This is a genomic window from Bacteroides sp. HF-4919, assembly GCF_018860125.1.
Window position 1 is genome coordinate 173,015 of the sequence record NZ_JAHKNF010000009.1, and the last position, 107,244, is coordinate 280,258.

The window sequence follows — 107,244 nt, forward strand, 5'->3', positions numbered from 1 at the left end:
AGATGCTGAAACACGTAAATATTATACTGATGCAATGCTGAAGATTCTTAATAGTCACGATTGTCTGACTCAGCTTCGTGTTCCTGATGGACGTCGCCGGCAAGGTACTATGCGTTATTGGGAAGCGCAATACGATGTGCAAATGTTACCGAATATGTTTAATTCGCCACATGGTTGGAGCGGATGGCGTGCATATGCTACCTATTATGCCTATTTGTTGACAGGTGACGAAAAATGGTTGGAACAGACATTTAATGCAATGGGGGCTTTTGCTAATTTGATTGATTATAAGACTGGACAGTTGCGTTGGGCTTTTGTTGTTGATCCACACCTTGAAGTAGAGCAGGCATGCAGTGCTGATACAAAATTGAACTTTTCAGATCTTAGTTTTGGCAATCCGCATCCCAAATTATATGATACCCGTAAGTTTGTTATTGGCGAACAATATGTAAACATGATCAGCGATTGGCAGACAGTCAATACTCAGGATAATGATGTGCACGAACTGTTTAAGTGTATTGGTGAGACGGTACTGACTAATGCTTTTGTGATAGAACGTCCAAATGGTGAGGTGGTTGGATATAATTGTCGTGTATCCGGAAAAGGTAATACACTGACAGTAAAGGCAGACGAAAAACAAATCGTGAATCTGCATTGTAACTTAAAACAACCGTTCTCTGTGACTTTTGGTGGCAAATCCCGCTCTTTACCCAAAGGATACTGTGATTGGGCCTTTGGGCAATCCGGTTATTAATTATTCGATAACTTTCATTGATCCCCTGTATTCATAAAACGAGATGTGTGATATGTTTCGTTTTATGAATATAGGGGATGTTTTTTGAAGAAACTGTTTTTATGAGAAACTTTGGCTTACTCATAGGAATACTTATCTTTGCATAGAATGAAATAACACTAACAGAAACACAAAATGAGACATTTATTTTTATTGGCAGTGCTTTTGTATGCCTGCACTTCTTACGCACAGATTCGTGTGCAAGAGCGACTTTCGGAGGGGGAGACCAGCTTTGTTTTGACTACTCCTGAGTTACAAGCCAAAATTTATTATGATGTAAATGATGAACTTGTCATCAAAAAATCGGCAGAGTTATTTGCTTTTGACGTTGAAAGAGTGACCGGCCGAAAGCCTGAGTTAATCCAAAAGCGTGAAAGAGCGAACTTCCTGGTTATTGTCGGAACTATTGAAAAGAATAAATGGATTCAGGAGTTGGCGCAAAAGGGGAAAATCGATATACGCCCGTTGCAAGGGGCTTGGGAACGATATCTGATTCAAACGATCGACAAACCTTATCCGGGGGTGGATAAAGCCCTGGTCATAGCCGGGAGTGATCGGAGGGGAGCTGCTTATGGTTTGTTTTCCATCTCCGAGATGATAGGGGTGTCTCCTTGGTATTGGTGGGCCGATGTTCCAATAAAAAAGCATGAAGCACTGTATATTGATGCTCCGGCCACTTACTCTAAAACTCCTTCGGTGAAATATAGAGGTATTTTCTTGAATGATGAAGACTGGGGGTTGAAGCCCTGGGCAGCTAAAACCTTTGAGGAAGAACGTGGTAATATAGGTCCCCGTACCTACGCGAAGATTTGCGAGTTGTTGCTGCGTTTGAAAGCTAACCACCTGGCTCCAGCCATGCATCCTGTATCCACGGCATTTTACCGGATTCCTGAGAATAAACTGGTAGCCGATACATTCGCCATTGTCATGGGGTCCAGTCATTGTGAACCTCTATTGTTAAATACAGCCAGTGAGTGGCATAGTGAGACGATGGGGCCGTGGGATTATAACGCTAACAAGAATAAGATTAACGAAATATTAAGCAATCGTGTGAAGGAAATTTGCACTTACGAGAATGTATATACATTAGCTTTAAGGGGATTACATGACGCCGCCATGGGAGGTGGCAATGTGCCGATGAAAGAGAAGGTAAAGATGCTGGAGAGTGCATTGAAGGATCAGCGGAATCTGATAGCCCAACATATTAATAAGCCTGTCGAAACCATTCCCCAGGCATTTACTCCCTATAAAGAGGTATTGGATATTTATTCGAATGGTCTGGAGCTGCCGGAAGATGTCACTATTATTTGGGCAGATGATAACTTTGGTTACATGAAACGGCTGAGTGGTCCGCAGGAACAAAAGCGTGCGGGACGTGCGGGGGTATATTATCACCTTTCCTACCTTGGAGTACCCCATAGCTATTTATGGTTTAGCACCACTCCTCCGGCATTGATGTATGAAGAACTTCGCAAAGCGTATGATACTACAGCTGATTGTATTTGGTTGGCGAATTGCGGAGACCTGAAAGGTTCCGAGGTACAAGTTTCGTTTTTTCTCGATATGGCTTATGATATTGAGCAGTTCAACGAAAAAAATGTGCATACCTATCCTGCCCGTTGGTTGGCAAAGATGTTTGGAGAACAATATTACAATACGTTGGAGGATATTACCTGTTCGCATATAAACCTGGCTTTTTCCAGAAAACCTGAATATATGGGTTGGGGATATTGGAATAATTATTGGGGTGGAGGAGAAAAACGTACTGATACAGAATTTTCTTTTACGAATTATGAAGAGGCTGGGAAACGTCTGGCAGAGTACCGGCGTATCGGTAAAAAGGCAGAAGATATGCTGGTTACATTAGAAGAGGCGGCCAGACCCGCACTGTACCAACTGCTGTATTATCCGGTAAAAGGCGCTGAATTGATGAATCGAATGAATATGACAGGGCAACTGTACCGACAGTATGTGCGTCAGAAACGTGCCGCTGCCAATAATCTGAAAAGAGAAGTAGAATGTTGTCACGATAGTTTAGAGGTTATTACCGATAGGTATAATTCTCTCTTGAATGGTAAGTGGAAATACATGATGTCTCTAAGACAAAATTATGATGGAAGTAGTTCTTATTTTATGCTTCCCTTGATGGAGGAATGCTATATGCCGGCAGGTGATCCGAAATTAGCTGTTCAGGCCGAAAGCGAACAACTGGACCGGGGAGGTTTCAGTTGTCATGTTTTACCTACGTTCAACACGTATTCCCGTAAAAGTCACTGGATCGATATTTATAATCAAGGAGGTGGAAAATTGGCTTGGAAATCGGTAGCCTCTGACGAATGGATTGTTTTGTCCTGTCAATCGGGCATTACTTTTACAGAGGATCGGATCCGGGTATCTATCGACTGGGATAAAGTCCCCGTAGGGGAGAAGGTCACAGGAGGGATAGAGTTCTCTTCCGGGATGCAGAAAGAGCGTGTGTTTGTATCTGTATTCAATCCGATGGTTCCGGCACGGGATGAGTTACAGGGACTTTTTGTGGAAGAAAATGGTTATGTATCTCTGCCTGCTACTGACTTTCACCGTAAATTTGAGAGTAATGACATTAAGATGCACATACTGCCAGGATTGGGTTTCGAAGGCTCTGCCTTGCAAATAGGCAGTCCGACAGCTCCGTTACAGATGTACCGATCGGGTGAGGTCCCCAGGGTAGAATATGATTTCTATACTTTCAATGCAGGGATAGTTGATGTGTATACCTATGTACTACCAACTTTTCCTTTACATGCTGAGCGGGATTACAAACTACCGGAGCATACCAATTCGGATACAAAATACAGTGTCCGTATTGACGATGGCTCTATTTCCACCCCATCTACTTCGGCCATAGAGTACTCGCAGATCTGGTATGATAGTGTATTGAAGAATTGCAGGGTGAACAAATCAACCCTTTATGTAAAAGCTCCCGGCAAGCATACCTTGCAGATTCGTTGTGGAGATCCCGGAACAGTGATTCAGAAAATAGTAATTGATATGGGCGGTCTCAAAAGATCATATTTGGGACCTGAAAGTACTCTTTGCCATTGATATTATTTTTAATTAACATTCTTGGATGCAGGCTTTTCGGAATTGTTTTATTTCTATAAATAGAGAGAACCTATTTTGAATGTCTAATGAAAATGAAATCTATTATGAAAGTCTGTTCATTCTTGAATAAAGGAGTTATAATTGCGATGGCGGTTGTTTGTTCTGCCGGTTTACAGTCTTGTCTGGATGACAATGATAAGTACTATTATGTAGGAGGATTTCCTAATGCTCTTGTAACGGTGAAAAACGCGACTGATGGTTCATGCTTTTTACAGTTGAATGATAGCACGACATTGTTGCCTACTAATATGACCTCTTCTCCTTTTGGCGAGAAAGAAGTAAGGGCATTGGTGAATTATGATGAATTGGATGAATCAGGCGGAAAATATGATAAGGCCATACAGGTGAACTGGATAGATAGTATTCTGACCAAATCGATTGCACCTGATCTGGGGGCGGAAAATGATGTTGTATATGGCACGGATCCAGTCGAAATTGTGAATGACTGGGTGACTATTGCAGAAGATGGTTATTTGACTCTACGTTTCAGAACAACGTGGGGAGACTATCATAAAGCCCATTTCGTAAATTTAGTGTTAAGCCAGAATCCGGAAAATCTTTATGAGGTAGAATTCCGTCATCATGCGTACGGAGATACATATGGTACGATGGGAGATGGTCTGGTTGCTTTTAAACTGGATGGTCTGCCGGATACAAATGGTAAAACTGTCAAATTAAAACTAAAATGGAAATCATTTACCGGCGATAAATCTGCAGAGTTTGATTATTGCACTCAAAAGTCCGTTACACCAGTTAATGCAGCAATCACATCGGTAAGAAGTAATTTGAACTTAAAATGATTTCTCAAGCCCAAAAGGTTACGTTTCTGTGAATCTCGATTGGATCATACGGCTTGCCGGGATCTGAAAATAGATAGGAGCGTAGCCTTTTTCTATTAACATTGTTAATGCCTTTTTCAGAACGTTTTTTTTCTATTTGCAAAGAAGAAGTCTTTTGTGTACAAAAGACTTCTTCTTTATTATCAAAAGGCTTGTTTTAACAGTACGTTAAAACAAGCCTTTTGCAGGAATGTAACTAATACTTATAATTACTTGATTTTTAATCTTATGGAGTAATGTTAGAACTTTTACTCCCCAATTTTCTCCTATAAGGTTTAGCGGGGGATATTTGCTATTTTAATAAGTATATGTGCTTTGATAAAAAAGTAGATGGTTGAACCTTTCGATAAGATTGTTTGTTTTGACTTCCTGCATTTACCTCGTTTCAGTAAATAGACTTACATCGTTGAAACATTATCATTTTCTCTTGTTGATAGCCTGTTTGAAGTAATGGTTAATAGAATGAATGTAAACTTGTAATCAATTGAAGCTTATTTTGTTATCCTGTTGATAACTTTAGTGGATACCTGTTAATAACCTTGTTGATAACTGAGTGGAATGTATGAGGGAAGCAGTGTGTCGGGCAATAAAAAAGCGCCCAAGAGTGGAAGCCTCCTAAACGCTAATTTTCTTTTGGTAGCGGGACCCGGGATTGAACCGGGGACCTCATGATTATGAATCATGCGCTCTAACCAGCTGAGCTATCCCGCCATTGTTTCTCGATTGCGGGTGCAAAGATAGAGCCTTTTTTTTAATCTCCAAAACATTTTCTATCTTTTTTGTGTTTAACTTAAAAAAACATCTCTGAAAGTATGATGAACAGGCTATTTCTGACTCTGAAAGAAGAGATGTAATGAAGAAAGTGAATTAATTATGCCTTGTATTTAGAAAAAAGTATTTATCTTGGCACACACAATCAATAATAAAGCTATGAAAAGGGAGAAAATACATTTGGAATACCTTCTGAATGCGACTTCTAAAAATATTCTTTGGTCAGCAATAAGCACACCTACCGGTTTGGAGGACTGGTTTGCAGACAAAGTAGTATCAGATGATAAAACAGTGACTTTTTGTTGGGGTAAAACCGAACAGCGTCAGGCAGCTATTGTTGCCATTCGGGCCTATTCGTTTATTCGTTTCCATTGGCTTGATGACGAAAATGAAAGGGAGTATTTTGAAATAAAAATGAGTAATAATGAATTGACGGGCGATTACGTGCTTGAAATTAGTGACTTTTCTGATCCGGAAGAGGTTGATGATTTGAAGGAATTGTGGGATTCCCAAGTGAGTAAGTTACGTAGAACATGCGGTTTTTAGTTAACTTTCAACCAAAAATTTTTTGCACTCCTTTTTTTGTGCTAATTTTGTATCTTAATTGCATGAAACTATTAAGATGCTACGCATAAAAAGATTAGATATTTTTATAATAAAGAGTTTCTTATTACTCTTTGTCGGTACATTTTTCATCTGCCTCTTCATCTTCATGATGCAGTTTTTGTGGAAGTATGTAGACGAATTGGTGGGAAAAGGGTTAGAAATGAGTGTGCTGGCTCAATTCTTCTTTTATTCTGCGTTGAGTCTGGTACCGATGTCTCTGCCTTTGGCAGTGTTGTTGGCTTCTTTAATTACGTTTGGTAATTTTGGCGAGCGTTTTGAATTGCTCGCCATGAAGGCAGCAGGCATTTCGCTGCTTAAAATTATGCGTCCGCTCATTGTCCTTGTCTTCGCCATTTGTTGTGTATCTTTCTATTTCCAAAATGTCATAGGGCCGCGGGCACAAGCCAAGTTGGGTACTTTGCTCATTTCGATGAAGCAGAAATCTCCTGAGGTAGATATTCCCGAAGGAGTTTTTTATGATGAAATAGATGGTTATAACCTGAAAGTACAAAGAAAGGACCGTAAAACGGGTATGCTTTATGATGTGATCATTTATGACTTCTCCAATAACTTTGATAATGCTCGTATTATAGTTGCTGATTCAGGACGTTTGGAAATGACTGCTGATAAACAGCATCTCTACTTGCATCTGTACAGTGGAGAAATGTTTGAGAACCTGAAAGCACAGAGTATGAGTTCGAAGAATGTCCCTTACCGTCGTGAGTCTTTCCGTGAAAAGCATTCGATTATTCAGTTCGACTCAGACTTTAATATGGCTGATGCCAGTATTATGAGTAATCAGTCTACTACCAAAGATATGATAAAAATACAGGCTTCTATCGATTCTATGACAGTATTGGCCGATAGTATCGGCAGGCAGTATTACATTGAAGCAAGTAAGGGGCCGTATCGCACTGCGGCCGGACTGACCAAGGAAGATACCCTGAAGATGGAGGAAGCGCGCATTGGCGATTACAATGTGGATAGTCTGTTTAAAGTTGCTACCTTGATGAATAAGCAGAAGATCATAGCTTCAGCCGTTGGCCGTACGGAGAATCTGTCGAGTGATTGGGGGTTTAAGAGCTTTACAATGGCTCAGAATGATCTTAGCATACGAAGACATAAAATAGAATGGCATCGGAAAATCACAATTTCTCTTTCCTGTCTCTTATTTTTCTTTATTGGCGCACCTTTGGGAGGCATTATCCGCAAAGGTGGATTGGGTATGCCGGTTATTGTTTCCGTGTTTACCTTTATCATTTATTATATTATTGATAATACAGGCTATAAAATGGCTCGAGACGGGAAGTGGATTGTATGGATGGGGATGTGGATGAGTTCCGCCATTCTGGCTCCGCTGGGATATTTCCTGACTTATAAATCGAATAAAGATTCTGTGGTATTGAATACTGATGTTTATATTGCTTGGTTTAAGCGAGTATTCGGTGTGCGCAGTGTCCGCCATCTGTCAAAGAAGGAGGTGATTATTCATGATCCGGATTATCGGCGTCTTCCCTCTGATCTGGATGCACTTTCGGAGGAGTGTAAAAACTATATGGAAAAGAACCGGTTGTCTAAAGCTCCTAATTATTTTAGTTTGTGGATGACTGCCGGTCAGGATCAGGAGATCATTGCGATTAACAACCGTATGGAGTCATTGGTAGATGAGATGTCCAATACCCGTTCGTTGATATTGCTTCAGAAGCTGGAGAAATATCCGATTATCCCTGTAAACGCACATGTGCGTCCGTTCCATAATTATTGGCTTAATATGGCAATTGGAATTTTGATGCCTATCGGTTTATTTTTCTATTTCCGTATCTGGGCTTTCCGTATACGCCTGAATAAGGATATGGAACGGATAATTGCATTGAACCGGGATGTAGAACTTACAATAAAGGATATTAATAACAAAAATTAAGATATAAGAGTATGGAACCAATAAGACTGAATACCATCGAAGAGGCGATAGCCGACTTCAAAGAGGGTAATTTCGTAATTGTGGTAGATGATGAAGATCGTGAAAACGAAGGTGATTTCATTATTGCTGCCGAAAAGATTACTCCGGAAAAAGTGAATTTCATGCTGACTCATGGCCGTGGCGTACTTTGTGCTCCTATAACGGAAGAACGCTGTGCCGAGTTGGAACTGGATATGCAGGTGTCATCCAATACTTCAATTTACGAGACTCCCTTTACGGTTACTGTCGATTTACTTGAGGGATGCACGACGGGAGTTTCCATGCACGACCGTGCTATGACTATCCGTGCTTTGGCCGATCCGAAGACAAAACCTTCCGATTTGGGACGTCCGGGGCATGTCAATCCTCTGCGTGCCCGTTCGCGTGGAGTCCTTCGTCGCGCTGGACATACTGAGGCGAGTGTCGATTTGGCTAAACTTGCCGGTTTGTATCCTGCTGCCGCGTTGATTGAAATCATCAATGAAGACGGAACCATGGCTCGTCTGCCCCAATTGGTGGAAGTGGCCCGTCGTTTCGGATTGAAAATAATCTCCATCAAAGACCTGATCGCATACCGTCTTCAGATGGAGTCGATTGTTGATAGAGGAGTGGAAGTGGATATGCCTACGCAGTTCGGACATTTCCGTCTGATACCTTTCCGTCAGAAATCGAACGGGATGGAGCACATTGCATTAATAAAAGGAACGTGGGACAAAGACGAACCGATTCTGGTACGTGTGCACTCTTCGTGTATGACTGGTGATATTTTCGGTTCATGCCGTTGTGAATGTGGTGAGCAGCTTCATAAAGCTATGCAGATGATCGAAGCTGCCGGAAAAGGGGTAATTGTCTATATGAATCAGGAAGGTCGTGGTATCGGTTTGATGAACAAGATTGCCGCTTATAAACTCCAGGAAGAAGGATATGATACGGTAGATGCCAATCTCCATTTGGGTTTTGATGCTGACGAACGTGATTATGGGGTCGGTGCGCAGATTTTGCGTGAGATCGGAGTGAAAAAGATGAAGTTGATGACGAATAATCCGGTGAAACGTATCGGTCTGGAAGCCTATGGGTTAGAGATTACCGAGAACGTGGGAATAGAGGTTAAACCGAATCCTTATAATGTACGTTATCTGAAGACAAAGAAAGAGCGGATGGGGCATACGCTTCATTTTAATAAGTAAACTGTCTATTTGCTTTCATATATCAAATATTATAGTTTATTTTGCAATCAAATTCACTCAACAACAATAAAATAGATACGAAATGAACCAACTATCAGACCGTTTGAACAGCTTGTCGCCTTCGGCGACTCTTGCTATGTCGCAAAAAAGCGCTGAGCTGAAAGCTCAGGGTGTTGATGTAATTAACCTCAGTGTGGGAGAACCCGATTTCAATACTCCCGATCACATCAAAGAAGCTGCCAAGAAAGCGGTAGATGACAACTTCTCTCGTTACTCTCCGGTTCCGGGCTACCCGGCTTTGCGCAATGCAATCGTAGAGAAACTGAAGAAAGAAAACGGTCTGGAATATACAGCCGCTCAGATTTCTTGTGCAAATGGTGCAAAACAATCTGTATGTAACACCATTATGGTGTTGGTAAATCCGGGTGATGAGGTGATTGTGCCTGCTCCTTACTGGGTAAGCTATCCGGAAATGGTGAAACTGGCCGAAGGTACTCCGGTGATTGTTACTGCCGGTATCGAACAGGATTTCAAAATCACTCCTGCCCAACTGGAAGCTGCCATCACTCCGAAGACCAAAGCTTTGATTCTCTGCTCACCGTCTAATCCGACCGGTTCTGTCTACAGCAAAGAAGAGTTGGCCGGTCTGGCAGCCGTATTGGCTAAGTATCCGCAGGTTATCGTCATTGCCGACGAGATTTATGAGCACATCAATTATATCGGAAAACACCAGAGTATCGCTCAGTTCCCCGAGATGAAAGAACGTACGGTGATTGTAAACGGTGTGTCAAAAGCATATGCGATGACCGGATGGAGAATTGGTTTCATTGCCGGTCCGGAATGGATTGTGAAAGCCTGCAATAAACTTCAGGGACAGTATACTTCGGGTCCTTGCTCAGTTTCTCAGAAGGCTGCTGAGGCTGCTTATACAGGTTCTCAGGCTCCGGTGGAAGAGATGCGTAAGGCTTTCGAACGTCGTCGTAACCTGATTGTGAAGTTGGCGAAAGAAGTTCCGGGATTTGAGGTGAATGTGCCGGAAGGCGCTTTCTACCTGTTCCCTAAATGCAGTTCTTTCTTTGGCAAATCCGTTGGGGATCGTAAGATTGAGAATTCGGATGATCTGGCGATGTATCTGCTTGAGGATGCCCATGTAGCGTGTGTAGGCGGTACTTCGTTCGGTGCTCCCGAATGCATCCGTATGAGCTATGCCACCAGCGATGAAAATATAGTTGAAGCGATCCGTCGTATCAAAGAAGCATTGGCTAAACTGAAATAAGCCTCTGCCAATCAGATAGAGAAGAAGGGTGTCATCAGTGAAAAGATGCATCCTTCTTTATTTTTAAGAGTATCCGGTTTCAATACCTGGGTAGGGGTAAAAATCAATAAAGGCCGCTTTTCCATCAGGAAAGCAGCCTTTATCTTGTTTTGGGGGATTGTATTATTCAGCTGGGTGAATTGCTTCAGAAGGACATACATCTGCACAAGTACCACAGTCTGTACACTGTTCAGGATCAATTGAATAAATATCACCTTCAGAGATAGCGCCAACCGGACACTCGTCAATACAAGTTCCGCAAGCAATACAATCATCACTAATTACGTAAGCCATTTTGTTTGATATTTTAATTATTAGTACTAATTTGTAGGTACAAAAATAGAGTTTTTAATCATTAGTTGGTATCGATTTTGATTAAAATGTTTTAATTTGTATATCTTCTAAATAAGGAAAACACTATTTTTGCATTGATTATTAAATACGTATGCAATTATGCCTTTAAATTTACCCGATAAGCTTCCTGCGATAGAACTATTGAAAGAGGAGAATATCTTTGTGATAGATAACTCCCGCGCAACACAACAGGACATCCGCCCGCTACGCATTGTCATCCTCAACCTGATGCCGTTGAAGATTACGACAGAAACAGACTTGGTGCGTTTGCTCTCGAACACTCCGCTTCAGGTGGAGATATCTTTTATGAAGATAAAGAGCCACACTTCGAAGAACACGCCGATAGAACACATGAAGACATTTTATACTGACTTCGACAAGATGAGGGACGATAAGTACGATGGTATGATCATTACCGGTGCGCCGGTAGAGCAGATGGATTTCGAGGAGGTGAATTATTGGAACGAAATAACGGAGATATTTGACTGGGCACGTACCCATGTCACCTCTACGCTCTATATATGCTGGGCCGCACAGGCCGGTCTGTACCATCATTACGGTGTGCCCAAGTATGCACTGGATAAGAAGATGTTCGGCATTTTCAAACATCGCACGTTGCTTCCGTTGCATCCCATCTTCCGCGGGTTCGATGATGAATTTTATGTTCCCCATAGCCGGCATACGGAAGTGCGGAAAGAAGATATACTAAAGGTGCCTGAACTGACATTGCTTTCGGAGTCGGACGACTCGGGAGTGTATATGGTGGTGGCTCGCGGTGGGCGTGAGTTCTTTGTTACGGGGCACTCGGAATATTCACCGTTGACACTGGATACGGAATACCGCCGGGATGTGTCGAAAGGTTTGCCTATCGAGGTTCCTCGCAATTATTATGTAGATGATGATCCGGACAAGGGGCCGCTGGTGCGTTGGCGCGGACATGCCAACCTGTTGTTCTCCAACTGGCTGAACTATTTCGTCTATCAGGAGACTCCTTATAATATTGAAGATATCAGATGATAAAACAACGTAAGATAGAATTGCTGGTTCCGGCCAAAAACCTGGAATGCGGCATGGCTGCCATCGATCATGGGGCGGATGCCGTATATATCGGTGCGCCGAAGTTCGGTGCCCGTGCCGCAGCGGTCAATTCATTGGAAGATATAGCCGCTTTGGTGGAGTATGCCCATTTGTATAACGTGCGGATTTATGTCACAGTCAATACGATCCTGAAAGATGAAGAACTGAAGGAGACCGAGGAGATGATCTGGACCCTGTATCGTGTCGGTGTAGATGCGTTGATCGTGCAGGATATGGGAATCACTGGTCTGAAGTTGCCACCCATTCCGTTGCACGCCAGCACGCAGATGGATAACCGTACGGTAGAGAAAGTGAGATTTCTGGCCGATGCCGGCTTCCGGCAAGTGGTGTTGGCGCGTGAACTTTCGTTACGGGAGATCGGCAAAATACATGAAGCCTGCCCCGACGTGCCTCTGGAAATCTTTGTGCACGGAGCGCTCTGTGTAAGTTATAGCGGGCAGTGCTACGTCAGCCAGGCTTGTTTCGGGCGTAGTGCCAACCGGGGTGAGTGTGCCCAGTTCTGTCGTTTACCGTTCAGCCTGGTTGATTCGAATGATCGGGTGATCGTGAAGGACAAGCATCTTCTTTCACTCAAGGATCTCAACCAAAGTGAGGAATTGGAGGCGCTGCTCGATGCCGGTGCCTCTTCTTTCAAGATAGAAGGCCGGTTGAAGGACGTTTCGTATGTAAAGAACGTGACGGCCGCCTACCGCCAGAAGCTGGATGCCATCCTTGCCTGCCGCAAGGAGTATGTGCGTGCTTCTTCCGGCAGCTGCCGTTATGCTTTCAAGCCTCAGTTGGACAAGAGTTTCAGCCGTGGTTTTACGCATTATTTCCTGCACGGGCGTACCAGGGATGCTTTTTCGTTCGACACCCCCAAGTCGTTAGGAGAGGAGATGGGGACGATGAAAGAGGCCAGGGGGAATTATCTGACCGTGGCGGGATTGAAGTCGTTCAATAACGGTGACGGTGTTTGCTACATTGACGAGCAAGGCAAACTGCAAGGTTTCCGCATCAACCGGGTGGAGGGCAATAAGCTCTATCCGCAGGAGATGCCCCGAATCAAGCCCCGAACGGTGTTGTACCGTAACTTCGACCAGGAGTTTGAGAAGACGCTCGCCCGCCGGTCGTCCGAGCGTAAGATTGGTGTGTCTGTCCGGCTGGCGGACACTGCCTTCGGATTCGCCCTGACGCTGACGGATGAGGATGATAACAGTGTAACTTTGTCTCTGGCACGTGAGAAAGAGCCGGCACGTACACCACAGGAAGAGAACCTGAAAACACAGCTGGCGAAGTTTGGCAACACTCCTTTTGAAGCGCTACGCGTCGACATCGACTTCACGGAGAACTGGTTTCTGCCTGCTTCGGTATTGGCCGATTTCCGCCGGCAGGCTGTTGAGAAACTGATTTCCGCCCGCCGTATCAACTACCGGAGAGAGCTGTTTGTGCTGAAACCTACCGCTCATGCCTTCCCGCAAAGCACGTTGACCTATCTGGGAAATGTGATGAACGCGCGGGCTGCCTCTTTTTATGCCGGGCATGGCGTGGCAAGCATTGCTCCCGCTTTTGAGCGGACGCCTGTGGAGAAGGCGGTGCTGATGTTCTGCAAACATTGCCTGCGCTACAGCATGGGCTGGTGTCCGGTTCATCAACGGGAACGCTCTCCGTATCGTGAACCCTATTATCTGGTATCGACGGACGGCAAACGCTTCCGCCTGGAATTTGACTGCCGGAACTGCCAGATGAAAGTGAGTGCCTTATGAGAGAGAAGGTCCGGTTCTGCGTAGTTTTGTGTTGTTCGGTGGTTATGGTTCTGCTGGCTTCCTGCCGTTATTCCCTGCCTGATCTTCCGGTGGAGGGAGTAAGCCGGAAGACCAAAGACTCTCTGACTTACCTTTCCAAGTATCATTATACGTGGAACACGAACCTGGAGGTACTGGACGATTCGGTCCGGTTGGAATATCTTCCGTTGAAGGATGCTTATGTCAATCTGTACAAGGGTGACCGTGTGGTCGTAGCGGAGTTTTCTGTCCATCCTCAGGACAGTATAGACAGTATCTGGGTAAAAGTGGCCCGTTCTCAGGAAGTGCAGGGATGGGTACGTAATAAAGAGTTGGTGCGCTCGTTCGTGCCGACTGACAGTATTTCACAGTTCATCCATCTGTTCAGTGATACCCACGCTTCATATTTTGTTTTTATATTCGCCTTGTTTGTCGGGGTCTGGCTGCTCCGTGCTTTTATGAAAAAGCGGTTGCAGATGGTCTACTTCAATGATATCGACAGCGTCTATCCTCTTTTCCTCTGTCTGCTGATGGCGTTCAGCGCTACCGTCTACGAGACGATGCAAGTGTTTGTACCCGATACTTGGGAGCATTTTTACTTCAATCCCACCTTGTCGCCATTCAAGGTGCCTTTCATTCTTTCGGTATTCCTGACCGGCATTTGGCTGTTTATCATTGTCACCTTGGCCGTGCTCGACGATCTGTTCCGCCAGCTTACTCCGGCGGCCGCCGTCTTCTACTTGCTGGGGCTGATGTCTTGCTGCATTTTCTGTTATTTCTTCTTCATCCTGACCACTCACATTTATATCGGCTATCTCTTCCTGGCCGGTTTTATTTGGCTTTTTGTAAAGAAAGTGCGTAGGAACTCCGGCTATAAATACTGTTGCGGGAACTGCGGGCAGAAACTCCGAAGGAAGGGGCAATGTCCTCATTGCGGGGCTATTAACGAATAAACCGAGAATGCGGTATAGATGTTGAGAGGATACTCTTCGTTGGTTTAAAACCAAAAGGCGGTTGGTGTAAAAGGTAAGGGGCGTTGGTTTTAAACTAACGCCCCTTACTTTTTAAACTAAAAATTAGTCGATCTTATGTCTGGTTTTATTGTTTCAGAATCGGCATCTTATGTCTACTCCGAAGTGCACTGGACGACCTTTCTGCATGAATCCGTTGCCCATTGATTCGAAATAGAACGCGGCATACTTCTTATCCAGCGCATTGCGAACCCAGAAGTCGATTTGTCCGTTCCCCTTTGCCAGGCTGACACGCCCGTTCAGAGTTCCGTAGAACGACTGGCTGACGTTATTCTGCTCCGTCCAGTAGATCCGTCCGGCACCGTTGTAGTTCAAGTTCACCTGTACCCGGTCCAGCCAGTGGCGGGGAGCGATGCGGAAGATGTATTGCGCGCCCACGTTGAGCGTGTGTTTGGGGACGAAAGGCACGTAGTTGCCGTTATAGTTCTCTTTTTCTTGCAGGCTGCCGTCCTCCGTTTTCTGGCGGACGACGTAATCGGTGAACGTGGCATACGTATATCCGTAGTTAGCGTTCAGGCTGAGCGCGTCTGTCAGGCTGCTGCGCAGGGCGACTTCGGCGCCATAACTTCGGCTCTTGCCGGCATTGATGGTGATGCGTCCCAGTCCGCTTTCGGCAAACTGCGCTATCTGCTGGTCGCGCGTATCCATATAATAGGCGGCGAGGTCGGCCCAGAGACGGCCTTCCCACAGGGTGAGGTGCGCGCCCGCTTCGTAGTTCCACGAGTATTCGGGCTTATACGTGGTCGATGCCTTCACGTCGATCTTCTCTTCCGGCATCATCTGGCCGATCATCCCGGCGTATTTCTTGAACACGTCGCTTTCCATCATGGCGGTTTTCATCGAGTTCTTCAGTTCGCTCTGCACCAGGTCGGAGAACATCTGCACGTTGTATCCTCCCGAACGATAGCCGCGTGAAACCGTGGCATAGACGCTGTTCCCTTTTTGCCATTCATATTGCAGGGCGAATTTGGGGAGCAATTGCAGGTAATCGTTCTTCAGCTTGCCTTTGAAGGATGCCGGAGCCTTCATGTGCTGGTCCTTCAGGTTCAGCATGGGCGGCATGCTGATGCTGAAATCAAAGTCCATCGGGTCGCTGACGGAGTTGTACGTCATCGATATCTTTTCATAGTCCAGGCGCAGGCCGGCGGTAAAGGAGAGCCCTTCGGTGAAGAGGTTGTTGAATGTAGACTGGTGGTAGATCGCTCCGCTCAGTATCGGAGTGTCAAAGTTGCCGCTGACGCGGAGTGTCGGGTTGTTCACCGTCAGCGCCATCCGGGGGGCTTTGGGGCCTAAGTTGGCGAAGGCCTTGTTGGCGTTGCCCTCTATCACCTCTTTTACCCCGTCTTCTTTAAATATCACCGGTCCGTCCGTGTTCAGCCACTGATAGAAACCGAAGGCGCCCGTAGTCCATTGCCAGTTGCTTCCCGGTTTCGATTTCAGCATCACTTCCTCCGAGAGGGTGTTCAACTTCTGTTTCTGAATCAGGTTGAACAGGTTCTTCTCCGTGAAGTCCTGGTCGAGAAACATGCGGTCGTTCAGGTTCTGGAATCCGGTTACGGCGCTCAGGATGAACTTCTGCGCCTGGTACTCTATGTTGACTCCCGCATTCAGCAGCCCGCGGCGGTAGGTGCTCTCGTCGTTGTACGAGATCTTGCCGATTCGTTCTTTTCGCGGATCGTCCTCTCTTTCCGCCGGGTCCACTCTTCCTGTGTAGAAGTACGGATATCCCCCTTCGTGGCTGTACTCGTAGCTGATGTTCAGGTCCAGCTTCAGGTTCTCGCCGGGCAGGTAAATGCCGCGGAACCGTCCGCCTGCTGCCTGACTCTTGTCTATTCTTTTGTTAAGGTAGGTATTCTTGAAAAATCCGCCGCCGTATTCGTAGAATCCGCCCGTTGAAAAAGCGAATTGATCCGATACACGATGGTAGTGGGTCACCGAAGCGTTGTAATTGTTGTAACTTCCGGCACCCAGACGGAGGTCGGTGCCCTGATAGCTGAAAGGCGATTTGGTGTGCACCTTGATCAGTCCGCCCATGGTGTTGCGTCCGTAGAGGGTCCCCTGAGGGCCGCGCAGCACGTCGATGCGTTCGATGTCGGCGTAGTTGAAGTCGAACGCCGATTTGTCGATATAAGGTACGTTGTCCACATACAACCCCACGGAAGGCGTGTTGATGCGTGAGCCGATTCCGCGGATATAGATGGCGGAAGTCAGCCTGGAACCATAGTCCGGTATGAAGATATTCGGCACAAGGGCAGTCAGGCTTTTGATGGAATTTACCTGGTTGGCCTGCATATCCTGCTGCGAGAGCATGGTGACCGCGGTCGGCAGCTCCCGTAGTTTGCGGTTTTCTTTCGGAGCGGCGATGACTACGATTTCTTCTACGTCTATCACCTTCAGTGTGTCCTTCGGCAGCTCCCCGGCCCATGTTCTGCTGGCCGAAAAGAGGGCAAGAGCAATAAGAATGCTGTTTTTCTTCATTTACTGTATCTTTTCATTGATTCGTTTGCAAAGATGCAGCAAAAAATGTTAAACGGCAATCCTCATTTATTAGGATATATCGGATTCACCACAGAGGACACAGAGGGCACAGAGTAAGGTATATAGTGAATATAGGGTAGTGTATATAGGGTACACAGAGCGGACAGCGCCCACAGCGCAATCGATAACTCAAAATATCCTCTGTGCCCTCTGTGTCCTCTGTGGTGAAAAGCAGGCTTATATCCTGTCCGCCTCCACGTATCCGTTCATCACCGCGTAGATGGTCAGTCCGGAGACCGACTTGATGCCTAACTTCTCGGTGATGTTCTTCCGGTGTGTGATCACCGTAGTCAGGCTGATATTCAGCTTGTCGGCGATTTCTTTGTTGATCAGCCCTTTGGTGATCAGCACCAGCACCTCGATCTCGCGTGCCGAGAGCTCGTGTCCGGTGGCGGCAGGCGAGGCAGGAGGCATGTCTTTCACCGGATAACCGTCGTGGTGCGCGTGCTGGTGGAGTTTCAGGATATCCTTCACCAACCCCTCTTCCGTCTGGTAGATGTTGAGTATCGGGACGCCCGAAAGCTGGAATTGGTGACTGTCTCCCGCCAGTACGATGGTTTTCCGTTTCCGGGGGAGGAAGAAAGCATTATGCTCCACATAGATCTGTGCGGAGATGAAGTAATGAGCGTACATGTCCGGTGTGTCGTCCATCAGTTCGCCGAAACCGGGAAACGTGCGGATGACTGCCATGGGGATCATCCTCTCCAGGATTGTTTTCAGTCCCAGGCTGGTGAGGGTGTTCGCCTCTACGATGGCTATTTCGGGTTGGTGATTCATCATAAGTCCTATTGATTCATAAATTGTGCTACTGCTTCTGCGCATCGTTCTCCATCGATTCCTGCCGAGACGATGCCCCCCGCATAACCGGCCCCCTCACCGCACGGGAAGAGTCCGCGCAGGGTGATGTGTTGCAATGTATCCTTGTCCCGCACGATGCGTACCGGCGATGAAGTCCGTGTCTCTACGCCTATCATTACCGCCTCGTTGGTGAGGAATCCGTGGCTGCTGCGTCCGAACTGCTGGAAGCCCTGTGACAGCCGGCCGGTGATGAACTCCGGCATCCAGAAATGCAGCGGAGAAGAGATAAGCCCCGGGCTGTACGACGATTCCGGCAAGTCGTAACTCAGCTTCCTGCGTGTGAAGTCTGCCATGCGCTGGGCGGGAGCCGTCTGTCGTCTGCCTCCTTGCAGCCAGCACTGGCGCTCCAGCTCTTCCTGAAAGCGCAGCACCGCCAGCTCGGGATGGCTCCCTTCTGCTTCATCGTTCATCGTTAACCGTTCGTCGTTCATGATGTCTTCCGGCTGTATCTCCACCACCATGCCCGAGTTGCTCCACCGGGAGCCACGGTTGGAGGGCGACATTCCATTGACCACCACCTGCTCCGGCCCGCTGGCGGCAGGTACGATAAATCCTCCCGGACACATGCAGAAGCTGTATACCCCCCGGCCTTCCACCTGTGTGACGAAACTGTATTCGGCTGCCGGCAGGTATTTCCCTCTTCCGTTCCGGTTGTGGTATTGGATCTGGTCTATCAGTCCTGCCGGATGTTCCAGGCGTACCCCGACGGCAATGCCTTTCGCCTCGATGGGCACCTTGTTGGCCGCCAGCCATCGGTATACATCCCGTGCCGAGTGCCCTGTCGCCAGAATGACAGGTCCGAGGAATGTCTTGCCCGTCTGGGTTTCAATGCCTTTCACCTTCCCCTTCTCAATGATCAGTGCGTCCATCCGGGTTTCGAAGTGCACCTCACCGCCACATTCGATAATCGTATGACGCATATTCTCTATCACCCGTGGCAGTTTATCCGTACCGATGTGCGGATGGGCGTCCACCAGGATGGCGGTGGAAGCCCCATGCTGGCAAAATACGTTCAGTATCTTGTCCACGTTTCCCCGCTTTTTGCTCCGGGTATATAGTTTCCCGTCCGAGTAAGCGCCTGCTCCCCCTTCACCGAAACTATAGTTCGACTCCGGATCTACCCGGTGCTCCCGGCTGATTTGTGCCAGGTCCTTCTTGCGTTCGCGTACATCTTTGCCACGCTCTACAACGACGGGACGCAGCCCCAGTTCTATCAGTCGTAGTGCGGCAAACAATCCGCCGGGTCCGGCGCCCACAACAATTACCTGTGGCTTGTCTTCCACCTTATTATATATAGTACGTTCGTATTCATCATCCGTCGGCATTTCATTGAGGTATACCCGCACTTTCAGGTTGACGAAGATGGTGCGTTGCCGGGCGTCTATGCTCCGTTTCAGTATGCGGAGAGAGGTTACATCACGCAGGTTCAGCCCTTTCTCCTGAGAAAGGTATGTCTTGAGTTGCTGCTCGTTGGCGGCAATTTCAGGGAGGATTCGTAGTTGGTATTCTTGTATCATAGGTTCACCACAGAGGACGCAGAGGTCGCAGAGTTTAATTAGTTTATAATATGAAACGTTTGATGCCGTATTTGAGGCTTGCAACGTTGAAGTTTAATAATAGTCCGTACTTAATATTACTCAATTTCATATAAGTCAGGATTTGGGCAGAATGTACCGGAAGTAGCGCTTCCACGCTTTTTAGCTCTATAATAAGCCGGTCGTCAATTAGTAAGTCCAACCGATAGTCGGTATCCAGTTTACTACCTTTATATATGATAGGCAATTTTTTTTGTCTTTCCACTTTTATGCCAGCTTCGATAATTTCGTGGAATAAGCATGTCTCATAAGTACTTTCTAATAATCCCGCTCCCAGTTGCGTATGTACTTCGAAAGCTAATCCCAGAACCTTGCCGGTAAGTATATTAATCTCTTCCATTCCTATGTCTTTCTATTTTTTAACTCCGTGTCCTCTGTGTCCTCTGTGGTGAACTCATCCGAAGAGTCCCCGGAACGCCTCTTCCACCTTTCTCACCGGCACCAGTTCTATCTTCAGCTTCTTCATGTCGATTCCCTGCATATTATACTTAGGCAGGATAAACCGTTTGAATCCAAGCTTCTCGGCTTCACCGATACGTTGTTCGATCCGGTTCACCGGACGGATTTCACCGGACAACCCGATTTCACCTGCCATACAGACTTCCGGTTCGATGGCGGCATCCATATTGGATGAAAGGATGGCACTGATAACAGCCAGGTCGATGGCAGGGTCGTTCACCTTCAGCCCCCCGGCAATATTTAGAAAGACATCTTTCTGTGCTAACTTGAAGCCGACACGTTTCTCAAGCACAGCCAGCAGCATGTTCATGCGGCGGATATCGAATCCGGTTGCCGAACGTTGCGGATTGCCGTAAACGGCAGAACTGACAAGTGCCTGTGTTTCTATCAGGAACGGCCTGACTCCTTCGATGGCAGATGCGATGGCTACCCCGCTCATGCCTTCGTGGTCTTGCGACAGCAACAGCTCCGATGGGTTGCTGACTTGGCGAAGACCGTCTTGCCGCATCTCGTAAATACCCAGTTCGGCCGTACTGCCAAAGCGGTTCTTGATGCTGCGCAGGATACGGTACATATAATGCTGGTCCCCCTCGAACTGGAGCACGGTGTCTACGATGTGTTCCAGTACCTTCGGACCGGCAATGCTGCCTTCTTTGTTGATATGCCCGATCAGTAATACCGGAGTATGCGTCTCTTTGGCAAACCGGAGAATGGAGGCCGAGCACTCCCGCACTTGCGCGATACTTCCCGGCGAAGACTCGATGCTTTCGGTGGATATGGTCTGTATGGAGTCGATGATTACCAGGTCCGGACGTGTATTCTTAATGTGTACATAGATCTGCTCCAACGACGTTTCGCACACAATCAGGCAGTCGCTCGACGTTTGTGTCAGTCGGTCTGCGCGGAGCTTCAGTTGCCTTGCACTCTCTTCTCCGGAGATGTAGAGTATCCTGCGTTCGGGCATGTGGAGCACGGTTTGAAGTACCAGAGTCGATTTTCCGATACCCGGTTCGCCACCGATCAGCACCAGTGATCCCGGCACCAGTCCGCCGCCCAGTACCCGGTTCAACTCCTCGTCGTGCATGTCGATGCGGGGTTCCTCGTCCGCTTCGATCTCGTTCAGGGTGACAGGTTTGGCTTTAGGCGATTCGATGCCCGATACCGGACGTTTATTCGGAACCTCCTTGCGTACGATTTCTTCTACATAAGTATTCCACTCGCCACACGAAGGACACTTGCCCACCCATTTGGGTGATTCCTGTCCGCAGTTACTGCATACATAAACGGTTTTCTCTTTTGCCATTGATCTCTTGATAAATAGGTCTCAAAGTTACGCATTTCGTCTTTTTCTGCCAAACAGAATATAGCTTTTGACTTTTGGATGCCGGGAAGCCGTTATTCTTTTGGATAAAGCATCTGGCCGATTGTCAGCGAAATGAACGGATTGCTGACTCAATGTCGCCTATTGGCCGGCTTCGCTGACAAGCTTTGTGCGATAAGATTGCATTCCGGAAATGGAACTTGAATAAATATTCCCAAATAACTGCATATTCCGCATTTCCGTCGTTAGTTTATTCGGTTTTAGGGCTTCAGGTTATTAACTTCGTTGCGGTAAGATGCTAATTTCATAGCGGCAGGATGTTAACTTCATGACGGCACAATGTTAACTTCGTGCAAGTAGAGTGTCAACTTCCTGCCGGCAGAGGCTTCGTTTCCTGAAAAGAGAGCCTCTGCCGGGGAGAGATTGTACTTCTTGTAGCGCTGGTTGGTTATGGATCTTGATCGGGCTGAAGCTGTTGAAAAGATGGTATTTGGTAACTATATCCGTCTGAATCGGGCAGAAAAGGTTTCTTTACTTTCTTCTTGTTTGAGAAAAACGTGTTTCAGTATCAATCTGATTGTGTCTTAAACGAAATGACGGCGTTTTTTGAACCATTCTTTATCCTGTGCCCGGAATAATGGATTCTGAGCTCTTAGGAATATCGTTTTGACAAAAAGATAATTGCTTCTTTTATTGCCGGCGGATCTGTTTGGATACTGTGTGCTGTTATTTTATTCTGTAGGTTTTGAGTAAATTCGATTGGTAAGCATTATCTTTGTTTGGATAATTATAAAAGCATGACACTATGACGATTGCAGTTGATTTTGACGGAACGATAGTGACGGACCGCTATCCCGGCATTGGTAATGAGATTCCTTTTGCGGTGGAAACCTTGAAGCTGTTGCAACAAGAGCACCACAGACTTATTTTATGGAGTGTGCGCGAAGGCAAACTATTGGACGAGGCCGTGGCATGGTGCAAAGAAAGAGGGGTGGAGTTTTATGCCGTTAACAAGGAGTACCCCGAACAAAAACTTCAGGATGACGGATTCTCCAGGAAACTGAAAGCCGATCTCTTTATTGACGACCGTAATGTGGGAGGACTGCTCGATTGGGGTATTGTATACCGGATGATAAAAGAACACAAAACGTACCGGGATATTTATGCTTCAGGAGATGATGTCCTGAAAAAGAAAAAGAGAGGGTGGTTTTAAGAGAATGCCGTTTGTGCAGAGTTTACGTCTGCCGTCGTAACAGCATTCTCTTTTGAAAAGATGAAATGAAAAGTTGGTATTATTGATGATACGTTTAATGGGTATGTCCATATCCGTAACCGTATCCGTATTTCTTCTCTGACAGATTACCACCGTTTACAATCAGTGAAATGTGGTTTAACCGTCCTGTACGTTCCGTATTCACAATCTCAGGCAATACATTCTTGTAGGTATAATTTATGCGACAAACGTATAGTGTGAAATCCGTCACTTTGCTTAAGCTCAGCGTATCACTGGCTAAGCCGGTAGGTGCTGAGTCGACAATGATATAGTCGAAGTGCTTCCGGAAGTAAGTAAAGGCATCTTTCAGTCTTTCCCTTTCCAACAGTTCTGCCGGATTAGGAGGGACAGGACCCGATGGAACCACGAATAACAGTTCGTGCACCCCCGATGGATAAATGATACTTTCCGGTTTTACCTCGTTTCCGGCAAGGAAATTCGTTATTCCTTGCTGGTTCTGAATATGAAAATGCTCTGCTAACCGGGGGCGTCTGATGTCTAAACCGACAATGAGTACCCGGCATCCGAGAAAAGCAAAGGAAAGGGCTAAGTTGATACTGATGAAGCTCTTGCCCTCTCCGCTGGTGGTCGAGGTAATGAGTATGCACTTCTCGTCTCCTTTTTCCGTCAAGAAACGCAGGTTGCTTCGCAGTCGGCGGAAAGACTCTTCCATAAGCCCGTTCTTGCCTTCGGTCACACCGATTTGTTCTTTATCGAGGGGAATCGTCCCTACTATGGGAAGTTGTATGGTTTCTACCTCGGATATTGATGAAATCTTGGTACGGAACATGTCTTTGAACAGAATCAGTCCTATGGTCATGATGCAAGCTATAAACAAACTTCCTGCATAAACCATCGGACTCTTGGGGGCAATAGGAGCATCGGCGGTTAACGGTGCGTCGATCACCCTTGCTTTATTTATGGTTGCCGCCAAAGAGATGGTGGCTTGTTCGCGCCGTTCCAATAGCATCAGATACAGGTTAGCCTTGATCTGCTGTTGGCGGTCTATGTTATTGAACTCTCTCTCCTGTTTGGGCATGTTGCCAATACGTGAATTGAAATAGTTCGTCTTGCGTATGATATCTTTGCGGGCAATCTCGAGTCCCTCTTTGACTCCTGTGACAGATGACAAGATGTTTTTTCGCAAAGCTGTGATGTTTATATTTTGGTTTACGATGGTAGGATTGTCCGGCTTCATGGTATTCAACAGGCGTTCACGTTCCAGTAGTTCCTTATTGTATTCGTTAATCAGACGCATCAGTTCCATGTCCGAAATCCCGGTATTTACCGGCAATAGGGAGAAGTGATACTGTTCATCTTTCAGATAATCGTAGATGTAGGTGGTCATGTTCAATTGGGTTTCCACTTCCAGCAGCTTCTTTTCGTATTCGTTGTTGGTGTTCAAGTCGAGATCCATGTTCGTTTTAAGATCGATCAGTCTTTCCTTTTCTTTATACTGTTCCAGATGTTTTTCTACAAATCCCAATTCACGGCTGATGCTGTCCAGCCTTTCCTCCAGAAAGATCAATGTATTTCCTGTTACCTTATTTTTGTCGTTCATGGCATCGCGGTTGTAGACTTCTATCAGTTTGATAAGAAATGCTTCTGCCCGCTTCTTATCTGTATCTTTGAAAGTGAGGCTGATGATGGATGTCTTTTTCGAGGTTGTGGCAACGGTCAGCTTTTGCAAGTAATGGTTTACTGCGTCTGTCGGCCGGCAGATATTTACCTTGACGGTCCGGTCGAAAGTTCTATTGGGAAGTAACTCCAAGGTACATAATCCTGCCAGAGTCTTTATGGTTGCGGGAAAGGTGGTGAAAGATTCTGTCAGGCAAATGTCATGCAGGGCACTCCGCGCTTCATAATGATCGCCCATTTTCTCTATTTGTATCAGCAGTGCCTCCTGTAAAGTATCCATTGCGGCTTTCTCCAACGTCACGCTGATGGGAGGGGTGGTGGTCTCCGTATATCCGAGTCCTTCCTTTATTCTATAGGTCGTGTGCATATTCAGTTCGTTGATGACTTGCAATAATATGGATCTTGAACGCAATATTTCCAGCTCGTCTTCTATCTGAGTATTTGTTGCCGCCATATTGGACGGAGATACTTGATTAAACAGATCGTTGATTGCTTTATCGCTTCCTTCAGAATCTTTGATCACTACCGAGGCTGAAGCCTGGTATACCGGTGTGGTGATGTGTACATAGATATATGCGCCTGTCAGTGCGACAGCGATTGCTATCAGGAACCACCTCCAGTGTACTATGACTTTATAGAATAGTTCGATTAAGTCTATTTCCTGTTCTTGTTGTTTCTGTTCGTTTTCCATGGGGCGTAATTTGTTTTGTTATCTTAATATGGTCACAATCAGTCCGGCCATTGATATTAATATAGATGTGATAGAAATCAGCAGATTGGTGGAAGAACCGATATTGGCTCCCTGTGTTTTGGCTTTATTGGGTTCCACATATACAATGTCGTTCTGGTGCAGATAAAAATCGGAAGAGTGGATGACGTTTACATCATTGAGGTTGACGGTGATTAATCGTTGCCGGTTGTTTTCTTTGCGGATGATGCGTACGTTGTTCCGTTTGCCATAGATGGTAAGGTCACCTGCCATTGCTATTGCTTCAAGAAGATTCACTTGTTCATTGTTTACCGTATATATGCCGGGATGGTTTACTTCTCCGATTACGGAGATTTTATAATTCACCAGGCGCACCGTAACAATGGGCTGTTCTTTCAGATAGCGTTTCAGCTTCTCGGCGATCATATCCGAAATCTCCTGGGTTGTCATTCTCTCTACCTTTAACTCTCCAAGTACGGGTAAGGTAATCCTTCCCTCACTGTTCACCAGATAGTTTTGCAGGATCGGTTGGCTCGTCGAGTTGGTGGTATTAAGCTCGTTTTGTGATGTGGGTACTATTAAATTGAAAGGGAGGGCCGCTTCCGGTTCGGAGCAGCTAATGGAAATCGTAAGCAAATCTTTCGGCATGATACGGGCATTGAACTCTACAAGAGCATTGTTCTGCTCCGTACCTAACTGCTGTAAATAAGCTACTCGTTTGCTTGAGGAACATGATGTGCAGAGAATGCACCAAAATAACGCTGTCCATACGGTTTCTTTCATCATTGTATATCGCTGCCCGTCATTCCCCGAACCGGCGTTTGAGTAAATAAAAAAAGCGTGGGAACTGTTGCTGTTATCTGTCAAAGAGGCATCGCCAAACGCCTGAGTATAGATAATAAAGACAACAGCCCACGCCCAACTATATACTATTGAAGGATATACATTGAGCATGAGCGTTTTGTTGCCTATTATTCTTATACTCCTCTGAAATTGGCGATTTCCTTTGACAAGAATAATATGGTAAACGCTTCTAACTACTTAAATATGTTTAGTTTAAAAGATACATCAACGCTCTTTAAACTGAGTGCAAAAATAATCAATAATTTATAAAAGGCAATAATATTGATTCTTTATTTCATCATAAGTCCGGTTTAACTTTTTTCTTTTATGGAATTTGCCATAAACAGGAGGCGATAGAAAGAAGGAAGCGGTTCCCGGTAAGATGGAAAGAGGACGGCATGGAGCTTGCTATTCTACATTTTTTATCCTCTTTCGGAGCTTATCTGTATTTTTATCGCAAAATAATCGCAAAAAGTGATAGATTGAATGAAATTATTCTTATTTTTGCAACATCTTATCAAAATCAAAAGTAGAAACAGAGACAATGATGCATTACTATCCACATACAGTCACATCGATGTGTATCCTGATGATCGGGACACAGGGGACAATGGGGATGACCCTTAGGGGTTAATATATAGTATGATGTGTATCTACGTGATTCACGCTTACAGGAAGTAAGCAAAACTCAATTTTATATTTTATTATTTGTATCAACAAAAGTGGTTTTGTATGCCTTAAGGAGCGTACAAAGCATTCCATTAAATAAGTATCTGCATGAAAGTAATGAAATTCGGCGGAACGTCCGTAGGTTCCGTGAACAGCATTTTAAGCGTAAAGAAAATCGTAGAGTCTGCCGGTGAGCCGGTAATCGTTGTAGTGTCCGCATTGGGCGGGATCACTGACCAGTTGATTAGTACTTCCCGAATGGCCGCCACGGGCGATGCAGCTTACGAAGGGGCATACCGGGAAATAGTACGCCGTCACGAAGAAATGGTAAAGGGAGTGATTCCTGCCGGAGAAACTCAAACTTTGTTGCACTATCAGGTGAATGAATTGCTTGATGAACTGAAAGATATTTTTCAGGGCATTTATCTGATTAAAGACCTTTCCCCGAAAACATCCGATACCATTGTCAGCTATGGTGAACGCCTGTCTTCACTGATTGCGTCGCGGCTGATTCAGGGGGCTGTGTGGTTCGATTCACGCACTTTTATCAAGACAGAAAAGAAACACAATAAGCATACACTGGATACGGAACTGACCAATCGACTGGTGCGGGAGGCTTTCAAAGAGATTCCACAGGTATCACTCGTACCGGGATTTATTTCTTCTGATAAGGTTTCGGGAGACGTGACCAATCTGGGACGCGGTGGCTCCGACTATACTGCCGCCGTTATTGCCGCAGCCCTCGGTGCCGATAGCCTGGAGATATGGACAGATGTGGATGGCTTTATGACTGCCGATCCGCGGGTGATCAGTACGGCCTACACCATCAGTGAGCTGACCTATGTTGAAGCGACGGAGCTCTGTAACTTCGGTGCAAAAGTGGTTTATCCGCCTACCATCTATCCGGTGTGTCACAAGAATATACCGATTCTGATTAAAAACACATTCAATCCGGATGGGCAGGGAACGGTGATCAAGCAGAATGTAGACCATACGAAGAGCAAGGCCATCAAAGGTATTTCGTCTATCAACGACACGAGCCTGATTACGGTGCAAGGTTTAGGTATGGTGGGGGTGATCGGTGTAAACTACCGCATCTTTAAGGCGTTGGCAAAGAACGGCATCAGTGTGTTCCTCGTTTCGCAGGCTTCCTCAGAGAACAGTACCTCTATCGGGGTGCGTAATGCCGATGCCGATCTGGCTTGTGAGGTGCTGAACGAAGAGTTTGCCAAAGAGATCGAGATGGGTGAGATCTCGCCTATCCAGGCAGAAAAGAACCTGGCTACCGTGGCTATCGTAGGTGAGAATATGAAACATACACCGGGTATTGCCGGAAAGCTGTTCGGCACGCTGGGACGGAATGGCATCAATGTGATTGCCTGTGCGCAGGGAGCGTCCGAAACCAATATATCGTTTGTGGTCGATTCAAAATCACTGCGTAAATCGCTGAACGTGATCCACGACTCTTTCTTCCTCTCGGAATACCAGGTGCTCAACCTCTTTATCTGCGGTGTGGGTACGGTGGGTGGAAGCCTTGTCGAACAGATACGCCAGCAACAGAAGAAACTGATGATGGAGAATGGGCTGAAACTGCATGTGGTGGGTATCATCGATGCGACGAAAGCGATGTTCAGCCGTGCCGGATTCGACTTGGGCAACTATCGTGAGGAGTTGAAAGAGAAAGGAACCGACAGTTCGCTGGACACTATCCGCGAAGAGATTATCGGCATGAACATATTCAACTCGGTATTTGTGGATTGTACGGCCAGTCCGGACATCGCCTCTTTGTATAAGGACTTCCTGCAACACAACATCTCTGTGGTGGCGGCCAATAAGATCGCTGCTTCGTCGGCTTACGAGAACTACCGCGAACTGAAGCTGATAGCCCGTCAGCGTGGTGTGAAATATCTGTTTGAAACCAACGTGGGTGCCGGACTTCCGATTATTAATACCATCAATGACCTGATACATAGCGGTGACAAGATCCTGAAAATCGAAGCCGTCCTTTCGGGCACACTGAACTATATCTTCAATAAGATCAGTGCCGATGTGCCTTTCAGCCGTACCATCAAGATGGCGCAGGAAGAACGCTACTCCGAACCTGATCCGCGTATCGACCTTAGTGGCAAGGATGTGATCCGTAAGCTGGTGATCCTGGCCCGCGAAGCCGGATATAAGCTGGAGCAGGAAGAGGTTGAAAAGAACCTGTTTGTGCCGAACGACTTTTTCGAAGGTTCGCTGGAAGACTTCTGGAAGAAGGTACCCAGTCTGGATGCTGACTTCGAAGCCCGCCGCAAGGTGCTCGAAAGCGAGAATAAACATTGGCGTTTCGTTGCCAAGCTGGAAAACGGTAAGGCATCCGTAGGCTTGCAGGAAGTGGACCGCAACCATCCTTTCTACGGACTGGAGGGCAGCAACAACATCATCCTGCTGACTACCGAGCGCTATAAGGAGTACCCGATGATGATTCAGGGATACGGTGCGGGTGCCGGAGTGACAGCCGCCGGTGTGTTTGCCGACATCATGAGTATTGCAAACGTATAAAAAGAAGCTTATGAAACACATCATCATACTGGGCGATGGAATGGCCGACTGGTCTGTGAAATCGTTGGGAGGCAAGACGCTCCTGCAATATGCAAAAACGCCTTATATGGATAAACTGGCCCGCATGGGACGGGTCGGACGGTTGGTGACCGTAGCCGACGGGTTTCATCCGGGAAGTGAAGTAGCCAACATGTCGGTTTTGGGATACAATCTTCCGCAGGTATACGAGGGGCGCGGGCCGCTCGAGGCCGCCAGTATCGGTGTAGATCTGCAGCCGGGCGAGATGGCGATGCGTTGCAACCTGATTTGTACAGAAGGGGATATCCTGAAGAACCATTCGGCCGGGCATATCACCACGGAAGAGGCGGATGTGTTGATTCAATATCTTCAGGAGAAGTTAGGTGACGACCGGGTACGGTTTCATACCGGTGTGCAATACCGCCATTTGCTGGTGGTGAAAGGGGGGAACAAGCAGCTGGACTGCACTCCGCCGCACGATGTGCCTTTAAAGCCTTTCCGTCCGCTGATGGTGAAACCGCTGGTGCCGGAGGCCGAAGAGACAGCCGGCTTGCTCAACGAACTGATCCTGAAGTCGCAGGAACTGCTGAAGGATCATCCGCTGAACCTGAAGCGGATGGCCGAAGGCAAGGACCCTGCCAACAGTATCTGGCCGTGGAGTCCGGGTTATCGTCCGCAGATGGAACGTCTGTCCGATACATTTCCGCAAGTGAAGAGGGGAGCCGTAATCTCGGCTGTCGATCTGATCAACGGTATCGGATATTATGCCGGACTGCGCCGCATCGCGGTGGAAGGGGCGACGGGACTGTACGACACCAACTATGAGAATAAGGTGGTCGCCGCATTGGAAGCCTTGAGGACGGATGACTTTGTCTATCTGCACATCGAAGCCAGTGACGAAGCCGGGCACGAAGGTGACGTGGCACTGAAGTTGCGGACCATCGAGAACCTGGACAGCCGTGCCGTAGGCCCTGTCTACGAGGCGGTGAAGGATTGGGACGAACCGGTGGCCATCGCCGTATTGCCCGACCATCCCACTCCTTGCGAGCTGCGCACGCATACCAATGAACCGGTACCGTTCTTCATCTGGTATCCGGGCATCGAACCGGACAGCGTACAGACCTTCGACGAGATAGCAGCCGTGGAGGGCAGCTACGGACTGATGAAGGAGGATGAGTTTATTAAAGAGTTTATGAATCATTAGCGAATACGGTTCACCACAGATTACACGGATTAACACAGAACTTTTAATCTTAAATATCAACGATCTATATTATTAATCTGCGAAAATCTGTGTAATCTGTGGTGAAACGGAAATGAAACATTTAGCGCATAATCATTATAAAAGTATCTATGAAATATTATAGCACAAACAAGCAGGCACCGCTTGCTTCACTTGAAGAAGCAGTGGTAAAAGGGCTTGCTTCCGATAAGGGCTTATTTATGCCCATGACCATCCGGCGTTTGCCGCAGGAGTTTTACGACGAGATAGACAGCCTTTCTTTTCAGGAGATCGCATATCGGGTGGCGGATGCCTTTTTTGGCGAAGATGTCCCGGCGGAAATATTGAAAGAGATCGTTTATGACACATTGAATTTTGATGTTCCGCTGGTACAGGTTAAGGACAACATCTACTCACTGGAGCTTTTCCACGGTCCCACGCTTGCCTTTAAGGATGTGGGCGGACGGTTTATGGCCCGTTTGCTGAGCTACTTTATCCGTAAGGAAGGCCGGAAGCAGGTGAATGTGCTGGTGGCTACCTCCGGAGATACGGGCAGTGCCGTGGCCAATGGCTTTCTGGGAGTGGAAGGCATCCATGTGTATGTGCTCTATCCGAAGGGAAAGGTGAGCGAGATACAAGAAAAACAGTTCACTACGCTGGGGCAGAACATCACGGCACTCGAAGTGGACGGCACTTTCGACGACTGTCAGGCGCTGGTGAAAGCGGCCTTTATGGATAGTGAACTGAACGGGCGGTTGTTGCTGACTTCGGCCAACTCCATCAATGTGGCCCGTTTTCTGCCGCAGGCTTTCTATTACTTCTACGCTTACGCACAGCTGAAACGGGCGGGGCGGGCAGCGAATGCCGTCATCTGCGTGCCGAGCGGAAACTTCGGAAACATTACGGCAGGCTTGTTCGGCAAGAAGATGGGGTTGCCCATCCGGCGTTTTATCGCTGCCAATAACAGGAATGACATTTTCTATCAATACTTGCAGACGGGGCAGTACAATCCTCGTCCATCGGTTGCTACCATTGCCAATGCGATGGATGTGGGCGACCCGAGTAACTTTGCCCGTGTACTCGATCTGTATGGTGACTCGCATGCGGCTGTCGCAGCCGAGATTTCCGGTGCGACGTATACCGACGGGCAGATCCGTGAGACTGTGAAAACCGTATGGCAGGAGACCGGCTATCTGCTCGATCCCCACGGTGCATGCGGCTTCCGTGCCTTGGAAGAGGGCTTGCAGCCGGGTGAGACAGGTGTCTTCCTGGAGACGGCCCATCCGGCAAAATTCTTGCAGACGGTTGAGGCCATCATCGGTACTGAGGTCGAGATACCTGCCAAGCTCCGGGCATTTATGAAAGGTGAGAAGCAAAGCTTGCCGATGACGAAGGAGTTTGTCGATTTCAAGAGCTACCTGCTGGGCAGGTAGAAACCCACCCCTGAGGGCACAGAGTGACACAGGCGATTTATGTCATGGATTATTGACGTACATGCTCTGTGCCTCCGGTGGTGAGAAGGGCTTTTCCCACAGCCGCCGGCCTTTTCCCCGGATGGAGATGCCGGTGGGAAATCGTCTGTGAAAACGGCCTCAGGAGTACTTCTGGAGGGGGCGAAAAAAGTCCCGGGACTTTTCGAAAAAACTCTTAGGACTTTTTGGAAAAAGTGACGGGACTTTTGGATGAAAGTCCCGCCTCTGGTTTTGCCTGCGGGTGTCTCCGGATCCGCTTCCGTGCGCCTGCGGGTTTTCTTCGTCCCGCACGTGAGTGAAAGCCGGTTCTTGTGTAAAACTAAATAACTGGAATCCGCTTCCCGCTCCGGGCTTTATCGCCCTCCTTTTCCCGAACTTTCCGCCGCCTCTTTTGTTGTACCCCAATAAAACCAACCCCTCGTGTATGATGAAGAATAAAAAAGTGGAGGCCAATCTGAGCATGGTGGTGTCCAAAACCTTTAGCGGATTGAATATGAATGCGTTGAAATACCTGCTTCCCGTGTGGGTCAGCCCTCTTTCGGGAGTGACCCTCCGGTGCGTGTTTGCCGCCGTTGCTTTTTGGATCATCGGAATGTTTGTCAAGCCCGAGACTTCTACCCGCAAAGAAAAGATCTACCTTTTCCTCCTTGGTGCGTTGGGCATTTACGGTTTTATGTTTCTCTATCTGGTGGGGCTGAGTAAGACGACCCCCGTCTCCAGTTCCATTTTCACCAGTCTCCAGCCCATTTGGGTGTTTGTCATCGCCGTCGTCTTCTTCAAAGAGAAAATCAGCGTCCTGAAGGTTGCCGGCATCTCCCTCGGACTCGGCGGGGCCATCCTCTGTATCCTGGCACAAAAGAGTGACGACTTGGCTTCGGATGCCCTGACGGGGAACGTGCTGTGCCTGTTGAGTTCGATTGCCTATGCCATCTATCTGGTGGCGAGCAACCGTATCCTGAAATCGGTCGGGATGTTTACGGTGCTGAAATATACCTTTGCCGGAGCGGCCTTTTCGAGCATTCTGGTCTCTGCCATCACCGGTTTTCACGCACCGGTATTTTCCGGACCGGTGCATTGGTTTCCGCTGTCCGTTCTCCTGTTCGTCCTGATTTTCCCTACGGTCGTCAGTTATCTGCTGGTGCCCATAGGACTGAAATATCTGAAGACTACCGTAGTCGCCATTTATGGTTATCTGATTCTGATGGTGGCTACCATCGTTTCCCTGTTGGTCGGGCAGGACCGCTTCAGCTGGGCGCAGACCATTGCCATCGGCATGATATGCATCAGTGTCTATCTGGTCGAGGTGGCCGAAACGAAGGAGAAACCTCTCAGTAATTCAGATAAACCAGGTAGTCTCCCTCCGCATGGATCGTGAATTCGTCACCTGTCGCCTCGTTCAGTGTCCCTTGCCACCAGTTGTCGAAGTCGCTGAGCGGGTATACCAATCCCTCTCCTCTGAGTCCGGTGGCACCGAAGTTAAAGACAGAAACCTGTTGTCCGGGGCGTGATTTGAAAGTGTTCCGTCCCGATGCGGGGACAAACATGCCATGATTGGTCAGCATCGTCACCTGTGCTCCCACCTTCATATAATCCACCAGCAGGCTGATGTTTCCCAATGTATGGTCTTCCCGTTTGCCGGTTGCGCCTACAAGGATGATCACCTTCTTGCCTTGGTCCAGCAGGAAATGGACCGCTTTGGTCTGATCGTTCGTCTCCTGGTCGTCTATTTGATGGAATATTTCCCTGAAACGGTCTTTATTCTCCGCCGAGAGGGAGTCCCCGTCACCGATGATGGCATTCGGGATGAATCCCCGGCGGATGTGTTCATCGGCCGATCCGTCACAGCATACCACATAGGGAGCCATGATCAGCATGGTTTCAGGCATGGAGTGGGTTGGATATTCGCCGTTGCCCAGTATCACGGCATCCATATCGATATCATTTACTTTCATAGTGCATCATTTGTTTCCATTTAAAGTAGCCAAAGATAGCAATTATTGAGTAAAGTCCGTAAAGGGCGGATGTGAAATAAAGCTCTTTGTAAATGTAGAGTCCGCAGCATACCACGTCGACCAGTATCCATGCCCACCATTGTTCTACGTATTTGCGCGCCAGCATCCACATGCCGATGATGCTCAGTGCCGTGGTAAACGAATCGAGCCAGGGTACGTTGCTGTCCGTGAACCGGATCAGTATCCAGGCAATGCCGAGGAAGGCTGCTAAAAATACCGCGGTCAGCGGAAGATACCTTTTCAGCGGAGTATGTGTGATGGGGAGTTCGGCTTTCGACTCCCGGCCGGCACCCCGCATCCAGACAATCCATCCGTAAACGGCCGCCAGCAGATAGTAGATGTTGATTCCGAAGTCGGCATACAGTCCCGCCCGGTAGTAGACGAAGATGTAGATGGCAGGCATGATGATGCCCGCTATCCAGAGGTAAATGCTGGCACGGTATTCCAGCCAGAGATAAATCAGCCCGATCAGGGTACCTGTGATTTCGAGGTAGTTCATGGCTTAAAAGCGGATGGAAATGTTACCCATTACATTCGTTCCGGCCTGTGCGGCGTAGCCGGCATAGTTGTAGCGCTCTACCTCTCCTTTTACTATCTTATAACCGCTGCCTGCATATCCGTTGTTTTCATACTCGGCATTGAAGAGGTTGTAGATGGTGAATCCTGCCGTAACCGACTTTACGTGAGGGAGCTTGAAGGTGTAAGCCAGGTTGAGGTTGCTCACGAAATAGGCGTTTAGCGTCTGGTCAGCCTGTCTGGCATTGCTCATGTACTGCTTGCTGACGTATTGCGATTGCAAGGCGGCCTCGAATCCCCGGTAGCTGAACGAGAAGCGGTTGTTCAGGATCAGGTCCGGCGAGAAGGCGATCGGTGTATTTCCGTGGCTGACCTCGACCGGATTCTTCCATTCGTCTTCATACAGCTTTTCGGTGAAGTTTTTCACCCGGTTTTTGCTCAGTGTACCGTTGATGTCCCACTGGAACCATTGGCAGGGCTTCACACCCAGCATCAGTTCCACTCCCATCCGGTAACTGTCGGGCACGTTGCGCGCCATAGCCTCGCCTATCTCGTTCAGCTCTCCGGTCAGTACCAACTGGTCTTTGTAGTCCATATAGTAGAAGTTGGCCCCGGCGCTCAGCCAAGTGTTCCGGTAGGTATATCCCAACTCATAGTCGAGCAGTTTTTCCGCCTTTGGATACTCGTCCGCGTTGCCGTCGGTATAGTTGTTCCGTGTCGGTTCCTTCTGGGCGATGGAGAACGATGCATAAACCCGGTTGTTGGCGTCTATGTCCCAGTTCAGCCCGGCTTTCGGGTTGAAAAAGTTGAAGTGATCGTTTACCGCCAGCTTTTGCAGGGCGTCCGCGTTGTAGTCAAACTTATCGTTGTCGCCGTTTATCTTATAGTTGATGTAGCGGTATTGCAGGTCGGCGTATGCATTGAGCCCCGCCACCAGGTTATAGTTAGCTTTCAGATAGAGGTTGCCGTCCGTCTTCTTCGCTTTATTCCGGTAGTATTCGTGGTCGGGGAGCAGTTCGCCGATGTAATTTTTCACCCAGATCACCCGTCCGAAGTGCCATCCGTCATAATGGTTCAGCGCACCTCCCAGTGAAGCGTTCAGCTTTCCGTTCTGGTAATTTACCGAGAACACGCCGCCACCGAAGTGGTTGTCCATCTTCTTCTGACGGATCAGGTCGCTCTTGTCCACCTCTTTGCCGTCATGCATGAAAGGTGGCAGGTGATACTCTTTCAGTGTCCGGTCCTCCTTATACTCCTGATAATATCCGTCTCCTTTCGTATAATGGAGTGCTGCGTTCAGGTTCCATTCCGGCGAGAAAGTGTGGTTCAGTAAGAGCTGGTAGTTCATTTGCAGATAGTTGTCTGTCTGGTCTTTGTAGAAACGGATGTTGCCGTCATCATCCGTGTACATGCCGCACGAGTTGAAACGTCGTCCGTACTTCTCCATTTCTTCCTTGCTGGCATAATTCCAGGCATGATACGTTTTCTCTTTTCCGCCGAAAGTGATGAACTTCACCGAAGTGTTGTCGGCGAAATATCCCCCCTGTGCATAAAAAGAATAAAGGTCTACCGAAGCCCGGTCGATGTATCCGTCCGTACCGATGTTGGACAGGCGGGCATCGAAGGCCCAATGGTCGTTCAACAGTCCGGTACCGAATTTTACCGTTTCTTTGTGCGCATTGAAGGTTCCGTACGAAGCATTCAGTTCGGCATACGGCTTCATCGAAATCCCCTCCGTCTGCATATTCACGCTGGCACCGAAAGCACCGGCACCGTTGGTCGAAGTTCCCGCACCGCGTTGCACCTGTATATCCTTCACCGATGAGGCAAAGTCGGGCATGTTCACCCAGAAAAGCGTATGGCTTTCGGCATCGTTCATCGGAATGCCGTTGGCGGTGATGTTGATACGTGTCCCGTCCGTTCCGCGCACACGCAGGGTGGTATAGCCGATGCCTGCCCCGGCATCACTGGTGGTCAGTGCCGAAGGTGTCATACTGAGCAGATACGGGATATCTTGCCCGAAGTTCTGCTTTTTGAGTTCCTCTTTCGACACGTTGGTAAATGCTACGGGAGTCTTCGAAGTGGCACGTGTGGATACTACCTGCACCTCTTGCAGGTTTACTACTTTCAAGCTGTCTGTCTCGCCCGCTTGCGCGAAGACGCTTGCTCCGGCTATCAGGCAGCCGGCAAAAATCATCTTTTTCATGTTGCTAATTTATTTTTCTCTACGCCGGCATTACCCGGATCAGGTCAAAGGGTATGTTCTCAGCCCGTCATGTTAAGGCACCCCTACTCAGTGAATCGGTGGCAAATTTACGCTTTTTGGGTGTGTTAAGCAAGAAACACTTCGCTATTTGATAAAAACATTGTAGCTTTGTCTGCTGTTATTAAATGAAAAACTTCTAAAATTATACTATTATGCTACTATTCTTTCAAGCCGCGCAACAAGTGGCAGACTCTCTGCAGGTGGCGGCCGATAAGCTTGATCAGGCCATTGCACAGGCCGATGGGCTGGATAAACTGGCTCTGGTTACCCAGCAGTTGATCGATTCGGGTATACAGGCCGGAGGTCACATTCTGAAGGCTGTGATTGTTTTTCTGGTCGGGCGTTTTCTGATCCGGATGCTGAACCGACTTGTAAAGCGTCTTATGGATAAGAGAAATGTCGATATCAGTATCAAAACTTTTGTAAGGAGCCTCGTTAATATCCTTCTCACCGTATTGCTGATTATTTCCGTGGTAGGTGCATTAGGAGTGGAAACCACTTCGTTCGCCGCTCTGCTGGCTTCTGCCGGTGTGGCTGTCGGTATGGCTCTTTCGGGCAATCTGCAGAACTTTGCTGGCGGACTGGTCATCCTGCTGTTCAAGCCTTATAAGGTGGGCGACTGGATAGATGCACAGAACGTCTCTGGTACTGTCAAGGAAATCCAGATCTTCCACACCATCCTGACCACTGCCGACAATAAATTGATTTATGTCCCGAACGGTGCACTGAGTAGTGGGGTCGTGACTAATTACAGCAATCAGACAACCCGGCGGGTAGAGTGGATTGTCGGTGTGGATTATGGTGAAGATTATAATAAGGTTGAGAAGGTGGTACGTGAGGTGCTGGCTACCGATAAGCGTATCCTGGATGATCCTGCTCCCTTTATAGCTCTCCATGCCTTGGATGCGAGTAGTGTGAACGTGGTGGTCCGTGTCTGGGTGAACAGTGCCGATTATTGGGGAGTATATTTCGATATTAACAAGGCGATTTATGCTACATTCAACGAACAAGGCATTAACTTCCCCTTCCCTCAACTTACGGTTCATCAGGCACCCAACTGATAATTCATGCAAAAAGGGTGGCTACTTCGTCGGAGGTAACCACCCTTTTTCAAGATTTATATTTAACCGATTAACACACTCCAAAATCTTCTGTCGGATCATACGTGTTGTCTGTGATGCCTAACAGATGGTTTATCTCTCTCCGCTTATCCAAATCCTTGAAATAGGTTTCCACCACTTTGTAAAGATCGAAACTGAATGTAGACCCGGCTGCCATATCCAATGACTCTACCATCTGTTCTACTGCCTGGTGGATTCTTTCTTGATCGATCAGGTGCAGCTCATTACTGTGAATAAGATATTTTTCCATAACCGTTGTTGTTTTAAATTTCTACAGATAAAACATTCTGAAAGAGGATAAGGTTCAATCTGTTTTTTCTTATCTTTGCGGTCTCTGTATTTTGCCTTAAATCTTTAAGTGGGGAATATTCGATAATGAATCAGTTCTTAGACTTTGACCAGAAACTGTATTCCGATCTACTATCCGAAGCATTTATTATCCACCGGATATAAGATTTACAAGGTTACGGGAATTAAAGCAGGGGGATGCCTGTTTTACCAAAATTTATTCTGTTCGGCATTGTATTCAAATCCGGCCGATCCCAGTTTGCCAATCAGTGTTTCTTTATTGACATTCATATCGTCACATAGTTCATCGAGCGATTTGTAACAATCGCGGAGTTTCATGTTGATGACGCTGAACAACATCATCGGGTCTTCTGGAAGTTCCATAATCATTCTTTTTTAAATGGTTGCAAAGATACGGTAACTCTGTTTATTCTGCAAGAAGAGCCCTTGTTTATTAGAACCATGAAAGGCATCGGTCTTTATTTATCAAAATAGTGGCATAATATCGGATTACCTACTGTGGTCAATACAGGCTCTTTAGACACCTCACCTGTCTGTATGTCCAGAGAGTAGATACCTTTCGCTTTAGTCGAAGAGTTACCTATCAGCACAGTTCCTTTGTAGAGGGCAAGCATGACTCCGAAACCATTGGAAAGGTCGAGTCCCTTGATCTTTTTCATGGACCGGTCGTATAGGTTTATTTCTACAGCGAGATCGGCGATGGCGGTATGTCCTTGTTCTCCGGGCTTGTAGTAACCGGGCATATTGATATAAGCATATGCTTTTCCATTGGTTACATACCGGATGGCAGAGATAAATCCCGCAGTTTTTTCTTCTCCGCTGATGTCAGCTCCCGTAATGGTCCAGCGATACGTTGGGTCGAACTCAGTCTCTCCTGCCTTGATACGCAATATGCCGGCATTATGACCTTTGACCATGCCAAAGGCACCGACACACGAAATATAGATATCCTTTTTTTCATCCATGAAGATTGAATAGCGGTCAATCGGACGGGTAGGCATGGAGATACCACTGGTTTTGTCTGTAATCATTTTCAGTAGTTTATCCGTTTGAGTGTCTATAATGGCAATGTCGCTGTATGGACGGTCCTGTGGAGGAACCCATCCGCCCACCATCTGGCTGAGGCCTACGTATAAAAGTCCGTCGCGCAACAACATGGCAGAGGGGTCCGGATTATTGTCGGACACTCCGAGAGAAGACAGATCGATCTCTCCCTTCTGGACCATGGTGATAGGGTTGAAAATAGCGATCCTGCCCAGTCCCGCCATAGATAGGTAGGCTTTTTCAGCAGAAGCGAAAACAATATTGGTGGCCGAAGAGTTGGGAGGCAATTTCATTGTTCCTGTCTTTGATAACCGGCCGTTGACTCTTGTGTATTTCACCAGTTCGTTTTTACTGTCACCCATGTATCCCGGGAATACAAAGATGTCGTTTCCTTCAATAACCGGATATGCTCCTCCGTAGGGAATGGGAATTCCGTTGTTATTGTTGGTATTCTGCGGAAATTCATCACGGATCAGCTGCAGGTAAGCGGCTCCCGTCATACCATCGGGGTTGGGCAGAATAGTTGCCAGGGCGATGTTAGCATTGTCGGCCGGGACTTTAGGGTCAGGATCCTTTTCGCATGCCGAAAATACAAGTGCAGTACCGGCAAGTGCCAGTGTCAGATTTCTAATCTTCATAGTTCTCTTGGTTTTTAAATAAATAATCTTGTTTCATTTCAATACATATCTCAGCCTTACTCCCCAATTGCGTCCGGGTAGAGGACGGTTGAATTCGGACATCATCCGGGCATTAGTCAGATTGTTTATCCGTGCTGTGATGATGAACCGTCCGTTCATGAAGCTATGCTCTATTCCGACGTTGGCAGAGAAGGTGCGTGGTATTCTTCGCTCTTGGAACCGGCTTTGTTCAAAGTCGTAGAAATACTCTTCAACGAAAGAACCGTCCGCAAAGATGCGGGTATTCTGCATTTTGCCTCCGAACAGATTTTCTTTATGAAATTCCAGTCCGGCGTTTGCCAGAAGATAGGGGATGTTAGGCATCCGGCTGCCTTTGGTCGGGTTGGGGACATGAGTGTTCGGTTCGAACTTTCGTACATCCCGCAAATCCTGATAGGTCATGTTGCAGTAGCCGTAAAGCCAGTGGGTAAGGTCCGCTTTCACCTCTACTTCTGCTCCCAAAGTGCGCATTTTTCCGAAATTCTGGTATTGCGATTGCAGATAACCTCCGGTAAACCGTATCATATTCTCGAGATACCCATAAAAAGTGTTCAATTCCAGTTGAAGATTACTGGCAGACTTTCCGGTACGGTCGAACAGGAACCCCAGATTGATGCTTGTGTTTCGTTCCGGGAGCAGATTTCCGGAAGGAGCGACTGCATATCCATCGCCCAAAAGTTCACTTTCGGTAGGCAGGCGTACGTCATATCCAACCGAAAACTTACCCATGAAGTCCGGAGTGAATCTGTAACGGAGGGCATTGCTGATACCGAAATCCCGTTTCAGCATGTCTACTTTTTCTGCTTCCGATGACATAATGCTGCTCATGTGAGTATTCATGCCGTATGTATAATACTTCACGTTAAGTGAATTCAGGAAAATATCATTGTTCGTGCGGAAATCGTATCCTATTCCGGCAATCCAACTCATCATCGTACTTTTGAAGTTGGTTTTATAACCGACAACTTTGTCCTTCAGGTCATCCTTAGGATGTCCGGATGCATAACTGAACAGTGAGTTGAAGTTTACAGAATGTTTGTTGTTGATAACGTAGTTCAGGTGTAACTTGTGGGTGATTGTATGTTTCTCGTTTCTGGCGTTTGAAGCCCATTTGCCTATTTCCCCTCCATATTCGGATACGGCGGGGTAAGTGGTACCGTCCCAATTGTACCGATATGCGGCGGTATCCACCATATGAAATACCGTATAAGCATAGGCCAGATTCGATTCCATATCGAGCCCTTCGACAAGAAAGTTTTCTTTCTCCAACTTGTTGGCAAAGAGGAAAGCGTCAGAGTAAGTGTGGGCTTTTTCAATATTATATTCGATTCCTTGGATTTCTTTGAAAGTGTGCATAAAGACAGGTTCAAACTCAATCAGGTCGAACCACCATTTACGTGCTTTCAGACTACCTGCAACAGCTAACTTTTTAAATTTATCGTGGTTACGTTTAATGACAAGCCCCTCTTCGAAGGGAGATTCCATCTTATAGTTGTTGTCAGAATAGGTATAGAATCCCCCGCCTCCGAATTCCAGTCCTTTAGAAGCGATATTCCGTTTGGTTACCAGTGAAAGCTTGTGGGTATTGAAACTTTCGATGCTGTAGCTGGCATCGAGGTACTTGGGCGGATACTCCCTGATGACAATGTTTACAGCTCCGCCTACGGACGATCCGCCAAACCTTGCGGGTACCACTCCTTTGTAGATTTCAATTCGGTCGATCATCTCCACGGGTATGTCATTAATGTCGATGAAGTCCGAATTATCATTCATCGGGCTTCCGTCAATGAAGAAACCGATTCGTTTCCCCTCCAGACCGCGTACCGATACCCGGGACGCACTGCCTACACCTCCTGTGTTACGGATGGTTACACCTACGGTTTTCGACAGGACATCTTGCACATTGCTGACCGTCCCCTGTAGTTGTTGCATGCTGATTACCGACATAGGCATGGCCTGCTCGCGCAGTTGGCGGGCTTCACTTTTGGCTGTGATGACAACTTCACCCAGTGACTGAGTTTCCGGTTCCAGGCGGATAACCAGCTTTTTACCTTTGGTATTCGGAATCGTTATTTCCTCTTTCCGGGTGTGATATCCCATAAATGAAAAAGTGACCGAATAACGTCCCGCAGGAGCTTCGATGAGGAACTCCCCGTTTTTATCCGCCGAGACGCCTTTCTTCAGTGCTTCTATATATATGTTGGCACCCGGGAGTATTTCCTCGTCATTGGTGTCGATGATGACTCCGCTCAGTTTGCCCGGTTGTGTTTGGGCCGGGAGGCCGCTGCACAGTGAGAGCAGAGTGATGATGAAAACACAGATTTTATTTCTCATATCCTGTTCTCCTTATTTAGATGATTGTTGTTGGAACTTCATATGTACTATCCGGGACGATTTCCGTAAAGATGGGAATAGTGGGAGCATCACTTTGAAGAACAGAGGCCATCGTTTTTTTAAGCGGTCCATATACAGGTATTCCTTAATCACGTGTAGTCCCGGATACCAGTCTTCCATCTCATATACGTTGTCTGTTCCCCATCGGAATGGTGCGTTATACTTCTTTACGTCCGGATGCCATTTGTAGTTACGGGCTGTCCATGTATTAATTACGTCGAATGCCATTTCCGCATGGTGGAAGCGTTGCCCGATCCGGTAAATTAACTCTCTGATATCTTCTTCTTTGAAGTACATCATCACTCCTTCCGATATGATCAGCAGAGGAAGACCTCTGGGAACAGAGTTCATCCATGAATCATCGAACATCGACCGGGCGATCATTTTATAATTATCCGTTTCCTTGAAGAAAAGTTTTCGTAACCCGATGGATTCTTCTACGTCGATGTCTAACCAAAGGCAATTGTGCAATGGAAGTCTTTTGTAGCGTGCATCCAGTCCGCATCCCAGATTTACGACGGTAGCTCCCTTAGGGTGTTTCGACAGGAAGTCGAGGATGATTTCGTCCAATACGAGGGTACGGGCAATTGTGCCCACCTGCGAACCTTCCGAAACTTTGTCTTTCGAAGAACTTGCCAGTTCGATTCGGTGGAGTATATCTATGGCATAAGGGTCTTTGATAGCGCCGTTGGGTTTTACTGTTTCTATAGCCCTTATTCGCAAGGTTATAAACAGAGTTTCGGGAACTCCTGATAAATTTACTTTCATGTTTAGTTTCTGCTTTTATATTTCCGGTTGTTGTTTATTATTCGTGGAGAATTACCTATTAATGGGGATTGTGCCGATAGGTGGCTTATTGTAATTTTGTATCTACTCTCCAATTGGAGACAAAAGTAGAGCCTTACCGGCTTTTACTGCTTACGCGAAAAGGAACTTGACTTTAACTTAAAGGAATAATGATGGCAACTCGGTTAATGAAACATGATTTGCATGAAATGATGCTGGAATGGCCCGTACAGAATCTGGCGGGAGAGAGCCGGACAGAAAGAAATAGTTATCGGATTGACAATGGGTATCTGAAGGCGACATTCGAAGAAATATGTACTCCGTTTTTTTCGATTATGGAACATCATATATCATGTGAGGAGTCCATTGAGATGTATGCACAGGCCGATGAATATCATGCTGTTTGGTTTTGTGCCGCTTTAGCCGGGCACGTCACTTGCTTTTACGACCCTATTACCCGGAGTGAGGAGTGGAACAAAGGAGATGCCAATCTCCTGCAATGTGACGGGATAGACTCATGCGTCTGTTTCCCTAAGCATACGCCGTTTCACATGATGGAGATTATGCTTTCCAACGATTATATCCGTGAACTTGCCGGACAATATCCCGATCTGTTTGGTAATGAAGATATCGAAACCATTTTTTGTGATAGACTCTACAGGGCATATCGGACAAATCGCCCTTTTTGTACCGGTATTTATAAAGCGTTGAGTGATATCAAGCTTTCACAGCTGAATGGGAATATGGCACTTATGTATGTGGATGCCAAGATTAGGGAAATTCTTTCGCTTTTTCTCGCACGGCGGGGAGGAGAGGAGTGTCTTCATTGTTCGTGTTCTGTCGGGATAGAGTGTGATAAGATCCATCATGCCAAGGCCATTATTGAGCAGGAGTATCTCAATCCCCCTTCGCTTCATCAGTTGGCATTGCGGGTAGGTACCAACGAATGTACTTTAAAACGAGGTTTCAAAACGGTATTTGGTACCACCGTGTTCGGTCATATCTTTGATTATCGTATGGAGATAGCCTGTCGTTATCTGCTGGATAGCAGTAAGACGATACAAGAGATCGGGGCATGTGTCGGTTATGAATATCATGCCCATTTCTCTACGGCCTTCAAACGGAAGTTCGGACTGACCCCTCTGGAATACAGGTGCAGCCGTTTGGGCGCCTCCTGAGGTGACGACGGGATTGTCGTCCGACGGAATAAATGGTAAAAGCGTTTGAGAAAAACTTCCTTTATCAGCAGATTTACACGATAATATCATTGGGATAAATCCGTATATGAAGTCTGGGCTGTGAAAGTTTGCGCGGGTTTTGCTCCCTTTGCTTGTTCAGACTTTGACGGCAGAAACAGCCAGCATCATAGGCCGTCTCAATTCCTCTTCCATATCCTTGATCTGTTGCAGCATCTCTTTAGTCGGTTGAGGCTCTATCACATTGGTTATGGTAAATCCGGTCTGCAATAGTCCCTGCAATATGGAAGTTAAAGTATGATGGAATTTCACTACCGTTTCTCCCAAGAAAGAGGTTTCCCGGTATCCTTCAGTGAAATAATGATCTACCGGCCAGTGCTGTGCGGTTCCTGCTGTGTTGTAAAACCAATCTTCGGTTCCATGTGCCGTAAATATCGGATGTTCCATTGTAAACACGAATGTTCCTCCTTGGGCTAATGTACGGTACACCTTTCGGAATATCTCTTCTAAATTTTCAATGTAGTGTAAAGCCAGTGAACTGACAACTACATCAAAGCGATTCGACGGATAATCATAGTCTTCTATCCCTATCCGGTGATATTCTATTCTGTCGGACTCCTTCTTTTTTTCAGCCTCTTGTAGCATTTTCTCAGACAAATCGATGCCCACCACATGGCTTGCTCCTTTAGAAGCTGCATACATGCAGTGCCATCCATAGCCACATCCCAAATCAAGTGTCCGTTTCCCTTCAAAATCAGGTAATATCTTTTCCAGTGTCGGCCATTCTCCCGCACCTTTCAACCCTTCTTTTGAGCGTAGCATCTCGCCATATTTCTCAAAGAAGGATTGTTTATCGTAAACATTCTCCTTCATAAATTATTAATCGTTTCTGTTTATACATCTTGCCCTGCATTTCACCTATGTATTAACCGCTGAAGGGGCAAAAGTACGAAAGATAATCTGTTGATTATCGGAATAGATCGTATTTTTGTGCCGATATCCACTTTGCTTTTCTTTGATCCTGGGAATTTTCTATAAAGTTATTAACAGGATAAATTGTTGATATATAGGTGGTAATCTCTTTTTAAATAGGCTTTGTGAACAACTTCATAGAGAGTCGTTGTCTGCTTTGAGACATCTTTTTGGATTCGTTGTTGGTGGAAACTTGTCAATGGCTTTAAATACACTCATAGCGAAGTTAGATACTAAATCCAGAAGCACTTCGACTAAAGTTCTTTTCATCCCTTTGGAAAGTAGCTTTCTTCACCTGACTTTCTTCATCTTAGCGGCTGAGATTTACATCTTAGCCGCTAAGATATAGATCTTGGCTGTCAAGATGCACATCTCGGCTGCTAAGATGAACTTAAATTACTTTCTTTCTCTGTTTCTCATTTAATGCTTTAGCACTTTGGAACGGGTAGTATCTTATTTAAGAACTTGCTTCTTAGCTTCCTTTTCACTACAGAGTATACAGAGAGAATCCCTTTTATTTTTTTTATTGAACAGCTTTTGAACGAAGTTATTAACAGTATAATTATCTGGATATCTGTGGTTTGTTTTGTAGTAAGCAGGTTTTATGAACAGGTGTGAATAAGGAACTTGTTGATAACTGGGAGAGGGGTATTAATCAAACAGCCTCAGAATTGATTCTGAGGCTGTTTGAGTGATCCGCCTGGGGCTCGAACACTTTATATTATGCTTCTGTAACCATTTGATTATCAACCTTTCTAAGATATCGGGTTTGTGAAGTCCTCCGATTTCACTCTGTATTACCTGCTGCATTTTACAGTGGTATTCATCCTTCTATCATGTTACAAAGTTACGAAATTTCTATTTGATATGCTAATTTGTGAGCCACTAATTGAACATAGCACTCTTATAATCAGATGAATATTATACATAACACCTTTGATAATATTTCAGACCGGATAGAGAATCTACTCTTGAAAAGCCTTACAATAATTATCTTCCAATAACTTTTCCACATCTGATTCTTTATACAAGATCTTCCCCCCTAACTGATAATAAGGAAGTATTCCATTGTTACGATACTCTTGCAAAGTTCTTCTGCTAATTTTTAATCATTGGGCTAACTCCTTATCTGTAATATATCGCTCTCCATTCAATGGAGGACGGCTATTATCTACGATCTTGTTCATTTTCACAAGCATACTGTCCAATGCCTTGAAAAAAGCAACAACCTGTTTGTTGTCTTTCATTATAATACCTTCCATGAGCTATTGATTTATATTTTTTGATTTTAAAACTTTCTCTTTCCGTTGAAGCCCGACAAAAGTCAATAATGCCTCTACATCCCCCGGTTTATAGAAAATCTTGTGCTGAATTTGTGAATAAGGTAATTTACCGTTATCTCTTAGAGTTTGTAATGTTCGGGGAGAAATATTCAATCTCAAACATACATCTTGGCTATCCATTCATGCACTAAGATTTTTGACATTGACTTTTTGATAAAGCGAATCTACTTGTTTTGTAAAAGCGTTGAATTGATTCATCATCTTTTCAAACAGCTTGGTTTCAATGTAAATGACTTCCATAATAATGATATTTTTTAAATTGCACCATAATTTTGATGCAAGATAGGGCGTATTTGCATGATTTAGGTTATAGTGTCATTTATTGTCATAGAAAGTCAGCTCTTTTCATAAGGAATGGAATTAATCAACTGGTGATAATACAAAATTACGCCAAAAGATAAAAAAGTGAAATAATTGCAAGAAAAGTGTTTTTTATGCAGATGATTTGTTATTTTTGTAGGAAAGTTACAAAATAAAAGGATGAATGTATGATTAGAGAACTCAGTATAGAAAATTTCATGTCAATACGAAAAGAGCAGGTGTTATCTTTCGAGGCTACCAAAGACAAGACCTCTCATGAGTTATTGACTGTCGAAATCAAACCGGGGATGCGGTTAAATCGTATGCTTATACTTTATGGGGCTAATGCTTCCGGGAAGAGTAATATTCTCTATGCCTATGAAACAATATGGAGAATGTTGGTTTCTCCCTATACTAATAAGCTGCAGGCCATACCTTTTTATCCGTTTGCTTTGGATAAGGATAAAAATACCCGATTGTCCGTGTCCTTTTATATAGGGCAAGTACGATACGATTATTCAGTGGAGTATAATAACCGCTATATCATTTCTGAGAAAATGGAATATGCTCCTAATGGAGTATTATCTTTATTTTATAGTCGGAAGTTTGTCCATGAAGATGTAGTACCGGATATTGAATTTGGTCGTACAGTCGGTTTGCATTTGAAAAGCAAGAAAACAATTGTAGACAATACTTTGAATAACCATACTGTACTGTCTACTTTCGCAAAAATATCTCTAAATGAAGATGCAAAGATATTCCGTGATACCTATAACTGGATTGTTCGGTATGTGCATGGCATGAAGGGAAATACTCTTTTGGATATTGCCCAACAGTTGATTGATAATAAAGAGAAGAAAGATTATTTTATATCGGCTATGCGAAAGGCTGATTTTAATATTTCTAATATAAGTATTGACAATGAAGCAAGAATGCAAAGTGGCAAAGATGTATTTTTTACTCATCACACCATAGACGGATCTGATTTTACTTTATCTTCTATTGACCAATCATTGGGGACATTACGCTATTTTCAGCTACAGGAATGCATGTTCAATATGTTGCGTGAAGATCATATATATAGTTTTGATGAAATAGAAAGTAATTTGCATTATGATCTTTTGCTCCATTTCCTGACAACATTTATGATGAATACTGCCAATTCTCAAATATTGTTCACTACACAAGACCAGCAGTTATTGGATGAAGAATTTATACGTCGGGATATGGTTTGGTTTACTGAGAAATCAAAGGAAGATGCCTCTACTGAACTTTATTGTGCTTCTGAATTTGGATTGCACAAGAATTTATCTCTTTATAAGGCATATAGAACAGGGAAACTCGGTGCTAAACCGGAATTAGGTTCCATTTTTTAAGGAAGTAATATGAAAATGCGAAAAACAAGAACTACAATAGCTGTTATTGGTGAAGGGCCGACTGAGAAATATTATTTGAAGTCATTGGAAGGTGTTATCCATGCACAAGTGAAACCAGTAGTTCCAAATCATGCCACCAGTATGGCTGAATTGGAACGTCGAATAGAACAATGCATCGATGACGGATATAATATGATATTCTGTCTAATTGATATGGATAATAAGAAAGAAGGGCGTAATCGAGAGAACTATTTAAGACTGAAAACAAAATATCATCAAAAAACGATCATCAAGAAGCGGCAAGGAACAGAAAGTCTAATACGTTTTTTTGAGAACGAGCGCTGTTTGGAAATATGGTTCTTGTATCATTTCAAATACACAACACAACAATTTAATAGCTCTAATGAATTAGCTAAGGAATTGGAGCATATTTGTAATTATGAAAAGACCGAGGATTTTTTTAGTAGAAAATGCAAAGGATTACATAATTTTTTGCTTGCCAATGGAGGAAATCTTGATATAGCAATTGAAAATTCTGAGAAATCTATATTATCTAAATTAAAGGAAGGACGTGAACATACTTATAGTGAAATGGCAGATTTCTTTTATGAAGTAATAAAGAAATAGTATCTTATTTTGGAAAAGTTTGACAGATTATAGTAAAACTTCAGTCAATATTGATGAAGATAACATTGAACACCTTTATCTAAGTTCCACTATTTGCGGCTTTTATTTAATTGCAAGTAAATCTAAAGGAAGAATTTCATCCTTAGTAAACCAATCATTGTCTATTGCTGTATTCTTTACGGCATCAACATTGTTGGTATATGCAACAATTGCAAGACTTTTCATGGCCCTACTACATATCACATAGAATAATCGGCGAGTTCTATCTATACTAGTTTCCTTTCCAACTTTCATATTTTTTTTATCGGTATCGCTAGTCTCTTTAGCTCCAAACAATTTTTCATAACTGAACAAAAAACCTCTGGCTTCATCATCATCAAGAATAGCTAATACTCTATCGAACTGTAAACCTTTAACGCCTTGATGCGTACCAAACATCGATTTATCGGAAATGTAGTCGTTATATTTAATAATCTTCTCAAATGTAGTTGATAATGCTTCATCCCATGCCGCAATCGACTCATCAATATCTTTGGATGAATCATCTACTATTACAGAGTCCTTATCCGTACGCTGCGCAATAACTTTAAGGCTATCCGGAATAACAAACAGCTTAGATTTTGCAATGTTATTTAAAATATCAAGTAACTTTGGATTGTCATTATTTTTCCAGAGCGAAAACAAACTATTAACAGCGGTATTAGCACTTTTGATAACATCAGTTTGCTTTTCATGGAGTTTTATATTTTCTCTCTTAAACATAGGCGAATTCAGTCGAACAATTCTTGAAACGGCAAACTCATCCCCATTCCTTTTCGCCTCAATAAGAGGAAGAACGAATTGAGTAAAGAATCGTATTCCAGGTAGAGAGCCATCCAATAACCCGATTCGATAGCGTTCAACTTTATATAAAGAAGCAAATAAATCGTCGAATCCCATTCTTTTAGCAGCCATATGGTGTTCCAATGTCAGCGTTTTTACAGCCTTCTCATCGCTACTATTAATCCACAAATCATCCCCTGTTATTTCTGCCATCTTCTGCTTTATCGCATTTTCAATGGCTATTTTGTTGTCAACATCAGAAGGAATAATGAAGAAACGAACAAAACCATCTTCTTTATCAGTTCTTGGAAGTTGTTCAATACCATCTGCATCACTGCGAATCTTATTGATAAGGGTAACCACTCTTTTAGGGCATCTATGATTTAATTTCTTTTCAGGCTTATACCAGTCATTAGGTAGATTGGTACCTAGATTCTCTTTCCCATCAGTATATATCCTTTGCATAGTATCCCCAAACAACCCAAGAGAAAAGTTTTTATTCTTTTCTTGAACCATGAATAGCGCATTTATTAATTCTTTCTTAGTGTCCTGACTTTCATCAACCAACAAAATAGGATATTTCTGAATTAATATTTTTTGAAAGAGAGGCTTATTTTCTAAGAAAAAAGCACTTATGCTAATGACCTCAGTATGACTTAACGAATTATCTTCTATATTGTCGCCATTAGGGTTATATGCAAATTTTGATATTCTATCTAATGTCGAAAGCCGATTTTTCTTATTCTCAATCTTCCTTTTTCTATCAACAGATGTTTTAGTTCCAGGACGCCCTTTCGATTCTTCAATCTCTAATTCGTCTATTTCTTTGTTTAGTGTATTACGTAGCCAGTTCTTAATATCTGCCGTGTAATGTCTGATTAATTCCCATGCAAAGCTGTGTATTGTTGAAACGGCAAATGTGGGATCATTTTTTAAGCGGTGAATAATTTCATCACAGGCAGCATTTGTATAAGTTATTATGGCAACATTCTTTCTACGGAGTTTCAATTCGTCTCCGTACTTATCTTTGATTTGCTCTAGAACATTGACTAATGACCTTGTTTTTCCGGAGCCAGCACCGGCAAATAGGAAGAAACTTTTAGGATTTTGAAGATTCAAACAAGCCAAAAGTTCTTCATCCACTTTGTCATCTAGGCAATTATCGTAATCTGTTATCATTTTATAGCATTTGAAGAAACCGACATACTACAGTTACTGCTGTTTTTCTCTAATATTTCTGAAAGCCATTTTAGACCTTCTGAAATATATGTTGGAGTTTTGATTTTTTTCGTGTCATCAATGAAAAGTAGATTCAAAGAAAATTCTGCCTTTTTTGCATTATCCAATGCTTCAAACATTTTTCTTAAACATTCTTTAATTGTCGATTCATTCAGTGCTTCCGAATATTTCTTTATCAAGCCATCTCCCTTCATTGATTTGAATAGATCAATGTTGTCAAAAACTAGTGCTTCTTCAAATGTATAGGGATAAACAGTGACTACTTTATTTTTAAAAGTGATTTTAGTGCCATATTGGTATGCGACTCTCACCAAGCCATTTGAGGATTGCTTTTTAGTTGATGCTAAATCAACAAGCTCCTCAATAGATTCTTTAGCAGGAGTCCATTGCTTTAACGTAGAACTATTAGTGACGTAGTTTTTCCCCTTTTCGGGACGAACTGATCTCCTATGTGCATTCGGATCAACAGAGTCTATATCAGTTATAATCAAGGTGATTATACCAAGATCATCAATTAGTGGTCTTAGTCGATGAGCATGACTTCCGCCGATTTCCAGCAATGAAATATATGCAGAAGCGAGCTTCGGAAATTCTTGATTAATAAAGAAAGGTAGTAGCATTCTTTCCGCTTGCCCTTCTATGAGAATTGCGGCATCTGCAAAGAACAAATCACAGTGGGTCGTTTTCAAGTACCTTTTTGCAAATTTTGTTGTTTCATCTTCCGCACCAAATGTTTTGGATAAGTTTATAACTGTTGAAGTCGGAATTTGGTTTTGGGTAATATTCCGTTTAAAATAGCGCAAAGACTTAAAATCACATTCATGTGCGATGTGACTTGAATGTGTGCTGATAATTAATTGTGTACAGAAGTCTTTCTTCTCTTTAAGACGAGCATGATTTCTTAATACATCATATGCTTTACGTATAAACACTTGTTGCACTTGAGCATGTAAATGTGCTTCCGGTTCTTCCACCAGAATAATATGTAAAGGTTCTATCTCATGAGTCGAATTTTTGGCAATTTTCCCGACTTTCATCCACTCATCTCTAAATCGAATGAGTTTGAAAATCATAGAAATTAGATTCTGATATCCTAAACCATTGTATTTTTCCGATAACCTTAGGCATTGTTCGTCTGTTTCCCCTTTTTGAACATTGAAAAGGACTGCCGAATCATGTTTGAGTCCATCAACCGGACTGACTTTGGTTGAAATGCTTATTTCCGGATTACCAAATCCAGGGTAATTCAGGTTTCTCAATTCATCGAGAGAGGAGGAAAAGCCAGCTTCTAATCGTATGTCAAAAGCCTTATTCGCTTCCTCAATTGCCTCCAATGCATCCAAGTCAGTGGCATCTATAGTCTCTGTTGGATTTATATGTTTTGAGTAGTATTCACGTAGTTGGCTGGACAAGTTACTAATACCCGTTTCAGGAGTATTAGGGTCTGAGAAACCTCTTTGAGCATTAATTATGTCAATCTTTACTAAACCTTGAAAAGGATCGAAATCAATAGGTATATTATCTTCTGAAAGTAGTTGAGGCGTATCTCCCTGCCCAAATTTACTAGGATCAAGAATATATGCATTGACTGTAAAATATGTGTGTAATTTCTTCTGTAAAAAATCCCACAAGTGAATAGGCCATAATTTCGTTGCCTTTTTGCTTCGATCTTTCGTTAATTCTTCAATTGTAGATTTAGCTGTAGTATAATCCGTATACAGAGTTTTTATATCTTTAGGCTCAAACCTTAATCGAATACCCAATTTCCCACTAGCCCAATCCAACGTAGGAATAATCCGGTTCACGTAATGTATCTCATTTTCTTCCACATTAATCCACACATCTAATTGTGGGACGAATGGTTGCCAAGCAGAAATAGATAACTTGTTTTCATCTAAATCTGATTCTTTAGAATAGACTATGTAATCATTTCCAATTTTATTGATTTCTCTCCAATTGGATAGAGTAAAATCTTGTGTAGTAAAACTTTTCTTGTCTCTGAAAAATAAAATCAAACAATCCATAGCAGAAGTTTTACCACTATTGTTAGCCCCGACAAATATCGTTCTATCATCTGCAATATCAATTCGAGAAGATTTTAATTTTCTGAAATTTTGTATTTCAAGACAAGATATTCTCATAATGTAAATATTTATGTTGCTTACTTTTTCTATTAGTTCTTCTGCCGGATAGTTTCTTCCATATCCCTCTTAAAGTTTTGACCTCTTTCTCTGAAAATTTAAGTTGTTTGATCAACAATTCTCTATCAACAATATCAAGAACTTCTTCAATCTTTCTCTGTCGGATTAAAGAATCTACTCGTTTAAAGTCAATATTATGCTTTCCCAATATGGGCAAAGGTAGTTCCTCTATCTCGGTTGGTTCAAAAGTAAGAACTCCGCCACCATAACTTCTACCGGTTATTTCGGAAAAAGCAAAAGTTAAAGAATTAAGATATGAGAGAGCAATAGTTTCCCCACTTATGGCTTTGGTTTTAAAGCGTACCCTATGAATTGTATCTGTTGAAGATGCTTCTGCTTGGTTAAGTATAAGTTTTGGATAATCCCCCACCTGTCTTAAAACAAAGGCATCCGGTGTCCATAGAGAAGGTGTCAAATACCAGAGTTTTCGGATACTGCACTTATAACCTTCATGGTATTTTTGTGTTTCCCCATAAGAAATATAGTCCCGACATTCTTTAGGTAATGTAGCATAATCCTTTGCAGGAGGAATAAATAGATAAACAGGAAGATTTGCCTCTGAGTTTTTCTGAAAGTCTTCCTCATTGTATACAATTCCTTTAAAATAATTTGATTTGCCTACCACATGAGTTGTGTAGGGCATGAGCTTTTTTTCGGAAACAGTTTCTTTATTAAGCATAAAGAAATTATTTTTCCCGGTAACAATACCTACGTCAACGTCCATAATCGTTGAACATGGCAAGATTCTGTTATCAGATTTAATCTTTCTTAAAAGCTGAATTTCATCTGCATTCAAAAAATATTTTGTCCATTTTTCTGTCGAATGGTCAAGATACTTCACGTCTGATTGATGAATAATATCAAAATCAATATTTTCAAGTTCAACCAAATTCTCGACTTCAATAACCCTAATTCCATGGTTGTCAGCTAAATCTTTCTCGCAAAGAAGCAATACTACTTCCTGCTGGATATCATCAAAAACTAATTTTCTAAATGTAACAATAGTAATCCTCGAAAAAAAGTTAGAGAGGAATACTCTTGTTTCCGCGGCATATTTTACTTGGAATAATTCTGCCGGAATAACCATTGCTAACTTTCCAGAGGGTTTTAATTTACTGGCGGAAATAACAAGAAATGGAACCCAGATATTTATAAGTTTGTTGGGATGCAGTTTTAATTCATGCATCATTTTAAGTGCCAACTCCCGATGTTCTTCAGGGAAGTTTTGATAACGGATGAAAGGAGGGTTACCAATAACCACATCAAATTTTTCCTTAGCTGTTGAAATATAGCTAAAGAAATCTGCGTTCTGAATTGTATTTGAATTTAAACCGTATTTTGCTGCTCTTATTTTGGATTTTTGGGCTTCTTTATCGATCAACTCAATTCCTTTTATCAATCCAGATAAATTATTGCCGTCAACTCCTAATTTATTAAACCGTCGTATGGCAGACTCTATAAAATTTCCATCGCCACAACTTGGTTCCAGGACTTTCTGTGCAGGGCTGTTAATTGCCCATTTACAAATAAAGTCAGTGATCTCCTGTGGTGTGTAATACCCACCACGAAGTTTCTTCGAATCTATATTCTCTATTTTCTCCACTACTATATTAGTCTTCATTTATGTCACTATTTAACAACTCATCAGCCTCAATCTCTCTTATATCTTCATCTGATAATCCATAGAGCAAATTGACTTTTGAAATAAGTAAATTCCAAAGTAGGTTCATTTTACGTTGAAGAACCCTTCTCTCGGATGTTATATGTATACCCTTACTTGCCTGCTTCGTCTCTATTAATCCGTTGACGGCTTTGATTATCTCTTTATATAGAGTAACCTCTGATTTATTATTAAAATCGATCAATCGGATTGGTAAATTCTCGATAAACTGCTTGCCATGAGAATAATATGCCCCTCTGAATTCACTGGCACCGGATTTAACCATGGCCTCGATTACTGGATGAGAAAGAATTCCCAATATGTAATGCAAAGAATAACTAGACTTGGCAAATAAAGAATAATATGGGCCGTTTCCTCCTCCCGTAAATTGCAGATTATTTGCATCAAATACATACCCTGGCTTCGTAGACAGAACTGGCCAGATTAATTTGGGGGTATCATGGAATCGGGTTAAGCTTTGCGATCTTCCATATTGATACCATTTGGGTTCTTTGCTACCATTAATACTTCGTTTAACGAGTATGTCTTTATGTTCATTTAAATACCCCCATGTCAACGGGAAATTGGTTTGGAAATGCTGTTCTGAAAAAACTTCGGCTTTCCCTCCTTGAATTATGTACGGGAAAATAATTTTAGCGTTGGAAGCTACTGTATCAAATAATTCGAGCGAGAGATCATACAAACAAGGTTTGCATATAGCTTTTTCTACTTCGTATATATTGTTTTTATATTTGAAACGATATGTGGTTTCAGTTTCCTCAATTGGTTGAAAGATGTAAATTTTATCTGCGCTTGTTTGCAGACCAACAGCAATCTCGGCAATAGAACTAAGCGGAGCCGTTTGTGGACTTCTCAATTTGTTAAAAATACTTTCAGTGCTTTTAGACACAAATACCCAGGGATTTTCCCTGAACAAAGCCGATTTATAGGTATCATATTTTATAGCTCCTGTTATAAATTCAGGAGAAAAAACACGAATGCGTTTAAAGTAAAAATCATCTCTTTTTTTCTTGTCCAGTATTAAAATCGCAGTATAAGTACTACGATTGGGGAACGCCTGACTAACTCCAAAATGTATGATTTTTTGTATCGATGCTTTTTGAATTATAAATCGACGAAGAAATTTACCTCCTTTTACAATGAAAAATTTATGCGGAACGATGTAGCCTAACATCCCATTGTCGTTAAGTAATTCAATTGCTCTTTGAATAAACAAGTAGTATTTATCAAAAGCATCAGATACGGCAACTTCATAACCAGAAATTTTATTCTGAAAAAAGAAAATCTCTTCACTTGAAAATTTTGCTATATTCTGGATTCTTACATATGGTGGATTACCAATAATAGCATCAAATCCGTTGGATTGCCTTAAGAAGTCAAATTCATCATTCCAGTTAAAGGGCTTTATTTTGAAAAGTAAACTATTGTCTTCTATGGCTTCTGGCTTATAGGTGAAGTAAGTGTCATCAATTAATGAGTTTCCACACTTGATATTACTATCCAAATTAGGAAGAGCTTTTGTGTCATATTTGGCAAGGAAATCATCTATTGAACTAGCATTCTCGTTTTCCAGAAGTTTGAGTAATAAGCTAAATTTAGCCACTTCTACAGCATAGGGATTGATATCTACTCCGAAAATATTATCGGTTAGAATCTGGTGTTTTGCTCGCATTGTAAGGTGATAAGAGCCGTCAAAGGTTTTATATATTACCTGGGAATTATCACCTCCCATGTGAACCAAACTTAAGATGATTTTTTCAAGAAAGTAATCATACGCCGATATGAGAAACGTCCCGGAACCACAACAAATATCAGCAATTTTTAATTGTTGAATTTGCTGTAATGATTTACCCGAAAACAAAGGGTTAAAGGTTTCGTTAACGATATTTCGGACGATGAGTTTAGGCGTTGGAACAACACCACTTGATGCGGCCACTTCGGGTTCTTGAACAACAGAAATGGTATGATCATCTACAATATTAATCTTACTCCCCAAATATCTCTCATAAATCTGACTTAAAATGGCTGGATCAACAACAGAAAAATCATAAGGGCTTTGCGGATAATATAGTTCATTGAAAATGCTAATAAGAATACCTGGATTAATTTTGATGTTAAGAGAGAAATTATCCTCGATAAAATCGAAAAGTCCAGAATTGTATTTTTTGTCAGAGCGTACAAACAGTGCTTTTAGTTCATCATAACTCTTAATATGCTTAAGGGTTTCGTACTTCTCGATTTCTCTGTCTTCGCAAATACGAAGGAAAATGATTCGATTGAGTAATCGCTGAACGAGGAAATTTATTTCTTCGTTGTTAAATCCCGTATTATTTGCAATAATGTCGATTGCTAAACCTTCTCTCCAATTTTCTATTTGTTTCAAAAAATACTCATCAAACGTAATCGTTTCTTTTTGCGCAAGAGAGAAATATTCGTCAATATAACCTGATGCTATTGACTGGAAAGAGAGAATTCGATATAATTCATCAAAGTCAACAATAAATTGAGAATAGTGAAATGATTTATAACGAGCTGTATTAACACTATCGTTCACTACAGGTTTAAGCCTACAATCATAAATAGAAAGTATCTCAAAATTAGTAAGAATTGAGATTCCTAGGTTAGCATTCCAACCATATCGGCGTGTTTGGAAAGCTGGCTTATTTGTTTTATCTAGATCGATAGATACCTTCTTTGCCTCAATGAAAAGTTTTCTAATGCCTTGAATTCGTAAAGTATAATCAGGGTTTTTCTTGGTTACCACATCTTCTTCCTCAACATCAATACTTTCTTCTTGTATTACTTCACGGAGAAATTGTGATTTGCCTTGTTCGTTATCAACGTCCCATCCAAATGTTTTTAGTAATGGGTTAAGAAAATCTATCCGTAGTTGAGCTTCGCTATATTGGGTGGTTTTATATATGGCATATTCTCTTTCGAAAGCACTTATCAGCACCTTCAACTGTTCCAAACTTTCTTCTTTAGATTGTGTTACTTTATATGCCATAAGCCATTATAATTAAATAAAAACTCTATTTATTTTTATGTGCTTTTAAATATTCTACTTTCTCTTCTGCCAATTTCAATATTTCTTGGCTATACTCCTCTGACAGAACTTCATAAGCCACCTTGTCACTAATAAAACTAATTTGTAGTTCTTTTTTATCAATACTAAAAATAGCAGATAGCTTTTCTATTAATTCTGTATTGGGTTTACGTTCTCCACGTTCAATCTTACTTAAAGTAGATTGATCAATATCTAATAATGCAGCCAACTTACGCAACGGCATATCTGCCTGCTCTCGAAGTTTGCGTACTCTTTCCCCAAAACTATCTGTTATCATAGTTGACATTTTTAATCTTGACAAATATTGTCCAAATATACAGATTTCTTTTGGGCTAACAAAAATTATCATCTATTTTTTCTATACCATTCGTTGCCAAATCAGTTTTATAACCTGTCAATATCTGGTAATATACTGTTAATTAGCTATATATGTATTGAATGATGAGTAAGTTTTAACCACTTAAAACAATGTAGTTCGTTTTAATCTTTTATAAATCAGCAATTAAAAGTGTTTTTTTAAACTGCAGGCAACGATTCAGTAGTGGAAGTCCAGTTGCACATTGCATTGTTCTACATAATTCCAAATATCTCTGTAGCACAAAGGTAAGCAATGTTTCTGGTGCTTATAGGTTAATCTGAAGATATTTAGAAAGGGGGGGCATTAATTGCCAGCCTCTTTTTACTATATATTCTTCCTCATTTTAACACTTCGGTTGATTTCCTTTTCACTTTATATATGACAAAGGAGAAAAAATATTTTTAAATACCATATTGATATTAAGTGAGTTAGAAAGAAAATATGGGGCTGGCGGTTACCGTCAGCCCTATTTTTTCATGTCCGTTTTTTAAAACTTTGCAGCCGAAGATAAGATAAACAACTCACTCAAACAAAAGAATATCCGTATGGAAGAGAACAGCAATGACATTGAAAAGCTCAAAGCGATGATCAAAGAAAACTTTGAGGAACAACGAAAACTGATAAGCAAGCTGGAAACTGCACTGGAAGCAGTAACCAGTTTCAACGGCAAACAGATGCTGGACAGCCGGGACATGCGCCTGATGTTGAAAGTATGTGACCGGACACTGATCCGTTGGCGCAACTCCGGCAAGCTGCCCTATTTCAAACTCAGCGGCAAGATTTACTTCTGGGCCTCGGACGTACACAAGTTCCTGAGAGAAGAATGCCGGAACGAAGATTTTATGTCTGAATCAATAAACTCATAAATAACAATTCATATGGAAAATCAAAGTAAAGTAATCGTCATTGAACGAAACAAATTTGCGGCACTTGTCAAATCACACCGTAAATGTATCCAGATGCTGGACATCCTGACCTACATCTATACTGTCAAACAAATAAGCCTGACCTTGACTTTACTGGAAATCTGTGAAGTTTTGCAGATGACACCCGAAGAAGTGGAGATACAGCGGCAGAAGGGATATATCCGCTTCACAACGCACAAAGGCATGACTGTCTATGAAATCACCGACCTGCTCCGACTGAAGAACATGTTGGAAATGGGAAATATCTACCGCAAGATAGATGCGAAAGCCATGAATATTGAACCTTTAAATAATGAATAATAATGAAAGAAGAAAAGCAAAGTGCTGAAAAAGAGAAGCGTTTGGTACACGCTTCTCTTTTCAGCGGATTCGGTGCCCCTGATCTGGCAGCCGAATGAATTGGATGGCAGAACGCCTTCCATTGTGAGATAGATGATTTTTGTAACACGGTTTTAAATTACTGGTTTAAAGATGCGAAAAGTTATACAGACATCACAAAAACAGACTTCAGACAGTGAAGAGGAAAGATTAATGTCCTTACAGGAGGTTTTCCTTGTCAACCCTTTTCCGTCGCAGGCCAAAGAAAGGGAACAGACGATAACCGTTACCTCTGGCCTCATATGCTCAGAGCCATACATGAAATCAAACCCGATTGGGTTGTTGGTGAAAATGTTGCTGGCATCCTCACAATGGTACAGCCCGGTCAGGAGACTGAGGTGGGAAGTCAACCCACTTTATTCTCAGAGAGTAACCCTGTATATAAAAGACAACAGGAATATGTCGTTGAAACCATTTGCCGTGATCTTGAACGTGAAGGATATTCCGTCCAGCCGGTACTTATACCGGCTTGCTCCGTCGGTGCGCCCCACAGGAGGGACCGGGTTTGGTTTATTGCCCACCGTGACAGCCCAGGATTACAAGCTGAGGGGACCGAACAGCAGCCAGCAGGGACTCCCGGAGATCATCCGTGCGATGCTTCTTCCTACTCCGCTGGCCACGGAAATACACCATCCGGAGAGAGTCCACAAATGGAAACAGGCCCATGCTCCATCCCTGCACAGCCAGCTCAACGGAAAGAAGAAGCCCAACGGCCTGAGCGACTTTCTGGACTTTTACGGGATGCTGCTGCCCACTCCGGTAGCCAGCGATGCCGGTGTGGGGGCTGTAATGGGGAAAAACGACAGGATTATTGTGACACCGAAAGGGAAGATACGGAAGATCAATCAGAAAGGGCATGTCTGGAGTGTAGGGCTTGGAAGGATGGCCGAACTTCTGCCCACGCCGACGGCGAGGGATTGGAAGGGTGCGGCAAGCCTGGAGAGTCTGGAGAAGAGAGGCCGGATACCGGAAAAGAACAGCCTTCCCGATTTCTTCGCCCGGACTGGAAAGAGTTTCCAACTCAACCCCCTGTTTGTAGCCGAGATGATGGGTTTTCCGCCAAGTTGGACGATATTACCTTTTCTCAGTGAAGAGAAAAATCCATCAAAGGATACGGAAACGCCATCGTCCCCCAGGTAGTCTACGAGATATTCAAAGCAATAGAAGAAACTTATAAGTCAGACAGTCATGAATAAAATATCAGTATTTGAACATCCTGAGTTCGGACGTATCCGAACACTGGATATTGACGGAAAAATATGGTTCTGCGCCTCCGACATTGCCTCCGCACTCGGCTATGCCAATCCGAGGGATGCCGTTGCAAGACACTGTAAACCAATAGGCGTCGCAATCTACGACACCCCTACACGCAGTGCCGTACAGAAGATAAAATACATCAATGAAGGGAATGTGTACCGCCTGATCGCCGGCAGCAAGCTGCCGGCTGCCGAAAAATTCGAAAGCTGGATATTTGATGAACTGGTTCCCGAAACACTAAAAAACGGTGGTTATATCCTGGGAAAGAACGGCGAAACGGACAATGAACTGCTGGCACGCGCCGTGTTGCTTGCGCAGAGCAAAATCAAGGCCCGTGACGAGCATATCAGCCAATTGCAGCAGGCAAACAGCCTTGCCTTTCTGAAGCTAAAATTACAGGCCCCTAAAGTCGCTTATTATGATAAGGTGTTGCAATCCCAAAGCACCTATACGACCACTCAAATAGCCAAAGAACTGGGTATGAGTGCCGGTGCATTGAACAAGCGATTGAAATGGGCGGGCATCCAGTTCCGCCAGTCCGGACAGTGGCTGCTTAAAGTACCCTACCAGAATCAAGGTTATACAGCCACCCGTACCCACCAATGGGAAAACCGGAATGGCGATACAGGCACTGCCATGCTGACCGTCTGGACGGAAAAGGGCCGGTTATTCATACATTATCTGTTTGAGGCTTGTCTGCTCTAAGCAGAAGATTCCAATATAATAAAGAAGAAGGCCGCTGAAATCATGCTTCAGCGGCCTTCTTCTTTATTGCTGGTCTCAAAAAACTATCTCAACCGCGGTCCCGTTTTCTTCTTTTCTTTTGCCGGCGTTATCTCCCGTTTAGTAGATTCTTGCGGTCTTATTCTCTCACCCACAGTTTCACTTTGAAGTATTTTATTCAGATTCTGAAAATCCTTCAGTAGTTTCTGTTTGCATTCCATTTCCAAGGAATGGGCTATGTTCGACATCGGGCTGGTACTTCTTTTAACAAGTTGACCCTGCAGGAGATCATCTTCCATATAAGAAATACATCTTTTCAAAAACTCCCCTATATTTTGGGGAGTTTCGGCGTTATCAAGATTCTCCTGGATGGCCTTGTAGTGTTGATTCATATAATATGCCTTGTACAAATCATCGGCATGCCAGCCAAAGAAATAAAGATAGTTTTTTTCCAGTTGCTGGTTATACTCTTTAATATTGCTTTCCACAACTCCTTTTTGTCTGTCGAGATATTGCTGCAACCGTTCGATTTTCAAATCGCCTTTATTCATAGTCCCTTTTTTACTGTTCGTTTTCCGTTTCTGTTGCGAAAGAAATATCCAAATCCCTTTCCTGTCCGAAGTTATCCACAGCTACGAATTTAATCTCTGCGTTCTTGCTGCTTCGGTTACGATAGAAGAGTGTGAACACTTGACGGCAAGGATCGCCGCCCTCCAATTCCGCAATCGAATCCAGTGGCTGCATCTCCCGGTTCACCAAACGGATGTTCTTCTTATCGTAAACCTCTCCGCTGCCCTCTATTTGTATATAACCGATTTGATAGCGGGCTTCCTCATAGTTTCCACTGCGGTTCAGTGTCAGACGAATCTCCACGGTCTCATCCGGGGAGATGGTTTTCTGGAGATACCACGAGGTAAGGGAGAAATCATAAGCCTGCTGCACTTCCAGTTTATCGTCACAGCTACCCAGCAGGCAAAGTAATGTGAGCATGATACTACTTGCAATTAATTTTATCTTCATGACTTTATATATTACTAAATTGATTATTTACTTGAATCCGGCGGCATGGCTAACGCCTGATACCCCGTTTTATCTTCCTTTCGGGCGGTTCTTCTTTCTTGCCGGTTTTATGTGCCTGCTGCTGATTCTCTTCAGGGGTCGTTACTGAAAGAATATTCGTAAATTCCCGATAATCCTTTATCAGTTGTTGCATACATTCCAGTCTCATGGAATGGGCCATGTTCGCTCCCCGGCTGGAACTTCGATAATCCAATTGGCCGTCCAGCAGTTTCTTCTCACAGCAGGCGGCATTCTCTTTGAGGATATTTCGGATTTCGTCGGTATCTTTTACCCCGTCCAGTGCCTGGCGGAGTTTCTTATAACAGTCTGACATAAAGTGGGATTTATACAGGCTCTCCGCATTCCACTCGAAATAGTACAGGAAATCCCCGTCCATCTGCTTTTTTTGCTTGGCTATGTCCTGGTCTTCCCGTTCTATTTTTATGTCCAGCCAGTGCAGCATCTGGTCTATATTCCAATTACTTTTTTCCATACTATCCCTAATTAAAAATGTACTTGACACCAATGGAGACTATCGTGTGGAAATGTCCCACAGATGAACCGAAGAATATCCTCTGACGAACATTGAAAAGAAGCACCAGCCTGTCCGAAAGGAACGCCTCCATCTCGAAAGCCGGCGCAAAACCGTAAATGAAGCAGCCGTCATTCTTAAGTGTCGCCCCGTCATAGAGCAGCTTGTCATTCCAGTTGGTCGTCTCATAACCGGCCAATCCGGAAAGACCGGCAGAGAAGAACACGTTCTTGCCCCGGTCGGAAAAGAACGGCACGAAATAACCGACTTCCCCGGTAAACTGCGCTTTGGGTATCGCAATCTCTTTATACGAATAGTGTTTCTTCACATAATCCGCCCCGAACAGCCACCGGGAATGGTTCCGATTATAACGGCTCAGAGCCAGACCCACCTGAAAGTTACCGCCCAGATGCTTCACATTGGAACCGAAGTTGTCTACACCGCCTACTGTAAGCTGAAGACCTCTTTGTCCTAACAAATAGCGTTGGGCAAAGGATTTGCCTGCCGCAAAGGGCAGACAAATACATAACATAATAAATAAAACTCTTTTCATGATTACTCCTTGATTAATTCATTCATGATACGGGCGTCCACCAAGTCGCTGTTCTCAATATAGAACCGCTGGTGACGGCCTCCTGCTTTCTCGTAAATTTCCACTTCCAGCAACTTGTCATCGGGAATAATTATCTTCGGGAAAGCATACACGATACGTCCCGTACTTTTCCCTTCGATGCGTGTTAGGGCATTGAGCGTGCGTACCGGCTCGATATAGGTTTCCTGCTGTGCCGTCCGTTTGGCTATCTTTTTATCTACAATCTTGAACCTCACGAAATCCACATCGAAAGGCACATGGGAATTATTCGCCAGGGAAACATGGAAGAAGAGCAAGTCCTTATGCACGTAAATGCCTTTTAGTAGAGCTTGCATCCCGAACTGGCGGCATCCGATATGCTTCACGTCCCTGCGGTCCAGCCGGTGGATGGTGTACATCACGCTGGCGATGACCGTCGGATCTTCCTCCCCCAGCTCCGTGACACGGATAGAACTGCCCCCTTTCTTTCCCCCTTCGTCCGGGTTTATCCATTGGTCCATATTGATATTGAGCGTGGAAGGCTCCTCCTTATAAACCACATTGAAAGAAAAGAAAGAACCGTCGCCTGTAATAACCGAGAAATTCGTCTCCCCCGGAAACTCTTTTACCGCCGCTTTTACACGTACCACATTCTCCACCCCGTCGGCTTTGCCCGCGATGATGTTGTTGCTTCCCAGGTCCACATAGCGCACTTCGGTAGGAAAAAGGATATGCACCGTCTTGCTGAAAGTGACCTCAATTTTATAAGGAGTGATATGCTGGCCCGCCGTCAGAATCCTGACGGGATTTGCCGGTCTTTTTTCCTGTGCGAAGCCGGAGGCTGATGCCAGAACAGCCACCAAAAATGCTATAAATACTTTCATTGCCTTATCTTTATTTATTAAAGTGAATAATCCGTTATTGTTTCTTTGTGACCAGCAGCACCTTATATCCGGCTTTCAGCGTCACCTTGACCGCACGAACCCGTCCGGCGATCAACCGCGTGCCGCCCTGCATGACTCCGCGCGTCAGGTCCATCACCACCTGCTGCCCGGCAGAGCGTGCAAACGATACGCTGTTTCCCATGCTCTCGCTGACTGTCCCTGCCGCATCCTTTGCCGCACTGCGGGCCTCCGAACCGGGAACAAAAATTCCCTTCTGTCCATCTATGTCATAAGTCGCCAGCTGCACGGGAATGATATTCCCGTCATACTCGATGCTGCTGATCAGGATATCCAGCCGTTCTCCCTGGATTACCGCAGCACCCGTAACCAGACTGTTTGCAGGAACGGTGATGTTTCCGGCTTGCAAAGGTTGGAGCAGCCGGAGCTTTACCCTGCCTCCTTGTTCGATGGTCTGGTTTTCCGAAATGCAGGCGGCAATGGTATTCGTTCCCATCCGGTAACTGCTGCCCACAGCCGTATTGAAACCATAATTCCTTTCAACGCCAAGTGAAGCGATAAAGGCGGAATCCGTAACCGGCTGTGAAAGGCCGGAGATGGTCTGATGCTCCGCCCGCTGTACCGGAACAGCTTCCGGCAGTTCTTCTCCGGTTGTCTCCTCTTTTATGGTATCCTTATCCTGATTCAGATACTTAGCCGCCATCTTGTAGGAACGCTCCATCAGTTCCTCACGGGAAGCCGTCCGGTCCTTTTCTTTTTCCGCTTCTTCCAGCTTTTTGTTCAACTCCTCCACTTTTCTCTCCAGGTCGCTGTTCACAGTTTCTCCGTGAGTCTCATAGAAATCATCCAACTGGCTGGAAATTTGCTCGTAGGTCTTGACAGACTGTTGCAGCCTGTCCCCATCCTTTTCTTTTTCATTCGCTCCGGGTGTTACCTTTCCACCATCCAGCAATGTCCCGGCAAGTTGTTCCAGCGATTTCATCCGGCTTTCTTCTTCCACCTCTGCCTGCTGCTTCTCATAAGCGGCGGTCTTTTTATCCACCAGTTTGGCCGTGGTAGGCTCCGGGACATTCACGTTGAACCCGGAGTTGCCGGGGATTTCCGTCCCGTTTTCCTTACCGGATGGAGCAAATATTCAGTACATAACTCCCAGGAACACCAATACAAAGACCGGAATCACAATGAACTTCCTTCTTTTTTCCATCTCTTCCGGTGTGAGCACCTTTTTCTCTTTTTCCGGCTCGTCCCGCATGGCTTTGCCGGTTTCCGGCTGTACCGCCGTCTCTTCTACCGCTTCGGGCATTTCCAAATCTTTATCTTCCATTATTCTTGGGTTTTAGGGTGATACATTATACTGTCCTTGCCGCTTTGGTGGAGTGAATCCACCGGTGTATTCCTGCCAAACGGCAACTCCTTTTGTGTGCCGTGAGAAAGAAAACGTCCGAAAGCACGTGCTACCGTGATACCGCACAGGATCGTACTGATAACCAGCATAGCGACAAGCACTCCCTTACGTTCTTTCTCTGACAGGCTTTCACAAATATTCTTCAGTTTTTCACCAATTTCTGTTTTTATCTTTCTACTTTTCATTATCCTGTTCTTTTTAGCGTTCAACGATCCTTATATCCCTGTTCTCCAGAATCTCGAAACGTTCCGCCATAAAGCCTTGCGGATTATTATCCGACCGGGTTACACTCTGCAGGAAACAACGGGTGACCAGGGAACGCTCGGTAATATTGCTGCTGCGGATAACCATCTGCCGGGCAAACGTGGTGATCCGGTACGGATAGTTATCGAAATCACATTGCATGCTGTCCACCAGGACGGTCTGGTTGATATTGCCGCTGATCAGCCGGTTATAATATCCTTTCTCGTTCCAATCCCGGTAATAACCATACAGGCTCTTGTCCGCCAGATACATGGCGCGGTTGATGTTGGATTCGATGGCAGCCTTGTCGGGAGCCAGGGTAAAGAACAGTTCATGCATGCGGCGTACATGCTCGCGGGCTTCCACCGGACGGTTTAATGCCGCATCCTGGGATAACGCCAGCATCAACGACTTGCCCTGATCCAGCACATAGATTTTCTCCCGCTGCTGGGCAGCAAAGAGGTAGGACTTTCAGATGGCATAGGTGGTGAGCGAGGCGCAAATACCCAGAAAGACCAGTGTGAACAGGCGTATCTGCCTGAACGAGGATTCGATGTTTTTAAAACTCTTGAATTCCATAACTTTTATACTTTTTAAGTTTCTACTTTTTCAATAATACAGCACCGACATTTCCTGTTGAAGCACCTGCCGCAGCACCCGCCACGTTGGTCACTTTGGATGCCGTATTGTTCACATTCCGGTTATAGGCACTCATACCTCCGGCCTGAACGATCCAGTTTGAAACCGTCGGAACACAGAAATATCCAATAATACCAATGAGCATAAAAATCAGATAGATGGCAGAGGAACCGTCCACATCGATGATACTCATCGGATTAGCCATCAGGTTCATCTCCTCTTGCAGGATAAGTGTCTGTATCTTTGCCAGCATCGCCCCGAAGAGATCTGATACCGGCAGCCAGAGATAGACACTGATATAGCGTGCCAGCCACTGGACGAGCGTGTTCTGCAAACCGTCGAATACACTCAAGGCAAAAGCTATCGGTCCAAGAATACTCAACACAATCAAAAAGAAAGTGCGGATCGTGTCGATGACCAGCGATGCGGACTGGAAGAGAATCTCCAACAATTTACGCATGATCATCTGGGTAATCCCCTGCAGGGAGAAAGAATAGGAAACCTCATACATATTCTGCAAAGCCGTATGCTCTTCCTCGCTCCAGCCCATGTTCTCAAGTTCCGCATCCAGCTCCTCGTTGGAGGCAAAGACGTTTCCGGTCATCATGGTTTTTGCCAGCATGTCCGCCCGGAGCTTATCCTTCTCCTGCTGATATTTCTGCAAATCGAAAGTCTGGTCACGGAGCAGCGTGCCGGTTCCCTGGACAATGGGACTGAAGATACCGTTAAGGGTTCCCAGCACCATTATATCGAAGAAGAGGATGCAGATACCCAGTACAAAAGGACGGAGCATTGAAAAAACATCTATCGGCTCGGCACGGGAAAGAGACTGCCAGACACGGTAAGCAATGTAGAATAAAGCTCCCAGCGCAGCCAATGCCATTCCCATATCCATCATCGGCTGGCAGAGCTTGGTCATCGTATCATACAGATTCCGAAGAATCTGGTGCATATTTTCAAATGAAATAGACATTAACAACATACTATTCTGATTTTAATTGAATGATTACCAGTAACGCTCGTCTTTGCCATACAAGTCAAATACCTGCTGCTGTTCATTTTTCTGTTTGGCACGCAGGTAGGACACATGCAGGTTCTTGCGGGTATAATAATTCGCAAGCTTCTTGTAATGCGTCATTTCCCCATATACCCGGTTCACCAGGTCGATACGCTCCTTATCGTTCATGGACATACCGGTGGGATTGATGATATTCTTCAGTTCGGCAATGGAGCGGCTGCTCTTTTTCATGATCGTATTATAACCGGCTGAAATCGCATTCAGCTCCCGCTGGGTGAAATTCTTGTCGGTCAGCATTCTGCCGTAATTCTTCACGTAGATTTCAGAGATGTCGCTGAGCATCAGCACGGACTCTTTGACCTTCTCGCTGCCGCTGATCAGGTCGTTCACCTTGCGCAGCTTCTCGTAATACTCCCGTCCCTGTTCGAATATCTTCGAGGTTTCCTTCCATGTAGAAAGGGCGTTCTGTGCCGTTTGGGAGGTTTCCACCATCTCATTCACACTGTTCACAATGCCCTGTACAAGATTTCCCGGATCGGACACCACCCACTGCGCCTGCACGCTTACCGGCACAATAAAAGCCGACAGGACAAGCAACCTGCTTAAAATTTTCTTTTTCATTACTTCTTAATTTTAACCGTTTATTTTTTCTTTTTCTTCTCACTTGCCAGCATACGGATGGCCTGCTCCAGATTGCCTCCCAGCTTCTCAGTCATCTGTGTGACTTCCAGCTTTTCTGTTTCCTCAGTCGTATAGGTCAGATACTCCTCGACAGATGTTTCTGTGGCATAGACGGCAGACCGGACCCCACCCAGGCCAATTCAAACCTCCTTATATTTCCTTGCCGGGTCATTGGCCTGGTTGATGGACAGAATCTGCCCTTTCTCCTTGTCGGTCAATCCGAGCAGGGATTGCACGGAATCAAACTTGTTGATATACTTCCTCTGGTCCAGCAAAATCTTACAATCGGCATTGTTGACGATGGTATCCTTGATAATGGGACTTGACACGATGTCATCCAGTTCCTGGGTAACAACCACGGCTTCTCCGAAGTATTTACGGACAGTTTTGTACAAAAATTTAATATAATCTGCCATACCTTCACGGGCGATTGCCTTCCAAGCCTCCTCCACAACTATCATCTTCCGAACCCCGTGTAACCGTCTCATTTTGTTGATAAAAGCCTCCATAATGATAACCGTTACCACCGGAAAAAGAATTTTGTGCTCCTTAATTTCGTCAATTTCAAATACCACAAAACGCTTGTTCAAGAGGTCGAGCTGTTCGTCCGAGTTCAGTAGATAATCATATTCACCGCCACGGTAATAGGGAGCCAGTACATTGAGAAAATTAGTGAGGTCGAAATCCTTCTCCCGGTAGTGCTTCTCTTCCAGTATCTCCCGGAAATCCCCCTGTACGAATTCGTAAAAGGTATTGAAGGAAGGGACCGGTCCCTTGTCCTTTTTTATCTCTTCGATATACAGGTTGACAGCCATTGAAAGGGCCACCTCCTCGGCACGGGTGATGACTTCCGTATCCCTTTTCCAGAGTGACATAATCAGTGTCTTAATGGACTCTTTCTTCTCCAGGTCAAAGACCTTATCTTCGGTGAAAAAAGGATTGAAAGCTATCGGGTGTTTTTCGCTATAGGTATAATACACGCCATCCTCCCCATTTGTACGCTGGTGGATCAGGTCGCATAACCCCTTGTAACTGTTCCCGATATCAATCAATATGATATGGGTATTCTGTTCCCAATACTGGCGGACAAGATGGTTCATGAAGAATGATTTGCCAGAACCGGAAGGCCCGATGACCAATTTGTTACGGTTGGTAATAATGCCCCGGCGCATCGGCTCGTCCGAGATGTCCAGATGCAGCGGTTTCCCGTTGGTCCGGTCTGCCATCTTGATGCCGAAAGGCGACAGGGAATCCGCATAGTTCGTCTCTCCGGTAAAGAAGCAGACTCCCTGCTCGATGAAAGTATAAAAGGACTCCTCGGCAGGAAAATCACCCTCACCACCGGGAATACCCGCCCAGTACAGGGTAGGCGCGTCAATGGTATTGTAACGGGGCTTGCATCCCATCAGTGCCAGAGCCGAACCGGTATCGTTCTTTATCACCTTCAGTTTCTCCCGGCTGTCCGACCATGTCATGACATTGCAATGGCAACGGATAGCGGTCAGCCCGAAAGAATGCGCCTCGTCCAGATAGCCATCGATCCACTGCTTGTTGAGCTGGTTGGCACGGCTGTATTTGGAGAGCGAATGCATGTTGCGTGCCGTCTTCTCAAAGCGTTGCAGGATTTCCGCCGAATCGTCTATGAACAGGAACTGGTTGTAAATGTGGTCACAGGAGAGCATCAGACCTACCGGAGCGGCAAAGCTCAGACGGCAGTCACTGCGGTCGGTGGAGTATTTTTCATACCGGGTATCCGTCTGGACACTGCCGGGAAGATCATCCACATCGGAGAGCGTATGCACGCAGAGAATATTGTCCCCGATGCGCATCTTGGACGCGCTCATCCGGATGTCCTGCAATGTGGTCGTGTCCTGCTGTGAAAGAGAGAAGTATTTCTCAATCAATCCGGCCTGTTGCGGCGTGCCGACAATCTCATCGGTGGTCAGCCGTTCCAGGCGGATAAAGGCCGAGTCGTTCAGGATACGCTCGAACTGGTCGACGCTCTCCAGAAAGCGGCTGACCGTATCCTTGTCCCGGATCTCCTTCGGAATGATATTCCCCCGGCAGAGGATGGAGAAATTACTCTCTTTGCGGCTGCGCTCTTTGGTGGTCTTGGTGATGAAGAGATAGGAAAAATGATTCAGGAAAGGCCGTTCATTGAAATGAAGTTCGAAGCTGCGGTCCAGAAAGCTCATCTCGTCTTTCTGCGTGCCGGCCTTATAATTCTCTTTCAGGAACCAGTCCTGCCGGTGTACTATCGTATAATTCGGCAGTACCTTGACTGCCTTTGTTCATGTGCCGTGCATGGATGCGTAGTCTTCGGAAGTAACCGTAAACAGCTCCGGCAAGAAGACCTTGAAGCCGATGGTCACGTCTGCGTCTTTGGAGAGGATGCATCCTTCTTCCACGGACAGGATAGGAAACTTACTTTCCAGCGTTGCGGCTTTTAATATATTTCTCATGAATGCGTTTTTTAAATAAGGAAGATATACGTTTGCGATTGATGATATAGAACGGGTGGTATTTGACAGCTGCCAGCTTCATCAAGCCATTGGGACCGTACTTCTTGTTCAGGTGGAACACCCCGAAGATCAGCCCGAAAGCGGAGAGGACACCGAAGCCGATACAGAACCACCGGTCAATACCAATCATATAGAAGATGACGAACAACAGGAAGATGGCAAGCAAGCCGCCTGCAAAGAAGTACAAATATTGTGCCTGCAAGCCGTTAAACTCCACGCTACGTCCGATTCCTTTGTTGATATTGTATTCCATAACCGTCTATATTACAGGAAGAAAGAACGCAGGACGGTCGCTGCGACAATCAGGAAAACACAGGCTCCAAACCAGGAGCCGGCGGTTTTTCCGGTATCGGGGTCGCCTGATGAGAACTTGGAATAAACTTTTATCGCTCCGATTAACCCGACGATGGCTCCTGCGGCATATATCAACTTCGTGGCGGGATCAAAATAGCTGGAAAGCATGGATGTGGCCTTTGTGATACCGGCACTTCCGTTCCCTTCGGCATAGGCACTCAGGGTGGAAACAGCTATTCATGCGATAAGTACAGCCGTCTTTTTAAAATGTCTTTTCATATACAATCTACGAATTAAATGTGAATAAAAAACTTGTTTCAAATGAACCGCAGGAAACTTCCTGCGGTCCACTGCTTGCAACCACGATGTCTTTTTAGAATCAACCTGAATCATAGTAACCAATCATAGATACCTCCGTTTTTAAAAGGTTAATTACTTGTTTTGAATGTTCGCTCCGGTATAGGGAAAGAATCAACCGGAATCATAGAAGCCTGTCATATCTACTTTTTTAAAGGGTTATATACTACGTTTCAAAAACTCACTATTCCCGAATCAACCGGAATCGAAGAAATCTCTCATGCTTGTTCGTTTTAAAAATTATACACTTCATTTTAAAAGCTCACAACACCCGGATCATCCGGAATCAAAATACGGTCTCTTGCTCATTACTTATTTTCTATCTATTGTAGGCACATGCTCGGTAATATCAAATTCCCGGAGAATGTCATCCTTGTTTTTTCCTGTCAATAAATGGGGTTCACCCCGGTTCACATACAAGCGCATATACCGTTTGAGTTTATCGCTGCTTCCCAGGACACTCGCCTGTAGCACCCTTTCCATGTTCGTGCCTTCCAGCTTCCGGAAAGTCTGCCGGGCCTGTTTCTGTTCCGTTTCCGTAAGCTTGTCCGATGCCATTGCTTTCTCAATCATATCCATATCGTCAAAGGTGACACCGGTTGCCCGGTGGGGATTGCTCCGCTGTACGTATCCTGTAATTTCATAGCGTTCGGGAATCTCTTCTTTTTCTTCACCGGAAAAAGGGGAAGCCTCCTGCACATAGTCGATTTCAGGATAATTCAGTTTTTGAAAAGGAACCGGAACTTCCGGGAATTTCGTGTTGTTCTCAAGGGTTTCGTGCGCTCGAAGAACCGGTTCTGTTTCCTTTTCGGGAGTAAAGGTATCACTCTTTTCTATGCTTGATTCAGGTTGTCCGCTATTGTCATCTATTGTCAGTGATTGTCGCATTTGATACCGGCTTTTACCTATGATCTCCGCTTCAGACACAGGGATTTCCGGGTGCGTGGCGGCAAGCGTAGGATGTTCGTTCTTGTCCTTTCTACCCCTCCATGTGAAAATACTGCCTGTATGGACATACTTTTCAATACTCAGGTAAGAGGCATAGATGAACAGGATAATAAAAAGGTATTCCATGTCCTTATGATTTTAGTGATTGGTAATACTTTTCCAGTACGGCGTTTATCAATCCGCCGTTCTCTTCAAAATGATGCGCCAGCACCTGGTTAACAAAACCGGCTACGGTTGCTTCACCCCGTCCTACCGCCCATACCAGGGAAGAGATGCGGCGGTGCAAGTCGGCATCAATATGCAATGATTTACGGGATTTGGTTCTGACCGTATTCAGGAATGACGCCCTGTAAGCATTGATTTCCTTGACCGTAAAGACGGGAGCTTCACTCTCCCCGGCAACTTCCTCTTCCACATCCTCCGATTTCGAGGATACACCTGTTGCAGGGGAGTCCGGTCGTATCGTCCCTTTCCTGGCGACGATATCCAATATGGTCTTCTCGTCAATGCTCCGGGGATCAAATTTCTTTTTTCCGCTGTCCATAGTTCCTGTTATTATAAGGTATGGGAATCATCCAGATGTGTCACGGCGCATAGCTCATCTACCAGTTCACAGAGGCCCGAACCTTTTATCTGGCGGTTGTCGGGAGGGAACAATGTGGAACGGAAGATACTGTTCTTCAAAGAACTCAACTCCTTGTTGTAGCGTTTGGTATCCGGTATCTGTGATTCCAGCAAGTGTAAATCCGCCTTCTGTATGACACGGTTCCAGGACTCGTAAGTCTCCTTCCGTTCACGCTTATCGACCATGTTCCAGAAAAGATAGATGCCTTTCAGGTTGCAGTTGTGCCTGGCAATCAGTTCTTCCTCCACCACTTCGGCAAACTGGAGGGAACTCTGCATGACGACATTGTCCGCCTTTAAAGGGATGAAGATGTAATCTATTGCGGAAATAGTATGAACAACCCCTTCGCTGCGGAGGGTTCCCGGAAGATCGAACAGTACGACATCAAAGGCGGCATCCTGCTCTTCGATGTAGCGGTACAGATCTTCTATCGCTTTCTCCGGATTGCTTTTGATTACCGGATAGGAACGTTTCCGGATTTGTTCATGTTGCCGATAGAGGGCCACTTTGAGAAAATCGCTTTCCTGTACGCTTTCTATGTCCCGGTCACGCATCCGGGAGATGCTGTGCTGGGGGGAGTCGCAATCCACGACACCCACCTTCAGACCCTTCTGGTAATGAAGGATACTGGCCACCAGAACAGTGAAGGCAGACTTTCCGACTCCTCCTTTCTGGCTGGCGAATGCAATTAATAACGGTTCTTTTTTCATACGCTGTTTTTTTATAATCAGATAAAAATAGAATGCTGTAAAACTGTAATGCTTATAACTGTATATCCGTTCTACACTGCAAAAGAAAGGAATGTCGGGAAGAGATGAAATACCCTGTCACGGATAGTCATGGATAGTCAGGAATTGACAGGAGGGAGTGCCGCAAGGCAGACAGAAGAGATTGCAATGAAAGAAAAAAATCCCTACCTCGTGTTTGAGGCAGGGACTAATAATAAAGGAGCGATACCGGTTACTTCAGGACGTAACCGACAGCTTGTAAGTCCGTCAGGAAATGTTCAGGGGTGTCGGTAGCAACTGCCACGTCATGCAGTTCCCCGTAACGCCGGGCAAAGTTCTCCATATACTCCTGATCCGTACAATCATAGTCGAACCGGCTCCCCTCCCGGAGCAGCCGGACGAACTCTTCCGGGCTGGAGGCGATTATCTGACCGCCATCCAGCAAATGATAAGTCTGTATCATACCGCTAATTTTTTAGTTCTAAGTTTAAAAAATAATTTCTGTTTCCCGTTCAGGAAGGGCAACCCCTCCAATGTCATCCGGCTGGGAAGGCTGGAGCTTTTCGCAAAGGTAATCAATCCGTTCAGGAATCGTATCCAATTCTCCATCTTTGTGAAGTTTGTCGTGCCGGAATGCTGGCGGAACTCAACGGTTCGGTGTCTGGAATAAGCCTCAAAATTAACCTTGTGGTACCGGTCATTATTAAAGACCTCCTGCAGGTCGTCAATCGTCCTGACCGCTTTAATTCTCTCGTCGGAAACACCGGAAAGACTTTTGCAGTAGGTATTGTTCCGGCGTGCTCTTGGCATAAAGGCATCAATCAGGTGTTCGAGATGCTTGTAGGTCAAAGCCAGATTCTTCCAAGTGTCCAGACTGAACCCAGCCGCATCCATATGGACATGGAATCCGCAACTGTCATTCACTTTCGCATCACAGATGTCAAGCACCCAGCACACCGTCTCCAGCTCTTTCAGACCATTCTCACCTGCCAGTATCGGACTGACCAGCTCGAAAGTATTATTTCCCTGCAAGCTGCTGTCTGTCACGAGTTTCCAATGATCCCTGGTCGTGTGGTTATACCCCTCAACGGCAACTCGGATACCGGCCTCTCTCAATTCGCGTGCCAGTCTTTCCATATTACAGTTATAGGCTTCAATCTCAATGCCGAACTTGTGGGTGAAGGTATAATCCATCAGGACAGATACAATTCTGTTCTGCAAAACTCCACCCTCTCTTTCAAGCATTTTCTTCTCAACGTTATATACAAAACCATAGTTGCCGCGTGTCACCAAATCGGCAATCTCCCTGCGTGTCAAACCCAGACGGAGCAACTGCTCGATCTTGCTCGTCTTGGTGGTACTCTGTTCTAAGATATTTCTAACTTGCTCGTTCATAGCTTTTTGTCCTTTATTATTATACCACTAAGGTAGCATAATAAACCCATATATCATAGTATTAGAAGCCTTATTGTCAGCTTATTAGATTAGTTTGACTAAGGCTAAATACCCTTATTTAATGTATCCGTTTATAACATTGCAGCAATCTACAAGGACAGCAATACAGTAATCTACAGTTCAGGGAAGCTGTCTCTTTTCTCATCGTTCCCCCGATTAGGGAGACTGGATAATTATGCTTATTTTTGTTCTTTGAAAACTTAACCCGTACCGAATGGATTATGATGAAATACCTGATTGTGTCCGACATACATGGCTCGTTACCGGCACTGGAACAAGTGCTGGCATTTTACAGGGAGCAGCAGTGCGGAATGCTTTGCATTTTGGGAGACATCCTGAATTATGGTCCCCGCAACGGGATACCCCAAGGACTGGACCCGAAAGGGATCGCAGAACACCTCAATGCGATGGCCGACGAGATTGTCGCCATCCGTGGGAACTGTGACTCGGAGGTGGACCAGATGCTGCTGGACTTTCCCATCCTGTCCGATTACGCCCTGCTGATAGATAACGGAAAACGTTTCTTTCTCACCCACGGACATATCTACAATGAGGACAGACTGCCGAAGGGAAGGTTCGACTGCCTTTTTTATGGTCACACACACCGGTGGAAACTTGAACGGACAGAGCATACGGTGGTCTGCAATACCGGCTCCATCACTTTCCCGAAGGATGGAAACGTGCCGACATTCGCTGTTTACTGTGACGGCGCGTTATCCGTCCACCGGCTGGACGGCAGCAAGCTGAAAGAACTTTCTCTCTGATGGGGAGTGTATGGTGATAGCCTTTTATAATTGTAGTTTTGTATAAATATAGTCTTGTATAATTGTTTATCCATTATCTGAATATCCCAATATCTGAATATATCAATATCCGATTATCCAATTATCAAAATACACAAAACCCCAATTATTCAGTTATCACCGTATAACATTCCAAGAGGCTACAGATATAATACTATCCGGATTATCCGGTTATCAAAATATCCGGTTCTCCGAATATTCAATTATCCCCAAAGAAACCCCTTTGAACCACCGGAGAATTGTAGAACGCTCTACAATTACAGGAAACTACACCCCGTTCCGGCTCTGCAATGTTGGTGAAAATTGCCAACTTCTCCGAATGGACAGACCGGAATGGGGGAGGTTGCCATCGCGAGGAAGGCATCAAGGGGAGCAATCTACAGTTCTACTTAAAAACGTTGTCCCCGTGGAGGGGACAGCAAGTTGTGTTTTCGTTTAACCGAAAACGAACGGTTTAACGGCGAATACGCCGACAAACCATTTCAGCCTTTGCCTCCGGAGTCGGTATGTTTATAAGTGGAAAGACAACCACATTAAAAACAGGAGCAATTTAGCATCTTAAAAAAATCAGAAGACTTTTTATGGAGTATATAATCTGTAAAAATATTACATATATATCAACTACAAAATCTTATTCAATGAGTGGTTGCAAGGATTGTGGAACTTGCTTTTTTATAATATTTCATGTTATCTACTGTTATGAATAAATATCATTGTGATAAATCGGGAAGCTGTATTTGATATGTAAAAAATATTATTCCATAAAGAGTAGGCAATAGCCCGCAAAAAAGACGCCACCACAAACAAAATTGAAGTAACTTCTCAACTCATTTAATTTTTTCCAACCAAGATTCTGTTTAAAAGCGGATTTTTAAGTAATTCTTCATTGGGTATAGAATACAGGTACTCCTTGTCACTCCGTATACATTTGTCAACAAACTGACGGGAATAAATCAATCTGTCGTCCTGTTTCTCAATCTCCACCACATAAATATCCATTGTCTGAGGAGCGATTTTCCATCTTCTGCTATCACAGAATCGGTGCCCTTCAAAAGCGAGTTCCACTCGGCGTTCATTCCTGATTCGTTCAAGAAAATCATCCGAAGCAACTCCCGGCATTCCGGCACGTGCCCTCAGTTTGTCGATGGCTGCCCGTGGGGATGACATAAACGCATTATCAGTATAATCTGGATTACCATAAGCCAAAACTTCCGTATAGTTCAACAATACCTCTGCATACCTGAAAAGTATCCAGACATGACGATCGGTAGTCGTATTGTTCGGATTCAGACTGATTGTTTCGACAAATTCATCGGTTACGTTTCCCATGCCCTAAGGATCACAATACTTCCATCACCCTGATACACTCGCCGTCAACCAGACATCGGTATTGTGCCAAACGTTTCAGCACTGGTTCCAGCGAAAACCCTCGTATGAGTTTGTGATGTCTCCTGTCGCTGCAAAGCACACTTTCCATCTCCATTTCAGGAAAGTATAACTGCAAGTGGACGGCAGAAACATCGAAAACAACGGGACCATCTTCATAAAGATAGATATAAATGTCTGACACATTTACACTTTCCCTTTCCTTGATTAAATCTGTAATTTCCATCTTGTAGATTCATGAAATTATTATAACCGCTTATCTCCTTCTATATTTTTCAGTGCTACACATTTCCAATATTCTGTGTAAGATTGCTTATTCCACATCCATTCGGAATTCTTTATCGGCGAACAGTTTCGCCAGTCCCGATACCTGCTTCAAACGAAGCAACTCATCCTTGTCCATACCCAAGTTCCTGCGTATCCACATGTCGACATTCCCGATCACGTAAGTTCCCTTACCAGCCGTGTCATAAGCTCAATCTTGTGCATCCCGCGGGTACGGTTATGACGTATAGTAGAAGCCATCTGTTCAGCCAGGTCCTTACGGACAACAGCAACAACACTTGTCAGCAGCTTTAATAAGTGACCGTTCCTCTCCCTGACGGAAGAAACACAATCATTGTCTATTTTGTCACCTCCGCCAATCTTTCTTTCCACAGGCATGAATGTCATGACCTTTTCTCCCTGATATAGGACACACCATGAAAACTTCCAAGAGGATTTGTAAGGGTAGTTATTATTCGCCCCCAGGGATGCTGGGCTAAGCACTATATGTCCCACCGCCTGATAGAGCTCGGGGAATTACCTTCTAATATGCATACTGTAAGTTTCATCGGCTTACATTTTATGATATTTTTATGAACTTCCTGCCTCCTTATTCTTGGTATAGAAGTATATTCCCCGGAGGGTACTTTGAGACCCACCGGGATATAACATCAACCAAACATATCCCGTCTCTCACTTATTATTCCTCTTTAGTCTTGGCAAGGACGTATATTTCCTGCAAATGCCCGATGGGTTTTATTCTTATTCCTTAAGTACTCTTTGCCTATATCCATTCCTTGAGCATCTTGCATATCGTATGGAACTCCATACCAATAGTTCCCCCAATCTTTGACTCCTTTGACTGCGCTATTGACATAATTACGCCATCCGGAGAGCGGGAAGAAGATGGTACGAATTTTCGTGGCATCCGTGTATAGGTGCCAACCGATTCTATTATCATCATAAAAACCGTTAATTTCAGATACAGATTCCACAGACTCTCCTGTTGTAGTAAATCCAGAAAAAGCATTGGCAGCAGGGAGCCTAAAACCAACAGGACACGGATCGTAAATAGTCTTGGTAGTAGGAGAGGCAGAAAATGAAACTGAACTATTATTAGCAGCCCACAAATTCAGGTATAACTTGTCCGCTGTATTTGTAGCATGCATTACATTGGGGTTAAGAATGTAATTCTTGATACAAGCTGCACCTGTAGAAAGATTTGCCTTCGCAGGATTGTCCGTAGATGGCATTCCCTCCTTGTCATACCAGATTTTGGTTGTATTATCCATTCCGTTCGAAGGATAGAAGGGGTCTTTACGCCCCCATTCATAGTAAGGATTGTTGTCTTGGGTAGCGATTACCCTCGCCAACTGCTTGATGGTTATTTCCTTACTCTGGTCCCCGGCAGTGAATTTTACCTTGCAACTCCGTTCTTCATAGGTAATGGTATTACCGTCGCATTGTCCCAGATTAACGGGCATAAAATTATATTTTACGTTTTGATGGTTGGTTATCTCAATCACATTGTTGATGTCTTCGTCCGTAACCCAGACATGCCAGGACCAGAGGATGGCATCACTCGCATCCTTGATCGCAATGACGGCATTGCCTTGCCGGATAGAAGAACGGTCCACTTTGAAAGAGATATTGCCGCCATTGTAACCGGCATTGTATTTTATATCCGTAACCAGGTTCATCGTATCCTGCCAGACCAGTTCGGCCTTGGCCGGCGTACATCCATTACCGCTGATGTATGGATCCGTGATCCCGTTCCCGGCATGGTTGATGAAAGGATTCAGGATATTGTTTCCTGTCGCCGTGGAGGTATACGCCGAAGCGTTCGTGGCCGCGTTCTTGATCGCATTTCCATATACCAGCGGTAAAGAATAGTAACCGGGAGCGCTGACCACGTAACAGTTGGCCGTGTTCTCAACGCTGCTCCCCCCGGTGCTGCTGGAAAGGTTGTACGGTGTGGTTTCCGAACCCTTGGCCGTGGCCGCCTTCAAAGCAGCCGTATGTAAATCATTTGATATGCCGGTCTGCGCCTCGACCGTCGCATCACAAGGTTGCGCCGAGTCGCCGCCGGTACCGGATGCCGTGAATGCGGTAAGCCACACCGGCTTGGTGTCTGTCCACGTGGTTCCGTCTTCTGCATATTGCGTGGTCCATTCGGCAGCCTCTTTTTCCCCCTGGGCGTTTTGCCTGTAACTGGTAACACGATATTGCTGTGTGCCACCGGTATATGTAAAATCGGCCAGGGCAGTGACATCAAGCGTGTAAGTCCAGTTGAGGGAACTACTGGATATTTTGTAGGTGACAGTCTTGCCCATCGGCCACTCACTCCCTTTTATATCGGCTGTTAAAGTGTGGTCCGTATGGGTGTCGTCTGTGAATAAGACTTCTATCTGCGCGTCCTCAGGAAGCCGCTGGGGCAGCATCATAAAGGTCTGCGCCTCACTCGTGAGCGCCTCGTCAGCTGTTCCTGTCGTCACTTTATCCAATGTCTGTGAGAAGGTGGCGGGAGTATCCAAACCGCTCCAGGTTTGTGTCCCCATATTGTAGGTTCCTTTGGAATAAACGTTTTTCAAACGGACCTGCTTGACCGTACCTCCCCGCATATCATTCCCGCACACGAATCTGACGGCGGTCAGGGCATGGTTGAAGGTCAGCGCAACGGCCGTGTTGCTGTTGCCATTGAGCTCTGCCGATCGGGCTACCAGCAGATCCTCCTGTTGGCCCACCTCTTCCGGCACGGTCACGCTGATACGGGGGGAGCCGGCCTGCCCCTGGCCGGAAAATACGTACCGGGCGTTCTCTTTGGGTGCATAGGCGAAGAACCTCATCTTGTAGGAAGCTCCCGGCCAATAATAGGCGGAAGATAGTGTATAGTCGCTGCCGGACCTGGTGGCTGTGGCATTGTGGAAATAGCTGGGTGTTGTCCGGCTCTCGTCCCAGTCCCCCGTGTAAGCGTAGGCCGATACCCCGAAATGATCGTACATATTCTCTGCACTCACTCGTGCGGCGCGGGTCATCCGGGCAGCGGCATCCTCACCTTTAGAGAAGGAAGAAACGGCGATGCTGTCGGTGTATAAGGTGTGCAGGTAAAGGGGCGTGCGGCCACCTTGTAAAGGAGAGACACTGCCCCGCGGCATGTCTGTACCGGTCATGGAACGTGCCAGTGTACCCCAGCCGGCCTGTATCTCCGGGGTAAAAGAGATACTTGTGAAAGTTTTGTCACGTTTCAGATCATCCTCACAGGAGGAAATACATATAGTACTGATGACAAACAGTGAAAAACAGGCGCGGGGCAAAACCTTTCCCCCAAGAAATACGCCTAAACGAAATGTTCTCATAATATCAAAATTACATATTTTAAGTTTGCAAGGTGATCCGTAAAACATTGATAATTAATTTACTATTTTATTCTCTATAACATCATAGAAATGATTTTGCAAAGAAAAATAATTAATAATTGAATTGATTATCAATTTGATTCTATTATTTGCCATTTACATATATCTTTATAAAACGAAGAATCGTTGCCGATAGATGACATTTTAGGGAAACAGTCGATAACCATTCGAATGACAGTATATTACATACTGCAGGACTTGTTGATGTATTCATTATCTTTTATATAATATATAGAAAGTAAAAGAAAGAGCATTTAATGAGGAGCAAGTGATTTTGATCCAACTGCAATGTTGATTTGCTATTTCTATAATTTTTGCAAGTATTTGGATTTATAGGTTTACTCCTTTTTGTATATATGTCTAAAGCAAGATAAAACGATGCCAATTGACAGCAAAATATATCGGTTGTGGATTGCTCTTTTTGGCCTGTTAGATCACCGTTTAATTTCTCGTTCTTAGATATTCGTTTGACTGAATACATGCAGCAATTGCAAGATAACGCTATGAAATACTGTTATTTGTTGATGCGGAGAAAAGCAGAGGAAGAAAGCTTGGATAAACTGGAAAACAAATTCAACCGACAGAGGGATAACGGATTTATCTGGAACCGGACCGATTCTGTGATCGATTTTGAGTACTGTAGCAGGAAATAGGAGGGAAGTCTTGAAACGTACAAGGCTGCTCAATGAACAGGCCGAGCGGTTGAAAAAGGAAATCGGTAGGTGCGCCAAGCCATGGACAGGAAAAGCTGAAGTAATGAACCATATTCCCCGTTTCGGCTGATTTAGTTGGGCGACAACACTATTCGTCCACGTCTTTTGAGATGCTTTATGGCTAATCTACATCTCAAAACGCACAAGTATTGAGGAATTCTTCTTAATAGTACGGAAATTGCCAACGATGCCGCATCGGAGGATGAGACATTGACATTGCTTTGTGCAAAAGAGAAAATGATACTGCTCTCTTCTTTCACAATGTATCTCACATGTCCTAATTTCTTGCCCAATGCCTCTATTAGGTAAGTCGCTTTCAGTTACGCCGCCTTTAATGCTTCGATCTTTCCTTTTGGGTGGTACATCGACATAGCTTTGTTTTTATCACCTATGCACATGATGTTGATCCCTTTCGTGTTTATCAGCTTGAGTACTTCATCTATCTGATTGAAATCTGTCAGTGTAATGTCAAACTCTTAGCCACTAAAAAGTCTTGTCTCAGTCACCGCCAAGAGTCACCGCATTCTTGTGTCTGTATGGTGTCCTTCGGATCCCCTTAGTTTAGCGTTTGCATCAAACCTTGTTCAATTCGGCTCAATGCTACTTTGGTACAGTATTTTTCCGATTTAGATTTCCCGCCAAACTCTCTTCCGGAATATTCTCGAATCTCGATGAGATAATGGATTTTGTCCGGTACGATTTCCACTTCGGATGTTTTCAGCTACTTAAATCTAACGTTCATTTGATTCCTGAGCCTGCGCAGTAAACCCCATAAACAAGACGATTGCCAATAAAGATAATTGTATTTTCATAATAGAATCGGATTTAGTTTCATACGAACCCGATAAAAATACAAGCCTCTGACAATTTGATGAATAATGAAACTTTTTGTAACTATAAAAGATAAAAGACAGAGCATCTAAACAAAATCTTACTCTGACTATCAACCATAAAGTCAAAAATTTATTTTGTGCATCATAGAAACTACGATTCAGACCCAACTAAAAAACTTTTTCATAAATAGCATCACATAACATGTAAAAAACAGACATATAAAGCAGAAAAAGTACGGATAACACAGTCAGAAATCTCATTGGACAATCCGAATCGATTCATCACATAAACAGTATCTGGAAAACTCTCCTAAAATCAGTTCTCTGTACGTCTATTTATTTGTTCTCTCCATTCTTTAGGAGGACATCCCAGATATCTTTTACAATATCTGGAAAAATGAGCCAAAGAAGCAAAGTCGAATTCATCGGCAATGCTCCCTAACAACAAATCTGTAACCGAGAGTCTATATTTAATTTCTCCTAATAATTGCATCTTCATCCATTTGCTCGGTGTTTCCCCAAATTCCGCAATGAATTGCCTTTTAAAAGCAGGAAGAGAGATCCCACACAACGATGCCAGTTCCTTTACGGTACTGCATTCTTTGTAATTGTTCAGAACCTTATTTCTTAAATCCTGGGATCGACCGATAATTGTGTAGAAGAAGTTTGCCTGTTCCTCCCTAGAATAATAAAAACGAATGTTCCAAAACAGTTCTTTGAGCTTAGTCTCATGAAAGTGTATACAGTTTGCTCCGTCTTCCAGATAACAAACCAGAAGTTCAAGAAATTTTCGTAACTCGTCCCTTATTACAAGAGATTCCATGTGATATTTGATAATTTTCTTTAAATGGAACAGATCTGCAAAAGAAGCTTTTTGGCAGGGCGATATACCTCCTTCAAATAGGGCGACAACAACTTCACTTTCTTCCGACGAATACATGTTGAAGAGGCTATCACGGCTCCAAAAGAACATATTCCCCTCTGAAACTGTGAACTCAAATTCGTTATACAAGAACTGCAGATTTCCTTTCAGAACAAACAAAATACAATCTTTTATCAGTCGTTCTTCATAGTTTATTCCTTTATCAAATTTATAATAGCGAAATCCTTCCTCTATAAAATTTGAATAATTATAACAGGACGTATGTTCATTCAAATAAAAAAGAGACATAGTATATTTTTATTTATAAAATATTATTATTTATATCTTATTGTATAATCAATATCTGTTTCTATTTTTTATTTCTATTCCGCATTAAATCATAGAATAAAATGCGTGCCAAAACGTTATGCAAAGATCAATAAAATGTAACATATTGTAAATCAGTGGATTATTATCTAAAAACAACAGAGCTGCATGTGGAATAGAACAACACATATGTGGAAGAATTCCACATATAAAAACGAATATTTCCTACAGGGACATTATACTTTTTTTAAATATACAATTTGTATTTTCCCAGATTATACGCCCTTAGTCAAAAGACTATGAACTCTCCAAAAGGGAGTTTCAGTTCATTATGTACTCTTGCTTTAAACGAAAGCGTATAGTTGCTACCGGGGACTTGCTGGCAATAGCATTGTAGAAATAGCTTAGGGTTGGTTCTCGCTCCAACTACTTGTGTAAGCATAAGCCAGTACCCTAAAATAATCGTGTATATTGTTTGTCGTTACAGACGTGACACGAGTCTTCCGACCCGTTGCCTCCTCCTCTCTGGCTATTGAGGGAACAGTGATACTGCGGTATATAAGGTGTAAAGATAAAAAGAGAAGATAATCACCTTGTAAAGAAGCGACACTGCCCTGTGCTACCTCTGTGCTGGCCATGGAACGGATCAATAGATCCCAGTAGGCACGTATTTCAGGAGTAAAAAATATGTTTGCGGAAATACGTCCCCGATCCAAATCATCCTTACAAGAAGAAAGGTAAATATTATTGATGACGAGCAGTGAAAAACAGGCACGAGACAAAACTTTTCCACCAGCCATCCCTAAATAAAATGTTCTCATAATATTAATAAAATAGCAAATTATTTTGCAAATAAAAGCAATTTGTAATGAAATCCAATTATCATTTTAGATCTATCATTTACCAATTTATTTCTTTTATAAAATAAATAAGTATTGTCGAAAAATAATATTTCAGGGGGGCAAATAACAACTATCTTAATGACAATATTCTGCATCGCTGAGCTTATCGGCGTAACAGCCCGTTACCTAATTTCAATCAAGCAAAGGTTTGGTATTGCTCCTTCCTGCAATGTTGCTTCTCTGTTACGCTTTCATACTCTTGAACTGAATGCATGGCAATATTAACAGGACAACAGTATGAAATACCCTATATGCTGATGCAGGGACAAGCAGGAGAGTGAAATAAGCAACTTGCTCAATAAACAAGCCGAGCAATTGAAAAAACATCGACAAATTTGATAGGGCACAAACATGAACAAGACGGAGTGATGAATCATCTTCGCTGCTATGACTTCTTTAGTTGGATGGTAGCGCTATTCCTCACTTCCTTTTAGTCTGCTTTGTGACTAAGTTACGGTTTCAAAACGTACGAGCATTGCATAATTTTTCTTGATGGTAAGGAAGCTGTCGAATGATGCCGCATTGGAAGGCGGAATATTGTTTTTTTGTGTAAATAAAAAATACCAAAAATGTATCCATAAACATATTACACTTTTCCATAAAAAAACGCCGCGGAACCTTATTCGGGCTCTCTACGGTGGCTATATACTGTATTTTCACCAAATGGCGTATCGGGAAAGGTGATTTGGCAACTTGCTATGAACCTGCCAGTCTCTTCCTTGTTTTACAAAAGGTTATCCGTCCGTTTCGTCCATTCGTTTCAACAAACGTTCCTTCATTTGATCAAGGTAAGCTGTCCGGCTGTTCTTCCGGTTACGCATGGAGATAAACGTGTGGTACACGTCTCCCAGGTCAATATGGAACATTTGTTCGAACAGCATCACGAGCTCGACAATGCTCACCCTCCCGTTATCCACGCTACCCATCGCCCAAATGCCATATATCAGTTCCACGGCAGCCGCCTTCCGGTCCGTCCAATGGTGCTCCTTTTCCTGCACGGCATACGCCCCCTCCATTGCCAGCAGCACTTTCCGGTTCAGATAACCAAGTAACATTTCCGCCACTATCAGTCTTGCGGCCAACAAGTCATAACCGGTTGACATCACCGAATCCTCCTCCAGCATAAAACTTCCGCTTTCCGGGCTCAGCTCCTTTTTGGCACGGCGGAAATAGTAATGGTCCCGGTAAGTCGCCCCGCTCCGGTAATACTGGTAAAAGGGAAGGTATCGTTCCAGTTTCCACTGGTATTCTTTCATAGCCTTGCGGTAATGCATCCGGGCAATCTCCGGGCAACATGAACAACCGCTCTCGATCTGGTATACCCGGTAATAATACAGCAGGCGTCCCGTTAGGGCAGGCTTGTAATACTTGAAAAAGCAGATTTCCTCTTCCACGTTGGAGAATGGGTGGTTCAGGACATAGTCCTTCAACTCACGGGATCGCTCCCTCAAAAAAGAAACCATCTCCTGACAAGTCCGTATCACTTGCTCTCCCTCCATACGGGAAGATTCGATGCCCATCTTACGTTCGACCTCCTGCATCAAGTTGTTAAAGTACGTTTCTATCATGTTATTCCTTAATTATGGGGCACATGAGTACCTTCACGCTACCCGATTTATTTTTATGCCTCTCTTGATTCGATCGCAGGTTTTCCTTTCGGCCCTTTACGATGAAAAACTTTTCCTCATATCGAAAAGACCGGAGAAAAGCCATGATACGGCTTCCTCCGGTCACACCTGCAAAACTGGGAAATTCCTTCCCCAATCCCCGGGACCAGACTATTCAAGGTCCCTCACGCAACGCACGTATCCCTTCCTGTTATTCACAAGCCTGTCATTGTCACCCGCCCACTGGGTATCCACGGTCGTGACCCATCGGAGATAACCATGGAGATACATCTGGTAGCCGGCACTGAACGATCTTGCCCCGTTCATGCTACGCTTGGAAAATCCCGTCCGAGAATGGAGAACTTCAGACCCTACTACTCCCAGAGAAGGAAGGTCATTACCGAATTCGTAAACCTCCTTTTTCTCAGGGTTATGCCAGTCGAACAGGCCCCCGCACATGATGATCAATTCCACCTCGTTGGGCACCCGCCAGGTTCCCAGGTCGCTCTTGTCCGCCTCCTGGTAATAATAGGCGCACGGGCTGTTTCCCTGTTCGATGTCCGCCATCAGCGTGCTCCAATCCTGTAAGTAATACTCGCTCTTCCTGTCAGGATTATTCAAATCCTTGGGCTTATCTATCTTATTGGCGATATACTTGGCCACCTCAAACCCGTTCTTGTAAATGGTGTTGCTCTGGGAGTCCTCATCATGCGCGGGCAACTCGTAAATGGCTCTTACTCCACGCGTCATGCTGTATGGCAGGTTATCTGCCCTAAAGACCAGATATTCCTCTTTCGTCCTGTTATTGACAAGAGACTTGTTCAGTTCCTTGCCCAACTCCTCGATGTGATAGCTTTCTTCCCCAGACTCCAGCATCCCCAGATCCCTGATCAACCTCACTTCCGAGTAGGGGATGCGGTCCCCGGGTGAGTTCCCTCCCTTGTAATAATCAAAGTTTGCGATGGGAGTCACGCTGCGGGACTCCAAGATACAAATATAGGGGTTGGAAGAGTATAAAGAAAGGTTTGTACTTGCCATAAAGGCTCTTGACATATAAAATGCTGTGGCGTTGTCCGAGGGGGCGTGCCCGTGCAGCCTGGAATGTAACGGCAACGCCCGTTCCCCCACGATAAGCATACCGCTCTCGCTCACCGAAGGAATATACCACTTCATCTCGGCGGCCTGCATCCGGCCATCACGGTTATCATCCCGGTTCCGTAAAAACGGGGTGAAACAGGCATATTCGGCGTGGTAATTCTTGGCTGCCAAATTATAATGGTCTCTGCTGAGAGTCAGCTTCGCGTTGTCCACCTTCGTCATGACCTGCCATAACTGGTCTTGTTTACTTCTTCTCATCGGGTCAATCATGACCTCTTGACTGAAGTCGCCCGACCTTGCCATCACCTTCCAGGTATTCGACCAGCCGTTGGATGTATATTTATTATAAAAAGCATCCGGTTCTCCCGGAGCCTTCACCATAAAGTCCAGGTCCGGTGTCTCGTTCACGTTTTCCACCCCCCAGACACGCATGCCTTCGGGTCCCTCCGTAAACACCGTCTTGATGGACATCTGACGGATGGAAACGACAGCCTGGTGATAACGTGACTGCCCGTCGGGGGAGATTTCATGCGACGTGTTCACCAGCAGGTCGAAAGTCCGATCCGGGGCGTTGGCAAAGGTTTTCCACAAGTTCTTGTCCTCGGGGGCGCCATCCTGCATGGGGTTCCGCTCGTAGAAATACTCGTTGGCGTAAACCGTCACCTTGCAAAGCCCCGTGGAGGCATTAAATACATAATCGGGCTCTTTGACAAGTCGGTAAAGAAACTGTTCCAGCGAAAGCAGATGCGCCCCCGTGTTGGAGTAATATTCCATGGTTTCGTTTCCATTGTCAGACAGGGTGCTCGGGTGGATGAAGAACGCGAGCCAACCAGTGTCTGCCTTCTTCTCCCCTGAAGGAACGTATCCGTTATCCTCCAGCTGTTCCAGCTCCGCCCTCGTGTAAGAGACTATCTTGTCACAGAACGGGGTGCGTATGGCAAAGGAGATCATCGCGTCGTCCTTCAAACTGCCATCCGGACTGAAGATGGCAAGCTCGTCCTTGTTGAAACGCATCAGGCCCTGTTCATAATGGCAGTCAAAACTGAAGGAGCGGTGAGCGTCATATACAAGGCCTTCCACCCCGGGAGCGGGCTCCTCTTCCCGGTCCTTGTCGGACATCGCCTCCACTACCAGGTCGTTCATCCCCTTGATCGTCACGTTATAGGTATAGTGCACGTTACGTTCTATATCATAATCGTTGACCGGATCATTCTCCGCCGTGTATCCCAGATAAACGCGGTAGGTCACCCTCCCGAAACGCTCCGTTGAGACTTCACCGGTTGTCATATCCTGGCGTAACTCACCCGTGAACTCGATGTAGGGAGCCAGATCCGGAGCGTATTCTGTAGCTCCGTTCTGCACGTTCGGCTTCTCCGTAGCATCGGGAACGGGAGACTTCACTTGTTTCTGCCGCAGGTCATACCCCTTCCTCTCCGCATTGTAACCGGGAGAGGCGGGAGTTATCATTTTTTTTGCCAATTTCCGGTTCTCCGGAAGGTAAAACGTAGTAGTAGTAGTAGCGTCGCCCTCGAACTGGAATAATTCGGACAACCAGTACGAATCCATCTCCATCCCGCCGGCATCCCAGGGAGCCCCGGCGTCACTGCCCTTGACATGCTCGGTGACAAAGGTCGAAGCCGGCACGTTACCGACTCTCCATGTCCCGGGCACGAACGTGAGCCCCTCCCCGGTTTTCAGGTTGACCGTGATTTTCGCCTCCGCACGTTTCAGGGAGACCTCGAGGCGCCTGGTGTCGGGACTGATCTCCTCCGTCTTGGTAACTGACATCAGCAGGTTCCCGTTCGGTCGGAACAGGGTACGGGCGGTCATCTCCGCCTTGACCCTCTGAATGTCCGAAAGGGACGACACGCCAGCCAGGATCCCGGGCTCTACCTGAAACAGCCCGTCACCATCCGATTTATAGTTCGCCAGCAGGACCAGCGTCTTCTCTCCCGAGGTAATGGGGATGTTTTTCAGCAATCCCATGCTCGTGGGTGCATCCGTGTCCTTCTCGCCGGTTGCCGTTTCCAAGGCAGCAGCGGCCTGATAAAGCTCCGCACGGGGATACTCCCGGGAGAACTCCACGCCGCCGCGGGAATCGAAAACCCACAGGTAAAGGTTGTATATCTTTCTCTCCTCGCCTTCCGGCAGGCCCGAACGTGTCTTGGCCCTGTTGGCTGCCGTACCCACGCTGATGTCTACCGTCGTGGGCACGCCTTCCGGGACACCGCTGCCCCGAAGCAGCTCCTCGTCCGTACAGCAGGTAAGAACGGGCAGTAACAAAAGAATGAAACAAGTTATTTTCAGCCTATATGCTTTCATATATAATAAAAATTTATAATGACAAAATTGTGAACATCACTGAAAAGGAGGGAACTCCACATCCTTCCGCTCCCAGGATTCGACCCGGTAGATAATCTCTCTGTCCGCGGCTTCCGGCAAGACCATGAATACCTTATAATCCCGGTTCGGGTAAATGGGGCCGGAATACACCCCGGGAGAACTTTCCTCGCCAATGTCAAGCAAAAAGGTCCTTGTCCTGGTCTGTGAGATGTTTCCTCCTGTATAATACTCCACTGTCAGCTGTATCTTCGGGTGAGGGTGTCCTTCCTGCCAGGAATTGGCTTCCGGAATATACGGGGCCAGGTACTGGGGAAGGAAGAACTGCTCGTATTTTTGGGCGTCCATTTCCGTATAGTCAATCCCTCCGCTGGCATTGAGGGGGGCCTCGTAGATGGTCAGTTGCGCTTCATTTTTTATTCCATAGGAATACGTGCCCGTATGCTCCGTGTTCTTTCCCGTTCCCGGGGTGGATCCTGCAAGCTGGCCGCCGTCCGAGTCATTCTCCCTGAAAGAAGGAGACATCAGTACCGGAAAGTTCAAAAAGGCAATCCTTTTATAATTATAAATGATCTGCTCAAAGGGGGCAATGCTTGCGATGTATATTCTGACACGGGAGAAATCACGGAACAGCGGGATTGTGATATCCTGCACCTGCTCCCCGGAAGCGGGCTGGACGGCCGTGGACAGCTTTCCCGAAAGCATGCCCATATGCAACCTGTTGGATATTCCGGGAGCGTCATCCCAAGAGATATTGGAAGTTGTTGTCCAATCTATAATCTTCTCATCCGACGGGGAAGGAGTCACACCATCGTACGGGTTGTCCACCGGAATGCCGAGACTGCCGTCATCCTGCTCCCTGATGATGGCAGGGAATGCGGCTTCGACAATATCCTCCCTGTCCACCTCCTCCATGCCTTCCCCGAGGAAGTCCCATGGAACTGCGTTCTGCAGGATTCCTCCGGGCGTATAATAGGGCAGGTCCTTTCCTGTCTGGTTGGGGGCATAGAAAGCATAGAATTCACTCTCGCCTTTGGGGATGCGTATCTTGGTTTGATATTCCCCCTCCGCGTTGCCCGAACTGAAAGGAAGCAGGCGACTGTACACATACCGGTTCTGCTCCTTGTTGAAAACCATAAGTGCTATTCTGGGCTGTGCGGGGGCTTGGGGAAACAGTGTGCCGGTTTTATACCAGTTGGCCGGATCGGAGGAATAAAGGTCCAGCATCTCACTTCCCCCGGCTGTTACGCCACGGGTTGACAGGTTCAGCCTGACGGTCACGTCATCCTCTCCGGAAAGCCGTTCCGGGATATCTTCTTCGTTCCGGCATCCTGTCAGGGCAAGGAAAAAGAGCGGCAACACCGTCATCACAAAGTTCCTCAAGGCCCTTACCGTGCGAGTATATTTAGTATCTTTCAGCATAATATTCATCAATCGGTTATGGGAACCACGTCAACGGCTTCCCAGGGTTTTACACTTACTGTCAGAGAACGGGGATTCTGGCGGAAGAACAGTGGAAGCACCGCTTCCTGCCGCCCCGTTATCCGTATCTGGTCGGGATACAGAGCGATATATTCCGCGACATCTACCATGCAGAGAACCTTATCTCCCTGCATAAGACGGATCGTCAGCGGGTCCCCGTCCTTGAAGCGCAGGGTATTGAAATCAAGCACGAAACGGTCGTTTTTTCCTCCCGTGTAAAACGGAAGGTCGAAGGATGTTTCTCCCGAACGCTGCCCGGAAAAGGAGAAACGGGCTGAGAGCGTTTCCATCGTCAGGCGGAAGCCCGTCCCCTTGTTCTGTTCGTACCAGGTCCCGGCGTTCTCATCGTCGTCGGGAAGGACTACCGCATGGATTTTCACGTGCTGGGAATAAAGTCTTACCACGTCACGGGAGTCGTTCATGACCTTCGACGTGATGGTGGTTTCCCCAAGGTATAGCCTGTCAAACGTGCCGGCCGCCGGTCCGTCCTTTTCCGCCAGTTCGGGCCGGGAAACCGACGCTTCACCGTAAGCACCATCCCCGATAACCGTCTCGTTCAACGCGTTGCCCACAGCCACTACTTTATAATCACCTTCCGGGAGCCTGACCTCCAGCGGTGAAAGCAGCTGTTCTCCCTCCAGGTGGTGTTTCTCCACCAAGGCCCCGTTCCCGACGTCAAAGATGAAGACGTCAATGTCATCCACGTATTCCTGCAGATGTTCCCGGTTGTCATCGGCCAGGTAGGAGAAGACGATCGTGTTGCCAAGGCAGCCGCTCAGGTCGTCATACACCCGGTCACATGCGGTCACGAGGTATAAAGCGGCCAACAGGCCCAGCCAGGTCGGTATGTTTCTTATGTTCATACTTTACACTAATTATTATAAATCAATACTGTAATTTTCCCGAAAGAGAGGACACGTTTCCCTCCCGCGGGTAATAAAAAAGGGAGGGGACAAACTTTCCCCTCCCCGAGAGTGCGGGGCGGATTCCGGTACCGGCCTGTCAGGGCCGATACGGGAAAAGCGCTCCGGCAAGTGGCTATTACTCTCTATCTGTATCAGTCAAGGATGGGGAATACGTTCACAGCGGTCCAAGGCTGCACCTCGACACGGACGATGACGTTCACGTTCTCGTCCTCCAAATCCCCCTGTCCGCCCGGTTCGGGAGTCACACCTTCAGGAATGCTCGGGTCAACATCCACGAGGATACCCTGGCCCCCGTTCAGCGCAGCGAGATCCAGATTGATCAGGTAACCGCCCTTGCCGGCTTCCAGATCCGTCGTGCCTGCAGTTTCACCTTCTGCCTTCGCGTAACCGGATATAACGACAAAACGTCTGTCGGCGGATACGCCGTCGTCACCTGTCTTGAAAACGAAAGCAAGTTTTGGAGCGTTGTTTTCCTTACCGTAACCCGTAATGCCGTTCACGAAGAAGTTAAACGCTGCGGCCTTTGCCCCCTGTGCGAAATCGAAACCCGCTGCATTGAAATAGGAGGCCACTTCCGACAAGTCCGTGTTACCGTCGGGTTTGAACGTGCCGTCTTCGAATTTATAGCGGTCTCCGGCGTAGGTCTTGGCCCAGAACCAGTTTGCCTCTTCTTCCACTGTAAGTTGAGGAACAGAGAGCGTTCTGCTGAAACGGTTCATCAGGATACCTTGGTTTGCAGTGGTCACTTCGACAACCTGCAGCCATTGACTCAGGCTGGCCTGTTGGGCAATGTCGGACTTGCCGTCCCATGTCTGGCCGTTGAAGCCTGCGGCATCAGCCTTGAAAGCGGCCCACGCTTCGGCACTGCTCTTTCCCTTATTTTCATCCTTGGCCAGCCAAGTCGTGCACCATTGTTCAGCCTCGGTCTTTTTCCCGTCTTTCCAGATAACCTTGACAAACTTGGTACCGGTCACTTGGAAGCGGTTCATGCTGGCGGTCAAGGTGAGCTCGGCCTTCTTCACGGTACGTTTGTCTTCCTGAGGATTGACGCCATAAGGCTCGGCACCAACAGTGGTAAGTGTTTCAGAACCGGCATAAATCACTTCATTAATTTGGGCTTTCAGCTGTTGTTTGCTGATTTCAGCAACAGTCTTTCCCTCACCGTCAACCAACGCTCCCTGAGGGTTAGCGATAACAAGTGCCTTTGTCACGTCATTGTCCACGTCAAGGAATTTATAACCTCCCGTCGTTGCCTCTGCACCCACGGCAGTAGCCGAAGTCAGCTTGGTAAAATCATCAGTATCTTTTGTAAATTCCTTCGACAGGACAATGTCTTCTCCAGCCACCAAGTACACATGCAGTTTTTCAACCGATGCCGCATCACCGTTGTTGGCGGTGTTCTGCAATTCGCCCATGGCGGCACGTGTGCCCGGACCGGGTAATGCCACTGACATCACCACATCAACCGGTTGGTTGCCACTCTCCGGCGCTACCGGATTCTCTTCGTTGTTACATGCAGCGAACAACGCCAACGAGGCCACTGCAAAATACTTCATTACTTTCATAATTCGAATTGTTTTTAAATTAAGATTACTAATACTATATATAACTATGTCTGAGTTACATCTCTATCTGCTGATTGTTTCCACCGTCCCCGGGCTCCCCTGAGAGTTTTTGTTTGCCCTGGGCCATAGCGGCTTTCTTGATTAATTCTTCCGCCTTCCTCCAGTCACCTTTCATGTTATAGGCAACGGCCATGGGAAAGAAAGCACGGCTGTCATTCGTTACCGGTTCCAACACCCGCAACGCGCCGTCCGCATTCTGCCCGTATTTCAACAGGGCGTTGGCGTAATTCAGGATTGCCACGGTGTCATCCGGGAACTGCCCGTAGGCCCTCTCGTACACCGGAAGGGGAGACATCCCCCGGGAAGCGTACAGTCCGGCCAGCTGGTACATCTCGTGCTGACTGAGACACTCGGGTTTCGTTTCAAAAATTTCGGGAAGTTCCTCCACCGTGTAAGGCCTCACGTCAAAACTGAGACTGAAAGTCGTGCGCCGCAGTCCCGGGTAGAACTCTTCGAGGAGGAGGCGATAGCTCCTGCCGTCATCCAAGGCACGGATGGCCTCCTCGCGTTCCGTGTCACGCTCGTTATGTCCGATGATAAAAAGAATTTCGTCCCTGTTGACGAGGGTGGAGCCGCTGACCATCGATTTAAGACCCTCCCAGTCCTCCCCGATACCCTCGGTACGATAAACCGGTGCATTTTTCAAGGCGGGGTATTGACGCGAAATATAATCTGAAAGGGTTTGGGTGCGTCGTTGCGCGAGGGACCTGTTGTAATCGAAGCTCCCCTCGGGAGAGGCATAGCCTTTTATATGTACCTCCTTGAGTGACGTTCCTTGAATATTCAGGTTCTCCGAGAGAAACTTCTTCAGCCTGTCAAGCTCCTGAGCATTGCCTGCAAAATCTTCCTGCAGGTCGTGGCGTGCAACAGGAAAGACCACCTTACAGTCGAAGGAATCCTTGTAGCATTTGATCATGACCTTTTCCGGTTCGATGAAACTGTAAGCATAATCCTTTTCCCCGAAGAGGGGGATACCGGCCTGAAAGGCAATATCCTCGCTCTCGTTCGTGCCGCACTCGGCACAGCCGTACGACACCTCCCTGACAACGAGACGCCCGTCAGCCATCCACCGTTCAAAAGGGACGCTCCTTTTCACAGTCAGGCCCGAACTTTCCAGCACCTTGGCGGAACGGACCTCGCCGGATCCGGGGTTACCGGGTTTCAGGTTGCCCAACGCCTTTCGACGCTTGATCACCTTATATCTTCTCTTGCCGGCCACGCAGACCGGTTCGAGGCGGACGCTGTCACGCCCGTCAGCCGAGACATAGACGGGGAACAGGTAAGCGACTTCCTGGCTTCCAAGCCCTGCCAGAGGGAAGACACTGAAAGTAATATCCAACGCGTCTCTACCCGGTTCACGCTCCACACGGCTGTTTGAATAATCCCAACGCGAGGTACCTGACGTTGATAAAATGTCCTGGGCGGAAGAAAACAAGGGAAACATTCCCAGGCAGCCCATGATAAGGATTTGCTTCTTGTTAATATGGTAAGGTTTCATTGATATACATTTTTAGCATGATAGAATAAAAAATTGTGTCCCCGGATTCAGGGAGTTATTTCAACATGTAAATAATTGAAATGGCGGCCCTGGTGGGACCTATGTAGTCCGCATCCCCCTTGCCCAGCTTCTGCCCGCAGGTGGTACACTTGTACTTGTCATAACGGGCGTGCACGTAACCGATACCCAAGGAGGCCTCGATATTGAAACGGTTGGAAAGCACCCACTGGTAACCGGCGCTCAACCCGCCTCCCCAGAAATAACCCTCGTAACGGTGGTCCTTCATGTTTCCGTCCCCTTTCTGAAGCACGAAGGGGACATCGACACCTCCGATATTCATCTGGCCGCCATGGGCATGCAACCCGAAGAACCAGCCGTTGAAAACGTCACAGGTCCAATAACGGAGCTCCGGCTGGACAAGCCAGTGACTGAACTTCTTTGCCTTGTACCGGGAAGACGTGGCGTCCCGCGTGTAGAAAAAGAAATTCATACCCACCTGTGTGTCAAGGGTCCATTTACGCCCCATGGAGAACTCCAAGGAGAGGTTGGGAGTTTTCAAGGCATCGTAGGCCAGATTGTTCTTCAAGGCAACCTTTTGAGAGAAGGCACCAGCCGAACAAAGCAAAAACACCAGAAGAAAAAACGGTTTCATCATACTGTTATTCATTGTTTCGTTACTTTATTTTATAAGAGGACAAGCCAAAGTTATCCTTATGTAATAATCATTAATAAAAATGCAACTTCCCGGAAAAAACTCCAGAATCTTTCTTGCACGTATAGAGTGGACGGCCGGAAACTCCTGCCCCACCAGAAGGACCTGCAGGGACGCAACCCGCCCACGAGACTTAAAAGTCTTTCAGCCGATCCGGCGAAAGCCGAATAGAGGACACCGTCCCGAGTATGCAGGTAAATCGAATCCCTGTTGGACCATTCCATGTTGAATATCTCATGACTCATTCGCATAATGTAAACCTTTATTCGATGACTTTCTTATTTTCCACTCTCTCCCGTAGAGAGTGGAAAATTTTTCAAAATCCGCTCTGGAAAGCGGTTATAGATGCCAAAAAGAAATAAAAGATGAAACATGGACAGATTCTATCATATAACTAACTGAAAATAAGATTACTAATATTTTCATTAGACAAAAAAAACAGAAACAATGGAACTTTTTTATTTGAACGAGCACACGTCTTGTTATAATTACTCAAAATCTATGCAGGAGGGATTCCGGTATTATAAATTTGACGAAGGATTGAACCACGAGGAGGAATTGGTAAAAGATTGTATCCTGTTCGTACTCAAGGGAAGTCTGCAATTCTCCTGCAACGGTTTTCAGTTCACTGTTTCATCAGGAGAGATGGTCTTTTTTTGCCGTGACAGCCTGTTTAACACCCAATCACTGGAAAAATGTGAAGTCGTGGCTGCCCTGTTCGAGGGGGGAGTATGGCCCTGTCAAAGGGCCTCCTTTTCAGAGTTATACCACCTGAGGGAAATTGTCGAATATCGTATGGAACCTCTTGAAATCAGGGATCGGTTATGCAAATTTCTTGAACTACTGGTGTGTTATCTGGAAGATGGAGCGAACTGTATCCATTTTCACGAAATAAAACTCAAGGAACTTTTCTGGAACATTCGCTTTTACTATTCCAGACAGGAACTTGCGAATTTTTTCTATATGATTATAGGCCGTTCGCAAGACTTCAAAAATAAGGTCTTGAACAATTACAAAAGTTGCAGGACCGTAAAAGAACTCGCATCGGCCTGTGATATCTCCCTTTCCGCCTTCAAAAGACAGTTTTCCGCGGAGTTTGGAGAGGCTCCAGCCGAATGGATTCAGAAACAGTTGTTGGGAGAAATCAAATACAAACTTTCAGTTACAGACCTGCCGTTGGGAACCATTGCCAATGAACTGGAGTTTTCCTCTCTTGCACACTTCTCCAGATTTTGCAAAAGATGTCTGGGATGTTCTCCCAGAGAGTTAAGACAGCAGATAAAAGGCGGTTAAACAATCTCTGAATGGGGGAGATAAGAAATTGATAAATAATAGAGCCAAAACGGAAACAGCCAACAAAATTATTGTCTTTAAATTTGCAGCGTAATCCAAATAAAAAAGGATTACGCTATTTTTTTAACACATGCTGTAAGTTTTTTCTTATTTTCCACTCTCTACGGGAGAGAGTGAAGAAACAGGAACAAATATACGTATATTGTGATAATATACTATAATTAAAGTGAAAAAAATATCTTAGATAATAGAATTTAACTAATGTAGAAAAATATTATTATTCCATTAAATCATCTGTTTACCCAACAGATGCCGGTCCAAAACGTAGATACCATAACATGTAAATCCCTCTCGTAGCCATCTTTCAATTGAAGACGGTATAAGATAAATTAGCTAAATAAAGGTGTTCCTTTTTTCCTGTATAATCCCGCCACGTGCACCAAGGCGGGATTTACAGAAACATCCGGGAATGGTTAAATTATCGGTGGTAAAAGCCTCTTTGGGAGTGGTTAACCGCCGTCCATCGTCCAGACGGGAACTGAAGAATTTGAGCTGATATCTTTCGCGGTCGGGCCCGGTCAATCATCCACCGCTAAAATGAAGTCAGCCACTTGATTATTAACCGCATCCAGTGCGGAATGATCCAGTTCTTTCAGATAGATTCGGGTCGTTTTTTCTGACGTATGCCCCAGACACTCACCAATAACATGAACCGAGGCACCGTTCACCTTGGCTATCGTGGCCCATGAATGACGGGCCGCGTGAAGTCTCAGCGGGAATTCCAAACCAATGACCCGGGAAATCTTTCCCAGAGAGTAACGAATCCTATGGTAGGCGTTTCTATAACCAGCGTACGGATCCCGTTCTGCCGGAAACAACGGGAAGATGTATTCTCCCGGTACATTCTTGTATCTTTCCAGGATACGACTGATCTCCTTGTTTATACCTACCCGCATCAATTGATCGGTCTTGTGACGCCTGTAACAGATTTCACCCGGGAAAACATGCCTCTTTTTTAGCAATGCAATATCGACGAATGACATTCCACGCGTGTAAAAGCTGAACATGAAAATGTCCCGGGCAAGAGATAACGGGCTGTCCTTTTCCAGTTCAATTGCGGATAGTGTTTTAATCACAACCGGATCAAGGGAGCGTTTGAGAGTTTTTTTCGTTTTAATGCTTATATCGCGAAATGGGCAAGGCAGTTCCAGACCCATCTCCCGACATCCCTTCCTGAAAAGAGCCTTGATATTATGCAGATAAAAACCAATGGTGTTATCGCATATACCCGAAGCGAGCAGTTTCCCCTGGTAGTCGGAAATGATCCGGGAAGAGAGTTTTATGAAAGGAAAATCCTTTTTTCCCAGGTACCTCTGCATGGAACGCAGGCTGGAGGCGTATGCCCGGGCTGTTCCCTCATGACCGCTTTCACGAAGTTCCCGGATTTTCCGTGAAAAATAGAAATAAAAACCGGCTTCGCGGGTTAACACGCCGTAAGTCCTGAACACGTCCTCTATTTCGTATTCCCGGGATTTCTTCTCTATCATTGAAATACACTTTAACAGTACCCTTGAGATACTTTCGCACCTGTGGTTAATCCTCCGAATCGACTCCGGGGTGTTTTCCCCGCCGTCGATAACCCTCCCTTTTACGGGATCAAACAGGGTATCCGGGATACTGAATCCTGTATAAACAACCTTTTTCCTTCGCTTGTGAAGAACCTGCACGACTAACGGGAATTTGCCGGACCGGTTGCTCCTTCCTTTTACCAATACTGTTTTAACTGTTGCCATAAGTTTTTTATTAGTTAGACATTTGACGCTTCCTTGTTTCCTGGAAAGGAAGCATAAACTTATATGCATCAAATCGGAAAAAGACCAAAAAAGTTCAGTAACCAAGCGGGAAAATTGCACGAAAGACGGGAAGTCGGTTCCAGACCCGTCGGTAAGGGAACGGTACATCTTGTATGTATAGGATTTTTTTCAACTTGCCAAACATGAAAAATGGAACAGGGTGAGATGGTAAAGCATGTTCCAATACATCCCCAAGTAAACCACGGGGATTAAGCATGGCAGATGGGATTTTTTCGCTGCACAAGAGAAAAAAGGCGGCCCCACCTGCCGCCTGTAGATTGATAAAGAGAGAATTCCATCCTACGCGAGATGATCAAAGCCATATGGATCCAGCTTCCACATCCCCCGCCTGGTAGGTATAGGAGATGAACTCCTCAAGCGCCTCCTTCCATGTAAGATTGAAGGTTTTCATGATGGAGTGTAGCGTGCGGTTGTTGTCTTCATCCAGGCTATCCTCCCCGATCAGGTTCACATCTGCCTCCGGGTCCACATCAACAAACTCCTCGCGGCTCCAAAACACCACTACCGGGATGCTCAGGTTAATATCCCATGTTCCACGCTGGATCAATACCCCGGAGGGCTTGTAGAACGGGTCAAAGCCGTTTGTCTGCGGGTTCTTTTTAGAATTGTAGCCGTGATACAGGCGGAGTTTCAGGTCAAACTCCTTGCGGTCCTTCAGGAACCGGATAACTCCTTTTAATCCTACCGGGTTAGTGCCTCCCGTAATTTCCGCCTCGTTGTCATGTTTGGTCTTGTCCCAGGGCGTGGTATCCACATAGAGATAATCCACCAGTGCCTCCGGATCATTGTCGTCAGCTTCCGGTTTCCCGTCAAAGGTAGGTCTCACGTTCTCCGGGGTGAAGAAATGCTGGTGGATATTCTCCTGCCCGTTCTCCACGAACTGGCCGTTCATCAACTCTCCTTTGGAATTGTAGTAATAGATAAACATCAGGTAAACCGGGGCCGGGGTAAAGTTGTTTCCATTTTTATATTCGCCGTTTTTCTGAACGTAAAACTTGCCCTGGCTTCCTTCAGCAAGGGTCCATCCACTGCCGGCCTTCAGTTCATAAGTGATCTCCTGGACACGTTTCATATACCTGGCCGGGGATTCCGGATTTTGGTGGGGACCTCCGGCCTTCTGTATCTCGTTCCAGTCAGCGTGCAGGTGGCATTCAACGAGGCGGACGGTCATTTTTGCCGGGTCCTCATGCAGCTTGTTCTTCGTCTCGTCTTCTGGTATTACAGGATCCTTGCTGCAAGAGTTCAGCGACAGGACAAGGGACACTCCTACCAGAAGTGCCCACACGGTTTTACATGCAATTGTTCTCATTTTTCTTTTTATTTATTAGTGTTGATTATAGTTCTTATAAATTAAAAAATCCAGTTTACACCGCAACGCACATCACGTCCCATATCATGCGCATAGTAACGCGAGCGGTTGGTGTATTCCTTGTACTCACGGTTCAGGAGGTTGTCTGCCGACAGCATGAACCGGACCTGGTGTCCCCGTTTCACGGGAAGTTCAAGACCAGCGTCGAACCCGAGGAGATGGTACGCCGGGGGAGTATACGGGATAAGATCCGTGTCCGGATCAAACCGCCTCTGTTTTGCGGTGAAACGGTGCCTGATGTTCAGACGCAGCCTGAGATGCGATTTCGTCTCGTGGATCCACGCAAGTTCATGGCTGAAACGGAAGGAGGGAATATAAGGAAGATAATTACCCTTTGTCCGTTCGTTTGCCCGTATAAAGGAGACGACGGCATGGTAGTCCCATGAACCGCCCGGAGTGAAACGCAGGTCAAAGTCCATACCGCGGAAGAAAGCCGGGGTCTGCCTGTACTGGAAGACCGGGTATGCTCCCGAAATCACGGTGACTGTCTCTTTCTCCGGCCCATCATAGATATAGCCGTCCACCCATTGCAGGTAACCGTCCAGACAGACGCTGAACATCCCGTCGCCGTAACGGAGGGAAGATATCCATTTGTAGCTTCTTTCCGAGTGCATCGCAGAGTCTCCCCTGACAAACATCCCAGACCCGAGCTCGTTCCCGTTGCTGTACAGTTCATACACGTGAGGGGCACGCCAAGCCAGACCGAAGTTGGAGGTGAGCCTCCAGCGTCTGGAAAGTTGATAGTGGCCTCCCAGGCTGTAGGACACGTTGTTAAACTTTCTTGTCCCGCCATAGGGGCTTCCCGTCCAGTCATAACCACTGGCACGGGTTTCCTGCATATCCAGGCGGAGGCCTGCTTCAACGCCTCCCCTGGCCAGGTGATATTTCCCGATTCCGTATATCCCTGCCTGTGTCTCCGTGTAGTTCGGGATAACGGGCACGAATCCGGTACCCGCGCGGCTATGGTTCTCGATGAACATGACCTGACCTCCCGCCTCGACCTGCCAGGATCGGTAATCCCGCTTCCAGCGCAGAAGATGCTGGAATGAATTCAGGTGCAGTGAAACCGCCGGAATGTTAGAATCCAGCCGCCGGACACGGTTTTCCTGCCTATCGTCCTTCTGCCAGGTACTCTGCCAGTGAATACTTCCCCCCTTCTTCATGCCGAGCCGCATCCTGCCGAATGCGATCTGATGGGTGACCTCCTGGCAGGGAGCCCTGATACCACGGGAGAAGGGATCCGTGTGCAGGGGGCGACCAAGCCGGATACGTTCCGCCAGCAGGTCCTCGCTACCCATCTGGGCGCTGAGCATCACCCCTGTCCGGCTGTAGAAGCGGCTGTAGAAACCTTCCACTCTCAGACGTCCGCGGTCATAGCCCAGAGAGGCGGAAGCGTGATATTCTCTGGTTCCCGTGTTGTTCAGAAGATAGTGCGCAGTGGAACGGTCCCCAGAATTTGACCAGGTTCCCTGCAGACGCCAAGCGAAATCACCGGGAAAAGCACCTTCGAGCTGTCCGGTAGCCACGTAGCGACGCCCATTACTTCCGTAAAGTACGGAGATTCCCCCTTGAAGGGAGCGTTTTCTGAAAGGAAGCGGAGACTGCTCCATGACGATAATCCCTCCAAGGGCATCCGAACCGTATCTTACCGCATCGGAGCCCTTGATTACCGAAACGGAGGAGCTGCCGTTCATGTCCACTTCGGGAGCGTGGTCGGCCCCCCATTGCTGCCCGGTCTGGCGGGCACCGTTATGGATGATCAGTATCCGGTTCCCGTACATTCCTTGGATAACGGGTTTGGATACAGTGGTTCCCGTGCTGATGGAACTTACCCCGCTGACACGTTCGAGCAGGGTGGCAAGCGAGGTTCCCAGCGCGTTCCTGATCTCGGGAGATGAAAGGCGCCGGCTCACCACGTTGGGTGACGCCCCGGCACGTTCACCGGTCACGACCACTTCCCCGAGTTTTTGTATGTCCGGGGAGAGACATACGGTATGTATGCTGCTTTCTTTGAATACCTCGTTCAAAGGCACACGCCGGGAACCGTAACCCAGGCACTGCACGAGGACCGTATCCATGAAACACGTTCCATGACCGAAAACAATCATTCCACGGGGGGAGCTGACAAGTAACCGTTCCCCGGTCAGGATATAGGCCCCTTCAATGGGAAGCCCGTTTTCCCGGTCAATGACCAGCAGAGTATCGCGTGTACCCGTCGATTGCCGGTCAGCCTGTACCCGTGCTTCCATGGGAGAAGGGAGGGTACATAGGCAGACAAGAAGCAGGCACACATACTGGAGATATGCATGAAATGTCATACTTGAAAAAATATAAACGGGTTATAATCTGTTAAGACGGGACATGAAAAGCCCCTGCACGCAATCACAGTGATGGCATGCGAATCCCTCAAGGGAGTTATGACAAACACACAGGGGGTGCACGGAGGAAATGCGGGAAAAGAATGACGATGACATCTGTTTCCTCGGAGATAAGATACCTTACAGGCCTGCCAGTCGGAATATAATCGTATATAAAAATCCCTGCCTCGACAAACGGGGAGAGCGTAAAGAGACAGATGGTACAATTTTCAGGAGAATCGTGACGGGAGTGCCCCTGTTCGTTATGGGATACGCACGAATGTTCCCCGTGAACATGAAAAGCTTTCACGAGGAAAAAGGGCATCAATGTCAGCAACAACATACATGCTATGACAGCCCGCTGTCTCTGTCTTTTTTTCGTACGATCCATTAGTTTGCAAAATTAACTGTTTTAATCATCACTCGCAATACCTACAAATAATGATTTGCAAGCATAAACACCATGTATATTTGTTACGGATACCAGACAGACCGTTTTATTCCTCCAACCAGTCGTCTGAGAGCCCGAAACTCCTGTCACGAAACAATTCAGCCAGACCTGAGATTTGTTTGAAACGGAGTAACTCGTTCTTGTCCATGCCTATGTTGCGCATGATCCAACTGTCGGACATACCCGATTTTGACAGTTCCGCCACAATACCTGTCATAAGTTCCAGCGAGTGCATTCCCCTGGCCCTGTTATGACGGATAGTCGAGGCCATCCTGTTCGAGATGTCTTTGTTTATGACCGTTACAGGCAGCAATCCGTTCTCGCGCTTGTAAATCCTGACGGATGTTTTCATAACCAGATAGCGGTGGTAACCGTCAACCAGCTCGTAGATATCCTCTTCTTCCCGGTAATAACACACGAGGGGCATCGTGTAACCGTCTTCCCAGATGGACAGTTCCAACAGTTTCATCTCCGGGGGAGCAACGACATTCGGGTTATAGCTGTTGGCCACGATTTTCTCGACCGGCACGGCCTTGACGTTATACGCCGGACTTTTAAAACTTGACATGACAATCACAATTTATATCTTTTCAAAACTCTCTCTTTCATCTCCCTCTCCCGCTTGGTCTGCGTGAAACCCATATACTTGCAGGTATGATCGTTTTTCAGGATGCAGACGCACATTCGTTTGTAAGTGGGTATTTCACGAAATTCAGGGATATCTATCTCATCTATATACTCCATGCGGACGGGCCTCTTGTCAGTCCGGTATGCCGTGCATTCTTCCACCGTGAACGGTACACCGGCCGCACGCAGCTTCCCGATCGTTTCCTCTCCCAGGCAGCCTCCTTTTTCCCTCCAGAATTTCTGGCTCACCCTCAGTTTCTCCAGGTAGTTCTCCCTTGTCGCCCGGGGAAGCGTGTCAAGGAGGAAGTACATGTACTCTTTCCACGTGAACCCGTCCGGACAACTGATGGAGCGCCAGCCCATCGCAACCGTGTTCCCGTACATTCCGGCGAAACTGACGCCGTTGACCCGGCTGACCATGCGTCCCCAGGTATCCGGATCAATAACTTTATAAAGATGCAGGGTCGAAACGGCCTGTGAGATAAACGGGCTGGCCACCCTCTGGCGGGACAAGGGAATCCCGGCCTGGTAATACAAGTCATACAAACGGTTATAATCCCAACCATACCGGGCATACCCCGTCCACACGTCCGTTGTCTTCCAGTCGTATATCGGGTAGGCGTTATAAGTATAATATCCTACACGGTGAGTCCACTTGTAGTTGGCCAGCTTACGGTAATTCTTGTCGGAATGAATCGCCCGCCACCGGTTGAAGCTCTCCTGCGTGCGGATCCCCACGAGGCAGCAAACACGCTTGCATCCCTTCTTACGACGTATCCAGGAAGGGAAAAGAGACTGGAAGTCGTAATCCCACAGGCTGTCGTTCCAGAAATCAAAATCTTTCACGCTAAGAGCGGTGCCCGGCATCTGGCGAACCCAGATATTCTGGTACCCCTCTTGCCAGGGACGCCAGTACTGCTGGTACATGGAAGTACATGTGGGTACCTTGAAGGGGACACAACAGTGGAACACTTCAAGGATATCCCGGTTGTTGGAAAACATCCTTTCCACGTACTCCGTGCTCTGGCGGTACTGCACCTCGTAATCCATGTGGAACACACCCAGTTTTCTACCGGGAGCATGCATGCGGATATAATCCATGCACAAATGGAGAAGGATGCCGCTATCCTTGCCACCGGAAAAAGAGACATACACGTAATCAAAATAGTCAAAGATGATCTTCAATCTCCGGTTGGCGGCCTCGTGGACATCCATCCGGCGCATCATGCCCCACCTCCTTCATGATAACGCATCTTGACATACTTCTTCCACTCGACACAGGGGATAAAATTCTTCATTGAAAAGTCTTCCACGTGGCGTTCGTGTACAACGGCCACAAGGGAACCATCAGAAGAAAAATCATGGATAATACGGTCCAATAACATCTCTATTACAGAGGAGTTATCCCCGCTAATATAGTAGTTATCTATGCAATTGTTTGTCAAGGTCATTTTCACGGGCATGAATCCCAACACCCTTTGCTCATCCATGGCAATGTACCAGACATGGTTACGCGTCGTTTTGAAAGGATAATTATTATTTTGCCGCAATACGGCCGGGTTCATTACCAAAGGGGCGACAAGGTCAAAAAGCCGACCGTCCAATCCTTGTAACTTCAGAATGTTCATGATTCCAATCCGTTATTACTAAAAATCGAATGTGTACCTATTATGCGTTTGTCCATGATTTCCGACATTATCATGCCGCAAGCACGTTACAAATGACTATCCGCAAACATGGATATCAATGGGGACGGGAATGATACCTCCTGAGTTTCCAAAAGGGAGAAAAACATCAAAATGAACAATAATGCCACGGGAACGATCTCCACACCCCATTCCCCTATCAGCTCAAAAGTCACGTGCAGATCACATACCCTTCTTTCCGAAAACATATGACCGGAAAGGCAGGAGCAGAGAACACGGAAAAAACAATTCAAAATTTAGTACATGATATTAAAAAATTATACATTGAAAATCAGAGGAGCTACCCGCCAATCAACTGGTGATTGGCGGGTGCCCTCTGGCTTAAAATAAAAAATCACTTTACCAGATTCGGGTTTTTCTGGGAATCCATATCAGGATATGGAAGATACATCAGATTGTCACTCCATGTCCTGTTCGTATATTCTACAGACTCCTTTACCAGGATCCCGTCGGCGACTTCAACAGCCGTGTTCTCCGCTCTTTCCTTAAAGGTGTCTTTCAGTCTGTTCATACGGAACTGGTCCGCACGGCGTGTGACAAGGGCCACCCAGTAGCCTGCCACCTCCCAACCATGCTCCTTATAAGCCGCTTCGGCAAGGTCATCTGCAGAAAGTCCGGTGAGCGGTTCCAGTCCGGCACGCTCGCGGACATCATTCAGACACTTGAATGCCAACTCGTCCGTCTGCCCCGTCCTGGCCTTGGCTTCCGCATACCACAACAAAACCTCCGAATAACGAATGATTCTATGCCGATGGTCATTACACATGTTCTGACTGGCCGGTTTTGTATAATCATACGGGGCACTGGTATTCACTTTTGACGCAGGATCCCAGTTGACGGAGAATATACTGAACATGGGGTGATGTTCCGGAACGACAGGGGTACCGTCCTCCTTCAACTCCCACCAGTCAACCAACGTTCCGTCTTTCAGACGAATCTTGGGATCATAAGTCGCATCTTTTCTCGGACCGTCAGGAAACTCCTTCCAGAAACGAATTTCACCCCAGGCGTCTCCCCAGCCGCCCAGCGATTCAAACTGGTTACATGAAGTAAGCTCCGAATCCTGTGCCCAATCCACGAACGGTGAATAGTTTATGCCGAGCACCGTCTCATTATTATAGTTATTGCTCATAGCATACACATCTTTGTAATCCTTATCGAGCTTATACTCGTATTCACCTCTGTT

General features: G+C 45.6%; 86 protein-coding genes, 1 tRNA gene, 5 pseudogenes and 1 riboswitch (1 of these 93 running past the window's edge). Of the genes and pseudogenes, 27 read left to right on the forward strand and 65 right to left on the reverse strand.

Features of this window, described 5'->3' with window-relative positions:
• The 3 genes from KO473_RS16205 to KO473_RS16215 form a co-directional block, all read left to right on the forward strand.
• A protein-coding gene (locus KO473_RS16205; protein ID WP_005823062.1) for a hypothetical protein crosses the window boundary here: on the forward strand, nt 1-754 show its 3' portion. Its footprint begins 1,640 nt before the window's first position; 754 of the gene's 2,394 nt are visible here — the last part of the coding sequence; its start codon lies off the left edge, out of view; the stop codon is at nt 752-754.
• Nucleotides 755-928: 174 nt separating this feature from the next.
• The gene (locus KO473_RS16210; RefSeq protein ID WP_005823064.1) at nt 929-3,877 is read left to right on the forward strand and encodes a glycosyl hydrolase 115 family protein; all 2,949 of its coding nucleotides are present in this window, start codon (nt 929-931) and stop codon (nt 3,875-3,877) included.
• Nucleotides 3,878-3,981: 104 nt separating this feature from the next.
• A complete protein-coding gene (locus KO473_RS16215; RefSeq protein ID WP_005823066.1) occupies nt 3,982-4,737 on the forward strand; it encodes a NigD-like protein in 756 nt (251 codons plus the stop codon).
• 673 nt (nt 4,738-5,410) lie between these two features.
• Here the strand turns inward: KO473_RS16215 and KO473_RS16220 are convergent.
• Nucleotides 5,411-5,487, reverse strand: a tRNA-Met gene (locus tag KO473_RS16220).
• 219 nt (nt 5,488-5,706) lie between these two features.
• Here KO473_RS16220 and KO473_RS16225 point away from each other — a divergent pair.
• The 4 genes from KO473_RS16225 to KO473_RS16240 all read left to right on the forward strand — a co-directional run bounded on the left by KO473_RS16225 (nt 5,707) and on the right by KO473_RS16240 (nt 10,576).
• Nucleotides 5,707-6,093, forward strand: coding sequence for an START-like domain-containing protein (locus tag KO473_RS16225; protein WP_005823068.1), 387 nt, complete (start codon nt 5,707-5,709; stop codon nt 6,091-6,093).
• Between the two features lie 76 nt (nt 6,094-6,169).
• Nucleotides 6,170-8,074, forward strand: a complete 1,905-nt coding sequence (locus tag KO473_RS16230) for an LptF/LptG family permease (protein WP_005823070.1) — start codon at nt 6,170-6,172, stop codon at nt 8,072-8,074.
• Nucleotides 8,075-8,085: 11 nt separating this feature from the next.
• Entirely contained in the window at nt 8,086-9,300 is a 1,215-nt protein-coding gene (locus KO473_RS16235; protein ID WP_005778652.1) for a bifunctional 3,4-dihydroxy-2-butanone-4-phosphate synthase/GTP cyclohydrolase II, read from the forward strand.
• 82 nt (nt 9,301-9,382) lie between these two features.
• On the forward strand, nt 9,383-10,576 hold the full coding sequence (locus KO473_RS16240) for a pyridoxal phosphate-dependent aminotransferase (RefSeq protein ID WP_005823072.1): 1,194 nt from the start codon (nt 9,383-9,385) through the stop codon (nt 10,574-10,576).
• 162 nt (nt 10,577-10,738) lie between these two features.
• Here KO473_RS16240 and KO473_RS16245 read toward each other — a convergent pair whose 3' ends face one another.
• Complete coding sequence (locus tag KO473_RS16245) at nt 10,739-10,909, reverse strand: DUF362 domain-containing protein (RefSeq protein WP_005810660.1); 171 nt, start codon at nt 10,907-10,909, stop codon at nt 10,739-10,741.
• A gap of 159 nt (nt 10,910-11,068) precedes the next feature.
• Here KO473_RS16245 and metA point away from each other — a divergent pair, with 159 nt between their 5' ends.
• From metA to KO473_RS16260, 3 genes are read left to right on the forward strand one after another with little or no spacing between them, the layout of a single operon-like run.
• The gene (gene metA / locus KO473_RS16250; RefSeq protein ID WP_005810659.1) at nt 11,069-11,986 is read left to right on the forward strand and encodes a homoserine O-succinyltransferase; all 918 of its coding nucleotides are present in this window, start codon (nt 11,069-11,071) and stop codon (nt 11,984-11,986) included.
• Entirely contained in the window at nt 11,983-13,809 is a 1,827-nt protein-coding gene (locus KO473_RS16255) for a U32 family peptidase (RefSeq protein WP_005823076.1), read from the forward strand. The genes metA and KO473_RS16255 overlap by 4 nt, the downstream gene beginning before the upstream one ends.
• Nucleotides 13,806-14,780 (forward strand): hypothetical protein, encoded by a 975-nt coding sequence (locus tag KO473_RS16260; RefSeq protein WP_005823078.1) that lies wholly within the window; start codon nt 13,806-13,808, stop codon nt 14,778-14,780. The genes KO473_RS16255 and KO473_RS16260 overlap by 4 nt, the downstream gene beginning before the upstream one ends.
• Before the next feature lie 153 nt (nt 14,781-14,933).
• Here KO473_RS16260 and KO473_RS16265 read toward each other — a convergent pair whose 3' ends face one another.
• The 5 genes from KO473_RS16265 to radA form a co-directional block, all read right to left on the reverse strand.
• The gene (locus tag KO473_RS16265; RefSeq protein ID WP_005823080.1) at nt 14,934-17,336 is read right to left on the reverse strand and encodes a TonB-dependent receptor; all 2,403 of its coding nucleotides are present in this window, start codon (nt 17,334-17,336) and stop codon (nt 14,934-14,936) included.
• 237 nt (nt 17,337-17,573) lie between these two features.
• Nucleotides 17,574-18,173 (reverse strand): response regulator transcription factor, encoded by a 600-nt coding sequence (locus KO473_RS16270; protein ID WP_032537738.1) that lies wholly within the window; start codon nt 18,171-18,173, stop codon nt 17,574-17,576.
• 8 nt (nt 18,174-18,181) lie between these two features.
• Nucleotides 18,182-19,771: an NAD(P)/FAD-dependent oxidoreductase gene (locus KO473_RS16275; RefSeq protein WP_032537645.1), complete on the reverse strand. Its 1,590-nt coding sequence runs from the start codon at nt 19,769-19,771 to the stop codon at nt 18,182-18,184.
• A 43-nt stretch (nt 19,772-19,814) separates the two neighbouring features.
• Nucleotides 19,815-20,189, reverse strand: coding sequence for a GxxExxY protein (locus KO473_RS16280; RefSeq protein WP_005823085.1), 375 nt, complete (start codon nt 20,187-20,189; stop codon nt 19,815-19,817).
• Between the two features lie 54 nt (nt 20,190-20,243).
• A complete protein-coding gene (gene radA, locus KO473_RS16285) occupies nt 20,244-21,611 on the reverse strand; it encodes a DNA repair protein RadA (protein ID WP_005810649.1) in 1,368 nt (455 codons plus the stop codon).
• 823 nt (nt 21,612-22,434) lie between these two features.
• On the opposite strand from radA, the gene KO473_RS16290 reads away from it, so the two are divergent.
• Nucleotides 22,435-22,842 carry a BT0820 family HAD-type phosphatase gene (locus KO473_RS16290; RefSeq protein WP_005778632.1) on the forward strand — a complete coding sequence of 136 codons (408 nt, stop codon included), beginning with the start codon at nt 22,435-22,437 and terminating at the stop codon, nt 22,840-22,842.
• 94 nt (nt 22,843-22,936) lie between these two features.
• Here the strand turns inward: KO473_RS16290 and KO473_RS16295 are convergent, their stop codons facing one another.
• Complete coding sequence (locus KO473_RS16295; RefSeq protein WP_005823087.1) at nt 22,937-25,231, reverse strand: tyrosine-protein kinase; 2,295 nt, start codon at nt 25,229-25,231, stop codon at nt 22,937-22,939.
• A gap of 18 nt (nt 25,232-25,249) precedes the next feature.
• Nucleotides 25,250-26,203 carry a polysaccharide biosynthesis/export family protein gene (locus KO473_RS16300; RefSeq protein ID WP_005823092.1) on the reverse strand — a complete coding sequence of 318 codons (954 nt, stop codon included), beginning with the start codon at nt 26,201-26,203 and terminating at the stop codon, nt 25,250-25,252.
• A gap of 666 nt (nt 26,204-26,869) precedes the next feature.
• Between KO473_RS16300 and thrA the strand changes: the two genes are divergently transcribed.
• The 4 genes from thrA to KO473_RS16320 all read left to right on the forward strand — a co-directional run bounded on the left by thrA (nt 26,870) and on the right by KO473_RS16320 (nt 33,392).
• Nucleotides 26,870-29,305 carry a bifunctional aspartate kinase/homoserine dehydrogenase I gene (thrA, locus tag KO473_RS16305; RefSeq protein WP_005823094.1) on the forward strand — a complete coding sequence of 812 codons (2,436 nt, stop codon included), beginning with the start codon at nt 26,870-26,872 and terminating at the stop codon, nt 29,303-29,305.
• 10 nt (nt 29,306-29,315) lie between these two features.
• Nucleotides 29,316-30,527 (forward strand): cofactor-independent phosphoglycerate mutase, encoded by a 1,212-nt coding sequence (locus KO473_RS16310; protein WP_005823096.1) that lies wholly within the window; start codon nt 29,316-29,318, stop codon nt 30,525-30,527.
• A 149-nt stretch (nt 30,528-30,676) separates the two neighbouring features.
• A complete protein-coding gene (gene thrC, locus KO473_RS16315; RefSeq protein ID WP_005823098.1) occupies nt 30,677-31,978 on the forward strand; it encodes a threonine synthase in 1,302 nt (433 codons plus the stop codon).
• Between the two features lie 466 nt (nt 31,979-32,444).
• Nucleotides 32,445-33,392, forward strand: coding sequence for a DMT family transporter (locus KO473_RS16320; RefSeq protein ID WP_005778619.1), 948 nt, complete (start codon nt 32,445-32,447; stop codon nt 33,390-33,392).
• On the opposite strand, the gene KO473_RS16325 is transcribed toward KO473_RS16320, so the two are convergent.
• From KO473_RS16325 to KO473_RS16335, 3 genes are all read right to left on the reverse strand, one after another.
• Complete coding sequence (locus KO473_RS16325) at nt 33,346-33,969, reverse strand: thiamine diphosphokinase (protein WP_032537646.1); 624 nt, start codon at nt 33,967-33,969, stop codon at nt 33,346-33,348. The genes KO473_RS16320 and KO473_RS16325 overlap by 47 nt on opposite strands.
• Nucleotides 33,956-34,528 carry a nicotinamide riboside transporter PnuC gene (pnuC, locus tag KO473_RS16330; protein WP_005823108.1) on the reverse strand — a complete coding sequence of 191 codons (573 nt, stop codon included), beginning with the start codon at nt 34,526-34,528 and terminating at the stop codon, nt 33,956-33,958. The genes KO473_RS16325 and pnuC overlap by 14 nt, the downstream gene beginning before the upstream one ends.
• Before the next feature lie 3 nt (nt 34,529-34,531).
• A complete protein-coding gene (locus tag KO473_RS16335) occupies nt 34,532-36,751 on the reverse strand; it encodes a TonB-dependent receptor (protein ID WP_005823111.1) in 2,220 nt (739 codons plus the stop codon).
• Nucleotides 36,750-36,846, reverse strand: a riboswitch (TPP riboswitch). Its footprint overlaps the gene before it by 2 nt.
• A 117-nt stretch (nt 36,847-36,963) precedes the next feature.
• Here KO473_RS16335 and KO473_RS16340 point away from each other — a divergent pair.
• Nucleotides 36,964-37,872: a mechanosensitive ion channel family protein gene (locus KO473_RS16340; RefSeq protein ID WP_005823114.1), complete on the forward strand. Its 909-nt coding sequence runs from the start codon at nt 36,964-36,966 to the stop codon at nt 37,870-37,872.
• 70 nt (nt 37,873-37,942) lie between these two features.
• On the opposite strand, the gene KO473_RS16345 is transcribed toward KO473_RS16340, so the two are convergent.
• From KO473_RS16345 to KO473_RS16365, 5 genes are all read right to left on the reverse strand, one after another.
• Nucleotides 37,943-38,182 (reverse strand): hypothetical protein, encoded by a 240-nt coding sequence (locus KO473_RS16345; protein ID WP_005778611.1) that lies wholly within the window; start codon nt 38,180-38,182, stop codon nt 37,943-37,945.
• 245 nt (nt 38,183-38,427) lie between these two features.
• Nucleotides 38,428-38,604, reverse strand: coding sequence for a DUF4250 domain-containing protein (locus KO473_RS16350; RefSeq protein WP_005778593.1), 177 nt, complete (start codon nt 38,602-38,604; stop codon nt 38,428-38,430).
• 95 nt (nt 38,605-38,699) lie between these two features.
• A complete protein-coding gene (locus KO473_RS16355) occupies nt 38,700-39,923 on the reverse strand; it encodes a hypothetical protein (protein ID WP_005823124.1) in 1,224 nt (407 codons plus the stop codon).
• 33 nt (nt 39,924-39,956) lie between these two features.
• Nucleotides 39,957-42,296, reverse strand: a complete 2,340-nt coding sequence (locus KO473_RS16360) for a TonB-dependent receptor (protein WP_005823128.1) — start codon at nt 42,294-42,296, stop codon at nt 39,957-39,959.
• Nucleotides 42,297-42,308: 12 nt separating this feature from the next.
• Nucleotides 42,309-43,124, reverse strand: coding sequence for a class I SAM-dependent methyltransferase (locus tag KO473_RS16365; RefSeq protein ID WP_005823130.1), 816 nt, complete (start codon nt 43,122-43,124; stop codon nt 42,309-42,311).
• A gap of 188 nt (nt 43,125-43,312) precedes the next feature.
• Between KO473_RS16365 and KO473_RS16370 the strand changes: the two genes are divergently transcribed.
• On the forward strand, nt 43,313-44,320 hold the full coding sequence (locus KO473_RS16370; protein ID WP_005823133.1) for a helix-turn-helix transcriptional regulator: 1,008 nt from the start codon (nt 43,313-43,315) through the stop codon (nt 44,318-44,320).
• 156 nt (nt 44,321-44,476) lie between these two features.
• Here KO473_RS16370 and KO473_RS16375 read toward each other — a convergent pair whose 3' ends face one another.
• The 3 genes and pseudogenes from KO473_RS16375 to KO473_RS16385 form a co-directional block, all read right to left on the reverse strand.
• A complete protein-coding gene (locus KO473_RS16375) occupies nt 44,477-45,211 on the reverse strand; it encodes a bifunctional 2-polyprenyl-6-hydroxyphenol methylase/3-demethylubiquinol 3-O-methyltransferase UbiG (protein ID WP_005823136.1) in 735 nt (244 codons plus the stop codon).
• Between the two features lie 1,064 nt (nt 45,212-46,275).
• Nucleotides 46,276-46,572: pseudogene (locus KO473_RS16380) on the reverse strand (helix-turn-helix domain-containing protein).
• Between the two features lie 3 nt (nt 46,573-46,575).
• Entirely contained in the window at nt 46,576-46,773 is a 198-nt protein-coding gene (locus KO473_RS16385; RefSeq protein ID WP_005805122.1) for a helix-turn-helix domain-containing protein, read from the reverse strand.
• Nucleotides 46,774-47,141: 368 nt separating this feature from the next.
• Here KO473_RS16385 and KO473_RS16390 point away from each other — a divergent pair, with 368 nt between their 5' ends.
• Complete coding sequence (locus tag KO473_RS16390) at nt 47,142-48,329, forward strand: ATP/GTP-binding protein (RefSeq protein ID WP_005823142.1); 1,188 nt, start codon at nt 47,142-47,144, stop codon at nt 48,327-48,329.
• A 9-nt stretch (nt 48,330-48,338) separates the two neighbouring features.
• Complete coding sequence (locus KO473_RS16395; RefSeq protein WP_229076416.1) at nt 48,339-48,956, forward strand: RloB family protein; 618 nt, start codon at nt 48,339-48,341, stop codon at nt 48,954-48,956.
• A 102-nt stretch (nt 48,957-49,058) separates the two neighbouring features.
• Here the strand turns inward: KO473_RS16395 and KO473_RS16400 are convergent, their stop codons facing one another.
• Genes KO473_RS16400 through KO473_RS16420 form a run of 5 tightly spaced genes read right to left on the reverse strand, consistent with a single transcriptional unit; the run spans nt 49,059 to nt 58,243 of the window.
• On the reverse strand, nt 49,059-50,957 hold the full coding sequence (locus KO473_RS16400; protein ID WP_005805147.1) for a UvrD-helicase domain-containing protein: 1,899 nt from the start codon (nt 50,955-50,957) through the stop codon (nt 49,059-49,061).
• Nucleotides 50,954-53,158 (reverse strand): ATP-dependent endonuclease, encoded by a 2,205-nt coding sequence (locus KO473_RS16405; RefSeq protein WP_005805149.1) that lies wholly within the window; start codon nt 53,156-53,158, stop codon nt 50,954-50,956. Before KO473_RS16405 ends, KO473_RS16400 begins: the two co-directional genes overlap by 4 nt.
• Nucleotides 53,139-54,839 carry an N-6 DNA methylase gene (locus KO473_RS16410; RefSeq protein WP_122130390.1) on the reverse strand — a complete coding sequence of 567 codons (1,701 nt, stop codon included), beginning with the start codon at nt 54,837-54,839 and terminating at the stop codon, nt 53,139-53,141. Before KO473_RS16410 ends, KO473_RS16405 begins: the two co-directional genes overlap by 20 nt.
• Nucleotides 54,829-57,906 (reverse strand): Eco57I restriction-modification methylase domain-containing protein, encoded by a 3,078-nt coding sequence (locus KO473_RS16415; protein WP_005805152.1) that lies wholly within the window; start codon nt 57,904-57,906, stop codon nt 54,829-54,831. The genes KO473_RS16410 and KO473_RS16415 overlap by 11 nt, the downstream gene beginning before the upstream one ends.
• Nucleotides 57,907-57,931: 25 nt before the next feature.
• Nucleotides 57,932-58,243: a helix-turn-helix domain-containing protein gene (locus tag KO473_RS16420; RefSeq protein ID WP_005805154.1), complete on the reverse strand. Its 312-nt coding sequence runs from the start codon at nt 58,241-58,243 to the stop codon at nt 57,932-57,934.
• A gap of 626 nt (nt 58,244-58,869) precedes the next feature.
• On the opposite strand from KO473_RS16420, the gene KO473_RS16425 reads away from it, so the two are divergent.
• From KO473_RS16425 to KO473_RS16440, 4 genes are all read left to right on the forward strand, one after another.
• Nucleotides 58,870-59,190: a helix-turn-helix domain-containing protein gene (locus KO473_RS16425; RefSeq protein ID WP_005805156.1), complete on the forward strand. Its 321-nt coding sequence runs from the start codon at nt 58,870-58,872 to the stop codon at nt 59,188-59,190.
• A gap of 12 nt (nt 59,191-59,202) precedes the next feature.
• Nucleotides 59,203-59,550, forward strand: a complete 348-nt coding sequence (locus KO473_RS16430) for a hypothetical protein (RefSeq protein WP_005805158.1) — start codon at nt 59,203-59,205, stop codon at nt 59,548-59,550.
• A gap of 227 nt (nt 59,551-59,777) precedes the next feature.
• Nucleotides 59,778-60,719, forward strand: a complete 942-nt coding sequence (locus tag KO473_RS16435; protein WP_230588414.1) for a DNA cytosine methyltransferase — start codon at nt 59,778-59,780, stop codon at nt 60,717-60,719.
• Between the two features lie 97 nt (nt 60,720-60,816).
• The gene (locus KO473_RS16440) at nt 60,817-61,590 is read left to right on the forward strand and encodes a phage antirepressor KilAC domain-containing protein (protein ID WP_005805165.1); all 774 of its coding nucleotides are present in this window, start codon (nt 60,817-60,819) and stop codon (nt 61,588-61,590) included.
• A gap of 83 nt (nt 61,591-61,673) precedes the next feature.
• Here the strand turns inward: KO473_RS16440 and KO473_RS16445 are convergent, their stop codons facing one another.
• The 19 genes and pseudogenes from KO473_RS16445 to KO473_RS16535 form a co-directional block, all read right to left on the reverse strand.
• Nucleotides 61,674-62,159 (reverse strand): hypothetical protein, encoded by a 486-nt coding sequence (locus KO473_RS16445; protein ID WP_005805167.1) that lies wholly within the window; start codon nt 62,157-62,159, stop codon nt 61,674-61,676.
• Nucleotides 62,160-62,169: 10 nt separating this feature from the next.
• A complete protein-coding gene (locus tag KO473_RS16450; protein WP_005805169.1) occupies nt 62,170-62,628 on the reverse strand; it encodes a TraQ conjugal transfer family protein in 459 nt (152 codons plus the stop codon).
• 49 nt (nt 62,629-62,677) lie between these two features.
• A complete protein-coding gene (locus KO473_RS16455) occupies nt 62,678-63,160 on the reverse strand; it encodes a hypothetical protein (RefSeq protein WP_005805171.1) in 483 nt (160 codons plus the stop codon).
• A 7-nt stretch (nt 63,161-63,167) separates the two neighbouring features.
• Entirely contained in the window at nt 63,168-63,752 is a 585-nt protein-coding gene (locus KO473_RS16460; RefSeq protein ID WP_005805173.1) for a conjugal transfer protein TraO, read from the reverse strand.
• A gap of 2 nt (nt 63,753-63,754) precedes the next feature.
• Nucleotides 63,755-64,654, reverse strand: coding sequence for a conjugative transposon protein TraN (gene traN / locus KO473_RS16465; RefSeq protein ID WP_005823159.1), 900 nt, complete (start codon nt 64,652-64,654; stop codon nt 63,755-63,757).
• Between the two features lie 34 nt (nt 64,655-64,688).
• On the reverse strand, nt 64,689-65,807 hold the full coding sequence (gene traM / locus KO473_RS16470) for a conjugative transposon protein TraM (RefSeq protein WP_080594250.1): 1,119 nt from the start codon (nt 65,805-65,807) through the stop codon (nt 64,689-64,691).
• The gene (locus KO473_RS16475; protein ID WP_005805180.1) at nt 65,808-65,996 is read right to left on the reverse strand and encodes a hypothetical protein; all 189 of its coding nucleotides are present in this window, start codon (nt 65,994-65,996) and stop codon (nt 65,808-65,810) included.
• Nucleotides 65,996-66,262 (reverse strand): hypothetical protein, encoded by a 267-nt coding sequence (locus tag KO473_RS16480; RefSeq protein WP_005805182.1) that lies wholly within the window; start codon nt 66,260-66,262, stop codon nt 65,996-65,998. Before KO473_RS16480 ends, KO473_RS16475 begins: the two co-directional genes overlap by 1 nt.
• Nucleotides 66,263-66,275: 13 nt before the next feature.
• A pseudogene (gene traK, locus KO473_RS16485) lies at nt 66,276-66,899 on the reverse strand (conjugative transposon protein TraK).
• Between the two features lie 22 nt (nt 66,900-66,921).
• Nucleotides 66,922-67,941, reverse strand: a complete 1,020-nt coding sequence (gene traJ / locus KO473_RS16490; protein ID WP_005805188.1) for a conjugative transposon protein TraJ — start codon at nt 67,939-67,941, stop codon at nt 66,922-66,924.
• Nucleotides 67,942-67,965: 24 nt separating this feature from the next.
• Nucleotides 67,966-68,598, reverse strand: a complete 633-nt coding sequence (locus tag KO473_RS16495; RefSeq protein ID WP_005805190.1) for a DUF4141 domain-containing protein — start codon at nt 68,596-68,598, stop codon at nt 67,966-67,968.
• 20 nt (nt 68,599-68,618) lie between these two features.
• Nucleotides 68,619-71,120 (reverse strand): annotated as a pseudogene (locus KO473_RS16500) (TraG family conjugative transposon ATPase).
• The gene (locus KO473_RS16505) at nt 71,083-71,433 is read right to left on the reverse strand and encodes a DUF4133 domain-containing protein (RefSeq protein WP_005823170.1); all 351 of its coding nucleotides are present in this window, start codon (nt 71,431-71,433) and stop codon (nt 71,083-71,085) included. The pseudogene KO473_RS16500 and the gene KO473_RS16505 overlap by 38 nt, the downstream one beginning before the upstream one ends.
• A gap of 11 nt (nt 71,434-71,444) precedes the next feature.
• A complete protein-coding gene (locus KO473_RS16510; protein ID WP_085929623.1) occupies nt 71,445-71,711 on the reverse strand; it encodes a DUF4134 domain-containing protein in 267 nt (88 codons plus the stop codon).
• Between the two features lie 432 nt (nt 71,712-72,143).
• Nucleotides 72,144-72,905, reverse strand: coding sequence for a hypothetical protein (locus KO473_RS16515; RefSeq protein WP_005805200.1), 762 nt, complete (start codon nt 72,903-72,905; stop codon nt 72,144-72,146).
• A gap of 4 nt (nt 72,906-72,909) precedes the next feature.
• Complete coding sequence (locus KO473_RS16520; RefSeq protein WP_005805202.1) at nt 72,910-73,323, reverse strand: DUF3408 domain-containing protein; 414 nt, start codon at nt 73,321-73,323, stop codon at nt 72,910-72,912.
• Between the two features lie 11 nt (nt 73,324-73,334).
• Nucleotides 73,335-74,114 carry a ParA family protein gene (locus tag KO473_RS16525; protein WP_005805204.1) on the reverse strand — a complete coding sequence of 260 codons (780 nt, stop codon included), beginning with the start codon at nt 74,112-74,114 and terminating at the stop codon, nt 73,335-73,337.
• Nucleotides 74,115-74,364: 250 nt separating this feature from the next.
• Nucleotides 74,365-74,595 carry a hypothetical protein gene (locus tag KO473_RS16530; protein ID WP_122130387.1) on the reverse strand — a complete coding sequence of 77 codons (231 nt, stop codon included), beginning with the start codon at nt 74,593-74,595 and terminating at the stop codon, nt 74,365-74,367.
• Nucleotides 74,592-75,527: an amidoligase family protein gene (locus tag KO473_RS16535; protein WP_005805208.1), complete on the reverse strand. Its 936-nt coding sequence runs from the start codon at nt 75,525-75,527 to the stop codon at nt 74,592-74,594. Before KO473_RS16535 ends, KO473_RS16530 begins: the two co-directional genes overlap by 4 nt.
• Nucleotides 75,528-75,811: 284 nt before the next feature.
• On the opposite strand from KO473_RS16535, the gene yfcE reads away from it, so the two are divergent.
• Nucleotides 75,812-76,351 (forward strand): phosphodiesterase, encoded by a 540-nt coding sequence (gene yfcE, locus KO473_RS16540; RefSeq protein WP_172680753.1) that lies wholly within the window; start codon nt 75,812-75,814, stop codon nt 76,349-76,351.
• Between the two features lie 870 nt (nt 76,352-77,221).
• On the opposite strand, the gene KO473_RS16545 is transcribed toward yfcE, so the two are convergent.
• The 4 genes and pseudogenes from KO473_RS16545 to KO473_RS16560 form a co-directional block, all read right to left on the reverse strand.
• On the reverse strand, nt 77,222-77,719 hold the full coding sequence (locus KO473_RS16545; RefSeq protein WP_005823172.1) for a RagB/SusD family nutrient uptake outer membrane protein: 498 nt from the start codon (nt 77,717-77,719) through the stop codon (nt 77,222-77,224).
• Between the two features lie 10 nt (nt 77,720-77,729).
• Nucleotides 77,730-78,011, reverse strand: a complete 282-nt coding sequence (locus tag KO473_RS16550; RefSeq protein WP_032537649.1) for a hypothetical protein — start codon at nt 78,009-78,011, stop codon at nt 77,730-77,732.
• 78 nt (nt 78,012-78,089) lie between these two features.
• Nucleotides 78,090-78,334 (reverse strand): annotated as a pseudogene (locus KO473_RS23500) (chromosome partitioning protein ParB); the annotation flags it as partial.
• 416 nt (nt 78,335-78,750) lie between these two features.
• Nucleotides 78,751-81,396, reverse strand: a complete 2,646-nt coding sequence (locus tag KO473_RS16560) for a fimbrillin family protein (protein WP_122130386.1) — start codon at nt 81,394-81,396, stop codon at nt 78,751-78,753.
• 512 nt (nt 81,397-81,908) lie between these two features.
• On the opposite strand from KO473_RS16560, the pseudogene KO473_RS23505 reads away from it, so the two are divergent.
• Nucleotides 81,909-82,239: pseudogene (locus tag KO473_RS23505) on the forward strand (hypothetical protein); the annotation flags it as partial.
• 1,079 nt (nt 82,240-83,318) lie between these two features.
• On the opposite strand, the gene KO473_RS16570 reads toward KO473_RS23505, so the two are convergent.
• Together KO473_RS16570 and KO473_RS16575 are read right to left on the reverse strand one after the other, a co-directional pair.
• Complete coding sequence (locus tag KO473_RS16570) at nt 83,319-84,173, reverse strand: AraC family transcriptional regulator (protein WP_122130385.1); 855 nt, start codon at nt 84,171-84,173, stop codon at nt 83,319-83,321.
• 422 nt (nt 84,174-84,595) lie between these two features.
• Entirely contained in the window at nt 84,596-85,012 is a 417-nt protein-coding gene (locus KO473_RS16575) for a hypothetical protein (protein WP_005823178.1), read from the reverse strand.
• Nucleotides 85,013-85,171: 159 nt separating this feature from the next.
• Here KO473_RS16575 and KO473_RS16580 point away from each other — a divergent pair, with 159 nt between their 5' ends.
• Nucleotides 85,172-85,318, forward strand: coding sequence for a hypothetical protein (locus tag KO473_RS16580; protein WP_157195918.1), 147 nt, complete (start codon nt 85,172-85,174; stop codon nt 85,316-85,318).
• Between the two features lie 509 nt (nt 85,319-85,827).
• Here the strand turns inward: KO473_RS16580 and KO473_RS16585 are convergent.
• The 7 genes from KO473_RS16585 to KO473_RS16615 form a co-directional block, all read right to left on the reverse strand.
• Complete coding sequence (locus KO473_RS16585; RefSeq protein WP_005823182.1) at nt 85,828-86,661, reverse strand: RteC domain-containing protein; 834 nt, start codon at nt 86,659-86,661, stop codon at nt 85,828-85,830.
• A 210-nt stretch (nt 86,662-86,871) separates the two neighbouring features.
• Nucleotides 86,872-90,120, reverse strand: coding sequence for a fimbrial protein (locus KO473_RS16590; protein ID WP_005823184.1), 3,249 nt, complete (start codon nt 90,118-90,120; stop codon nt 86,872-86,874).
• Nucleotides 90,121-90,156: 36 nt separating this feature from the next.
• Nucleotides 90,157-91,569, reverse strand: a complete 1,413-nt coding sequence (locus KO473_RS16595) for a DUF5042 domain-containing protein (RefSeq protein WP_005823186.1) — start codon at nt 91,567-91,569, stop codon at nt 90,157-90,159.
• Entirely contained in the window at nt 91,569-92,483 is a 915-nt protein-coding gene (locus tag KO473_RS16600) for a FimB/Mfa2 family fimbrial subunit (protein ID WP_005823188.1), read from the reverse strand. The genes KO473_RS16595 and KO473_RS16600 overlap by 1 nt, the downstream gene beginning before the upstream one ends.
• 194 nt (nt 92,484-92,677) lie before the next feature.
• A complete protein-coding gene (locus KO473_RS16605; RefSeq protein WP_005823191.1) occupies nt 92,678-94,111 on the reverse strand; it encodes a hypothetical protein in 1,434 nt (477 codons plus the stop codon).
• Between the two features lie 55 nt (nt 94,112-94,166).
• A complete protein-coding gene (locus KO473_RS16610; protein ID WP_122130383.1) occupies nt 94,167-95,669 on the reverse strand; it encodes a hypothetical protein in 1,503 nt (500 codons plus the stop codon).
• Between the two features lie 55 nt (nt 95,670-95,724).
• Entirely contained in the window at nt 95,725-96,321 is a 597-nt protein-coding gene (locus KO473_RS16615) for a DUF3575 domain-containing protein (protein WP_008760201.1), read from the reverse strand.
• Between the two features lie 507 nt (nt 96,322-96,828).
• On the opposite strand from KO473_RS16615, the gene KO473_RS16620 reads away from it, so the two are divergent.
• Entirely contained in the window at nt 96,829-97,674 is an 846-nt protein-coding gene (locus KO473_RS16620; RefSeq protein ID WP_005823200.1) for an AraC family transcriptional regulator, read from the forward strand.
• 578 nt (nt 97,675-98,252) lie between these two features.
• On the opposite strand, the gene KO473_RS16625 is transcribed toward KO473_RS16620, so the two are convergent.
• The 8 genes from KO473_RS16625 to KO473_RS16660 all read right to left on the reverse strand — a co-directional run.
• On the reverse strand, nt 98,253-99,467 hold the full coding sequence (locus KO473_RS16625; RefSeq protein ID WP_005805223.1) for a site-specific integrase: 1,215 nt from the start codon (nt 99,465-99,467) through the stop codon (nt 98,253-98,255).
• Between the two features lie 373 nt (nt 99,468-99,840).
• Nucleotides 99,841-100,857, reverse strand: coding sequence for a hypothetical protein (locus tag KO473_RS16630; RefSeq protein WP_005805225.1), 1,017 nt, complete (start codon nt 100,855-100,857; stop codon nt 99,841-99,843).
• Between the two features lie 41 nt (nt 100,858-100,898).
• Entirely contained in the window at nt 100,899-103,235 is a 2,337-nt protein-coding gene (locus KO473_RS16635; RefSeq protein ID WP_005823204.1) for a TonB-dependent receptor, read from the reverse strand.
• Nucleotides 103,236-103,332: 97 nt separating this feature from the next.
• Nucleotides 103,333-103,665 carry a hypothetical protein gene (locus KO473_RS23515; protein WP_005805229.1) on the reverse strand — a complete coding sequence of 111 codons (333 nt, stop codon included), beginning with the start codon at nt 103,663-103,665 and terminating at the stop codon, nt 103,333-103,335.
• Between the two features lie 106 nt (nt 103,666-103,771).
• Nucleotides 103,772-104,293, reverse strand: coding sequence for a ParB/RepB/Spo0J family partition protein (locus KO473_RS16645; protein WP_005798034.1), 522 nt, complete (start codon nt 104,291-104,293; stop codon nt 103,772-103,774).
• Nucleotides 104,294-104,298: 5 nt separating this feature from the next.
• Nucleotides 104,299-105,579 (reverse strand): DUF3440 domain-containing protein, encoded by a 1,281-nt coding sequence (locus KO473_RS16650; protein WP_005805231.1) that lies wholly within the window; start codon nt 105,577-105,579, stop codon nt 104,299-104,301.
• The gene (locus KO473_RS16655) at nt 105,576-105,980 is read right to left on the reverse strand and encodes a hypothetical protein (protein ID WP_005805232.1); all 405 of its coding nucleotides are present in this window, start codon (nt 105,978-105,980) and stop codon (nt 105,576-105,578) included. Before KO473_RS16655 ends, KO473_RS16650 begins: the two co-directional genes overlap by 4 nt.
• A gap of 412 nt (nt 105,981-106,392) precedes the next feature.
• Nucleotides 106,393-107,244: RagB/SusD family nutrient uptake outer membrane protein (locus KO473_RS16660; protein WP_216035133.1), on the reverse strand; the 852-nt coding region annotated here is incomplete at its 5' end.

Excerpts from the sequence above, each read along its gene's own strand:
- KO473_RS16210 (WP_005823064.1), top strand. The coding sequence starts at position 929 with ATGAGACATTTATTTTTATTGGCAGTGCTTTTGTATGCCTGCACTTCT.
- KO473_RS16215 (WP_005823066.1), top strand. The coding sequence starts at position 3,982 with ATGAAAGTCTGTTCATTCTTGAATAAAGGAGTTATAATTGCGATGGCG.
- KO473_RS16225 (WP_005823068.1), top strand. The coding sequence starts at position 5,707 with ATGAAAAGGGAGAAAATACATTTGGAATACCTTCTGAATGCGACTTCT.
- KO473_RS16230 (WP_005823070.1), top strand. The coding sequence starts at position 6,170 with ATGCTACGCATAAAAAGATTAGATATTTTTATAATAAAGAGTTTCTTA.
- KO473_RS16235 (WP_005778652.1), top strand. The coding sequence starts at position 8,086 with ATGGAACCAATAAGACTGAATACCATCGAAGAGGCGATAGCCGACTTC.
- KO473_RS16240 (WP_005823072.1), top strand. The coding sequence starts at position 9,383 with ATGAACCAACTATCAGACCGTTTGAACAGCTTGTCGCCTTCGGCGACT.
- KO473_RS16245 (WP_005810660.1), bottom strand. The coding sequence starts at position 10,909 with ATGGCTTACGTAATTAGTGATGATTGTATTGCTTGCGGAACTTGTATT.
- metA (WP_005810659.1), top strand. The coding sequence starts at position 11,069 with ATGCCTTTAAATTTACCCGATAAGCTTCCTGCGATAGAACTATTGAAA.
- KO473_RS16255 (WP_005823076.1), top strand. The coding sequence starts at position 11,983 with ATGATAAAACAACGTAAGATAGAATTGCTGGTTCCGGCCAAAAACCTG.
- KO473_RS16260 (WP_005823078.1), top strand. The coding sequence starts at position 13,806 with ATGAGAGAGAAGGTCCGGTTCTGCGTAGTTTTGTGTTGTTCGGTGGTT.
- KO473_RS16265 (WP_005823080.1), bottom strand. The coding sequence starts at position 17,336 with ATGAAGAAAAACAGCATTCTTATTGCTCTTGCCCTCTTTTCGGCCAGC.
- KO473_RS16270 (WP_032537738.1), bottom strand. The coding sequence starts at position 18,173 with ATGAATCACCAACCCGAAATAGCCATCGTAGAGGCGAACACCCTCACC.
- KO473_RS16275 (WP_032537645.1), bottom strand. The coding sequence starts at position 19,771 with ATGATACAAGAATACCAACTACGAATCCTCCCTGAAATTGCCGCCAAC.
- KO473_RS16280 (WP_005823085.1), bottom strand. The coding sequence starts at position 20,189 with ATGGAAGAGATTAATATACTTACCGGCAAGGTTCTGGGATTAGCTTTC.
- radA (WP_005810649.1), bottom strand. The coding sequence starts at position 21,611 with ATGGCAAAAGAGAAAACCGTTTATGTATGCAGTAACTGCGGACAGGAA.
- KO473_RS16290 (WP_005778632.1), top strand. The coding sequence starts at position 22,435 with ATGACGATTGCAGTTGATTTTGACGGAACGATAGTGACGGACCGCTAT.
- KO473_RS16295 (WP_005823087.1), bottom strand. The coding sequence starts at position 25,231 with ATGGAAAACGAACAGAAACAACAAGAACAGGAAATAGACTTAATCGAA.
- KO473_RS16300 (WP_005823092.1), bottom strand. The coding sequence starts at position 26,203 with ATGCTCAATGTATATCCTTCAATAGTATATAGTTGGGCGTGGGCTGTT.
- thrA (WP_005823094.1), top strand. The coding sequence starts at position 26,870 with ATGAAAGTAATGAAATTCGGCGGAACGTCCGTAGGTTCCGTGAACAGC.
- KO473_RS16310 (WP_005823096.1), top strand. The coding sequence starts at position 29,316 with ATGAAACACATCATCATACTGGGCGATGGAATGGCCGACTGGTCTGTG.
- thrC (WP_005823098.1), top strand. The coding sequence starts at position 30,677 with ATGAAATATTATAGCACAAACAAGCAGGCACCGCTTGCTTCACTTGAA.
- KO473_RS16320 (WP_005778619.1), top strand. The coding sequence starts at position 32,445 with ATGAAGAATAAAAAAGTGGAGGCCAATCTGAGCATGGTGGTGTCCAAA.
- KO473_RS16325 (WP_032537646.1), bottom strand. The coding sequence starts at position 33,969 with ATGAAAGTAAATGATATCGATATGGATGCCGTGATACTGGGCAACGGC.
- pnuC (WP_005823108.1), bottom strand. The coding sequence starts at position 34,528 with ATGAACTACCTCGAAATCACAGGTACCCTGATCGGGCTGATTTATCTC.
- KO473_RS16335 (WP_005823111.1), bottom strand. The coding sequence starts at position 36,751 with ATGAAAAAGATGATTTTTGCCGGCTGCCTGATAGCCGGAGCAAGCGTC.
- KO473_RS16340 (WP_005823114.1), top strand. The coding sequence starts at position 36,964 with ATGCTACTATTCTTTCAAGCCGCGCAACAAGTGGCAGACTCTCTGCAG.
- KO473_RS16345 (WP_005778611.1), bottom strand. The coding sequence starts at position 38,182 with ATGGAAAAATATCTTATTCACAGTAATGAGCTGCACCTGATCGATCAA.
- KO473_RS16350 (WP_005778593.1), bottom strand. The coding sequence starts at position 38,604 with ATGGAACTTCCAGAAGACCCGATGATGTTGTTCAGCGTCATCAACATG.
- KO473_RS16355 (WP_005823124.1), bottom strand. The coding sequence starts at position 39,923 with ATGAAGATTAGAAATCTGACACTGGCACTTGCCGGTACTGCACTTGTA.
- KO473_RS16360 (WP_005823128.1), bottom strand. The coding sequence starts at position 42,296 with ATGAGAAATAAAATCTGTGTTTTCATCATCACTCTGCTCTCACTGTGC.
- KO473_RS16365 (WP_005823130.1), bottom strand. The coding sequence starts at position 43,124 with ATGAAAGTAAATTTATCAGGAGTTCCCGAAACTCTGTTTATAACCTTG.
- KO473_RS16370 (WP_005823133.1), top strand. The coding sequence starts at position 43,313 with ATGATGGCAACTCGGTTAATGAAACATGATTTGCATGAAATGATGCTG.
- KO473_RS16375 (WP_005823136.1), bottom strand. The coding sequence starts at position 45,211 with ATGAAGGAGAATGTTTACGATAAACAATCCTTCTTTGAGAAATATGGC.
- KO473_RS16385 (WP_005805122.1), bottom strand. The coding sequence starts at position 46,773 with ATGGATAGCCAAGATGTATGTTTGAGATTGAATATTTCTCCCCGAACA.
- KO473_RS16390 (WP_005823142.1), top strand. The coding sequence starts at position 47,142 with ATGATTAGAGAACTCAGTATAGAAAATTTCATGTCAATACGAAAAGAG.
- KO473_RS16395 (WP_229076416.1), top strand. The coding sequence starts at position 48,339 with ATGAAAATGCGAAAAACAAGAACTACAATAGCTGTTATTGGTGAAGGG.
- KO473_RS16400 (WP_005805147.1), bottom strand. The coding sequence starts at position 50,957 with ATGATAACAGATTACGATAATTGCCTAGATGACAAAGTGGATGAAGAA.
- KO473_RS16405 (WP_005805149.1), bottom strand. The coding sequence starts at position 53,158 with ATGAGAATATCTTGTCTTGAAATACAAAATTTCAGAAAATTAAAATCT.
- KO473_RS16410 (WP_122130390.1), bottom strand. The coding sequence starts at position 54,839 with ATGAAGACTAATATAGTAGTGGAGAAAATAGAGAATATAGATTCGAAG.
- KO473_RS16415 (WP_005805152.1), bottom strand. The coding sequence starts at position 57,906 with ATGGCATATAAAGTAACACAATCTAAAGAAGAAAGTTTGGAACAGTTG.
- KO473_RS16420 (WP_005805154.1), bottom strand. The coding sequence starts at position 58,243 with ATGATAACAGATAGTTTTGGGGAAAGAGTACGCAAACTTCGAGAGCAG.
- KO473_RS16425 (WP_005805156.1), top strand. The coding sequence starts at position 58,870 with ATGGAAGAGAACAGCAATGACATTGAAAAGCTCAAAGCGATGATCAAA.
- KO473_RS16430 (WP_005805158.1), top strand. The coding sequence starts at position 59,203 with ATGGAAAATCAAAGTAAAGTAATCGTCATTGAACGAAACAAATTTGCG.
- KO473_RS16440 (WP_005805165.1), top strand. The coding sequence starts at position 60,817 with ATGAATAAAATATCAGTATTTGAACATCCTGAGTTCGGACGTATCCGA.
- KO473_RS16445 (WP_005805167.1), bottom strand. The coding sequence starts at position 62,159 with ATGAATAAAGGCGATTTGAAAATCGAACGGTTGCAGCAATATCTCGAC.
- KO473_RS16450 (WP_005805169.1), bottom strand. The coding sequence starts at position 62,628 with ATGAAGATAAAATTAATTGCAAGTAGTATCATGCTCACATTACTTTGC.
- KO473_RS16455 (WP_005805171.1), bottom strand. The coding sequence starts at position 63,160 with ATGGAAAAAAGTAATTGGAATATAGACCAGATGCTGCACTGGCTGGAC.
- KO473_RS16460 (WP_005805173.1), bottom strand. The coding sequence starts at position 63,752 with ATGAAAAGAGTTTTATTTATTATGTTATGTATTTGTCTGCCCTTTGCG.
- traN (WP_005823159.1), bottom strand. The coding sequence starts at position 64,654 with ATGAAAGTATTTATAGCATTTTTGGTGGCTGTTCTGGCATCAGCCTCC.
- KO473_RS16475 (WP_005805180.1), bottom strand. The coding sequence starts at position 65,996 with ATGGAAGATAAAGATTTGGAAATGCCCGAAGCGGTAGAAGAGACGGCG.
- KO473_RS16480 (WP_005805182.1), bottom strand. The coding sequence starts at position 66,262 with ATGAAAAGTAGAAAGATAAAAACAGAAATTGGTGAAAAACTGAAGAAT.
- traJ (WP_005805188.1), bottom strand. The coding sequence starts at position 67,941 with ATGTTGTTAATGTCTATTTCATTTGAAAATATGCACCAGATTCTTCGG.
- KO473_RS16495 (WP_005805190.1), bottom strand. The coding sequence starts at position 68,598 with ATGAAAAAGAAAATTTTAAGCAGGTTGCTTGTCCTGTCGGCTTTTATT.
- KO473_RS16505 (WP_005823170.1), bottom strand. The coding sequence starts at position 71,433 with ATGGAATACAATATCAACAAAGGAATCGGACGTAGCGTGGAGTTTAAC.
- KO473_RS16515 (WP_005805200.1), bottom strand. The coding sequence starts at position 72,905 with ATGGAATACCTTTTTATTATCCTGTTCATCTATGCCTCTTACCTGAGT.
- KO473_RS16520 (WP_005805202.1), bottom strand. The coding sequence starts at position 73,323 with ATGGACAGCGGAAAAAAGAAATTTGATCCCCGGAGCATTGACGAGAAG.
- KO473_RS16525 (WP_005805204.1), bottom strand. The coding sequence starts at position 74,114 with ATGAAAAAAGAACCGTTATTAATTGCATTCGCCAGCCAGAAAGGAGGA.
- KO473_RS16530 (WP_122130387.1), bottom strand. The coding sequence starts at position 74,595 with ATGATACAGACTTATCATTTGCTGGATGGCGGTCAGATAATCGCCTCC.
- KO473_RS16535 (WP_005805208.1), bottom strand. The coding sequence starts at position 75,527 with ATGAACGAGCAAGTTAGAAATATCTTAGAACAGAGTACCACCAAGACG.
- yfcE (WP_172680753.1), top strand. The coding sequence starts at position 75,812 with ATGAAATACCTGATTGTGTCCGACATACATGGCTCGTTACCGGCACTG.
- KO473_RS16545 (WP_005823172.1), bottom strand. The coding sequence starts at position 77,719 with ATGGGAAACGTAACCGATGAATTTGTCGAAACAATCAGTCTGAATCCG.
- KO473_RS16560 (WP_122130386.1), bottom strand. The coding sequence starts at position 81,396 with ATGAGAACATTTCGTTTAGGCGTATTTCTTGGGGGAAAGGTTTTGCCC.
- KO473_RS16570 (WP_122130385.1), bottom strand. The coding sequence starts at position 84,173 with ATGTCTCTTTTTTATTTGAATGAACATACGTCCTGTTATAATTATTCA.
- KO473_RS16575 (WP_005823178.1), bottom strand. The coding sequence starts at position 85,012 with ATGAGAACATTTTATTTAGGGATGGCTGGTGGAAAAGTTTTGTCTCGT.
- KO473_RS16580 (WP_157195918.1), top strand. The coding sequence starts at position 85,172 with ATGACAATATTCTGCATCGCTGAGCTTATCGGCGTAACAGCCCGTTAC.
- KO473_RS16585 (WP_005823182.1), bottom strand. The coding sequence starts at position 86,661 with ATGATAGAAACGTACTTTAACAACTTGATGCAGGAGGTCGAACGTAAG.
- KO473_RS16590 (WP_005823184.1), bottom strand. The coding sequence starts at position 90,120 with ATGAAAGCATATAGGCTGAAAATAACTTGTTTCATTCTTTTGTTACTG.
- KO473_RS16595 (WP_005823186.1), bottom strand. The coding sequence starts at position 91,569 with ATGAATATTATGCTGAAAGATACTAAATATACTCGCACGGTAAGGGCC.
- KO473_RS16600 (WP_005823188.1), bottom strand. The coding sequence starts at position 92,483 with ATGAACATAAGAAACATACCGACCTGGCTGGGCCTGTTGGCCGCTTTA.
- KO473_RS16605 (WP_005823191.1), bottom strand. The coding sequence starts at position 94,111 with ATGAAAGTAATGAAGTATTTTGCAGTGGCCTCGTTGGCGTTGTTCGCT.
- KO473_RS16610 (WP_122130383.1), bottom strand. The coding sequence starts at position 95,669 with ATGAAACCTTACCATATTAACAAGAAGCAAATCCTTATCATGGGCTGC.
- KO473_RS16615 (WP_008760201.1), bottom strand. The coding sequence starts at position 96,321 with ATGAAACCGTTTTTTCTTCTGGTGTTTTTGCTTTGTTCGGCTGGTGCC.
- KO473_RS16620 (WP_005823200.1), top strand. The coding sequence starts at position 96,829 with ATGGAACTTTTTTATTTGAACGAGCACACGTCTTGTTATAATTACTCA.
- KO473_RS16625 (WP_005805223.1), bottom strand. The coding sequence starts at position 99,467 with ATGGCAACAGTTAAAACAGTATTGGTAAAAGGAAGGAGCAACCGGTCC.
- KO473_RS16630 (WP_005805225.1), bottom strand. The coding sequence starts at position 100,857 with ATGAGAACAATTGCATGTAAAACCGTGTGGGCACTTCTGGTAGGAGTG.
- KO473_RS16635 (WP_005823204.1), bottom strand. The coding sequence starts at position 103,235 with ATGACATTTCATGCATATCTCCAGTATGTGTGCCTGCTTCTTGTCTGC.
- KO473_RS23515 (WP_005805229.1), bottom strand. The coding sequence starts at position 103,665 with ATGGATCGTACGAAAAAAAGACAGAGACAGCGGGCTGTCATAGCATGT.
- KO473_RS16645 (WP_005798034.1), bottom strand. The coding sequence starts at position 104,293 with ATGTCAAGTTTTAAAAGTCCGGCGTATAACGTCAAGGCCGTGCCGGTC.
- KO473_RS16650 (WP_005805231.1), bottom strand. The coding sequence starts at position 105,579 with ATGATGCGCCGGATGGATGTCCACGAGGCCGCCAACCGGAGATTGAAG.
- KO473_RS16655 (WP_005805232.1), bottom strand. The coding sequence starts at position 105,980 with ATGAACATTCTGAAGTTACAAGGATTGGACGGTCGGCTTTTTGACCTT.